At 66.9% G+C, this 114,799-nt stretch carries 102 protein-coding genes and 2 pseudogenes (2 of these 104 running past the window's edge); 62 read left to right on the forward strand and 42 right to left on the reverse strand.

Annotation, left to right across the window (positions count from 1 at the left end):
- The 5 genes from atpA to C8J26_RS03815 form a co-directional block, all read left to right on the forward strand.
- Positions 1-1,475: the 3' portion of a F0F1 ATP synthase subunit alpha gene (gene atpA, locus C8J26_RS03790; protein WP_055873607.1), read on the forward strand. It extends 55 nt beyond the left edge of the window; only the last 1,475 of its 1,530 coding nucleotides appear in the window; the start codon falls outside the window, past its left edge; it ends in the stop codon at positions 1,473-1,475.
- Between the two features lie 123 nt (positions 1,476-1,598).
- Positions 1,599-2,492: a F0F1 ATP synthase subunit gamma gene (locus tag C8J26_RS03795; protein ID WP_107956751.1), complete on the forward strand. Its 894-nt coding sequence runs from the start codon at positions 1,599-1,601 to the stop codon at positions 2,490-2,492.
- The gene (locus C8J26_RS03800) at positions 2,489-3,082 is read left to right on the forward strand and encodes a hypothetical protein (protein WP_107956752.1); all 594 of its coding nucleotides are present in this window, start codon (positions 2,489-2,491) and stop codon (positions 3,080-3,082) included. The genes C8J26_RS03795 and C8J26_RS03800 overlap by 4 nt, the downstream gene beginning before the upstream one ends.
- A 4-nt stretch (positions 3,083-3,086) precedes the next feature.
- On the forward strand, positions 3,087-4,571 hold the full coding sequence (gene atpD / locus C8J26_RS03805) for a F0F1 ATP synthase subunit beta (protein ID WP_056411996.1): 1,485 nt from the start codon (positions 3,087-3,089) through the stop codon (positions 4,569-4,571).
- Positions 4,572-4,697: 126 nt separating this feature from the next.
- On the forward strand, positions 4,698-4,952 hold the full coding sequence (locus C8J26_RS03815; protein WP_107956753.1) for an ATP synthase F1 subunit epsilon: 255 nt from the start codon (positions 4,698-4,700) through the stop codon (positions 4,950-4,952).
- Positions 4,953-5,115: 163 nt separating this feature from the next.
- On the opposite strand, the gene C8J26_RS03820 is transcribed toward C8J26_RS03815, so the two are convergent.
- Both C8J26_RS03820 and C8J26_RS03825 read right to left on the reverse strand, forming a co-directional pair.
- Entirely contained in the window at positions 5,116-7,287 is a 2,172-nt protein-coding gene (locus C8J26_RS03820; protein ID WP_107956754.1) for a primosomal protein N', read from the reverse strand.
- An 80-nt stretch (positions 7,288-7,367) separates the two neighbouring features.
- A complete protein-coding gene (locus tag C8J26_RS03825) occupies positions 7,368-8,822 on the reverse strand; it encodes a diguanylate cyclase domain-containing protein (protein ID WP_056411986.1) in 1,455 nt (484 codons plus the stop codon).
- 165 nt (positions 8,823-8,987) lie between these two features.
- Here C8J26_RS03825 and C8J26_RS03830 point away from each other — a divergent pair, with 165 nt between their 5' ends.
- Positions 8,988-9,857: a tyrosine recombinase XerC gene (locus C8J26_RS03830; RefSeq protein ID WP_107956755.1), complete on the forward strand. Its 870-nt coding sequence runs from the start codon at positions 8,988-8,990 to the stop codon at positions 9,855-9,857.
- 9 nt (positions 9,858-9,866) lie between these two features.
- Here C8J26_RS03830 and C8J26_RS03835 read toward each other — a convergent pair whose 3' ends face one another.
- The 4 genes from C8J26_RS03835 to rsmI all read right to left on the reverse strand — a co-directional run bounded on the left by C8J26_RS03835 (position 9,867) and on the right by rsmI (position 13,134).
- A complete protein-coding gene (locus C8J26_RS03835) occupies positions 9,867-10,466 on the reverse strand; it encodes a DedA family protein (RefSeq protein WP_107956756.1) in 600 nt (199 codons plus the stop codon).
- Positions 10,467-10,639: 173 nt separating this feature from the next.
- Positions 10,640-11,593, reverse strand: a complete 954-nt coding sequence (gene gshB / locus C8J26_RS03840) for a glutathione synthase (RefSeq protein WP_107956757.1) — start codon at positions 11,591-11,593, stop codon at positions 10,640-10,642.
- Between the two features lie 245 nt (positions 11,594-11,838).
- Positions 11,839-12,240, reverse strand: a complete 402-nt coding sequence (locus C8J26_RS03845) for a YraN family protein (RefSeq protein WP_107956758.1) — start codon at positions 12,238-12,240, stop codon at positions 11,839-11,841.
- Between the two features lie 48 nt (positions 12,241-12,288).
- Positions 12,289-13,134 carry a 16S rRNA (cytidine(1402)-2'-O)-methyltransferase gene (gene rsmI, locus C8J26_RS03850; protein WP_107957059.1) on the reverse strand — a complete coding sequence of 282 codons (846 nt, stop codon included), beginning with the start codon at positions 13,132-13,134 and terminating at the stop codon, positions 12,289-12,291.
- Positions 13,135-13,144: 10 nt separating this feature from the next.
- Here rsmI and C8J26_RS03855 point away from each other — a divergent pair, with 10 nt between their 5' ends.
- Complete coding sequence (locus C8J26_RS03855) at positions 13,145-14,347, forward strand: penicillin-binding protein activator (protein ID WP_107957060.1); 1,203 nt, start codon at positions 13,145-13,147, stop codon at positions 14,345-14,347.
- 64 nt (positions 14,348-14,411) lie between these two features.
- Here C8J26_RS03855 and coaD read toward each other — a convergent pair whose 3' ends face one another.
- The 7 genes from coaD to C8J26_RS03890 form a co-directional block, all read right to left on the reverse strand.
- Positions 14,412-14,918 (reverse strand): pantetheine-phosphate adenylyltransferase, encoded by a 507-nt coding sequence (gene coaD, locus C8J26_RS03860; RefSeq protein ID WP_056411962.1) that lies wholly within the window; start codon positions 14,916-14,918, stop codon positions 14,412-14,414.
- Positions 14,919-14,939: 21 nt separating this feature from the next.
- Entirely contained in the window at positions 14,940-15,830 is an 891-nt protein-coding gene (locus C8J26_RS03865) for a polyprenyl synthetase family protein (protein ID WP_107956759.1), read from the reverse strand.
- Positions 15,831-15,843: 13 nt separating this feature from the next.
- On the reverse strand, positions 15,844-16,083 hold the full coding sequence (locus C8J26_RS03870; RefSeq protein ID WP_056411955.1) for an exodeoxyribonuclease VII small subunit: 240 nt from the start codon (positions 16,081-16,083) through the stop codon (positions 15,844-15,846).
- Between the two features lie 90 nt (positions 16,084-16,173).
- Positions 16,174-16,374: a hypothetical protein gene (locus tag C8J26_RS03875; RefSeq protein ID WP_056411953.1), complete on the reverse strand. Its 201-nt coding sequence runs from the start codon at positions 16,372-16,374 to the stop codon at positions 16,174-16,176.
- Between the two features lie 103 nt (positions 16,375-16,477).
- A complete protein-coding gene (locus C8J26_RS03880) occupies positions 16,478-18,163 on the reverse strand; it encodes a GGDEF domain-containing protein (RefSeq protein ID WP_107956760.1) in 1,686 nt (561 codons plus the stop codon).
- 147 nt (positions 18,164-18,310) lie between these two features.
- On the reverse strand, positions 18,311-20,629 hold the full coding sequence (gene clpA, locus C8J26_RS03885; RefSeq protein ID WP_107956761.1) for an ATP-dependent Clp protease ATP-binding subunit ClpA: 2,319 nt from the start codon (positions 20,627-20,629) through the stop codon (positions 18,311-18,313).
- Between the two features lie 143 nt (positions 20,630-20,772).
- On the reverse strand, positions 20,773-20,967 hold the full coding sequence (locus C8J26_RS03890; protein ID WP_056411943.1) for a DUF1192 domain-containing protein: 195 nt from the start codon (positions 20,965-20,967) through the stop codon (positions 20,773-20,775).
- A gap of 73 nt (positions 20,968-21,040) precedes the next feature.
- On the opposite strand from C8J26_RS03890, the gene C8J26_RS03895 reads away from it, so the two are divergent.
- Positions 21,041-22,072, forward strand: coding sequence for an NAD(P)H-quinone oxidoreductase (locus tag C8J26_RS03895; RefSeq protein ID WP_244185142.1), 1,032 nt, complete (start codon positions 21,041-21,043; stop codon positions 22,070-22,072).
- A gap of 187 nt (positions 22,073-22,259) precedes the next feature.
- Here the strand turns inward: C8J26_RS03895 and C8J26_RS03900 are convergent, their stop codons facing one another.
- Positions 22,260-22,526: a hypothetical protein gene (locus tag C8J26_RS03900; RefSeq protein ID WP_244185143.1), complete on the reverse strand. Its 267-nt coding sequence runs from the start codon at positions 22,524-22,526 to the stop codon at positions 22,260-22,262.
- Between the two features lie 178 nt (positions 22,527-22,704).
- On the opposite strand from C8J26_RS03900, the gene C8J26_RS03905 reads away from it, so the two are divergent.
- The 6 genes from C8J26_RS03905 (at position 22,705) to C8J26_RS03930 (ending at position 28,514) form a co-directional block, all read left to right on the forward strand.
- Complete coding sequence (locus C8J26_RS03905) at positions 22,705-23,589, forward strand: UDP-2,3-diacylglucosamine diphosphatase (protein WP_107956763.1); 885 nt, start codon at positions 22,705-22,707, stop codon at positions 23,587-23,589.
- A gap of 161 nt (positions 23,590-23,750) precedes the next feature.
- On the forward strand, positions 23,751-24,773 hold the full coding sequence (locus C8J26_RS03910) for a glycosyltransferase family 4 protein (RefSeq protein WP_107956764.1): 1,023 nt from the start codon (positions 23,751-23,753) through the stop codon (positions 24,771-24,773).
- Between the two features lie 100 nt (positions 24,774-24,873).
- Positions 24,874-25,551: a DUF1013 domain-containing protein gene (locus tag C8J26_RS03915; protein WP_055873545.1), complete on the forward strand. Its 678-nt coding sequence runs from the start codon at positions 24,874-24,876 to the stop codon at positions 25,549-25,551.
- Positions 25,552-25,851: 300 nt separating this feature from the next.
- A complete protein-coding gene (locus C8J26_RS03920; RefSeq protein WP_107956765.1) occupies positions 25,852-26,916 on the forward strand; it encodes an MBL fold metallo-hydrolase in 1,065 nt (354 codons plus the stop codon).
- A 34-nt stretch (positions 26,917-26,950) separates the two neighbouring features.
- Positions 26,951-27,820: a dienelactone hydrolase family protein gene (locus C8J26_RS03925; protein ID WP_107956766.1), complete on the forward strand. Its 870-nt coding sequence runs from the start codon at positions 26,951-26,953 to the stop codon at positions 27,818-27,820.
- 79 nt (positions 27,821-27,899) lie between these two features.
- The gene (locus tag C8J26_RS03930; protein WP_107956767.1) at positions 27,900-28,514 is read left to right on the forward strand and encodes a glutathione S-transferase family protein; all 615 of its coding nucleotides are present in this window, start codon (positions 27,900-27,902) and stop codon (positions 28,512-28,514) included.
- Between the two features lie 1,150 nt (positions 28,515-29,664).
- Here the strand turns inward: C8J26_RS03930 and C8J26_RS03935 are convergent.
- The 3 genes from C8J26_RS03935 to C8J26_RS03950 all read right to left on the reverse strand — a co-directional run bounded on the left by C8J26_RS03935 (position 29,665) and on the right by C8J26_RS03950 (position 32,670).
- On the reverse strand, positions 29,665-30,192 hold the full coding sequence (locus C8J26_RS03935) for a thioredoxin family protein (RefSeq protein ID WP_425275391.1): 528 nt from the start codon (positions 30,190-30,192) through the stop codon (positions 29,665-29,667).
- On the reverse strand, positions 30,189-31,850 hold the full coding sequence (locus C8J26_RS03940; protein ID WP_107956768.1) for a DEAD/DEAH box helicase: 1,662 nt from the start codon (positions 31,848-31,850) through the stop codon (positions 30,189-30,191). The genes C8J26_RS03935 and C8J26_RS03940 overlap by 4 nt, the downstream gene beginning before the upstream one ends.
- A 352-nt stretch (positions 31,851-32,202) precedes the next feature.
- Positions 32,203-32,670 carry a hypothetical protein gene (locus tag C8J26_RS03950; RefSeq protein ID WP_056411919.1) on the reverse strand — a complete coding sequence of 156 codons (468 nt, stop codon included), beginning with the start codon at positions 32,668-32,670 and terminating at the stop codon, positions 32,203-32,205.
- A 107-nt stretch (positions 32,671-32,777) separates the two neighbouring features.
- On the opposite strand from C8J26_RS03950, the gene C8J26_RS03955 reads away from it, so the two are divergent.
- From C8J26_RS03955 to C8J26_RS03965, 3 genes are all read left to right on the forward strand, one after another.
- Positions 32,778-34,205, forward strand: coding sequence for an FAD-binding oxidoreductase (locus C8J26_RS03955; protein ID WP_107956770.1), 1,428 nt, complete (start codon positions 32,778-32,780; stop codon positions 34,203-34,205).
- A 61-nt stretch (positions 34,206-34,266) separates the two neighbouring features.
- Positions 34,267-35,052, forward strand: coding sequence for a SapC family protein (locus C8J26_RS03960; protein WP_056411911.1), 786 nt, complete (start codon positions 34,267-34,269; stop codon positions 35,050-35,052).
- 36 nt (positions 35,053-35,088) lie between these two features.
- Positions 35,089-35,634, forward strand: coding sequence for a cytochrome b (locus tag C8J26_RS03965; protein WP_107956771.1), 546 nt, complete (start codon positions 35,089-35,091; stop codon positions 35,632-35,634).
- 316 nt (positions 35,635-35,950) lie between these two features.
- Here the strand turns inward: C8J26_RS03965 and C8J26_RS03970 are convergent, their stop codons facing one another.
- From C8J26_RS03970 to C8J26_RS03985, 4 genes are all read right to left on the reverse strand, one after another.
- Complete coding sequence (locus C8J26_RS03970) at positions 35,951-37,027, reverse strand: AI-2E family transporter (protein WP_107956772.1); 1,077 nt, start codon at positions 37,025-37,027, stop codon at positions 35,951-35,953.
- A gap of 100 nt (positions 37,028-37,127) precedes the next feature.
- Entirely contained in the window at positions 37,128-37,412 is a 285-nt protein-coding gene (locus tag C8J26_RS03975; RefSeq protein ID WP_107956773.1) for a hypothetical protein, read from the reverse strand.
- A 105-nt stretch (positions 37,413-37,517) separates the two neighbouring features.
- Positions 37,518-38,744, reverse strand: a complete 1,227-nt coding sequence (locus C8J26_RS03980; protein ID WP_107956774.1) for a multidrug effflux MFS transporter — start codon at positions 38,742-38,744, stop codon at positions 37,518-37,520.
- A 148-nt stretch (positions 38,745-38,892) separates the two neighbouring features.
- The gene (locus C8J26_RS03985) at positions 38,893-39,165 is read right to left on the reverse strand and encodes a hypothetical protein (RefSeq protein ID WP_107956775.1); all 273 of its coding nucleotides are present in this window, start codon (positions 39,163-39,165) and stop codon (positions 38,893-38,895) included.
- Between the two features lie 270 nt (positions 39,166-39,435).
- Here C8J26_RS03985 and C8J26_RS03990 point away from each other — a divergent pair, with 270 nt between their 5' ends.
- The gene (locus C8J26_RS03990) at positions 39,436-40,734 is read left to right on the forward strand and encodes a glycoside hydrolase family 130 protein (protein ID WP_107957063.1); all 1,299 of its coding nucleotides are present in this window, start codon (positions 39,436-39,438) and stop codon (positions 40,732-40,734) included.
- Between the two features lie 10 nt (positions 40,735-40,744).
- Here the strand turns inward: C8J26_RS03990 and C8J26_RS03995 are convergent, their stop codons facing one another.
- The 4 genes from C8J26_RS03995 to C8J26_RS04010 form a co-directional block, all read right to left on the reverse strand.
- Positions 40,745-41,875, reverse strand: a complete 1,131-nt coding sequence (locus C8J26_RS03995) for a glycosyltransferase family 61 protein (RefSeq protein ID WP_167398765.1) — start codon at positions 41,873-41,875, stop codon at positions 40,745-40,747.
- A 134-nt stretch (positions 41,876-42,009) separates the two neighbouring features.
- The gene (locus tag C8J26_RS04000) at positions 42,010-45,027 is read right to left on the reverse strand and encodes a glycosyltransferase (protein WP_107956777.1); all 3,018 of its coding nucleotides are present in this window, start codon (positions 45,025-45,027) and stop codon (positions 42,010-42,012) included.
- 69 nt (positions 45,028-45,096) lie between these two features.
- A complete protein-coding gene (locus C8J26_RS04005) occupies positions 45,097-46,254 on the reverse strand; it encodes a polysaccharide biosynthesis/export family protein (protein WP_107956778.1) in 1,158 nt (385 codons plus the stop codon).
- A gap of 95 nt (positions 46,255-46,349) precedes the next feature.
- On the reverse strand, positions 46,350-47,021 hold the full coding sequence (locus tag C8J26_RS04010) for an ABC transporter ATP-binding protein (protein ID WP_056411886.1): 672 nt from the start codon (positions 47,019-47,021) through the stop codon (positions 46,350-46,352).
- 68 nt (positions 47,022-47,089) lie between these two features.
- On the opposite strand from C8J26_RS04010, the gene C8J26_RS04015 reads away from it, so the two are divergent.
- From C8J26_RS04015 to C8J26_RS04045, 7 genes are read left to right on the forward strand one after another with little or no spacing between them, the layout of a single operon-like run.
- A complete protein-coding gene (locus C8J26_RS04015; RefSeq protein WP_244185144.1) occupies positions 47,090-48,346 on the forward strand; it encodes a glycosyltransferase family 4 protein in 1,257 nt (418 codons plus the stop codon).
- Positions 48,336-49,670 (forward strand): glycosyltransferase family 4 protein, encoded by a 1,335-nt coding sequence (locus C8J26_RS04020; protein WP_244185145.1) that lies wholly within the window; start codon positions 48,336-48,338, stop codon positions 49,668-49,670. Before C8J26_RS04015 ends, C8J26_RS04020 begins: the two co-directional genes overlap by 11 nt.
- A complete protein-coding gene (locus C8J26_RS04025) occupies positions 49,671-50,474 on the forward strand; it encodes an ABC transporter permease (protein WP_107956780.1) in 804 nt (267 codons plus the stop codon).
- 55 nt (positions 50,475-50,529) lie between these two features.
- Complete coding sequence (locus tag C8J26_RS04030) at positions 50,530-51,699, forward strand: KpsE/RkpR family capsule polysaccharide export protein (RefSeq protein ID WP_208631316.1); 1,170 nt, start codon at positions 50,530-50,532, stop codon at positions 51,697-51,699.
- Entirely contained in the window at positions 51,689-53,221 is a 1,533-nt protein-coding gene (locus C8J26_RS04035) for a capsular polysaccharide export protein, LipB/KpsS family (protein ID WP_107956781.1), read from the forward strand. Before C8J26_RS04030 ends, C8J26_RS04035 begins: the two co-directional genes overlap by 11 nt.
- Positions 53,221-54,456: a capsule biosynthesis protein gene (locus C8J26_RS04040; RefSeq protein ID WP_107956782.1), complete on the forward strand. Its 1,236-nt coding sequence runs from the start codon at positions 53,221-53,223 to the stop codon at positions 54,454-54,456. The genes C8J26_RS04035 and C8J26_RS04040 overlap by 1 nt, the downstream gene beginning before the upstream one ends.
- 23 nt (positions 54,457-54,479) lie before the next feature.
- Positions 54,480-55,757, forward strand: a complete 1,278-nt coding sequence (locus C8J26_RS04045) for a glycosyltransferase family 4 protein (RefSeq protein WP_107957066.1) — start codon at positions 54,480-54,482, stop codon at positions 55,755-55,757.
- Positions 55,758-55,776: 19 nt separating this feature from the next.
- On the opposite strand, the gene C8J26_RS04050 is transcribed toward C8J26_RS04045, so the two are convergent.
- On the reverse strand, positions 55,777-57,117 hold the full coding sequence (locus C8J26_RS04050; protein WP_165391686.1) for a class I SAM-dependent methyltransferase: 1,341 nt from the start codon (positions 57,115-57,117) through the stop codon (positions 55,777-55,779).
- Between the two features lie 146 nt (positions 57,118-57,263).
- On the opposite strand from C8J26_RS04050, the gene C8J26_RS04055 reads away from it, so the two are divergent.
- The 4 genes from C8J26_RS04055 to C8J26_RS04070 are packed head-to-tail and all read left to right on the forward strand — an operon-like array spanning position 57,264 to position 65,124.
- Positions 57,264-61,508 (forward strand): glycosyltransferase, encoded by a 4,245-nt coding sequence (locus tag C8J26_RS04055; protein WP_107956783.1) that lies wholly within the window; start codon positions 57,264-57,266, stop codon positions 61,506-61,508.
- A complete protein-coding gene (locus C8J26_RS04060; protein ID WP_107956784.1) occupies positions 61,505-63,625 on the forward strand; it encodes a glycosyltransferase in 2,121 nt (706 codons plus the stop codon). The genes C8J26_RS04055 and C8J26_RS04060 overlap by 4 nt, the downstream gene beginning before the upstream one ends.
- Before the next feature lie 54 nt (positions 63,626-63,679).
- Positions 63,680-64,504 (forward strand): formate/nitrite transporter family protein, encoded by an 825-nt coding sequence (locus tag C8J26_RS04065; RefSeq protein WP_107956785.1) that lies wholly within the window; start codon positions 63,680-63,682, stop codon positions 64,502-64,504.
- On the forward strand, positions 64,504-65,124 hold the full coding sequence (locus C8J26_RS04070; RefSeq protein ID WP_107956786.1) for a phosphatase PAP2 family protein: 621 nt from the start codon (positions 64,504-64,506) through the stop codon (positions 65,122-65,124). Before C8J26_RS04065 ends, C8J26_RS04070 begins: the two co-directional genes overlap by 1 nt.
- An 859-nt stretch (positions 65,125-65,983) precedes the next feature.
- On the opposite strand, the pseudogene C8J26_RS21160 reads toward C8J26_RS04070, so the two are convergent.
- The 3 genes and pseudogenes from C8J26_RS21160 to lnt all read right to left on the reverse strand — a co-directional run.
- Positions 65,984-66,100 (reverse strand): annotated as a pseudogene (locus tag C8J26_RS21160) (methyl-accepting chemotaxis protein); the annotation flags it as partial.
- 304 nt (positions 66,101-66,404) lie between these two features.
- Positions 66,405-67,622: a methionine adenosyltransferase gene (gene metK, locus C8J26_RS04080; protein ID WP_107956788.1), complete on the reverse strand. Its 1,218-nt coding sequence runs from the start codon at positions 67,620-67,622 to the stop codon at positions 66,405-66,407.
- Positions 67,623-67,693: 71 nt separating this feature from the next.
- Positions 67,694-69,238: an apolipoprotein N-acyltransferase gene (lnt, locus tag C8J26_RS04085; protein ID WP_107956789.1), complete on the reverse strand. Its 1,545-nt coding sequence runs from the start codon at positions 69,236-69,238 to the stop codon at positions 67,694-67,696.
- Positions 69,239-69,558: 320 nt separating this feature from the next.
- On the opposite strand from lnt, the gene C8J26_RS04090 reads away from it, so the two are divergent.
- A complete protein-coding gene (locus C8J26_RS04090; protein WP_107956790.1) occupies positions 69,559-69,978 on the forward strand; it encodes a VOC family protein in 420 nt (139 codons plus the stop codon).
- A 9-nt stretch (positions 69,979-69,987) separates the two neighbouring features.
- Positions 69,988-70,290, forward strand: a complete 303-nt coding sequence (locus tag C8J26_RS04095) for a polyhydroxyalkanoic acid system family protein (protein ID WP_107956791.1) — start codon at positions 69,988-69,990, stop codon at positions 70,288-70,290.
- 21 nt (positions 70,291-70,311) lie between these two features.
- Here the strand turns inward: C8J26_RS04095 and C8J26_RS04100 are convergent, their stop codons facing one another.
- From C8J26_RS04100 to pyk, 4 genes are all read right to left on the reverse strand, one after another.
- Entirely contained in the window at positions 70,312-70,833 is a 522-nt protein-coding gene (locus tag C8J26_RS04100) for a biliverdin-producing heme oxygenase (protein WP_244185146.1), read from the reverse strand.
- Positions 70,830-71,018: a YbdD/YjiX family protein gene (locus C8J26_RS04105; protein ID WP_107956792.1), complete on the reverse strand. Its 189-nt coding sequence runs from the start codon at positions 71,016-71,018 to the stop codon at positions 70,830-70,832. Before C8J26_RS04105 ends, C8J26_RS04100 begins: the two co-directional genes overlap by 4 nt.
- Positions 71,015-73,069: a carbon starvation CstA family protein gene (locus C8J26_RS04110; RefSeq protein ID WP_107956793.1), complete on the reverse strand. Its 2,055-nt coding sequence runs from the start codon at positions 73,067-73,069 to the stop codon at positions 71,015-71,017. Before C8J26_RS04110 ends, C8J26_RS04105 begins: the two co-directional genes overlap by 4 nt.
- 548 nt (positions 73,070-73,617) lie before the next feature.
- Entirely contained in the window at positions 73,618-75,081 is a 1,464-nt protein-coding gene (gene pyk / locus C8J26_RS04115) for a pyruvate kinase (protein ID WP_107956794.1), read from the reverse strand.
- Positions 75,082-75,162: 81 nt separating this feature from the next.
- On the opposite strand from pyk, the gene C8J26_RS04120 reads away from it, so the two are divergent.
- Together C8J26_RS04120 and C8J26_RS04125 are read left to right on the forward strand one after the other, a co-directional pair.
- Complete coding sequence (locus C8J26_RS04120) at positions 75,163-75,483, forward strand: DUF1244 domain-containing protein (RefSeq protein ID WP_107956795.1); 321 nt, start codon at positions 75,163-75,165, stop codon at positions 75,481-75,483.
- Between the two features lie 196 nt (positions 75,484-75,679).
- A complete protein-coding gene (locus C8J26_RS04125; protein WP_197942503.1) occupies positions 75,680-75,922 on the forward strand; it encodes a DUF2312 domain-containing protein in 243 nt (80 codons plus the stop codon).
- Between the two features lie 178 nt (positions 75,923-76,100).
- Here C8J26_RS04125 and C8J26_RS04130 read toward each other — a convergent pair whose 3' ends face one another.
- Positions 76,101-76,406 (reverse strand): GIY-YIG nuclease family protein, encoded by a 306-nt coding sequence (locus tag C8J26_RS04130; RefSeq protein WP_244185147.1) that lies wholly within the window; start codon positions 76,404-76,406, stop codon positions 76,101-76,103.
- A gap of 146 nt (positions 76,407-76,552) precedes the next feature.
- Positions 76,553-78,016 (reverse strand): helicase HerA domain-containing protein, encoded by a 1,464-nt coding sequence (locus C8J26_RS04135; protein ID WP_107956797.1) that lies wholly within the window; start codon positions 78,014-78,016, stop codon positions 76,553-76,555.
- Positions 78,017-78,127: 111 nt separating this feature from the next.
- Between C8J26_RS04135 and C8J26_RS04140 the strand changes: the two genes are divergently transcribed.
- From C8J26_RS04140 to C8J26_RS04155, 4 genes are all read left to right on the forward strand, one after another.
- Complete coding sequence (locus C8J26_RS04140) at positions 78,128-78,670, forward strand: DUF1003 domain-containing protein (protein WP_107956798.1); 543 nt, start codon at positions 78,128-78,130, stop codon at positions 78,668-78,670.
- Between the two features lie 29 nt (positions 78,671-78,699).
- A complete protein-coding gene (locus tag C8J26_RS04145) occupies positions 78,700-79,443 on the forward strand; it encodes a YebC/PmpR family DNA-binding transcriptional regulator (protein ID WP_056411839.1) in 744 nt (247 codons plus the stop codon).
- Between the two features lie 195 nt (positions 79,444-79,638).
- Positions 79,639-80,145, forward strand: a complete 507-nt coding sequence (gene ruvC, locus C8J26_RS04150) for a crossover junction endodeoxyribonuclease RuvC (protein WP_056411838.1) — start codon at positions 79,639-79,641, stop codon at positions 80,143-80,145.
- A 593-nt stretch (positions 80,146-80,738) separates the two neighbouring features.
- A complete protein-coding gene (locus tag C8J26_RS04155) occupies positions 80,739-81,902 on the forward strand; it encodes a polysaccharide pyruvyl transferase family protein (protein WP_167398767.1) in 1,164 nt (387 codons plus the stop codon).
- A 222-nt stretch (positions 81,903-82,124) separates the two neighbouring features.
- Here the strand turns inward: C8J26_RS04155 and C8J26_RS04160 are convergent, their stop codons facing one another.
- On the reverse strand, positions 82,125-82,982 hold the full coding sequence (locus C8J26_RS04160) for a hypothetical protein (protein WP_107956800.1): 858 nt from the start codon (positions 82,980-82,982) through the stop codon (positions 82,125-82,127).
- Between the two features lie 154 nt (positions 82,983-83,136).
- A complete protein-coding gene (locus C8J26_RS04165) occupies positions 83,137-84,051 on the reverse strand; it encodes an FkbM family methyltransferase (RefSeq protein ID WP_107956801.1) in 915 nt (304 codons plus the stop codon).
- 342 nt (positions 84,052-84,393) lie between these two features.
- Between C8J26_RS04165 and C8J26_RS04170 the strand changes: the two genes are divergently transcribed.
- From C8J26_RS04170 to ruvA, 5 genes are all read left to right on the forward strand, one after another.
- The gene (locus C8J26_RS04170) at positions 84,394-85,236 is read left to right on the forward strand and encodes a hypothetical protein (protein ID WP_146168764.1); all 843 of its coding nucleotides are present in this window, start codon (positions 84,394-84,396) and stop codon (positions 85,234-85,236) included.
- Complete coding sequence (locus C8J26_RS04175) at positions 85,236-86,132, forward strand: glycosyltransferase (RefSeq protein WP_107956803.1); 897 nt, start codon at positions 85,236-85,238, stop codon at positions 86,130-86,132. Before C8J26_RS04170 ends, C8J26_RS04175 begins: the two co-directional genes overlap by 1 nt.
- A 126-nt stretch (positions 86,133-86,258) precedes the next feature.
- Complete coding sequence (locus C8J26_RS04180) at positions 86,259-88,436, forward strand: glycosyltransferase family 2 protein (protein WP_146168765.1); 2,178 nt, start codon at positions 86,259-86,261, stop codon at positions 88,434-88,436.
- Positions 88,433-89,515, forward strand: a complete 1,083-nt coding sequence (locus C8J26_RS04185; RefSeq protein WP_167398768.1) for a glycosyltransferase — start codon at positions 88,433-88,435, stop codon at positions 89,513-89,515. The genes C8J26_RS04180 and C8J26_RS04185 overlap by 4 nt, the downstream gene beginning before the upstream one ends.
- A gap of 340 nt (positions 89,516-89,855) precedes the next feature.
- Complete coding sequence (gene ruvA, locus C8J26_RS04190) at positions 89,856-90,455, forward strand: Holliday junction branch migration protein RuvA (RefSeq protein WP_107956805.1); 600 nt, start codon at positions 89,856-89,858, stop codon at positions 90,453-90,455.
- A 38-nt stretch (positions 90,456-90,493) separates the two neighbouring features.
- On the opposite strand, the gene C8J26_RS04195 is transcribed toward ruvA, so the two are convergent.
- A complete protein-coding gene (locus C8J26_RS04195; RefSeq protein WP_107956806.1) occupies positions 90,494-91,402 on the reverse strand; it encodes a 2-hydroxyacid dehydrogenase in 909 nt (302 codons plus the stop codon).
- Between the two features lie 54 nt (positions 91,403-91,456).
- Between C8J26_RS04195 and ruvB the strand changes: the two genes are divergently transcribed.
- From ruvB to C8J26_RS04230, 7 genes are all read left to right on the forward strand, one after another.
- On the forward strand, positions 91,457-92,482 hold the full coding sequence (gene ruvB / locus C8J26_RS04200) for a Holliday junction branch migration DNA helicase RuvB (RefSeq protein ID WP_056411819.1): 1,026 nt from the start codon (positions 91,457-91,459) through the stop codon (positions 92,480-92,482).
- Between the two features lie 222 nt (positions 92,483-92,704).
- A complete protein-coding gene (gene ptsP / locus C8J26_RS04205; protein WP_107956807.1) occupies positions 92,705-94,978 on the forward strand; it encodes a phosphoenolpyruvate--protein phosphotransferase in 2,274 nt (757 codons plus the stop codon).
- A 110-nt stretch (positions 94,979-95,088) separates the two neighbouring features.
- Positions 95,089-96,051, forward strand: coding sequence for a helix-turn-helix domain-containing protein (locus C8J26_RS04210; RefSeq protein WP_107956808.1), 963 nt, complete (start codon positions 95,089-95,091; stop codon positions 96,049-96,051).
- A gap of 110 nt (positions 96,052-96,161) precedes the next feature.
- Complete coding sequence (locus tag C8J26_RS04215) at positions 96,162-97,088, forward strand: tetratricopeptide repeat protein (protein WP_107956809.1); 927 nt, start codon at positions 96,162-96,164, stop codon at positions 97,086-97,088.
- Between the two features lie 193 nt (positions 97,089-97,281).
- Positions 97,282-98,250, forward strand: a complete 969-nt coding sequence (gene tilS, locus C8J26_RS04220) for a tRNA lysidine(34) synthetase TilS (protein WP_107956810.1) — start codon at positions 97,282-97,284, stop codon at positions 98,248-98,250.
- A gap of 104 nt (positions 98,251-98,354) precedes the next feature.
- Positions 98,355-100,343 carry an ATP-dependent zinc metalloprotease FtsH gene (gene ftsH / locus C8J26_RS04225; RefSeq protein WP_056411807.1) on the forward strand — a complete coding sequence of 663 codons (1,989 nt, stop codon included), beginning with the start codon at positions 98,355-98,357 and terminating at the stop codon, positions 100,341-100,343.
- A gap of 63 nt (positions 100,344-100,406) precedes the next feature.
- Complete coding sequence (locus C8J26_RS04230) at positions 100,407-100,790, forward strand: hypothetical protein (RefSeq protein ID WP_234422570.1); 384 nt, start codon at positions 100,407-100,409, stop codon at positions 100,788-100,790.
- Positions 100,791-101,303: 513 nt separating this feature from the next.
- Here C8J26_RS04230 and C8J26_RS04235 read toward each other — a convergent pair.
- Positions 101,304-102,404 carry a DUF3667 domain-containing protein gene (locus C8J26_RS04235; protein ID WP_107956811.1) on the reverse strand — a complete coding sequence of 367 codons (1,101 nt, stop codon included), beginning with the start codon at positions 102,402-102,404 and terminating at the stop codon, positions 101,304-101,306.
- A 77-nt stretch (positions 102,405-102,481) separates the two neighbouring features.
- Here C8J26_RS04235 and C8J26_RS04240 point away from each other — a divergent pair, with 77 nt between their 5' ends.
- From C8J26_RS04240 to C8J26_RS04295, 12 genes and pseudogenes are all read left to right on the forward strand, one after another.
- Positions 102,482-103,744, forward strand: a complete 1,263-nt coding sequence (locus C8J26_RS04240) for a glutamate-5-semialdehyde dehydrogenase (protein WP_107956812.1) — start codon at positions 102,482-102,484, stop codon at positions 103,742-103,744.
- 31 nt (positions 103,745-103,775) lie between these two features.
- Positions 103,776-104,030, forward strand: coding sequence for a CopG family ribbon-helix-helix protein (locus C8J26_RS04245; protein ID WP_107956813.1), 255 nt, complete (start codon positions 103,776-103,778; stop codon positions 104,028-104,030).
- On the forward strand, positions 104,027-104,311 hold the full coding sequence (locus C8J26_RS04250; protein ID WP_082445033.1) for a type II toxin-antitoxin system RelE/ParE family toxin: 285 nt from the start codon (positions 104,027-104,029) through the stop codon (positions 104,309-104,311). Before C8J26_RS04245 ends, C8J26_RS04250 begins: the two co-directional genes overlap by 4 nt.
- Positions 104,308-104,922: a nicotinate-nucleotide adenylyltransferase gene (locus C8J26_RS04255; RefSeq protein WP_107956814.1), complete on the forward strand. Its 615-nt coding sequence runs from the start codon at positions 104,308-104,310 to the stop codon at positions 104,920-104,922. The genes C8J26_RS04250 and C8J26_RS04255 overlap by 4 nt, the downstream gene beginning before the upstream one ends.
- 1 nt (position 104,923) lies before the next feature.
- Entirely contained in the window at positions 104,924-105,331 is a 408-nt protein-coding gene (rsfS, locus tag C8J26_RS04260; protein WP_055873704.1) for a ribosome silencing factor, read from the forward strand.
- Between the two features lie 18 nt (positions 105,332-105,349).
- Positions 105,350-105,772 carry a 23S rRNA (pseudouridine(1915)-N(3))-methyltransferase RlmH gene (locus C8J26_RS04265; protein WP_056411785.1) on the forward strand — a complete coding sequence of 141 codons (423 nt, stop codon included), beginning with the start codon at positions 105,350-105,352 and terminating at the stop codon, positions 105,770-105,772.
- 3 nt (positions 105,773-105,775) lie between these two features.
- The gene (locus C8J26_RS04270; RefSeq protein ID WP_244185148.1) at positions 105,776-106,948 is read left to right on the forward strand and encodes a murein hydrolase activator EnvC family protein; all 1,173 of its coding nucleotides are present in this window, start codon (positions 105,776-105,778) and stop codon (positions 106,946-106,948) included.
- A gap of 135 nt (positions 106,949-107,083) precedes the next feature.
- Positions 107,084-108,478: a S41 family peptidase gene (locus C8J26_RS04275; protein WP_107956816.1), complete on the forward strand. Its 1,395-nt coding sequence runs from the start codon at positions 107,084-107,086 to the stop codon at positions 108,476-108,478.
- A gap of 20 nt (positions 108,479-108,498) precedes the next feature.
- Positions 108,499-108,981, forward strand: a complete 483-nt coding sequence (locus C8J26_RS04280; protein ID WP_056413325.1) for a disulfide bond formation protein B — start codon at positions 108,499-108,501, stop codon at positions 108,979-108,981.
- On the forward strand, positions 108,978-109,514 hold the full coding sequence (locus C8J26_RS04285) for a demethoxyubiquinone hydroxylase family protein (RefSeq protein ID WP_107956817.1): 537 nt from the start codon (positions 108,978-108,980) through the stop codon (positions 109,512-109,514). The genes C8J26_RS04280 and C8J26_RS04285 overlap by 4 nt, the downstream gene beginning before the upstream one ends.
- A gap of 31 nt (positions 109,515-109,545) precedes the next feature.
- A complete protein-coding gene (locus C8J26_RS04290; RefSeq protein ID WP_107956818.1) occupies positions 109,546-110,052 on the forward strand; it encodes a hypothetical protein in 507 nt (168 codons plus the stop codon).
- A 664-nt stretch (positions 110,053-110,716) separates the two neighbouring features.
- Positions 110,717-111,304, forward strand: a pseudogene (locus C8J26_RS04295) (DJ-1/PfpI family protein); the annotation flags it as partial.
- On the opposite strand, the gene C8J26_RS04300 reads toward C8J26_RS04295, so the two are convergent.
- Entirely contained in the window at positions 111,295-111,927 is a 633-nt protein-coding gene (locus C8J26_RS04300; RefSeq protein ID WP_107956819.1) for a DedA family protein, read from the reverse strand. The pseudogene C8J26_RS04295 and the gene C8J26_RS04300 overlap by 10 nt on opposite strands.
- Positions 111,928-112,020: 93 nt before the next feature.
- Between C8J26_RS04300 and C8J26_RS04305 the strand changes: the two genes are divergently transcribed.
- Positions 112,021-112,818 carry an aldo/keto reductase gene (locus C8J26_RS04305; RefSeq protein WP_107956820.1) on the forward strand — a complete coding sequence of 266 codons (798 nt, stop codon included), beginning with the start codon at positions 112,021-112,023 and terminating at the stop codon, positions 112,816-112,818.
- Between the two features lie 40 nt (positions 112,819-112,858).
- On the opposite strand, the gene C8J26_RS04310 is transcribed toward C8J26_RS04305, so the two are convergent.
- Both C8J26_RS04310 and C8J26_RS04315 read right to left on the reverse strand, forming a co-directional pair.
- On the reverse strand, positions 112,859-114,250 hold the full coding sequence (locus C8J26_RS04310) for a UdgX family uracil-DNA binding protein (RefSeq protein ID WP_107956821.1): 1,392 nt from the start codon (positions 114,248-114,250) through the stop codon (positions 112,859-112,861).
- Positions 114,251-114,281: 31 nt separating this feature from the next.
- On the reverse strand, positions 114,282-114,799 hold the 3' end of the coding sequence (locus C8J26_RS04315) for a putative DNA modification/repair radical SAM protein (protein ID WP_056411772.1). It continues 733 nt past the right edge of the window; only the last 518 of its 1,251 coding nucleotides appear in the window; its start codon lies off the right edge, out of view — the gene reads right to left on this strand; its stop codon occupies positions 114,282-114,284.

A 114,799-nucleotide genomic window follows, 5' to 3' on the forward strand; every position in this document is an offset into this window, starting at 1 on the left:
TCGGCACCGAGGCTCAGGTCAGCGAGACCGGCCAGGTGTTGAGCGTCGGCGACGGCATCGCGCGCATCTTCGGCCTCGACAACGTCCAGGCCGGCGAGATGGTCGAATTCTCGAACGGCGTGCAGGGCATGGCGCTCAACCTCGAGGCCGATAATGTCGGCGTCGTGATCTTCGGGTCGGACTCGGAGATCAAGGAAGGCGACATCGTCAAGCGCACCGGCACGATCGTCGATGTGCCGATCGGCAAGGAGCTGCTCGGCCGCGTGGTCGATGGCCTCGGCAACCCGATCGACGGCAAGGGCCCGATCCACACGACCGAGCGCAGCCGCGTCGAAGTGAAGGCACCGGGCATCATCCCGCGCCAGTCGGTCAGCGAGCCGGTCCAGACCGGTCTCAAGGCGATCGACGCGCTCGTTCCCGTCGGCCGTGGCCAGCGCGAGCTGATCATCGGCGATCGTCAGACCGGCAAGTCGGCCGTCGCGATCGACGCGTTCATCAACCAGAAGATCGCCAACGCCGGCGACGACGAGTCGAAGAAGCTGTATTGCGTCTATGTCGCGATCGGCCAGAAGCGCTCGACCGTGGCGCAGCTCGTCAAGACGCTCGAAGAGAATGGCGCGATGGAATACACCATCGTGATCGCCGCGACCGCGTCGGATCCCGCACCGCTTCAGTATCTCGCGCCTTACACCGGCGTCGCGATGGGCGAGTATTTCCGCGATCGCGGCATGCACGCGCTGATCTGCTACGACGATCTGTCGAAGCAGGCCGTCGCCTACCGCCAGATGTCGCTGCTGCTGCGTCGTCCTCCCGGCCGTGAAGCCTATCCCGGCGACGTGTTCTATCTCCACAGCCGCCTGCTCGAGCGTGCGGCCAAGATGTCGGACGCGAATGGCGGCGGCTCGCTGACCGCGCTGCCGATCATCGAGACGCAGGCGGGCGACGTTTCGGCGTACATCCCGACCAACGTGATCTCGATCACCGACGGCCAGATCTTTCTCGAAACCGACCTGTTCTTCTCGGGCGTGCGCCCGGCGATCAACGTCGGTCTCTCGGTCAGCCGCGTTGGCTCGGCCGCACAGACCAAGGCGATGAAGAAGGTGTCGGGCTCGATCAAGCTCGAGCTGGCGCAGTACCGCGAGATGGCGGCGTTCGCGCAGTTCGGCTCGGATCTCGATGCCTCGACGCAGAAGCTGCTCAACCGCGGTGCGCGTCTGACCGAGCTGCTCAAGCAGGCGCAGTTCTCGCCGCTGCCGTTCGAGGAACAGACCGTGTCGATCTTCGCCGGCACCAGCGGCTATCTCGACAAGGTGCCCGTCGCCGACGTGACCCGTTACGAGCAGGCGCTGCTGGCCGACATGCGCGCGAACCACGCCGATGTGCTGAAGCTGATCCGCGATACCCGCGACCTGGGTAACGAGGCGAAGGACAAGCTGAAGGCAGCGCTCGAGGCGTTCGCCAAGACGTTTGCATAAGTAAACTCCCTCTCCCCTGCGGGGAGAGGGTCGGGGTGAGGGGCAGTACCGGGAGGTGCCGCCCCCGTGGCAGCCCCTCACCCCAACCCTCTCCCCGGAGGGGAGAGGGAGCAGGAAGAGAAGATGGCATCACTTAAGGCCCTCAAGATCCGCATCGGCTCGGTGAAGTCGACGCAGAAGATCACCAAGGCGATGAAGATGGTCGCCGCTGCGAAACTGCGCCGTGCGCAGGACGCGGCGGTCGCTGGCCGGCCCTATGCCGAGCGGCTCGAAGCGGTGATGGCGAGCCTCGCGGGGCGAGTCGGCATTGCGCCGGGCGCATCGCCGCTGCTGGCCGGGACCGGCAAGGACCAGGTCCACCTGATCGTCATCGCGACGTCGGAGCGTGGCCTGGCGGGTGCGTTCAACACCAACATCGTCCGTGCGGCACGCCGCAAGGCCGAGGAGCTGATCGCGGCCGGCAAGACCGTGAAATTCTATGTCGCCGGCAAGAAGGGGCGCGTGATCAAGCGCTTCTTCCCGAACGACATCCTCGCCGACCACGAGATGAGCGGAATCAAGAAGCTCGCGTTCAGCGACGCGCAGGAGATCTCCGAAGACCTGATCAAGCGCTTCGGCGAAGGTCAGTTCGACGTCGCGCATCTGTTCTATTCGAAGTTCGTGTCGGCACTGGTGCAGATCCCGACCGGGATCCAGATCGTTCCCGTGCCGATCTCGACGATCCCCGGTGCGGAAGCCAAGCCGAACGCTCCGGCCGAAGCCGTGGTCGAGTACGAGCCCGACGAGGAAGCGATCCTCGCCGACCTGCTGCCGCGCAACGTCGCGATCCAGATCTTCCGCGCGCTGCTCGAAAACGCAGCGTCGGAGCAGGGCAGCCGCATGAACGCGATGGATAACGCCACGCGCAATGCCGGCGACATGATCACGCGTCTGTCGATCCAGTATAACCGCACGCGTCAGGCCGCGATCACGACCGAATTGGTCGAGATCATCTCGGGTGCCGAAGCGCTTAAATGAAGTTCGTCGTCGCCCTGACGTCCCTGTTCGTGGGCACTGCGTTGTTGGTGAGCTGCGGCAAGCCGGCACCGACGGTGCGCGAGCAGGAGGCGGCGCAGGCCCGGTCGGTCGCAAGCCTGTCGGGCTGGGATCGGCTGTTCGCCGCCCCGCAGGAGACGATCGGCGCGATCAACCAGGCCGGCTTCGCGCTGGGCGGCTATGCGGCAAAGGACGAGGGCTTCATCGCCACCGGCCAGCCGCGGATGTTCTCCAACTCGAACGCCAAGGCGCCGAACACGACCTCCGTCGTCGTCGCCGGCAAGAGCGCCGAGTCGATCGACACCGTGACCTATGCGTTGTCGCTGACCGATCCGGTCGACGCGACCACCGCACGGATGCGGCTCGCGCAGACCGTCGGCGAGTTTCTGGGCCGCTTAAAGATCAAGGCATCGCCCGACCTGTTGCGCGCGATCCGCCTCGGGCAACCGCTCGATGCGGCGCCCGCCACGGTCGCGATCGTCCCTGCTACCAACACCACGCCGGCGCGCGTGGACGTGACTTTTACCCGTTCTCCGGCTACCAGCCCGGCCAACAACAAGACCCAAGGATAGTGTGATGGCAACCGCCGCTGAAGACATCCGCCCGACCGAGGGCAGCTCGAAGGCCACGAACAACACCGGCCGCATCTCGCAGGTCATCGGTGCCGTCGTCGACGTGCATTTCCCCGACAACCTGCCCGCCATTCTGTCGGCGCTCGAAACCGACAATAACGGCAACCGGCTCGTGCTCGAGGTCGCCCAGCATCTCGGCGAGAACACCGTGCGCACGATCGCGATGGACGCGACCGAGGGTCTGACCCGCGGCCAGACCGTCACCGACACCGGCTCGCAGATCCGCGTGCCCGTCGGCCCGAAGACGCTCGGCCGCATCCTCAACGTCATCGGCGAGCCGATCGACGAGCGTGGCCCCGTCGGCGCAGAGACGACCGCACCGATCCATGCCTCGGCACCGTTGTTCGTCGACCAGTCGACCGAGAGCGCGATCCTGGTCACGGGGATCAAGGTCATCGATCTGCTCGCACCCTATGCAAAGGGCGGCAAGATCGGCCTGTTCGGCGGCGCCGGCGTCGGCAAGACCGTGCTGATCCAGGAACTGATCAACAACATCGCCAAGGGTCACGGCGGCACCTCGGTGTTCGCGGGCGTCGGCGAGCGTACCCGCGAGGGTAACGATCTGTACCACGAGTTCCTCGACGCGGGCGTCATCGCCAAGGATGCCGACGGCAATCCGCAGTCGGAAGGCTCGAAGGTCGCGCTCGTATTCGGCCAGATGAACGAGCCGCCAGGCGCACGCGCACGCGTCGCTCTGTCGGGCCTGACGATCGCTGAGTATTTCCGCGACGTCGAAGGCCAGGACGTGCTGTTCTTCGTCGACAACATCTTCCGCTTCACGCAGGCGGGCGCAGAGGTGTCGGCACTGCTCGGCCGTATTCCGTCGGCCGTGGGCTATCAGCCGACGCTGTCGACCGACATGGGCGCGCTGCAGGAGCGCATCACCTCGACCAACAAGGGGTCGATCACCTCGGTGCAGGCCGTGTACGTGCCGGCCGACGATCTTACCGATCCGGCGCCTGCGACGTCGTTCGCGCATCTCGATGCGACGACCAACCTCAACCGTGCGATTTCTGAGCTGGGCATCTACCCGGCAGTCGATCCGCTCGATTCGACCTCGCGTCTGCTCGAGCCACGCGTCGTCGGCCAGGAGCATTACGACACCGCGCGTGCGGTCCAGTCGACCTTGCAGAAGTACAAGTCGCTGCAGGACATCATCGCGATCCTGGGCATGGACGAGCTGTCGGAAGAGGATAAGCTCACCGTGCAGCGTGCGCGGAAAATCCAGAAGTTCCTGAGCCAGCCGTTCCACGTCGCCGAGGTCTTCACCGGCATCAGCGGCAAGTTCGTCCAGCTCGAGGACACCGTCCGCTCGTTCAAGGCGGTCGTCGAGGGCGAGTATGATCACCTGCCCGAGAGCGCATTCTACATGGTCGGCGGCATCGACGAAGCCGTCGCCAAGGCCGAAAAGATGGCCGCGGAAGCCTAAGCGCTTCCAGCTCCCTCTCCCCTCCGGGGAGAGGGTTGGGGTGAGGGGCTGCCACAAGCGCTCCCGCCCGGTACTGCCCCTCACCCCGACCCTCTCCCCGACGGGGAGAGGGAGAAGGCGAATAAGATGCTGCACTTCGAACTCGTCACGCCAGAAAAGCTCGTCCGCTCGGAGGAGGTCTACATGGTCGTCGTCCCCGGCACCGAAGGCGATTTCGGCGTGCTGGAGGGCCACGCGCCGTTCATGTCGACGGTCCGCGACGGCGGCGTGCAGGTGTATCGCACGCAGAACGGCACGCCCGAGACGATCGCGATCCGCGGTGGTTTCGCCGAGGTCAGCGCCAAGGGTCTGACCGTGCTGGCCGAACACGCGGCCGAGTAAGGTCGCTTTCCTCGCCACGGCGGGGATAAGCATACGCTCCCTCCACCCGGTCCGTCATCCTGACGAAAGTCAGGATCCAGGGTAACAACGGGTGGCGCTGCGTGGCTCTGGATCCTGACTTTCGTCAGGATGACGGACCGCGGAGGTGCCCCCCCCGGGGCCGCTACAGAAAATTATACGGATCGACGTCGACCGTCACCCGCGCCTTGGACGGCCAGTCCAGCTTCCCCAGCCACTCCCTGATCACATCCTGCACGTCCAGCGCACGCTTGGCGTGTACCAGCAGCCGATACCGGTGCCGCCCACGCAGCATCGCCAGCGGGGCAGGGGCCGGCCCATAGACGTGCATCCCCTCGACCTCGGGCGCACTCCGCCCGACCAGCTTGGCGGTTTCGTGCGCGCATTTCTGGTCCTCCGACGACACCACGATCGCCGCATAGCGCCCGAACGGCGGCGCCCCCGCGTCCTTGCGCGCGTCGGTTTCCGCCGCATAGAACGCATCCGCATCGCCGGTGATCAGCGCCTGCATCACCTGCGCGCCCGGACTATGCGTCTGGATGAACACATGCCCCGGTTTCTCGCCACGCCCGGCGCGTCCCGACACCTGCCGGATCTGCTGGAAGGTACGCTCCGCCGCCCGCAGATCACCGCCGTCCAACCCCAGGTCCGCATCGACTACCCCGACCAATGTCAGGTTCGGAAAGTGATACCCCTTGGTCACCAGCTGCGTGCCGACGACGATATCGATATCGCCCGCCTCCATCCGCCCGACGAACTCTGACGCCTTGGCGGGCGACCAGATCGTGTCCGACGTCACGACCGCCGTCTTCGCCTCCGGGAACAGCGCCGTCACCTCGTCTGCGATCCGCTCGACCCCCGGCCCACAGGCAACGAGCGTATCCTCGCCCTTGCACTCGGGGCACACGCGCGGCGTCGGTTCGGCATGGCCGCAATGATGGCAGGCGAGCCGGTTGGTGAGACGGTGCTCGACCATCCACGCGGTGCAGTTCGGGCACTGGAACCGGTGCCCGCACGTCCGGCACAGCGTCAGCGGCGCATAGCCGCGCCGGTTGAGGAACAGCAGCGACTGCTCGCGCCGCTCGAGCGTCGCCTGCATCGCCTTGACCAGCTTGGGCGCCAGCCACCGGCCGCGCTCGGGCGGGTCCTTGATCAGGTCGATCGGCTCGATCGTCGGCATCTCCGCAACGCCGAACCGGCCCGGCAGCTTGAGCTCGGCATAGCGCCCGGTCGCGACCTGTTGCCGGGTCTCGATCGCCGGCGTGGCGGAGGCGAGGATGACCGGGCACCCCTCGAACTTGCCGCGCATCACCGCGACGTCGCGCGCGTGATAATGCACGCCCTCTTCCTGCTTGAAGCTCGTCTCGTGCGCCTCGTCGACGACGATCAGCCCGAGATCGCGATAGGGCAGGAACAGCGCCGAGCGCGCGCCCACCGTCACCAGCGCCTCGCCGCTCGCGATCGCGCGCCACGCACGACGCCGCTGGGTGGAGCGTAGCCCCGAATGCCACGCGACCGGCTCGCACCCGAACCGGTCGTGGAAGCGCTTGAGGAAGGGTTCCGTGAGCGCGATCTCGGGGAGCAGCACCAGCGTCTGGCGGCCGTCGCGGATCGCCTGCGCAACCGCCTCGAAATACACCTCGGTCTTGCCCGAGCCGGTAACGCCGTCGAGCAAGGTCGGATGGAAGGCATGCTCGGCCACCCCGGCCACCAGCGCATCCGCCGCCGCACGCTGGTCGTCGGACAAGGTCGGCTCGTGATGCACCGGATCGGGCACGGGGTAGGGGACGTCGATGCTCACCTCGACCGCCTCGATCGCGCCGACCTTCACCAGCCCCCGGATCACCGCATCGCTGACCTCGGCGAGCGTGGCGAGTTCGCGGATCAGGCCTTGCCGGTCGCCGATCCGCTCCAGCGCCTGCTCGCGCTGCGGGGTAAGCCGCGGCGGCACGACACCGGTCGACCGATACTCGACCGCCGTCCGCGCACCCTCCAGCGCCGAGGTCGACGCCAGCGTCATCCGCAACACCGAGGCGGCGGGCGCGAGATAATAATCCGCGGTCCACTCGACCAGCCGCCGCAGCGGTGCTCCCAAGGGCGGCACGTCGGCGACCGCGAGCAGGTTGCGCAGCCGGTTGTCGCCGACCTCCGCATCCGACGGCATCCGCTCCGCCTCCCACACCACGCCGAGCAATTGCCGCGGCCCGAGCGGCGCGACGACGATCGAGCCCGGCCCGACGGTCATCCCGGCAGGCACGCGGTAGTCGAGCGGCCCAAGGGCAGCGTTGAGGATCAGGACACGGGCACGGGACGACATCGGGTGCGTATATGGGGGCAGATCGTCGCCGCGTGAACCGCCTTGCGCACCACGGCGTGTCGGGCAGCCCCGGCTTCAGCCTAGGCGGCGGACCGCCGACGCTCGCCGACGCGCTCGCGCTTGGCCTGGTAGAGGATCGTGTCGGCCCGGTGGACGAAATCGCGCGTCGTATGGCAATCCTGGTCGAGCATCGCGACGCCGACCGTGCCGGCGCTGACCATCGCCAGCCCGCCCATCGCGATCGGAAACCGCAGCGTCTCCTCCAGCCGCCGGCAGACATGGCCCATCGACGCGGCGAGCCCCGGATCGTCGACGATCACCGCGAACTCGTCCCCACCCAGCCGCGCGGCAAAGCTGCCCTTCAGCCACGGCGCCTCGAGCACGCGGCCGACCCCGCGCAGCACGTCGTCGCCCGCGGTATGGCCGAGCGTGTCGTTGATCGCCTTGAACCCGTCGAGATCGATCAGCGCCAGCAACAGCGGCGTGCCCTGCCGGTGCGCGCGCAGCATCGCCGCATCCAGTGCGCGATCGAACGCGGCACGGTTGGCAATCCCCGTCAGCGAATCGGTGTCCGCGGTCCGGCGCAGCGTCAGTTCGAGCGCGTGGCGTTCGGTCACGTCCTGGAACACGCCGACCAGCGCCGCCGGCTTGCCGCCTTCGCCCCGTCCCTCGCATTCGCCCATCACGCGGACCCGGCGCTGCTCGCCCTGCGCGGTGGTAAAATCGACCTCGATATCGAGCGGCTCGCCGGTCTCGATCGCGCGCGCCAGCCCGGCATCGATTTCCGCACGCGCATGCGGGGGATAGAAGTCCATCGCGGTCGTCATCGTCGGGCGGACCGACATTGGCAGGCCGTAGATATGATAGACGCCGTCCGACCATTCGAGCCGGTCGTCCGCGAAGTCCACCCGCCACGATCCGAACGCCGCCATCCGCTCCGCCTGGCGGAAGATCCGGTCCTGCCGCGCGAGCGCCGCGGCCTGGCGGTCCGCGGTGGTGGCGATTTCGAGCGCCTTGGACGCGGCGGCCCGCGCCGCAATCGTCGTCTCGGCCAGCGTCGCGAGATGCTGGAGTGCGCGGCGGCCCGCGTCGCTCATGCTGCGCGGTGTGGTATCGACGACGCACAGCGCGCCGATCGCATGCCGTTCGCCCTCGCCGTCGACCGCGTGGATCGGGGCGCCTGCATAGAAGCGCAGGCCGTCCCGGGCGGCGACCATCGGGTTCGCATCGAACCGCGGGTCGAGCGCGAGATCGTCGATGACCAACGGGTCGCTGCCCCGGATCGTTTGCGTGCACATCCCGACATCGCGCGCGATCTCGCTCTGCTCGCCCGAGGTCGACGCCTTGATCCACAGCCGGTCGGTATCGACCAGCGTCAGCATCGCGGTCGGGCAATTGAGCATGTCCGCCGCCAGCGCGACCAGCGCGTCGAACTCGCGCTCGGGTTCGCTATCGAGCAACGCGAGCGCATGAAGGGCGGCCAACCGTCGTGTCTCGTCCGCGAACATATCGGCCGTGGGCAGTGCTGAAGACATGGGTTTTCTAATAATGTGAGGGCGTTAATTTTCTTTGCCGGTTCCAGCGGATACTGTCCATGCATGCGCCCCCCCAGTTCCCCCCCCACACCGCCGCCGCCTGCCGTGGCGCCGCAGGATGCATCGGCATCCGATGATATTGATTCTTACAACAGGCCGTCCTCGATGCTCTGGAGCGAGCATCTGGCGCGCGATCGGCGACGCTCCGAGCATACGATTCGCGCCTATCGCGCGACCGCCGAGCGGCTGACTGCGTTCCTCCAGGCGCATTGGGGCGCGCGCATCGACCGTGCCGACTTGTCGCGCGTGACCGCATCCGACCTGCGCGCCTATCTCGCCGACCGCCGCGAGCACGGGCTAGGCAATGCTTCGGCGGCGCGTGAATTGTCCGCGGTGCGCGGCTTCCTCGCTTGGGCGAATGCTCAGGCGGAGCAACCGCGGATGCGGGGCCCCCGCGTTAAGACCGGCGTACCCAGGCCGATCTCGCCCGCCGACGCCATGGCGCTCGCCGGGGAGGTGGCCGACGACGCCGCCGAGCCGTGGATCGGCGCGCGCGACTGGGCGGTGCTGCTGTTGCTGTACGGGGCAGGACTCCGCATCGGCGAGGCATTGACGCTGCACGGTGACATCCTGCCGCTCGGCGAGACTCTCCGCGTGACGGGCAAGCGCGCCAAGACGCGAGTCGTCCCGCTGTTGCCGCAGGTCCGCGCCGCGATCGACGCCTATGTCGCGCAGGCACCCTGGGCGATTGCGCGCGACGAACCGCTGTTTCGTGGCGCCAAGGGGGGGCCGCTCTCGCCGGTGATGATCCGTCGCGCGGTGCAGGCCGCGCGCACCCGGCTCGGCCTTGGCGACCGGACGACGCCGCATGCGCTCCGCCACAGCTTTGCGACCCACCTGCTGGGCCGCGGCGCCGACTTGCGCGCGCTGCAAGAATTGCTGGGGCATGCCAGCCTCAGCTCGACGCAGGTCTATACGCAGGTCGATGCCGCGCATCTGATGGACGTCTACCGCAACGCGCATCCGCACGGCTGACGGGCGCGCTCAGCCCTTGGGTTTCCAGGTCATCACGCGCCAGCCATAGCCGATAAAGATCACGACGAACGTCGCCACCGCGACCGGCCCCACATAGCGGTCGAGCTGCGAGAAATGCGAGCCGAGCAGGATACCGGCATAGGTCAGCACCGTGTTCCAGATCGCGCTGCCCGCCGCGGTCCAGATCACGAACTGCCAGATCGGCATCCGCGTCATCCCCGCGGGCAGCGAGATGACGGTGCGGAAGGTCGGCATGAACCGGAACACGAAAATTACCCAGCCGCCGCGCTTCATGAAGAAGCGGTGGATCGTCTCGACGTCGGACCATCCCATCGTCAGCCAGCGGCCATTGCGCTCGATGAACGGGCGGAAGCGCTCATAGCCGATGTTACGGCCGATATAATACCAGAAGTAGTTGCCGACGACCGAGCCCGCGGTGCCCCATGCGATCAGCGGCACGACGCTCATGTCACCGCGCGCGACCGCCATACCGCCGAGTCCCATGATGACCTCGGACGGCACCGGCGGCACGATATTCTCGAGCGCCATCAGCAGGAAGATACCGAAATATCCGCCCCAGGCGATGAGATCGAGGATGAATTCGGTCATGGGAATGAGATACTGCCGGGACGCCGGAAGGGTTCCACACGGCCCCCCAGTTCGCCCCCCCCCGCGGAGGCCGGGGCCCAATTGGGGGACGGTCGTGGCGAACGGTCGCGCTCCGTTACCGCAACCTTTCCAATTGGGCCCCGGCCTTCGCCGGGGTGGTGTATTGGGAGAGACTAGCGCGCGGCCACCTTCGCCTCGATCGCATCCCAGATCATGCCAGCAACATCGGTCCCGTCGAACGTCCCAATCGCGACGATGCCCGTAGGCGAGGTCACGTTGATCTCGGTCAGCCACGTGCCCCCGATCACGTCGATCCCGACGAACAACAGCCCGCGCTTCTTGAGCTCCGGCCCGAGCACCGCGCAGATCTCGCGCTCCTTGTCGGTCAGCTCGGTCTTCTCCGCCGATCCGCCGACCGCGAGGTTGGAGCGGATCTCGCCTTCGCCGGGCAGCCGGTTGATCGCGCCCGCGATCTCGCCGTCGACCAGCACGATCCGCTTGTCGCCCTTCGCCACGTCGGGGAGGAACGCCTGCACCATGTGCGGCTCGCGCCACGTCATGTTGAAGACCTCGATCAGCGCCGACAGGTTGGCGCCGTCCGACTCGACCTTGAAGATCGCCTTGCCGCCATTGCCGTGCAGCGGCTTGATGACGATCGCGCCGTGCTCGGCGAGAAATTTCCGCGCCTCGTCAAGGCTCCGCGTGACGAGCGTCGGCGGCATGAACTGCGGATAATCCAGCACGAACACCTTTTCAGGCGCATTCCGCACCTGCGCGGGATCGTTGACGACCAACGTCTTGTGCGCGATCCGCTCAAGCAGGTGCGTCGCGGTGATGTAACCGAGATCGAACGGCGGATCCTGCCGCATCAGCACCACGTCCGCCTCGTCACCAAGGTCGAGGTCGACCGCCTCGCTAACCGAGAAATGATCGCCGACGACGCGCTGCACGGTTACCGGATGCGCCTTCGCCCAGACACGGCCGTCGCGATAGTTCAGGTCCTCGGCGGCATAATGGAAGAGGCGATGGCCACGCTCCTGCGCCGACAGCATCAGCGCAAAGCTCGAATCGCCCGCGATGTTGATGCTGTCGAGCGGGTCCATCTGGACGGCGACGGTGAGGCTCATGCGTCTTCCTTCTGTTCGGTCGAGCGCATGTAGGAGCGCGGGGCCGCGAAGTCACCCGGTCACCCACGCCCCCCTTCCGTCATCCACGCCTCGTCACGCCGCTTCCGGCACCCACGCCCTGTCACCCACTCCCTCGTCATCCTGACGAAAGTCAGGATCCAGAGCCAAACGGGGATGCCCAGAGTTACCCTGGATCCTGACTTTCGTCAGGATGACGGAGGAAAGTGGGCCGCCGGAGAGGCCCCCTATCCGATCCAAGCATTCTCGATATGCCGAGGCCGCGTGCCCGGCGCGAGCAGGATCACGTCGACCCGGATATCGTCACCCGCCCCGGCATAGCGCGGCATCAGAAATTCCGCCGCCGCCGCCACCCGCGCAAGCCGCCGCTCGTCGATCGCAAAGTCGAGTTCGGCCGCGGTCGCACGCGTCTTCACCTCGACGAATGCGACCAGCGTGCCCTTGCGCGCGACGATGTCGACCTCGCCCGCAGGTGTCCGCACGCGGCGATCGAGGATGCTCCAGCCCTTCAGCCGCAGCCACCACCCCGCCAGCCGCTCCCCGCGCCGCCCCGCAGCCTCCGCGACCTGTCGATCCTGCGTGTTCCCCTTCCGCTTGCGGGAGGGGTTAGGGGAGGGCGGGGGCGACACGTTCGTTGCATGCCCTCCCCTAACCCCTCCCGCAAGCGGAAGGGGCGATCAGGGTTTCGCCTTCAGCTCGAGCGCCCGCGCATACAGCGCCTTGCGATCGAGCCCGAGCGCCTTGGCCACCTCGCTCGCCGCCTGGCCCGTCGACAGCCGCGTCAGCGCCTCGACCAGCGCGGTGTCGCCGTCCTCGAGGCTGGCAGGCGGCGCCTCGCCCGGCGGCGCGACGACGATCACGATCTCCCCGCGCGGCGGCGCATCGGCATAGCGCGTGGCGAGCATCGAGAGCGTGCCCGTCACCGCCTCCTCGAACTTCTTGCTGATCTCGCGAGTCACCGCCGCCTCGCGGTCGCCCAGTCCCTCCAGGAGTGCCGCCAGACACGCACCAAGCCGCGGCCCCGATTCGTACATCACCAAGGTCGCGCGGATCGTCGCGACCTCCGCGATCGCCTCCGCCCGCGCGTGCAGCTTCGACGGCAGGAAGCCGACGAACAGGAAGCGATCGGTCGGCAACCCCGCCAGCGTCAGCGCGGCGACCGCGGCGCACGGCCCCGGGATCGTCACCACCAGATGCCCCGCCGCGCGGGCGTCGCGCACCAGCTTGAAGCCGGGATCGGAGATCAGCGGCGTCCCCGCGTCCGACACCAGAGCCACCGCCTGTGTCGCCATCCGCGCGATCAACGCCGGCCTGACCCCTTCCGCGCTGTGATCGTGATACGGCACCATCGGCGTCTTCGTACCGATGTGGCGGAGCAGCCCGGCGGTCACGCGGCTGTCCTCGACCGCGATCACGTCGGCGCGCCGGAGGATATCGGCGGCGCGGGGCGACAGATCGCCAAGATTGCCGATCGGGGTCGCGACGATGTAGAGGCCGGGATCGAGAAGAGTTTCAGGGTTCATGGGGACGGTCATGGCAGACGCGACGACGATAGGGCAATCGGCACGCCGATTCGGGCGATGGACGGTGCTTGCCGCGGCGGGGCTGCTGGGGGCGTGCCAGACGATCGTCCCGCGCGGTCCGGTCGAGCCATCGCAGCAGCGCCCGACCACGCGGCCGGCGGATCGCCCCAGCATCGACGTCGAGACCGGCATCCCGCGCGATGCCGAGCGCAACCGCGTCGCGCTGCTCGTGCCGCTGTCGGGCAGCAACGCCGGCGTCGGCACCTCGATCGCCAACGCGACGATGCTGGCCTTGCTCGATACGCAGAACCAGCGCGTGCGGATCACCAACTACGACACCGCGACCGGTGCCGCCGCCGCCGCGCAGCGCGCGATCGCCGAGGGCGCGCAGCTGATCCTCGGGCCGCTGCTTGCCGACGACGTCCGCGCGGTCGCGCCGATCGCACGCGCCGCGAACATCCCGGTGCTCAGCTTCTCCAACGATCTCGGCGTGGCGGGCAACGGCGCGTATCTGATGGGCTATGTGCCGACCCAGTCGGTCGCGCGCGTCGTCGATTTCGCGCGCGAACGCGGCGTCAGCAATTTCGCCGGGCTCGTTCCCAACGGCCTGTACGGCGAGCGCGCCTCGACCGCGTTCCTGCGCGCCGTCGAAGGCGCCGGCGGCCAGGTCGTCTCGCTCCAGACCTATGCGCGTGCCCCCGGCGCGGTCTCGGGCGCGGTCACGCGGCTCGCGGCGAAGGCCCCGTATGACGCGGTGCTGATCGCCGACAGCGGCGCGAACGCGGCGACCGCGGCGGCGATGGTGAAGCGCGGCAGCGGTGCCGCAACGCGCATCCTCGGCACCGAGCTCTGGAATTCGGACACCGGCATCGCCGCCAAGCCCGCGCTGTCGGGCGCCTGGTACGCCAGCGTCTCGGACACGCTCTACCGCCAATATGCCGCCAAATACCGCGCCCGCTTCGGCGCAGGGCCGTACCGCCTGTCGAGCCTCGGCTATGATTCGGTGCTGCTCACGGTCCGCATCGCGCGCGACTGGAAGCCCGGCACGCCGTTCCCGGTCAACCGCCTGCGCGACGGCGACGGCTTTGCCGGCATCGACGGCGCGTTCCGCTTCGGCCGCGACAATGTCGCCGAGCGCGCGCTGGAGGTGAAGGAAATCCGCGGCGGCACGACCAGCGTCGTCTCGCCCGCACCGACCGGGTTCGGGAAGTAGGATTGCGCGGCGTATCGATCCCGTCCGCGGGATCGATACGCCGCCTGGCTTAGCTGCGAAGGGCTCAGCTGCCCTTGCGGCCGATCTTCTCGACCCGCGCCACCACGTCGGCGCAGACCGCCTCGGGCACGAACTTGGCGATGTTGCCGCCGTACAGCGCGATTTCCTTGACCAGCCGGCTCGCGATCGGCTGCAACGCGACGTCGGCCATCAGGAACACCGTCTCGACGCGCGGATTGATCTGCTGGTTCATCCCCGCCATCTGATATTCATACTCGAAGTCCGCCACCGCGCGCAGGCCGCGGACGATCACCTTCGCCCCCTGGCGCTCGGCAAAGTCCATCAGCAGCGAATCGAACGCGACGACTTGGATGTCGCCGCCGATCCCCGCGACCTCGCGGCGCACCGTCGCCATCCGCTCCTCGATCGTGAACATCGGCGACTTGGACGGGTTGGTCGTCACCCCGATCACGAGCCGGTCGACCAGCTTCGCGCCGCGCCGGATGATATCCATATGGCCCAGCGTGACCGGATCGAACGTGCCCGGATAGACACCAATGCGTGCGGTCATGTTGAGCTCCCGGTGATGCGCTTAGCGGTCGCGTTCGAGCACGAAGCGCGCAATGTCGCGTAGCAGGTCGGCTTCCTTGCCGTAGCTGTGCAGATGCGCGATCGCCTGATCGACGAGCATCCGCGCCTGTTCGCGCGCGCGCTCGGGGCCCAGCAGCGACAGGAACGTCTCCTTGCCGGCAACCTCGTCCTTGCGCAGCTTCTTGCCCGCGACCGCCTCGTCGCCCTCGGCATCGAGCAGGTCGTCGGCGATCTGGAACGCGAGCCCCAGGTCGTGCGCATAGCCGCGCAAGCCCACCCGGCCCTCGGGCGGCAGCCGACCCAGGATCGCACCCGCCTCGACCGAGGCGGAGATCAGCGCGCCCGTCTTCATCTGCTGCAACCGCGTGACGGTGTTCAGGTCGAAGCGCGTCGTCTCCGCCTCGATATCCATGATCTGGCCGCCTGCCATGCCGTTCGGGCCGGCCGCACGCGCGAGGTCGAGCACCAGTTCGATCCGCACGAACGGATCGGCGTGCGTCGCCGGATCCGCCAGCACCTCGAACGCCAGCGCATGCAGGCAATCGCCCGCCAGGATCGCGGTCGCCTCGTCGAACATCTTGTGCACGGTCGGCTTGCCGCGGCGCATGTCGTCATTGTCCATCGACGGCAAATCGTCGTGGATCAGCGAATAGACGTGGATCGCCTCGAGCGCGGTCGCCGCCCGCGCGGAACATTCGCGCGCCACGTCGAACAGGTTGGCGGTCGCGAAGACCAGCAACGGGCGCAGTCGCTTGCCCCCACCGATCGCGGCATGCCGCATCGCGCGGTACAGGTCGGCGCGCGGATCGTCGGGGATCGCCAGCAGCTGGTCGAACTGCCGGTCGATCTCGGCCGCGACGTCCGCGAGCGCGGCGTCGAGCGTGAGGGGCATCCCGCTCACCGCGTCAGCCCGCCGCGAACGGGCGGACGCCCGCGGGCTTGCCGTCGGCATCGAGCCGGATCGCCTCGATCCGCGCCTGCGCCGCGTCGAGCCGGTCGGCGCAACGCTGGCGGAGCTTGTTGCCGCGCTCGTACAACTCGATCGCCTGCTGCAGCGGCGTGTCGCCGCTCTCCAGCTTCCCGACGATGAGCTCGAGTTCCTTCAGTGCATCCTCGAACGCGAGGTCTTCGATCGGCGTGTCCATGTCCGTCGCTATGGCGCAGGCACGCGATGGGGGTCAAGGACGCGGGCCAAGGATCGCCCGGTGGGATCACGCGCCCGATCGCCGCCAGGATCAGCGCAGGCGGCTGACGGTCCATGTGTAGAGCACCGAGATACCGACCAGCCCGAGGTCGACCGCCGCCTGCATCCGGTGCGGCGACGGGTCGCGCGAGTCGTGCGTCACCAGCTGGACGTCGATCGTCGGATGGCGCACCGCCAGCGCGGTCAGCGCGACCAGCCCCGCGATCAGCAGCGTCCCCTTGTGATTGCGCATCCCGTGTCCCCCCGGCCCATGCCCCCCCGGGCAGGCGCGCGACCATGTCGCAAATCGCCGCCGCCGACAAGCCGGGTGCAAAGCCGACCGCGGCGCGCGCCGGTCAGGCGGCGATCCGCGCGGTCGGGGCCGCACGCGCGCAGTCGCGTCCCGCCGCCTTCGCCGCGAACAGCGCACGGTCGGCGCAGTGATACAGATGCTTCCAGTCGGTCTCGTGCATCAGCGGGCCGGTGCAGGTGCCGATGCTCGCGGTCACGACGATATCGAACGGCATCCGCTGGCCGCGCACGCGCTCGAGCACCGCGGCAGGGTCGACCGCGTTGGTCGCATCGAACAGGATCGCGAACTCCTCGCCGCCGATCCGCGCGACGAGCGAGTCGGGCGGCACCGAATTGTGCAGCGCGCGGGCGACGACGCGCAGCACCTCGTCGCCGCCGTCATGCCCGATCAGGTCGTTGACCCGCTTGAAGTGGTCGACGTCGGCGATCATCAGCACCTGGTCACCCGGCCGGCCGATCGCGCGGTTCAGGAACGCGCGGCGGTTGAGCAGGCCCGTCAACGGTTCGGTATCGGCCAACAGCCGCGCGGCGATCTCCTGCGCGCGCGCGGTGTCGCGCTCGACGCTCAGCAACCGGATCCGGTACGCGATCGCCATGCTCGACAGCATCGATTCGAGCGCCATCGACAGGATCGTCGAATTGTCGAGCCACAGGCTCCAGCCGAACAGGTCGAACGCGTTGGCGACGCGCAGCGCGGCGACCGCGATCGGCACGCCCCAGGCCAGCGCGAACAGCCACAGGAAATTGCTCCGCACGCGCCAGGCCTGGATCAGGACGGCGGGGATCAGCACCAGCAGCGCGAGATACGCGCCTGCCAGCAGCCGGTCGAGCAAGTGGAACTGCCACGGCGCCAGCGCCGCCCAGGCGAGCCCCGTGGTCATCAACGCGGTCATCACGACCGTGCTCGCGGGCCGCAGCCATCCGCTAAAGACCGCGCGTTCGAAGAAGGTGCGCGCGAACAGCAACGCGGCGGCGGCGGACGCGGCGAGGAACAGCGCGTTGAACCGCTGGCGATCATTATTGTCGAGCATCGGCAGCATCTGCCCGAGCGCACCCGACGAGGTCAGCGCATAAGCGAGCAGGCACAGCACGAGCAGGCAATACGCAGGCTGGAACGCCTGCCGCAGCGCGCCCCACAGGGCGAAATTATAGACGATCAGCGCGATCGCCATGCCACCGAACGCGCCATACAGCGCGGCGAGCAGGATTTCGGTCGTGTCGCTCTGCTGATGCGCCGCAAGCGCGGGGCCCAGGATCAGCCCGCGCAGGTTCGCCGCGCCCTCCAGATGCCAGAGCAGTCGGACGGGGGCGACGTCGTGCCGCGGGACCGGCTGGACGATCACCGCGCCGAGCCCGAGCAACCGGCCTGCGGTGCGCGAGGTGAAGCCGCTGCGGCGGATCGATCCGTCCGCATACAGCACGTACAGCGTCACCCGGTGCACCCAGGTGCTGCCGATCCGGACGGTAGGATCATGGTCGCCCGCGGCGATCGCGGGCAGCCGCTGCGACAGGATCCAGAAGTCGCCGCCGCCGAATTTGGTCTGCGCGGTGGTGCAGTCGAACCCTGCCGGCTGCGCGAACAGCGCGGCCGGCGTCTGTCCGGCCAGCACAGGCCGGATGCACACCGACAACGGCGTGCCGGTGGTCGCGGTGACGGGAAGGGCGAGCGAAAGACCAAGCATCAGCGCGAGCGCACCGATCGTCCATCGCAGCCATGCCAAGCGGTCCATGAGACTATTTTAGCGGGGCTTCCCGAATTAACGGTAAACGCGGGCAGATTCAGCGCTGGGTCCGCCGATCGCGGGGCCGCACCCAAGAAAAAGCCCGCCGCCGGATCGCTCCGGCGGCGGGCCATGTCTCACACCGTCAAACCGCGATTACTTCGCGTCGACGGTCTCCACCTTGCCCTTCTTCTTGGGCTTTTTGGGCGCGGCGGGTTCGATCGCGAACGACAATGCGCCGTCCTTCATCTTCACCGTCACCTCGCCGCCATGGACCAGCTTGCCGAACAGCAGTTCCTCGGCGAGCGGCTGCTTGATCTTCTCCTGGATCAGGCGACCCATCGGCCGTGCGCCGTACAGCTTGTCATAGCCCTTGGTCGTCAGCCACGCCTTCGACTCCTCGTCGAGCATGATGTGCACGCCGCGGTCCGCCAGCTGGAGTTCGAGCTGGAGGATGAACTTGTCGACGACGCGCGCCACCACCTCGGTCGGCAGGTATCCGAACGGCACCACCGCATCGAGGCGGTTGCGGAACTCGGGCGTGAACATCTTCTGCACCGCCTGCTCGTCCTCGCCCTCCCGCGTGAGGTTGCCAAAGCCGACCGTCTCGCGCGCCATGTCGCTCGCACCCGCATTGGTCGTCATGATCAGTATGACGTTGCGGAAGTCGACCGACTTACCGTGCTGGTCGGTCAGCCGCCCGTTATCCATCACCTGCAACAGGATGTTGAACAGGTCCGGATGCGCCTTCTCGATCTCGTCGAGCAGCAGCACGCAATGCGGGTTCTGGTCGACCGCATCGGTCAGCAGACCGCCCTGGTCGAACCCGACATAGCCCGGGGGCGCACCGATCAGACGGCTGACCGAATGCCGCTCCATATATTCGGACATGTCGAACCGCTGGAGCGGAATGCCCAGAATCGTCGACAGCTGCTTGGCGACCTCCGTCTTGCCGACACCCGTGGGGCCGGTGAACAGATAGTTGCCGATCGGCTTCTCCGGCTCGCGCAGGCCGGCGCGGGCCAGCTTGATCGCCGAGCTCAGCTTCTCGATCGCCGCATTCTGCCCGAACACTACACGCTTCAGATCCGTCTCGAGCGTGGCGAGCGCCAGCTTGTCGTCGGTCGACACCGACTTTGGCGGGATGCGCGCCATCGTCGCGATGACCTGCTCGATCTCCTTGGGAGTAATCGTCTTCTTGCGCCTGTTCGGCGGCACCAGCATCTGCATCGCGCCGACCTCGTCGATCACGTCGATCGCCTTGTCGGGCAGTTTCCGGTCGTTGATGTACCGCGCCGACAGCTCCACCGCCGACTTGATCGCGTCGGGCGTGTACTTGACGTTGTGGTGATCCTCGAACGCCGACCGCAGACCCGCCAGGATCTTGATGGTGTCCTCGATCGTCGGCTCGTTGACGTCGATCTTCTGGAAGCGCCGCAGCAGTGCGCGGTCCTTCTCGAAGTGGTTGCGGAACTCCTTGTACGTCGTCGAGCCGATGCACCGGATCGTGCCGCCGCTAAGCGCCGGCTTGAGCAGGTTCGACGCATCCATCGCGCCGCCGCTCGTCGCGCCGGCCCCGATCACGGTGTGGATCTCGTCGATGAACAGCACCGCGTCTGGCAGCTTCTCAAGTTCATTGACGACCGCCTTCAGCCGCTCCTCGAAGTCGCCGCGATACCGCGTGCCGGCCAGCAATGCGCCCATGTCGAGCGAGTAGATGATCGCGGGCAGCAGCACGTCGGGCACGTCGCCCTCGACGATTTTCCGCGCCAGGCCCTCGGCAATAGCGGTCTTCCCGACGCCGGGATCGCCGACATAGAGCGGGTTGTTCTTCGACCGGCGGCACAGAATCTGGATCGTGCGATCCACCTCCGGTCCGCGCCCGATCAGGGGATCGACCTTGCCCGCCTTGGCCTTCTCGTTGAGGTCGACCGTGAATTGCTTGAGCGCGCTTTCCGTCTTGCCCTTCTCCTGTCCCTTGGCCGGCTTCTCGTCGTCCGCACCCTTGGGCGTCGAGGCTTCGGTCGGCTGCTGGCCACCCTTGCCGACACCGTGGCTGATGAAGCTCACCGCATCGAGGCGGCTCATGTCCTGCTGCTGCAGGAAATACACCGCATAGCTCTCGCGCTCGCTGAACAGCGCGACGAGCACGTTCGCACCCGTCACTTCGTCGCGGCCCGAGGACTGGACGTGCAGAATCGCGCGCTGGACGACTCGCTGGAAACCACTGGTCGGCGACGGATCGGTCGCCGCATCGACCTTCAGCGCGTCGAGCTCGCTGTCGAGATACTGCGCGACGGTGGTCTTCAGCTCGGCGATCTCGACGTTGCACGCGGTCATGACCTTCGACGCATGTTCGTCGTCGATCAGTGCGAGCAGCAGATGCTCGAGCGTCGCATATTCGTGGCGCCGGGCCGATGCCGCCTCGAGCGCCTTGTGCAGCGTGGTCTCGAGCGCGGGTGCAAATGATGGCATTTACATTACTCCTGTCGGGCCGCGAAACCGCAGGCCCTTTGCCACTATGTCGGAACTGATATCGGTCGCATCAACCACTTGAACCCGGCCCCGTCCGTTCCTGCGTTGCTTAAATATAGCACGCATGGCGGTGGCCCGGCCGGTCACCGCCTGAACAGGTCGTCGGCGCTGGCGCGGTGGCTGACCGCACGGTCCTTCTTGATCTGGCATCGCGCGATCTCGCCCTGGAGCACGGTGATCCGCGCATCGAGCTCGGCGACCGACAGCGGATCAAGGTCCTGCCGCACCAGTGCGTCAAGCAGATCGTCGGGACGGGAGGGGGCGTCATCCATGTCCATCGTGGATGCAACGTTGACCCGCACCCGAGTGATGTCAATAAGGCGCGGAAATCTAAAGGGACGTGACGAGCAAATGACCGCGATACCCGACACCACTTCGACTACCCCGACTATCCCTGACGTCATGAAGGCGATCGATCCGGAACAGCCCGGCGGTCCCGACGTCCTGGTGCTCGTCGACCGCCCGGTCCCGCGCCCGGGGCAGGGCGAGGTCCTCGTCAAGGTCGCCGCCGCCGGCGTGAACCGCCCCGAGGTGATGCAGCGCATGGGCAAATATCCGCCGCCCCCCGGCGCACCGTCGATTCTCGGCATGGAGATCGCCGGGACGATCGTCGCGGTCGGCGAAGGCGTCGGCGACGAGCAGATCGGGCAAACCGTCTGCGCGCTGATCACTGGCGGTGCCTATGCGCACTATGCGATCGCGCCGTTCGGCCAGTGCCTGCCCGTTCCCGAGGCGCTGACGATGGTCGAGGCGGCAGCGATGCCCGAGACGCTCTTCACCGTCTGGACCAATCTGTTCGAGCGCGCCTACGCCACCGAAGGCGATACCGTTCTGGTCCACGGCGGCACCAGCGGCATCGGCACGATGGCGATCGGGCTGTGCAACCTGTTCGGCATCGACATCATCGTCACCGCGGGCTCGAAGGCCAAGTGCGAGGCGGCGCTCAGCCTCGGCGCCACCCACGCGATCGACTACAAGACCGAGGATTATGTCGAGCGCGTCAAGCAGATCACCGGCGGCAAGGGCGTCGCGGCGGTGCTCGACATGGTCGGCGGCGACTATGTCCCGCGCAACCTGCAATGCCTCGCCGAGGACGGCCGCCACGTCTCGATCGCGGTGCAGCGCGGGATGACCGCGACGGTGCCGCTGTTCGAGATCATGCGCCGTCGCCTGACGCTGACCGGCTCGACGCTGCGCCCGCGCGATACCGCGTTCAAGTCGCTGGTCGCCGATGAACTCGCGCGCACCGTCTGGCCGCATGTCGAGGCGGGCAAGCTCAAGCCGGTAATCGACCGGACCTTCGCCTTCGCCGACGCCCCCGCCGCGCACACGCGGATGGAAGCCGGCGACCATGTCGGCAAGATCGTCCTGACGATGGAATAAATCGCAGCCGGCCGCGCCAAACCCGATCCTCCCCCGCCAGGGGGAGGTGGCAGGCGCAGCCTGACGGAGGGGGAGGACAGGAAAACGCCTGTTCCGTGTCCTCCCCCTCCGCCGCATACCGCAGCACCTCCCCCTGGCGGGGGAGGGTCGCCAATTTACCCGGGACGCGGTCACGGAAAGCCTACGCTTAGTTGCTGTCCGAGGAATCATCCCCGCCGCTCGTCGCGAGCAGCACGCCGACGACCAGCGCGGCCAGGATGCCGATGCTGACATAGGTCGCGGTCGGACCCTCGGCGAGTCCGCTCTTGCCCGACGACGGCGTACCCGCGCGGACGGTCGCCGACTTGGCCACCGACAACGACGCGGCTGGATTGGCGGCCGATGCGATCGTTGGCGCAGTCATCATCGCCATCCCGGCAACCGCCGCGGCAACGCTCTTGAAACGGAACTTCACGATAGAGTCTCCCTGTATAGTCGCGCCATAGGTTCAGCTTCCCCGCGATTCGTCAACGCGTTTGCGTGCATTGCAACAGCGTCGCGACAATGACTTCGAACAGTCACCGGACTGCGACCACGATGTCACAATAGTCCCGTAGAAGAATGCCCAAGGTTAGTTTCGCGGGGGCAGGCTCATGAACGCCGTTACGACGTTTTCGCCATCTGGCAACATGGGCGCCGACATCGCCGACATCGCCGATTTCATTCATTCGCGGCCGTCCGTACCCGAACCGATCGTCGATCGGCGCCAGTATCGCACGATCTGGATCTCCGACGTCCATCTTGGCACGCGCGGCTGCAACGCCGGGATGCTCAACGACTTCCTCGATCACGTCGACAGCGAGACGATGTACCTTGTCGGCGACATGATCGACGGCTGGCGGCTGAAGAAGAAATTCTACTGGCCCGCCGCACACAACGACGTCCTCTGGCGCCTGCTCAAGCGCGCCAAGCGCGGCACCCGCGTCGTCTATATCCCCGGCAACCATGACGAGGTGTTCCGCCAATATTCGGGGCTCGATTTCGGCGGCATCTCGATCCGGCGCAAAGCGATCCACGAGACCGCCGACGGCCGCCGCCTGCTCGTGCTCCACGGCGACGAGTTCGATGCGATCACGCTCGCGCACCGTTGGGTCGCGCATATCGGCGACGCCGCCTACACGATGTTGATGGGGCTCAACCGCTGGGTCAACGGCGTGCGGCGGCGGCTGGGCATGCCCTATTGGTCGCTGTCGAAGCACGCGAAAGCCAAGGTCAAGAACGCGGTCGCCTTCATCTCGCACTTCGAGGAGGTGGTCGCGCACGCGGCGGGCGTCCGCGGTGTCGAGGGGGTCGTCTGCGGTCACATCCACACCGCCGAAATGCGCGAGATCGCCGGCATCGCCTATTACAATGACGGCGACTGGGTCGAAGGCTGCACCGCGCTGGTCGAGCATTTCGACGGCCGCATGGAGCTGCTCCACTGGGCCGACGAGATCGCCGCGCGCGAACAGGACAAGGTCGTCAAGCTAGCCGCCTGATGAAACCCTCTCCCCCGCGGGGAGAGGGCAAGCCGCGTCAGCGGCGCGGGTGAGGGCAAGTCCACGACGCGACTGAAAAGCGTGCCCTCACCCTCCCACCCGGCTGCGCCGGGCGGGTCCCTCCCTCTCCCCGACGGGAGAGGGCAAGCAGGAGAACATCGATGCGTATCGCAATCGTCACCGACGCCTGGAGCCCGCAAGTCAACGGCGTCGTCCGCACGCTGCAGGCGGTCCAGCGCGAACTGGAATCGATCGGCCATCAGGTTCTGGTGGTGTCGCCCGAACGCTTCGCCTCGGTGCCGTGCCCGACCTATCCCGAGATCCGCCTCGCCTTCGCGCGATCGGGCGCGGTCGGCCGCATGCTCGCCGCGTTCGGACCCGATGCGATCCACCTCGCGACCGAGGGCCCGGTCTGCCTCGCCGCGCGCACCTGGTGCCTCGCCCGCGCGCTGCCCTTCACCAGCGCGTATCACACGCAATTCCCGGATTACGTCGCCGCGCGCACCGGCGCGAACCCCGACTGGATCTGGCGCTATATCCGCTGGTTCCACCGCCCCGCGCAGTCGATCCTCGTCTCCACCCCCTCGGTCGCCAAGACGCTCGTCGACCAGGGCCTGCCCCAGGTCCGCGAATGGGGCAGGGGGATCGACTTTGCGCAATTCGGCTTCGATGGCGCGCGCGATCCGCAGATCGCGGCGCTGCCCGGCCCGATCCTGCTCTATGTCGGGCGAGTCGCGATCGAGAAGAATATCGAGGCGTTCCTCGCCTCCAGGCATCCCGGTACCAAGGTCGTGGTCGGCGATGGCCCGGCCCGCGCCTCGCTCGCGCGCCGCTTCCCCAACGCCGTCTTTCTCGGCCAGCGTTCGGGGCTCGATCTTGCGGCGGCTTATCGCACCGCCGACGTGCTCGTCTTCCCCAGTCGCACCGACACGTTCGGGCTGGTCATGATCGAGGCGCTGGCCTGCGGCACGCCGGTCGCGGCCTATCCCGTCACCGGCCCGATCGACGTCCTCGACGATCGCGTCGGCGCGATGGACGCCGATCTCGATGTCGCGATCGCCGCCGCGCTCACCCGCCGCAGCGTCACCTGCGCCGCCTATGCCGCCCGCTACAGCTGGCCCGCCAGCGCCCGACAGTTCCTGCACGCGCTCGTTCCGCTCGACAGGAAGCTCATGGCGGCCTGACGCTTGTTCGCTTGCCTGTTAGGCCCGCGCGCAGTAAGTCTCTCTCATGTCAGGCCGCTCCGAAAGGGGCGGCCCTTTCTATTTTTACGGAGTTTCCGCCGTGGCCCAGCCGCTCATGCCCCACGCGACCGCCGCCTGGATGGTCGACAATACTGCGCTCAGCTTTGAGCAGATCGCGGACTTTTGCGGCCTGCACATCCTCGAGATCCAGGCGATCGCCGACGACACGACCTCGACCAAGCTCACCGGTCGCGATCCGGTCCGCGCGCACGAAGTGACGCAGGACGAGATCGACAAGGGTGCCGCCGATCCCGATTACCAGCTCAAGATGATCAAGGGCCCCGAGCAGGTCCGCCGCACCAAGGGGCCGCGCTATACGCCGGTCTCGAAGCGTCAGGACAAGCCCGACGGCATCTCGTGGATCATCCGCAATCACCCGGAGATCACCGACGGCGCGATCTCGCTGCTGATCGGCACGACTCGCACGACGATTGCCGCGATCCGCGACCGCAGCCACTGGAACATCGCCAACATCACGCCGAAGGACCCGGTCACGCTCGGCCTGACCTCGCAGCGCGAACTCGACGCGGCGGTGGCCAAGGCCGCCAAGGCGGCGGGCATGGAAGCCCCCACCGACACCCGCCTCGAAGGCGACCGCGAAGTCTTGCTCCAGCAGCTCCGCGCCGAACGCACCCAGGCGGCCGCGGACGCACAGTTCGTAGCGGACGGCGGCGTCCTCCCCGTCAAGCCGCTCTTCGACGACCCCTTCAAGCGCTGATCGTCTTCCCGGTATCGCCGGGGCAAAAGACAAGGAGGGGCGGTGCCGAAAGGTACCGCCCTTTTCGTTTGGGGCGCAGCGTCCTTCCATCACACCTCCCCGGCGGAGGCCGGGGCCCAGTTGGGGGACGATCATGGCGACGGTGGCGCGCCGTTATCCTGACCTTTCCAACTGGACCCCGGCCTCCGCCGGGGAGGTGGTTGAAGGTATAGCCGTTCCCTACCAGACGGCTGGCGCGGGCTGGCAGCTGACGAACCGATGCTGCTGGCCTGCAAACCGACCAGTTGCTAACCGCAACGCATGGCCACCCAACCCGACACCGCGTTCGCGCCCACCAGCCACAAGGGCCTGACCTACCCGTTCGGCGGCGCAGAGCCCGCAAGCGGCGGCACGATGCAGGTCGCCCCCGGTATCGACTGGGTCCGCCTCCATATCCCCGGCCCACTGAAGCACGTGAATTGCTGGCTGCTCGCCGATGGCGACGGCGACGCGCTCGTCGACACCGGCATGAACACCGCCCCCGCGCGCGACGCTTGGAAGGCCGTGTTCGCCGGTCCCAAGGCCGGCGTCCGAGTCACCCGGATGATCGGCACGCACTTCCACCCCGATCATATCGGCCTCGCTGGCTGGATGTGCGACCACCACGCCGCCCCGTTGATCATGACGCGTGGCGAATGGCTGACCGCGCGCATGCTCGCCGCCGACGCGCGCGACTCGGTCCCGCCCGAGATGCTCGCCTTCTGGCACGCCGCAGGCTGGGACGCCGCGCAGATCGCCCACGCCACCGCCAAGGGCTGGGCCGGCTTCCGCAAGATCATCACGCCATTGCCGCTCGGCTACACCCGCATCGAGGACGGCGACACGCTCACGATCGGCGCCCGCGACTGGCGGATCGTCACCGGCTCCGGCCACAGCCCCGAGCACGCCTGTCTGCTCGACGAGGCCGGCTGCATCCTCATCGCCGGCGACCAGGTCCTCCCGCGGATCAGCCCCAACGTCTCGCTCGGCGTCACCGAACCGGGCGCCGACCCGCTGGGCGAATGGTTCGCCTCGATCGCCAAGCTGAAGACGCTGCCGGCCGACCTGCTCGTCCTCCCCGGCCACGGCGACCCGTTCACCGGCCTCCACACGCGGCTCGACGCGATGGACCGCGAGCACCGCGAGCGACTCGACGAACTCGCCGTCTTCCTCGCCGAGCCGCGGCGTGCGGTCGACTGTTTCGGCCGCCTCTTCCGCCGCGCGATCGGCCCCGACGTGCTCGGCATGGCGACCGGCGAGGCGCTCGCGCATCTCCGCCGCCTCGAGGTCGAGCGCCGCGCCGTGCGCGAAACGCACGATGGCGTGTGGTGGTGGCGCGCGACCTGAGCTAGCATGCGGCCAAATACAAGAGGATAGGCCCATGTGCGACGAGCATACCGCAGACGATAACGAAGCCTATCTGGCGGGCGTCTCGCGCCGCCAGTTCGGCGTGATGACCGGTGCGATGGGGCTGACGATGCTCTTGCCCGCGCCCGCCAACGCCGCGGTCATCAAGGGCCGCGACGTGTCGATCACCACCCCCGACGGCAAGGCCGACGCCTATTTCGTCGCGCCCGCCACCGGCAAGCATCCCGGTGTACTCGTCTGGCCCGACGTGATGGGCCTGCGCCCCGCCTTCCGCCAGATGGCCGACCGGCTCGCGCAATCGGGCTATGCCGTGCTCGTCGTCAACCAGTTCTATCGCTCGACCAAGGCCCCCTTCCTCAACCCCGGCGAATCCTACGACCAGCCCGCCGTCCGCGCGCGCATCGCGCCGTTCCGCGACGCGCTCACCGCCGACGGCACGGTCCGTGACGCAAAGGCCTTCACCGCCTTCATCGACGCGCAGCCGCAGACCGATCGCAAGCGTGGGCTGGCCACCACCGGCTATTGCATGGGCGGCCCGATGGTCATGCGCACCGCAGCGGCGGTCCCGGCTCGTTACCGGGCCGCGGCGACCTTCCACGGCGGCGGCTTCGTCACCGACACGCCCGACAGCCCGCATCTACTGATCCCGCAAATGAAGGCGCAGTACCTCATTGCGATCGCCGCCAACGACGACGCCCGCGCGCCCACCGAAAAGGACATGCTGCGCACCGCCCTTGCCGCCGCCAAGCTGCCCGCCGAGATCGAGGTCTATGCCGGCACGATGCACGGCTGGTGCCCACCCGATTCGAAAGTCTACAACGCGGCCCAGGCGGACAAGGCGTGGGCGCGGATGCTGGCCCTGTTCGACAAGGCGCTGGTGTAAGAAGCGTCTTCGCGTCCCGCTTGACCACGCAATCTCTCCATGAGACCATCGTTCACGATCCGTTCTCAAGGAGAGTCGCATGACGTTGACCCTGTACACCAACCCGATGTCGAGAGGCCGGATCGCGCGGTGGATGCTCGAAGAGGTCGAGGCCGAGTATGAAACGGTCATCCTCGACTACGAAACGACGATGAAGGCCGAGCCGTATCTGTCGATCAACCCGATGGCCAAGGTTCCGGCGATCGTCCACAACCACAAGACCGTGACCGAATGCGCCGCGATCTGCGCCTATCTCGCCGAGGCGTTCCCCGACGCCGATCTCGCGCCCCGCGACGAGGAACGCGCCGATTATTATCGCTGGCTGTTCTTCGCCGCCGGCCCGGTCGAGGCCGCGACCGGCAACCGCGCGCTCGGCGTCGTGCCCGATGCCGCGCAACAACGGATGATCGGCTATGGCAGCTTCGAGCGCGTGATCGACGTGCTCGAACACGCGGTCGCCGCACACCCCTACATCGCCGGCGCGCGGTTCACCGCCGCGGACGTCTATGTCGGATCGCAGGTGATCTGGGGCATGCAGTTCGGCTGGCTCCCGAAGCGCGACGCGTTCGTAACATACGCCGCACGCCTGACGAACCGCGCACCCTATCTACGCGCCGCCGCCCTCGATGACGCAACGATGGCTACAGCTGCGTAGGACGCAAGGGCAACGCTTGTTGATTGAGTGGCCACCGCCCGGACGAGCATGGCCGGGCGCCGCTCCGCCAGCCCCAGCCAACCCCGTCATCCTGACGAAAGTCAGGACCCAGAGCCACGGACGCTGCGGTTGGTATCCTGGGTCCTGACGTTCGTCAGGATGACGGGGGGCGGGGGATGGCGCGCCGGATGTACCGACCATCAGCCGACGCTAAACGCACGAGTGCAACGCGGCTCAAGTAAACTACCCAGCCGGTCGAGCACCCGATCGGCGGCCGCGACGCCAGCGCCAGCCAACCCCGTCATCCTGACGAAAGTCAGGACCCAGAGCCACGGACGCTGCGGTTGGTATCCTGGGTCCTGACGTTCGTCAGGATGACGGGGGGCGGGGGGTGGCGCGCCGGATGTACCGACCATCAGCCGACGCTAAACGCACGAGTGCAACGCGGCTCAAGTAAACTACCCAGCCCGTCGAGCACCCCATCGGCGGCCGCGACGCCAGCCCCACCCAACCCCGTCATCCTGACGAAAGTCAGGACCCAGAGCCACGGGCGCTGGCGGTCGATACCCTGGATCCTGGCCTGCGTCAGGATGACGGGACGTGGGGGGTGGCGCGCTGGACGTACCGACCTTCAGCCGACGCGAAAAACACGAGTGCAACGCGGCTCAAGATAACCACCCAGCCGGTCGAGCACCCGATCGGCGGCCGCGACGCCAACCCCACCCAACCCGTCATCCTGACGAAAGTCAGGACCCAGAGCCACGGACGCTGCGGTTGGTACCCTGGATCCTGACTTTCGTCAGGATGACGGGAGGTGGGGGCGCGCGCCGGGTGTCCCGATCATCAGTCGACGCGAAAAGCACGAGTGCAACGCCGCTCAAGTAAACATATCCATTCGGTCGAGCAGCGGATCGGCAGCCACGACGCCAACCCCAGCCAACCCCGTCATCCTGACGAAAGTCAGGATCCAGAGCCACGGGCGCTGCGGTTGGTATCCTGGATCCTGACTTTCGTCAGGACGACGGCAAGTCGGGCACCAAAGCCGAACGCATCGACCATCACCCGACCCAGGCAGCAGCCCGGCAACCCCGATCAAACAAACGAACAGAGCCGGCCCAAAGCCAGCCCCGCACCCGTCAGCAAACCCCGATCAGGCCGCCCATTTCGCCAGCCAGTCGGCCAGCGCCTGCGGTCCCATCGAGCGTGCATCCGCGAGTTCCGTCTCATGCCCCGCGTTCAGCAGCCGGTTGCTGCGGGGATCGACGATCAGCACGGCCGGAACGCCCTTCAGCCGCCCCTTGATGCCATAGCGAGCCGCGATCTGCCCGTTCTTGTCGAACCGGCCGATATCGACCGTGACGACGACGAACTTGCTGTCGACGAACCGCTTCATCTCGGGAAGATCGATCGTCCCCGCGAGCAGCCGGCAATCGAGGCACCAGTTGCCGCCGAGATCGATCAGCAACCGCTTGTGTGTCTTCACCGCGCGCGCGCGCGCCGCGGCGACCTGCGCGTCGGCGTTCGCCTTCTCGTCATAGGGCAGCGGCAGCGGCGTCGGCAGCCGGTCGAAGCTGGTCGTGCTGATCCGCGGTGCCGAGACCGCGCCGCGTGGCGCAGCAGGCGCTGCAACGGCGGTCGCGAGCAGCGCGAGCGTGGCAAGGCGCTTGATCGACATCATTCATATCCTCCGATGACGGCATTGAGGAAGCTCGGGAACGGCCCGTTCCAGCCGTCATCCGCCGCCGGGTTGACCGGCTCGCGACGGCCCCGGTTCGCTTCACCCCGGTTCGCTTCACCCTGAGCCGCACGGACGGGCTCGGCACGCGGCGAGTCCTGCGGCGCGGCCTTGGGGCGTACCGGCTCGGCGGGCACCGTCACGAAGCGCGGCGTTGCAACCGGAGCGGGCGCGGGGGCAGGAGCGGGGGCAGGCGCGACCCGAACCGGCTCCACCGGAGCCGCAACCGGCGCCGCCGCGACGGCACGCGCCGGCACGATCGCCGCGACCGGCTCGTCGATCGGCGTACGCTGCCACCGCGAGCGCTTCACCTCCGGCACGGGCTCGGCAGCAACCGGCTCGGCGGCGGCGGCCAGCACCTCGGCGACGATCGCGGGCGCGACCGTATCCGCGCGCGGGGCACGACGGTGCCGCGACCGCTCGCGACGCGGCGCCTGCACGTCGTCCTCGACGACGGGCGCGGGCGCAGCGGCCTTGGGCTCGCCACCCATGCTCAGCCGCTCGATCGTCTGGCCGGTCAGCTTCTCGATATTCTGGATGTTCTCGGAATCGTCGGGCGCGACGAACGTGTACGCGGTGCCGCTCGCGCCCGCGCGGCCGGTGCGACCGATCCGGTGGACGTAATCGTCCGGGTGCCACGGCGCGTCATAGTTGAACACCGTCGACACGCCCTTGATGTCGAGCCCGCGCGCCGCGACGTCCGACGCGACCAGGATCGTCACCGCGCCCGTCTTGAACAGCTCGAGCTCGGCGAGCCGCTGCGGCTGTTCCATGTCGCCATGGATCTCGCCCGACTTGTAGCCCGCCTGCTTCAGCACCTTGTTCAGGTCGCGCACCGTCGTCTTGCGGTTGCAGAAGATGATCGCGTTGGTCACCTCGTCCTGCGCGAGGATGCGGCGCAGCGTCTCGCGCTTGGCGGTCTGGCTCGGCACCGGCACCAGATACTGCTTGATGTTGAGGTTGGTCGACGCCGGGCGCGACACCTCGATCGTCTTGGGATTGGTCAGGAACTTGTCCGCCAGCTTCTTGATCGGCGGCGGCATCGTCGCCGAGAACAGCAGCGTCTGGCGCTGCTTGGGCAGCTTGGTGCAGATTTCCTCGATGTCGGGGATGAAGCCCATGTCGAGCATCCGGTCCGCCTCGTCGATCACCAGCAGCGAACAGCCGTTGAGCATGATCTTGCCGCGTCCGAACAGGTCCATCAGCCGGCCCGGCGTCGCGATCAGGACGTCGACGCCCTTTTCCAGCGCGGCGAGCTGGTCGCCCATCGACACGCCACCGATCAGCAGCGCCATCGAGAGGTGCGAATTGACGCCGTATTTCTCGAAATTCTCCGCCACCTGCGCGGCGAGTTCGCGCGTCGGCTCGAGAATGAGCGAACGCGGCATCCGCGCGCGGCTGCGGCCATGCGCCAGGATGTCGATCATCGGCAGCACGAACGACGCCGTCTTGCCGGTGCCCGTCTGGGCGATGCCGATGATGTCGCGCATCATCAGCACGGACGGGATCGCACCGGCCTGGATCGGGGTCGGCTCGGTATAGCCGGAGTCGGTGACTGCCTTCAGCAGTTCGTCGGAGAGGCCGAGATCGGCAAAACTCATGCAAATGTCCGGTAAATGGAGGGTGAAATGCACTGCCCTCAAGCGTTCCGGCGCTCGCCGATTTGTCGACAAATGTCAAGGAAACGTCGGTAGATTGACGTGGAAGTGGATGCAGCGGCGCATTCCCGTAGCGCGGCCAGTCCTGATCGTGCCCAGTCCAGCCCCCGTCATCCTGATGCAGCCCCCTGCCAGTTCCGTCATCCTGACGAAAGTCAGGATCCAGAGCCACGTGCGTCAGCGTTGGTTACCCTGGATCCTGACTTTCGTCAGGATGACGGGAAGAAGATGCAAAGTGCAGGCGCCCGTACTGCCGCAGATGCCGCACGCCATCCTTCTCCAACACTGCCTGCCGCTACTTCTTCGGCCGCAAGCTCTTGAACGCATCGATCTCGCAACGCGCGCCCGATCGCATCCGGATGGCGTCGCGCCCCTTGCAGATCTGCCCGTCGGGCCCCGGCCGCAGGTAGAAGCCCGAATAATAATCGAGCGGCTTGCAGTCGCCGTCGAGCCGCGCGCGCAGGCGCGTCGTATCGTCCATCACCAGATCGACCGCGCCATCCTTGTTGAGCATCGCGCCCGCGATCGCGGCGACCGCGATGCATTTGGGGCCCTTATGCTCCTTCCATTCGCGCGGCGGTGCATAGCTGCGCGCGGGCATCCGGCTCATCCGGGGCACGCGGATGATGATGCGTTCGTGGATCGATACCTGCGCGATCTGCAGCCGGTCGAGCGCGACTCCTGGCTGCGGGGCATCGCGCATCGCCGCAGCGAAGGGGCCCGCGAGCGCGAGCAGGGTGGCGGGAATCGCGGGATGGATCATGCTGACGTAACCGTTAGGGCCAATCGTTGAACGCGCGATGAATTTTGTCTAGCACATCGACCGTGCCCGAAAATCAGACAGCAACCCTGACATCTTCGCAAGCCGCGATGCTGTCCGCACTTGCGCCGCTGCTCGACGCCAAGGCGATCGTCACCGACCCCGCGGACATCGATCCCTGGTTGCACGACTGGCGCGGCCGGTTCCACGGCGCGGCGCCCGCGATGCTCGCCCCCAGCTCGACCGCCGAGGTCGCGCTGATCGTCAAGGCGGCCGCCGCGCACCGCGTGCCGCTCGTCGCGCAGGGCGGCAACACCTCGATGGTTGGCGGCGCGACCGCACCCGCGGATGGCCACGCGCTGATCCTGTCGCTGCGCCGGATGAACCGCATCCGCCGCCTTGATGCCGACGCGGGGCTCGCGATCGCCGAGGCGGGCGTGATCCTCGCCGACCTCGACGGCGCGGCGCAAGCGCAAGGCTGGCGCTTCCCGCTGACGCTCGGCGCGCGCGGGACGGCGACGATCGGCGGGCTCGTCTCGACCAATGCGGGCGGCACCCAGGTGCTCAAGTTCGGCACGATGCGCGGGCTGGTCGCGGGCGTCGAGGCGGTGCTGGCCGATGGCAGCATCCATGACGGCCTGTCCGCGCTGAAGAAGGACAATCGCGGCTATGACCTCGATCAGCTGTTCATCGGCGCGGAGGGGACGCTGGCGATCGTGACCGCCGCCACGCTGCGGCTCGCGCCCGCGATCGCCGCGCGCGGCACCGCCTGGGTCGGCATCGACTCCCCGCAGGCGGCGCTGCGGCTCCTGCGCAGGATGCAGGCGCGGACCGACGCGATCGAAAGCTTCGAGATCCTCCCCGCCGAATCGCTCGACGCAGCGATCGCGCACCTCCCCGACGCCCGCGCGCCGCTCTCCGGCCGGCACCCCTGGCATCTTCTGATCGAGGCGACCTCGCCGACCACCGCGGGCGAATCCCCGTCCGCGTTGCTCGAACGACTGCTCGGCGACGCGCTCGCCGATGGCGCGCTCGCGGACGCGACGATCGCGGCGAGCGAAGCCCAGTCCGCGGCGTTCTGGCTGCTGCGCGATTCGCTGTCCGCCGCCGAGCGCGCGCTGGGCCCCGCGACGCAGCACGACATCTCGATCCCCGTCGAGACGATGCCGGACTTCATGATCGAGGCGGCGGCGGCGTGCGATGCGCGCTTTCCCGGCACGCATGCGAGCGGGTTCGGCCATCTCGGCGACGGCAACGTCCATTTCCACGTCCGCGCCGCGCCCGGCACCGACCCCGCGCGCTGGTATGCCGAGGATGCGCCGGTCGTCACCCGCTTCGTCGGCGATCTGGTGACCGAAGCGGGCGGGTCGATCTCCGCCGAGCACGGCATCGGCCAGATGAAGCGCGACGAACTCGAGCGGCTGTCGTCGCCCGCGCGGATGACGGCGCTCCGCGCGATCAAGGCCGCGCTCGATCCGCTCGGGATCCTCAACCCGGGCAAGCTCGTCACACTTGCACGCCCGCCCGGCGCACCATAGAGCCTCGCCCCAATCGGTGGCACCAGCCACCGGCGTTTGAACGACCGATCCGGAGAGTAACATGGCCAGCACCGCGCAGCTTCCGCTTTTCTACAATGGCCTCGAGCCGCTCTCGAGCGATACGCACGCCAACTACAAGGTCCGCCCGCAGGACAGCGCGCCGTTCCTGGTCGGCCAGCACGCGATCCCGATCACCGTCGACGAGTTTCCGCTCGTCCAGCGCCACATGCCGATCGTCTTCTCGACCGGCGACGACGCGATCCCGCTCGCGCTGATGGGCCTGAACGAGGGCGTCAACGTGTTCGTCGGCGACGACGGCAAGCTGACCGAGAGCACCTTCTACGTGCCCGCCTATGTCCGTCGCTACCCGTACATGCTCGCCCGCCTGCACCCCGACGCGCAGGAACTTTCGCTCTGCTTCGATCCCACCTCGCCGACGCTGGGTGAGTTCGAGGACGGCGATGCGCTGTTCGAGAACGGCCAGCCGACCGAGCTGACCAAGAACATCCTCGGCTTCAACGAATCGTTCGAACAGGCCGGCGCGCGCACGCAGAACTTCATGAACGAGCTGCGCGAGCTCGAGCTGCTGATGGACGGCGAAGTCACGATCCAGCCCGACGGCGCCGAGCAGCCCTTCGTCTATCGCGGGTTCCAGATGATCAACGAAGAGAAGCTGGTCGACCTGCGCGGCGATGCGCTGCGCAAGATGAGCAAGTCGGGCATGCTCCCGCTGCTCTACGCGCACCTGTTCTCGCTGTCGCTGATGCGTGACATCTTCGCGCGACAGGTCCAGCTCGGCCAGGCGCCGCAGCAGCAGATGCCTGCCCCCGCGCCGTTCAACGTCTGATCGCGCGTCTCCAGGACCGTTAGCAAAGGAATAGGCATGGCAGCGCAGGATCGTCCGGATCGCTACTCGAGCGTAGCGATCTGGTTTCACTGGACGATCGCGCTGCTGATCATACTCAACCTCGCGGTCGGGTTGCTGCACGACTCGATTCCCGCGCTGCGCAGCTGGATGGGCGCGCACAAGGCGCTCGGCCTGGCGATCCTCGCGCTGACGGTCGCGCGGATCGCATGGCGGCTGGCGCATCGCCCGCCGCCGCTGCCGCTGCGCACGCCGATGTGGGAGCGGGTCCTCGCGCATGGCTCGCACACGCTGCTCTACGTCCTGATGCTCGCGCTGCCGGTCACCGGCTGGCTGATGGTGTCGGGCGGCAAGCCGGGCGGCACCGACTGGTTCGGCCTGTTCGCCGTTCCCAACCTGCCCGTGTCGAAGGCGACCGGGCATTTCGGTCACGAGGCGCACGAGCTGCTCGGCTGGGTGATGCTCGCGCTGGTCGTGCTGCACGTCGCCGCCGCGCTGCGGCATCACCTGCTGCTGCGCGACCCCGTCCTGACCCGGATCGCACCGGTGCTGGATCGCCGCTGAAACCGCGACCGGAGCCCGCGCCCGACAGTGCCCGAAAAAAAATCGGCGTGCGGTGCAACAAGGGTTGAACCAAATCGGGTCTCACCCATTTAGATCCTGTACGGCATCGTGTCCCCCCCTTTCGCGACGCCGTACGGTACGCTTCTAGCGTACCTCCTCCCTGAACCTAGGCCACTCCGTGCTCAGCACGGGGTGGTTTTTTTTGGCCCCCCGCGGACGCGACGCCAAAAAAAACCTCCCCCTGGCAGGGGGAGGTGGCAGCCGTCAGCCTGACGGAAGGGGCGCCGCGCTCCGGCAACGGCCACCCCGACCGCGCTCAAGCCTCCGCGTCGTTCTCCGTCCGCCCCAGCCGCTGCTCGGTCAGGATCTGCCACCCGGCGAGGAACAGCGCCGCGACTACCGGCCCGACGACGATCCCGCTCAGCCCGAACATCTCGATCCCGCCCAGCGTCGTCACCAGCACGACGAAATCGGGGATCCCCGTATCGCGACCGACCAGGATCGGGCGGAGGATATTGTCCGCAAGCCCGATCACGACGACGCCCGACACGACCACCGCGATACCCTGCCAGATCGCACCCGTCGCCAGCAGATAGACCGCGACGGGCACCCAGACGATCGCCGGCCCCAGCGCGGGCAGCAGCGACGTCAGCGCCATCAGCAAGCCCCACAGCAACGCTGCGGGCACCCCGACCAGCCAGAAGGTGATCGCGCCGAGCCCGCCCTGGACGAGCCCGACGATCACCGAACCCTTGATCGTCGCGCGCACGACCGCGACGAACTTGTCGACCAGCCGCTGCGTCACCGACGGCTCGAGCGGCAGCGAGCGGCACAGCGCCGGCCCGATCCGGTCGCCGTCGCGCAACAGGAAGAACGTCACGTACAGCGCGATGCCGAACGCCAGCAGGAACGCGAACGCATTGCGCCCGATCGACAGCGCCTGGCCCGCGATCGTCCGGACGCTGTTGCCCAGCGCGTCGGAGACGCGGGTCTGAAGCCGCTCGAAACTGTCGATCCCCGACTTGTCGACCAGCATTTGCAGCCGGTCGGGGAGGGCGTCATGGATTTGCTTGAAATAGGCGGAGAAATTGATCTGCCCGCCCTGCATGCTGCTGTACACGGAGGTCGCCTGGTCGATCATCATGCTCGCGATCACCAGAGTCGGCACGACGACCGCGATGAAGATGATCAGCATCGCCAGCGACGCGGCGAGGTTGCGCTTGCCGGGATGGCGCGCCAGCAGCCGCTGGTAGAGCGGCTGGAACAGGATCGCGGCGAGCGCGCTCCACAGCAATGCCGCGGCGAAGGACGATACCACCGCGCCGAAGGCGATGGTGATGATCGTCAGGAAGACGAGGAATCCCCCGGTCTCGATACGGCCCCTGTAAGTCATGTCGCGCAACCCGTTTGGTCGATCCGGTCGACTAGCCCGGTGTCGCCGTTTCGCATCGCTAGAGAGAAATCCCCCCGGGGTTCACCCGGGGGGAGGATCATCAACGCAGCTTCTCACTGCCGTTGACCAGTGCCGCCTTCTCGCCGGCTGGCATCGCCTGCGCGTTCACGTCGGCATCGTCGATCGCGTCGGCCTGCTGGTCGCCGCTCTCGCGCACGGCCTTGGCCTGGTCTTCCAGGTTGTCGGCGGTGGCTTCCAGTGCGTCGGCGCGGTTGTCCGCGGCGCCCTCGACCTGGCTGCCCAGCTTGTCGTCGCCCTTGCCGCCGCATGCAGCGAGCGGAACGGTCAGCGCGGCCATCATCAGCGCTACGGTCAGTTTCTTCATGATCGGTATCCTGTAGTTGTGGTGACGACGCAAACCGTCACGCCCACGTAACGGTTCCCGACGCAGTGATCCTGTTGATCGAGTGTGATCTTTTTACACCACGGCTCAGCGCGGCACGGCCTTTCGCTCGAACCAGAAACCGCCCTCGACCAGGTAGACGAGCGCCAGCGCCCCCAGCCCGATGCCGAGATAGCCGATCGCGAGCGGGAAGGTGGACCCGTCATAGGCCTGTCCGATCAGCGATCCGACCACCACTGCGCCGACGCTGGTGATGAAGCCCTGCACCGACGACGCGGTCCCCGCGATATGCCCGACCGGCTCCATCGCCATCGCGCCGAAATTCGATCCGCACAGGCCGATGCACGTCATGCTGAGCGCCTGCAGCGCGATATAGCTCCACAGCGTCTCGACGCCCGCGGCGATGACCGCGAGGTGGATCAGTGACACCAGGATGAGGACGAACACGCCCGCCTGCGAGATCAGCCGCGTGCCGAGCCGTTCGACCAGCCGGCTGTTGGCAAACGAGGCGACGGCCATCGCGAACGCGCAGATCGCGAACAGGATCGTGAACCGGTCGCCCGCGCCGAACTCGTCGACGAAGATCTGCTGCGCCGACGACACGAACGCGATGATCCCGCCGAACGTCAGCGATGCGGCGATCGCATAGCCGATCGAATAGCGGTTGGTCAGCGTCAGCCGGTACGCGGCGCGCAGCGACGTCAGCGATATTGCCACGCGGCGCTCGATCGCCAGCGTCTCGGGCAGGCGCAGCGCCGACCAGGCGAGCACGAACGCGGCAAACCCGGCCAGCGCGTAGAAGATGAACCGCCACGGCCCGATCCCCAGCAGCACTTGGCCGATGCTCGGCGCGAGGATCGGCACGAGGAAGAAGATCATCTGCGCCAGCGACACCGTCTTGGCCATCTGCCGCCCCGAATACCGGTCGCGGACGATCGCGACGGCCAGCACGCGAGTCGATGCCGACATCAGCCCTTGCAGGATCCGCGCGCAGATCAGCGCGGTGAAGGTCGCCGAACTCGCCGCGAAGATGCTTGCGCCGACAAAGCCGACCAGCGTGACGAGCAGGATCGGACGCCGGCCATAGCGATCGGCGAGCGGACCATAGGCCAGCTGCCCGATCCCGAACCCGAACACATAGGCGGTGACGATCCACTGCCGCGAATTGGCGGTGGCGGCATGGAGCTCGGCGCCGATCGCGGGCAACGCAGGCAGCATCAGGTCGACCCCGAGCGCGTTGACCGCCATGATCGCGGCGATGAACGCGACGAACTCGCGACGACCAAGGGCGAAGGGGGTAGGCGATTGCGTCATGCCTGCGCGCCTACCGCCTTATGCTGCACCGCGCCATAATCGATCGCCGGCAAATCCTCCCCCGCCAGGGGGAGGTGGCGCCGAAGGCGACGGAGGGGGAGGGCATGCAACACCGGCCAGTTTCCACCGCCCCCCGCCCAAACCCGCGCTACCCCGCGTCGGCCGTATCGCTGCGGACCAGTTCGACGATATCGACCGCATGGCTCTTCCACCCGCGCGTCGCCGCCGCCTCGACCGCGAGATTCTTGGTCCGCTTCGCCTCGGCGAGCGACTTGCTGTGGCCCCAGAAGACCTCGGTCTTGCCGTTGGCGAGCACCGCGACGATCCGCCAGTAATGCGTCAGGTCGAGCGCGGTGGGGCCGATCGTCTTGACATAGCCATCGGGCAGCACCGCGATGAGGTAGACTTTACGCTTGGCCATCGCGCGCTGCTACAACGTCGCGGCCGTCAAGGCATCCGCGAAAACGCCGCCGCCGCCCGGGGCATCATCGCCAGCAGCGGGATTCGAGCGCCGCGCAGGGATCGAATCGGCGCGTGCAGCGCTCCTCCATCATCTCCGTTCGAAGGGCCGATCATGACGACACCTGACGCTGCGCACTCCCTCCCGGCCGATACGGACGCAGACGATACGGGCCCGGCCGATACGGACAGCGCGCCGCGAGGCTGGTCCGATCCGCGCGGGATCGACTTCATGGCCGCAGCCGATGTCTTCACCAAGCTCGACCTCGAGCTCAAGCCCGATCCGTCGCGCACCGTTATCCGCCCGTTCAGCTTCGCCTATCCCGAGGCGTTCGACGATGGCCGGCCGTCGCGCGCGCAGGCCGTGGTCGACCGGGTCCGCGCCACCGATCCCGCGCTCAGGACACGAATGCGCGCGCTGCTGACCGCGCCGATGCGCGAACGCCACCGCAATGCCGATCAGGTCTTCCTGCGGCGCTTTGCCGAGGTCCGCGACGAGATCGGGGCGGGCGAGTTCGACGAGGACGAGCAGTTCCTGATCGGCGCCTATTTCAGCCAGGAATATGCGTTCGAATCGGCGGCGTTGTTCAACCCGAGCATGGTCCGGTTGCCCGACGACGCGCTCGAGGGGCAGCCGAGCGAACCGGGGGCGGTGCGCTTCCTGCTGTCGCTGCGCGGGATCGGCGAGGGGCATATCTCGTCGGTGACGTTCCGCACCGGCGAATGGGGGCCGGGCGACCGGCTGGTGCTCGATCCGCCGAGCGCGAACGGCGTGCCGCCGCAGATCGACCGGACCGAGGCGGACTGGGTCAGGCTGCGGTGCGAGGACAGCCGCGACGTGTCCGAGACGGTGATCTTCCCCGTGCTGCCCAGCCAGCGTCAGGGGGTCGAGGATCTCCGGCTCGTCACCTTCACCGATCACGACGGCGTGCAGAGCGTCATCGGCACCTATACCGCGTTCGACGGCCGGACCGCGCGACAGGAGATGCTGCGCGGGATCGACATGCGCACGTTCGAGATGCGGCCGCTGGCCGGGTCGATGACCGGCTACAAGGGCATGGCGCTGTTCCCGCGGCGGATCGACGGACAGTTCGTGATGCTCGGGCGGCAGGACAGCGAGAATATCTGGCTGCTGCGCTCGGACGATCTCTACACCTGGGACAGCGGCACGCCGATCATGGCGCCGAAATATCCCTGGGAATATGTCCAGCTCGGCAATTGCGGGTCGCCGCTGGAGATCGACGAGGGCTGGCTGGTCTTCACGCACGGCGTCGGCATGGTCCGCGGCTATTGCATCGGCGCGTGCCTGCTCGACAAGGCGGATCCGTCTAAGGTGCTCGCGCGGACGCCGTCGCCGCTGCTCTTCCCGTCCGCGGAGCAGCGCGGCGGCTACGTGCCCAACGTCACCTATAGCTGCGGCGGGCTGCTCGACGGCCGCCGGGTGTTGCTGCCCTACGCGATCGGCGACGAATACAGCGCGTTCGCGGTCGGGACCGTCGACGACATCCTCGCCGCTATGGTCCCCGCCTGACACGCTTTTCTCACCCGAGCGTCGCAAACAATTTGCGCACGATCTCTGTATCAACCCAAAAGTCCCGCCGATCCACCGCCCGTGTGTCGGTCGGGACGGTCGGGCCGACCGCCGCCAGATAGTCGAGCTGGCGATGATGCGCGAGATTGGCGAACAGCGTGGCATCGCCCTCGCGTCCTTCGGGGGCGAGCTCGATCAGTGCACTACCCGGACGCAGGAACGCCGCGTTGGCGAGCCCGGCGCCTAGCGGGCCGGCGATCGCGTCCGCCCCGCCGAACAGGTCGACCTGGTCGCGGAAGGAGAGATGCTGGGGCGAGACGGTCTCGAACCCATAGTCCGCAGCGATCGCGATGATCTCGTCCTCGTTGACCAGCTTGCGGGACCCGGCATCGGCGCGCGTGACGAACAGCCTGCGTCCGGACCGCGTCTCGGGCGCGTACCGGTCGCGGATCTGATCGGCCATCGCAAACGCGTGCGGGCAAAATGTATGGATATTGCCGAGCCCGCGCGCCGGCATCAGCAGGCGCTCGCACCGGGTAATGCCCGTCCCTTGCGTGGCGCGCCGCTCGATCGGGTCGAGCGCGGTGAGCATGTCGGCCATCCATGGACGCAGTGGTGGCAGCCAGACCGTCGAGTCCGCCGCCAGGCCTTCATGCTGGGCAAGCCACAATCGCGGCATCGCTTCGAGCAACCAGTGGAAGTAATTCAGGTTCGTCTGGATGCCGACGACCAGGTGGGTGCCGGGCAGCTCGGGGCTTGCGGTCCGGTCGATCGAGAACAGCCGGTCGGCATGTTCCTGGAACCCGTGCCGCGCCAACGATCCAAACGCCCGGAAGCTGTCGCTGAGGATGCGATCGTCCTGATCGGCGACCAGGAAACCCTCGGTCAGGATCGTGCCATGCGGCAACGCCGCCATGAACGCGGGCGCCAGGCGAGTCGTCGCGACCGGCCCTGCGCGGACCTGGTGTTCGCGCTCCACGTCGGCGACTCGCGGATCGATCGCGAAGAAGAGAGGAGCGTTTCTGACGACCGGCGCGCTGCCGGGCAGGATGACTCGCGTTGCGCTGCCGATGGCGGTCGAGAGGTCGTCCGTCGTTGGGATGCCATCACGGTGGAACAGGCTATACATCGTGTCAGTCACGAATAGAGGGTCGGCGATCGTCGGCTCCTTGTGGGAAACATCGTCCCGTACCTGCGTCCGGGATGGCCGTCTATATGAACCGGCAGGCGACACGGTCACTCGGCGTGATCCTAGACCTGTACGCCTTTGTACGCTCAGGGAATTGGGCGGCTGAACGCACGGCGGGTCTCTCGCACCTGCGCGTATACCCCACAGTAATGATCTGCCATCGCTGCGGTGTCGTAGTGACGGCCGACCGTGTCTTGCCAGTGGAGAGTCGCCGCCCCGGCGGCCTCTATGGCCTCGGGGAGAGCGGACAAATGCGTTAGCCACTGCGCCAGGTCGGCGGGGGGGATGTTGACATGATGCAGCCATCCGGCGCCCGAGTCCCTGATCCGGTCGCCCACCGCGCCGATATCGAAGCCGATGACCGGCAGTCCCGCCGCCCAGAGTTCGGTGAGCGTATGGCAATAGGTCTCCGCCCAGATCGAGAAGATCGCGCCGACATGCGGCGCGATCTCGGCGACGCGCGCTGCAAACGCATCGCGCTGGTATCGTCCGTGCAGGATCAGCCCGGGCCGTGCGGTCATGTGACCCGAGTCGCCAAGGACGTGAAACTCGAAGGTGCGCCCCTCGTCGATCGCCGCCACGGCCTCGATCAGCACGGAGCCTTTGGCCGCCGACAAATTGCCGGGGACGAGGATCCTCAGCGGTGCGCCCGGGTCGCGTGCCACCATCGTCCCGAAGGTTTCGAAGCTTCGTCCATGCGGGATGACGTCGAACGGCCGGTCCGTGAGACCGGGCAACCCCTCCAGGATGATCGTCCGCGCGGTCGGGCTTGTCGTGACGAAGGCATCGCAGTGATGCAGCGCGGCGGTCATCATCGCGCGCCAGCGATGAATGAACTGATGTTTCAGGTTCGGAAACGCATCGGCGGGCCATAGTTCGGGGCGACACCGGCCAGGCCCCGGCGTGCAACGGCCACCGCAGAACACCATGTCCTGATCGAGCAGCTTCACCGTCGGGCACAAGGCATAAAAATCGTGAAACGAGAAGATCGTCGCAATGCCCAACCTGCGACACGTTTGGGGGAGGGTGGTGCTGTGCCAGGCCATGTGTCGAATGTGGACAAGTTCGATCGCGTGGCGGGTGAGCATGTCGGCGACGATCAGGTCATATTCGCTCGAGCGGTGGACGAGCGGATCGAGGCCGCGCGCGAGGTCCGCGGTCTCGACCGGGACGAGCGCGCCGCGGTCCAGCCGCGACAGTTCGATCCGCGCGGTATCGCAGCGTAGCAGCCAGGGTTCGAACCGGTCCGCGAGCGCGGTCATCAGATCCTGATTGGTCTGCGGCGTGCCGCCCGACTGCGTCGCGATGACGTACAGGATGCGCGGGCGCGGCGGCGCGGTCACCGCGGCGAGCGCGCGCCGGATCCGCCATCGCATCGCCAGCATGTCGCGGCCGCGCGTGAACACGCCGATCCGCGCCTTGTATTCCGGATAGCGGTCGTCGACGACCCGCCGCCCCGCCGCGTACAGCGCCGCCTTCTCGCCGCCGAAACTCGCCGACCCCTCGTGATGGATGAAGGTGCGGTCGTCGATGACGTTGCGCAGCCCGGCATGGTCGGCGCGCATCGAAAAGTCGTTCTCCTCGCCATAACCGCGCGGAAACGCGGCGGCGTCGAGCGGCCCGATCCGGTCGAGCGCATCGCGGCGGATATACATGCAGAACCCGTGTCCGGTCGGCACCTCCGGGCGCAACGTCATCGCCGATTGCCGGACCAGCCGCGCCATGTCGTCGAACGACAGACCCGCGGGGACCGGGTTGGCCATGCCCGAATCGGGCACCGAGAAGGCCCCCGCGTTGTCCGACACCGCGGTCGCGGTCGCCACCGACCGACCGCTATAGGCGGCGAGGCGCAGGCCCTGCAGCCACCCCGTCGTCACCTGGGTATCCGAATTGAGCAGGACCACGTCGTCGCGACCGGCGAGCCCGATCGCGCGGTTGACGGTGCGCGTGAACCCCAGATTCCGCGGGTTGCGGTGAACCTCGACATTGCGGAGCGCGGCTGCCGCAGCAAGGATGCCGGCGATCGCGGGGTCGGTGCTGCAATCGTCGATCAGGATCAGCCGGCAGGGCATGTCGGTGGCGCGGCAGAGCGCATCGATACACGCGGCGGTATCGACCGGTGCGTTGTAGACCGGGACGATGATCGTCACCCCGCGCTCGTCGAGGTCGGGCAGGATGTCGAGGATCACCGACGTCAGCAGCCACCGTCGCTCGGGCACCGCGATGTCGGTCGCGCCGCGGATCGCGGCGTCGTCGCCCTGCGCATGGACCGAGACATGCGCGGTCGAGCCGCCTGTCATGCTGATCGAGGGCATCTCGAAACGAAAACCGCCCCCCGATGCGACGATTCCCTTGGCGACGAGATCGGCGCGGTACCGGTCTGCGACCCCGGTCGCATAGCGGATGCCGTCGATCCGCATCTCGACGCCGAGGCTCCCGTCGGGCCGGTTCGCGTCGGCCGCCCAGCCACGAGCCTCGGCCGGCGTCACGCGTTCGAGCTTGCCGCGCACCAATGGCGTGCGGACGATCGTCGACCGGGCGAGGACGTGCGTGCCGGCGCGCAGCAGGATCACGTCCGGTTCGAGGGGCGGATCGGACGACACCGTCGCGTGCGTCCGCAATGCCTGCAACGAGACGCGGAAGCCGTAATTCGGTGCGCTGCCCGGCACCATCTGCGCGAGATCGGGACGGCCGATCGCCGCGTCGATCGCCGCGATCCGGGTGCCGTCGAACTGGAGCGTGACGGGCAGGCCCGCCGCGACCACCCAGCCTGCGACATCGTCGCTGCCCGCGACCTCGATATGCCCGCGCGGCGGCATCGGCCGGAGCGCGTCCGCGGCAATGTCGAGCGGCCGCCCGGTGATCGCCGCGCTCACATGCGTGCCGGGATGTATCGGTACCGGCAGGCAGACGCGAAACGCGCGCGCACCGATCGCGGCAAGATCGTCGCGAGGCGCGGTTTCGGCGATCTGGACGATGCGCTGGGCGATACCGTCGAACGAAAACGTCAGCGCGCCCGATCGCAGCGCGGCGTCGGTCGCCCAGCCCTGCACGACGGTCCGATCCGCCAGGCACTCCAGCGCCTCGATATAGCCTGCGGTCATAGGTATTGGCTGCTCCGTTAGCCGGTTCCGTCCTGTTCTCGCGCCCTCTCGAATCTCGGGCGTTCGCGCTTACCGCGTGAGGCTGCGCGCGACGGCCAGCGGCGAGAAGAGCTGGCCGATGATCTGCGTCATCTTGGCGGGCGCATTGGCGGCGGCGCTGGAGACGTAGATGACGTCCTTGTCCTGCATCTCGACGCGTTGCGACAGGAAGTAGCTGTCGGCGCGGACCATGTTCAGGCGGTAGATCACCGGCTTTGGCTCGGTGCCGAGCGACGTGTCGTAGCGGAACAGGTAGACCGCGGCGGGATCCGCGGTGCGCTCGCTGGGACCGCCGATCCGCGCCATCGCCTCGGCCAGCGACAGCGAACTGGCGCCGAACGGGACCTGCGATACCTTCTCGGTCGCGCCGAACACTAGGAACGTGCGGGGACGGTTGAACAATTCGATCCGGTCGCCCGGCAGCAGCGCGATGTTCTGGTCGCCCGACGCGTCGATGTCGCTCAGCCGCGTCTCCGCCGAGCGTCCGCTGCGCGTGACCCGCACGATCATGTCGTTGGGCTGGTTGGTCGTTCCCCCCGCGCGCGCGATCGCATCGAGCAGCCGTTCGCGCGGCAGGCCCAGTTCGAACCGGCCGGGGGTGCGGATGTCGCCGGAGACATAGAACACGTTGAACGCGTTCGCCTTGACCGCCACGACGACCTGGGGGCGTTGCGACAGGCCGATCATGCCATGTTCGATCGTCCGTTCGACCTCGCCCGGTGTCTTTCCGGCGACCGCGACGCGGCCGACATAGGGCAATTGCACGGTGCCGGCGGCATCCACGCGAACGGTGAGATCCGTGCCCGATGCCGATGGGGTGAAGCTGCTCTGCGCGGTCGCGCCATTGCCGCGCGTGAACAGCGTCACGCCGACTTCGAAGATGCCGATCGACAGCGTGTCGCCCGGGCCCAGCGTGTCGGTCCGGCCGACTTCGTCCAGCGTCGCGAGCGGCGCGGCGGCGGCGGCGTGGACGGCGAGACGCGCGGTGCTCGCCGCGTCGATGTCGACGATCTGGAATCCGGTCCCGTTGTCCTTGGTCTCCGCGCGGCGGATCTGCGCGGCGGTCGGGCCGGCGGCGGGCAAGGTCGCGCACCCGCCGGTCACCCCGAGGCCAGCAGAGACCAGAACCAGCCTGGCCCAATGGTTTGCAGTTCGGTGACGCGAATTGTAATTTTTAAACGCTGTCATCGATGACTCTTCCAATAAAGCAGCCGAATGGAAAATGTATCTAGCCACTTTCCCCAATGCGCCGTTAAATCAGCCCTGCGATGAAAACAATCGAATCAACGCCGTTGCGGCGGAAAGCTTTGTAACCTGTGATGCACATCGGCCGCCTCTTGAATCGTATCGTAAAGTGTTACAACTCCACCGAATACAACCGCACCACGGTCGCAATATCGGAATAGAGCATGGGTATCATGGGACACCATCACTAACGTACCACGGTCGCGTCGGGCCTTAAGTGCTTCTTCTGACTTGATTCTGAAGCGTTCGTCTCCGGCACCGGTAATTTCGTCGACGATATAGCAATCAAAGTCTATGGCGAGCGAGACACCGAATGCGAGACGTGCCGACATTCCTGCCGAGTAGGTATTGACAGGTTCGTAAATATAGGATCCGAGTTGCGCAAAATCCTGAACATAGTCGAGCAGTTGTTGTGGATCACGCCCATAGATACGGGCAATAAAGCGTGCGTTGTCGGCACCGGTAAGACCAGGTTGAAACGCGCTGGCATAGCCGATCGGCCAGGACGTAGTCATAGTGCGCTTGATGCTGCCAGACGTCGGTCGCTCGACGCCCGAAATCATGCGCATCAAAGTCGATTTGCCGACGCCGTTTGCGCCACAAACACCGATGCTGTCGCCGCGCTTGATCACCATGTTCACATCGTTGAGCACGGCATTCTCGAAACCGCGCCCGTGATATTTCTTGTAGACGTTCTCGAAGGCAATCATCGTGCCGAATGCTCCGCATGAAGGGGATGACGTCTCACGCTGTACTCGACTGCACTGTGGATAAGAAAGTGAAGATTGCCGTCGACGCGCGATTGTCACGAAGCGGGGGGACGGGGGTCGCCAGCTATCGCCGCGCGGTGCTCGCCGCGCTCGATGCCGCGGGTCGTACCACGCTGGCGCTGGCCGATGATTCGGTCGGTCGGTTCGGCATGCCGGGCACGAAGCGCGAGGCGGCGTCGCGGTGGCTCTCGGCATGGTCGTCGCGGCCGCGCCGATTGCACGCGCGTGCGGCTCGAAGCGATAGTGCGCATGTGCCGGCAGGACTTAGGACGCGGCGCGAAACGCCCTCCCATGAGACGTTCTCATTGTGGCGGCGCGACGTGTTCCGGCTCGCGCATGTCCATTTCGGTCGGCACGGCACGCTGTTGCGGCTGACCCCGCCGCACCCGGTCGGCGTGATGCACTGGACCTATCCCATCCCCGCGATCGTCGAGGGATGGATCAACGTCCATACCGTCCACGACGTGATCCCGTTGCGGCGCCCCGATCTGTCGCCGGTCGATGCGGATCGGTTGCGGGCGTGCCTCATCGCGATCGCCGCGCGGACCGATCGGATCGTCACGGTCTCCGCCTGGGCGCGCCGGACGATCCTCGACGCGCTCGCGATTCCGCCGGCGCTGGTCGACGATTGCGGCGGCGGGCTGGCGGCGCTGGCCGAACCCCACCCCGATCGCGTCTTGCCGTTGGGCCTGCATCCGCAAGGCTATCTGTTCTTTTGCGGGGTGATCGAGCCGCGCAAGAACCTAGCCCGGCTCGCCGACGCGTGGGCGACGAGCGGATGCGGCGTGCCGCTGGTGGTCGCGGGCCCCGACGGCGCCGATGGCGGTGCGTTGCGCGGCGCGCTGGAACGCGCGGGTGTCGTCGTGCTGCCCTATCAGGACAGGCCGGTGTTGATCGACCTGATCCGCAACGCGCGCGCGCTCGTGTTGCTGTCGCTCGAGGAGGGGTTCGGGGTGCCGGTCGCCGAGGCCATGGCGCTGGGAACGCCCGTGCTCACTTCCGATCGCGGCGCGCTGGCGGAGATTGCGGGCGGTGCAGCGCTGCTGGTCGATCCGACCGATGCGCAGGCGATCGCCGATGCGCTCCGGCGGATCGTCGACGACGCCGGCTTGCGGGCCACGCTGGCCGGGCGCGGGCTGGAACGCGCAAAGGCCTTCGCGCCGGCCGCGTTCGGCGCGCGGCTGACGACGCTGTACGACCGGCTGGTCGACGCGCGGATCGCCGATGGCCGATGGCAGGGACTGGAGACCGCGCGTGGACGCTGACGTGCGGATCGCGATCGACGGGTTCAACCTCGCCATGCCGCACGGCACGGGGGTCGCGACCTATGGCCGTGCGCTCGGCGATGCGATCACCGGGCTCGGGGCGCGGCTCGACGGGGTGTTCGGAATCCCCGTCGGGGCGAATCCCGACTTGCGCGAGATCCTGTTCTACGAGGCGATGGGGCGCGGTATCCCGGATGATCCGGGGCTGCCGGCGGTGCGCGCGGTGCGGCAGTGGTTCGCCCGGTATCGCCGCGCGAAGGTGTTCGATGTGCCGACGCGTGGGCTGATCGTGCAGGACATGCTCGAACGGCGATTGCCGCAGTTCGACCGGATCATGAGTTCGGCCCGGCTGTTCGAACGCGCCGATCGCTATTTCGTGCGGACCGGACGGTTCCTGACGATCCGCGTCGCCAATCCCCCCGACATTATGCACTGGACCTATCCCGTGCCGATCCGGATGCTCGGCACGCGCAACGTCTATACGCTGCACGATCTCGTCCCGCTCAAGCTTCCCTATGCGACGCTCGATCGGAAGCGGCTCTATTACCGGATGATCCAGGCGATCGTGCGCGATGCCGACCATGTCTGCACCGTATCGGAGTCGAGCCGGGGCGACGTGATCGCGCAATTCGGGATCGCCGGGGACCGGATCACCAACACCTATCAATCCGTCTCGACCACGCAGCCGCGCGACGATCGCCTGGGCGACATTACGGCGGTGTTTGGGCTCAAGCCGAAGGGCTATTTCCTCTATTATGGCGCGATCGAGCCGAAGAAGAATGTCGGCCGGCTGATCGAGGCGTATCTCGGCAGCCAGGTCGATACGCCGCTGGTTCTGGTCGGCGCGCGCGCGTGGCAGGCGGACGAGGACCTGCGGCTGCTCACGAGCGGGATGGCCGGCGCGCGCACCGCCTTTGGCACGCGTGTCGCAAACCAGGTCCTCCAGCTGCGCTATGTTCCGCGCGGGCTGTTGCTGCGCCTGATCGCGAACGCCAAGGGGGTGGTCTTTCCGTCGCTGTACGAGGGGTTCGGGCTTCCCGTGCTCGAGGCGATGCAGCTCGGGACGCCGGTCATCACGTCGGATCGCGGGTCGTTGCCGGAGGTCGCGGGGGAGGCTGCGCTGATGGTGGATCCGTATGACGTCGGCGCGCTGACCGCCGCGATCCAGGCGCTCGATACCGACGATGCGCTGGCGCGTCGGCTCGTGGCGGCGGGAACCGTGCAGGCTGGGCGCTTCTCGACGGAACGGTATCGGGCACGGCTGGGGGCGATGTACGACGCGATCCTGGCAAAACGGCCGGCGATGCCGGCGGAGGCGGCATAGATGGCGACGCATAGTCCTCCCCGCGCCACGCTGCGCCGGGGCCTCAAGGTGCAGGGCAACGTGATCGGCGCGCTGATCATGCGCGAACTGCACACGCGCTATGGTCGCGACAATATTGGCTATGTCTGGCTCATTCTCGAGCCGATGATGCTGGCGACGATGATCGCGCTGCTGCACCAGCAGACTGGCGGGCATCTGGGCAACGACATCAAGCCGGTGCCGTTCGCGCTGATCGGCTACTGCATCTTCATCATGTTCCGCAGCATCTTCGGCCGCGCCGAGGGCGCGCTGGAGGCCAATCTTCCGCTCTTGTACCACAAGACCGTCACGATCTTCGACATCCTGCTCGCGCGCGCGCTGCTTGAGGCGGCGGGGTGCCTCCTGTCGTTCATGATCCTGATGGGGCTGGCGATGGCAACCGGGCTGGCGGGCCTTCCCGCGCGCCCGCTCTACGTCTGCCTGGGCGTCGCGAGCATGTTCTTCCTGGCGTTCGGCCTGTCGCTCGTCGTCTGTGCTTTCACCTATGAAAACAGAGCGATGGGTCGGCTAGTCCATCCAATTGCGTACATCATGCTGCCGCTGTCCGGTGTCTTCGTGATGCTGCAATGGGTGCCGGCAAAGTTCAGGCCGTTCTTTTCGGCTATTCCGATGTCGCACATCTTCGAGATGTTGCGATACGGATGGTTCACCAGCGCGGTGCCCTATTACATCGATGGATGGTATCTTGCCGGCTGGATATTCGGATCGACCCTGATCGGGCTGCTCGCAATTGCTGCGGTGAAGCGCAAGATACACATGCCGTGACGAACGATATTCACACATTATTCCGCCGTCAGCGGGTCGACCTTCGGAGAACATCATGACGCACGGTTTCATGTCCCCGGCGACCGCCGAACCGGAGGCGATGCCGAGCCTTGGGGAGCGATGGCGCGACGCCCGCACGCGCTATGGCTGGTTCTTCGTCGTGGTCGTGTTCCCCTGCCTTGCCGCCGCGCTCTACCTCTATGGCTTCGCCGCGGATCAGTATGAGTCCGAGGCGCATTACCTGGTCCGTGCGCAGGGCGCGCCCGCATCGAGCGGGTCGAGCATCGAAAAGCTGCTCGGCGCGAGCGGCGGCAGCGGTGGTGGCGGGCAGGGCGAGGCCAACAGCGTCGCGGACTTCCTGCTGTCGCACGACGCGGTCGATGCGCTGCGCCGGCAGAGTGCGCTGATCGCACGGTTCCGCCGTCCCGAGGCGGATGGACTGAGCCGTTTGCCCTCCGCCGATCCGACGCCCGAAGCGCTGCTCAAATATTACCGCAAGCAGGTCGACGTCCATTATGACACCGACACCGGCATCACGACGCTCAAGGTCCGCGCGTTCCGGCCGACCGATGCCTATGTCATCGCCCGCAAGCTGCTCGGACTGGGCGAGGGCCAGGTCAACACGATGAACGTCCGGTCCTATGCCGATGCGGTCAAGCTGTCGCGCCAGCAACTCGCCGAAGCCGAGCAGGCCCTGACGCAGGTCCAGTCGCGGATGACCAATTTCCGGCAGGACAGCCGCGACGTGAATCCGCAAGGCACCGCCGAAGCGCAGATCGGTCTTGTGTCGAAGCTCGAATCCGAACTGTCCGCCGCGCGCTCGCAACTCGCGACGACGGTCAGCCTGATCGGCACGCGCAATCCGCAATATGCCGCGCTGTCGCAGCAGGTCCGATCGTTGCAGAGCCAGGTCGCGGCGCAATCCGCGAAGCTCGCCGGCGGCGGCAACGCGATCGCCGCGGGGCTCGGCGATTACGAGCGGCTGCGGATGCAGCAGGAGTTCCTGTCGAAGCGCTACGACGCGGCCTCGGCGGCATTCGAGGCGGCGCGGCAGCAGGCGGTCCGCCAGCAGCTCTATGTCGTCCGGATCGTCGATGCGAACATGCCCGTCCGCTCCGAATATCCCAAGCGCGCGCTGTCGTTGCTGACGCTCTTCATCGCGTTGATGGTGCTGTACGGCCTTGGCTGGCTGGTCGCCGCGGGTGTGCGGGAACATGCGAGCTAAGATCCACCACGCACCGTCTCGCTCCACCGTGGCGGAGCGCGGGGCCAGCATCGTACCGTTGCTGCGCGCGCCGCCCTTTCCCTGGGCGGCGCCGGTGACGATCACCGTGGCGGGCGGCACGCCACCCAGCCTTGCGGAGGCGCGTCTTGCGCTGGATGCGTTGCGCGCGGCGCGAGTCGGCGGCGCGTTCTGGGACGGCGACGGCGATCCCTGGACGCGGGTCGAGACCGCCGCGTCGGTGCAGGCGGAGCCCGCCGACGACCTCGCGATCGTCGCCTGGCTGTCGCACGTCGAGGTTCGCGACGGCATGGGCGGGATCGTCGATCCGGTGCGGATCGAACACGCCTGCCTCGAGCGACTGACCGCGTTTGCCTGCCACGATCCGTTCGAGGATCGGCCCGCGACGCTGGCCGAGACGATCGCGCGGCTGGCGGGGTGGCGCCGGACGCTCGACGCCAACCGCAGGATCGGCGTGATGACCGGCATGGCGATGTGGAAACGCACCGCGATCGGCCGGTTCCTGTGGGACGGACGCGCGCACCCGGCCGACCTCTCCCCGAAAAAGGCGCTGGCCGCCGCGCGCCGATCGGGCCGCGCGATCGCCGGCTGGGCGTCGCGGATACCGCCCGATTATGCGCGCGACGTGGCGGCCGCCGGGCTCGACCTGCACATCGTCGAGGATGGCTTCGTCCGGTCGAGCGGGCTTGGCGCCGATGGCCGCGTGCCGAGTTCGGTGACGGTCGACACGCGCGGCGTCTATTACGATCCCGGCCAGCCGAGCGATCTCGAAATCCTGTTGCAGACGCACGCGTTTCCGGACGCGCTGATCGCGCGCGCGCGCCGTCTGCGTGGCATGATCTGTGATATGAGGATCGGCAAATACGGCGTCGATGCCGGGACGGTTGCGCCGCTGCCCGATCGACGCTGCGTCCTGGCGATCGGGCAGGTCGAGGATGATCGCTCGGTGCTGTGCGGCGGCGCGGGCGTGACGTCGAACATCGCGTTCCTGGCGCGCGTTCGGGCGTGCGAGCCGGATGCGTTTATCGTCTATCGCCCGCATCCCGATGTCCTCGCCGGCCACCGCAAGGGGCATATATCGTCTGCGACCGCCGCTGCATCGGTCGATCGGATCGACCAGGACAGCGGCCTGCTCTCGCTCGTCGAACGCGTCGATGCCGTTCATGTCCTGACATCGCTGACCGGGTTCGAGGCGCTGATGCGCGGTCGCCCGGTGACCGTCCATGGACGCCCCTTCTATGCCGGTTGGGGTCTTACCGAGGATCTCGTCGACCAGCCCGACCGGCGCGCGCGCAGGCTGACGCTCGATCAGCTCGTCGCGGGCGCGCTGATCCTGTACCCGCGCTACATCGATCCGGTGACCGGCGTGTTCTGCGACGTCGAAACGCTGATCGGCCGGATCGCGGCGGGGCAGGGGCGATCGGACACCGCCTTCACGCTGCTGCGCCGGGCACTCGGCCGCCTTCGGCATCGCGGCGTCCTGCTGTCGGCGGGGCTCCGTTGATGCCGGCGACCACCGGCCGACAGACGTTCCTGTTCCTGCAGGGGCCGCACGGCGTCTTCTTCGACCAGCTCGCCGCCGCGCTCGCGATGGAGGGGCATGCGATACGCCGGATCAACCTGAACGGCGGCGACCGCGCCGATTGGAGCGGCGTGTCGACCGATTACCGCAGCTCGCTGAAGGGCTGGCCGCTGTTCTTCGACGATTTTGTCGTTGATCATCAGGTCACCGACGTCATCCTCTTCGGCGATTGCAGGCCGTACCACGCCTCCGCGCATGGTATGGCCAAGCTGCGCGGCATCCGCGTGCATGTGGTCGAGGAAGGCTATATCCGCCCCGATTTCATGACGTTGCAGGAAGACGGCGTGAACGGCAATTCGACGTTGCCGCGCGATGGCGACTGGTATCGCGAACAGGCGAACCGGCTGGGCGCCATCCCCCCGGCGCGACCCGTCCCGTCGAGCTTTGCCCGGCGACTGCGCGAGACCAGCCGCTACACCATCGCCAGCGGCCTCACGCGGCCGCTCTACCCCTTTTATCGGTCGCACCGCTCGGCCGGGATGCTCAGCGAGGCGCTCGGCTGGGCGGTGCATTTCCTTACCAGGCAGCGCGAGCGGAGGCGGTCTGCGGCGACGATGGCGGCGATCGGCCATTTGCCGTATTTCGCGCTGCCGCTCCAGCTGAATTCGGATTACCAGATCCGCGTCCATTCGCCGTTCCGCGATATGTGCGCCGCGCTGCGGTTCATCATCAAGAGCTTTGCGCGGTCGGCGCCGCCCGGAGTCAACCTGATCGTCAAGCGGCATCCGCTCGATGGCGGGCTGACGAGCTGGCGGCGGTTCGTTCGCCGCGAGGCGCAGCGCTACGGGATCGCCGACCGGGTGTTCTATATCGGCGACGGCGACATATCCGAGCTGGTGGCGAGGGCCCGCGCGGTCGTGACCGTCAACAGCACGGTCGGCACGCTCGCGCTGAATTCGGGGGTGCCGGTGGCGGTGCTCGGCGACGCGATCTACGACATCGAGGGCATCGTCCGGCGCGAGCCGCTCGATACGTTCTGGGCCGATCCGCCGCCGGTCGACACCGAGCTGTACGAGGCGTTCAAGCGAGTCCTGATCGATCGATGCCTGATCCCCGGCGGGTATCTGAGCGACGAGGGGATCGCGATGCTCGTCCGGCATGCCGTGCGCCGCCTGACAGGCGCCGACCCTGTCGATCACCCCGAGGCCGGCGTTTGAAGCCGTTCCGCGCGTTTGCGCCGATGCTGCTGACCCGGACCTGGGTGCCGCAATGGCTCGGCGGACGGCCCAGCGAGGATGCGGAAGTCGTGCTCGACCTGTCGCGCCTGCTCAGTCGTTCCTATCATGTGACGCCGACCGGGATCGACCGGGTCGAGTTCGTCTATGCGCGCGAACTGCTCGACCGCATTCCGGACAGGCTGGCCTTTGCCGCGGTGCATCCGGCGGGGGGCTATTACGGGCGGTTGCCGGTGGGGGCGGTGCGGCAGTTTCTCAGCTTCACCGATGCGCGGTGGCAGAATCCCGACGCGTTCGATCCGCAGGCGGTGCGCGCCGCCGCCAACCGGCATCTGCTGGCGCTGCGGCCGCGACCGGTGCCGACGGCGGATCGGCGGCGCATCTATCTCCAGGCGTCGCATCATCATCTCGACGATATCGACCTGGTCGCGGCGATCCTGAAACGCGAACGTGCCCGGCTGATCGCGCTAATCCACGACGTGATCCCGCTCACGCATCCCGAATTCGCGCGGAGCGACGGTCAGGCGCGGCACGCCAAGGTCATGCGGACGATCGACCGCCACGCCAGCGGGATCATCGGCAATTCGGCGGCGACGATCGCGGCGGTCGGCGCGCATCTGACCGACGCACGCGGCGACCGCGTGATCCGCGTCGCGCATCTTGGCACCGACCCGGCAGAGCTGCCTTCGACCAGTCGGTCGACGATCCTCCCGGCCAGTCCCGAGGTTCCTTATTTTGTGTGCGTCGCGACGATCGAGCCGCGCAAGAACCACCTGCTGCTGCTCAACGTCTGGCGCCGGCTGGTCGAGACGCTGGGCAGCGCGGCGCCGAAGCTCGTGCTGATCGGCCGGCGCGGGTGGGAGAATGAGAATGCGATCGACATGATCGAACGCTGCACCGCTTTGTCGGGGCATGTGATCGAGGCGTCGGACATGTCCGATCGCGTGATGCAGGCGATGCTCGGCGGTGCGCAGGCATTGCTGTTGCCGTCGTTCGCCGAAGGGTTCGGGATGCCGGTCAGCGAGGCGCTTGCCGCCGGGGTGCCGGTGATCTGCAGCGATATCGCTGCCTTGCGCGAGGTCGGCGGCGAGACGCCCGACTATCTCGATCCGCTCGACGGGCTGGGGTGGCTGGAGGCGGTGATCGCCTATTCACGCCCCGGATCGCCGCGCCGCGCCGCCCAGCTCGACCGGATGGCGCGGTGGCGGCCGGTCAGCTGGGCAGAGCATATCGACGTGGTCGAGGCGACGATCGATTCGGTCGGGGCGATGGCGCGGGGCTGACCTGCGGGCGGCGCGTCGCTCAGCGATCGCCGCGGCGGACGATGATCCCAAACGAGGTCGTGACATATTGCCCGAGCGCGAGCTTCAGGTGATTGTCCGCCGAATAGGGCGGCACGTCGACATAGGCATCCTGCTGCGTGTCGCCGAGATCATATTTGATCTGCGCGACGAAATGCCCGCGCGAGACGAGATCGACCGCGAGCCGCTCGAAGTCGCGCCGCCGGAACAGGACGGTGCCGCCGCTGTCGATCGTCGCATCGTTCGAGGTGAGGTTGAGTTCGGTGGTGTGCACCGCAAGCCCGCCCGGATTGAGGCACTGGACCGCGTTGCGGACGAAATCGAGGCCCGCCTCGATCGACCCCAGATGCTCGTACGCGCAGGAGGACCAGGTGAAATCGAACCCGCGCAGGTCGGCGGGAATCGCGTTCATGTCGGCCACGCGGAACGCGACGTTCCGGTCGAAGACGTCGTCCGCGCAGATTTGGGGATAGCGAAGCTGGTCGAGCCCGTCGCTATGCTGGTTGGTCAGCGTCCAGTCGCGGCTGCGCGCGTCGTCCGAGGCGAGATCGGTCGCGACGACCGAGCATCCCATCGCCGCCATCGCCGCGGGCAGCGGCTCGATGCCGACGCCGAAGCCGAGACCGCGCGCGCCGGGCTTGAGCATGCCGTAGCGCTCGAGCGTCTGCAGGATGTAGACGAATTCCCATTGCTTGCGATGGCGGTGCTTGGCGAGTTTCAGCCGGTCGAGCCACAGGTCGTAGGCGGGCTCGTTGAACTGCGATGCGGTGCAGGTCTGCGAGACCGGATCGGCGAGCGTCGCCTTGCCGGGCGCGAGCAGCCGCGAGGCGCGGCGGAACACGCGCTGGCCGAAGATCGACTTGCGCGCCGCCTCGACCTGCTTCTCGAAATGCGGCTGGTGCGCGGCCGTTTCGAGCACGACCCTGAACGACTGGGCGGCGGCATCGGTGTCGGAATAGAGATGCCCGAGCACCGCATATTGCATGCCGTCGACCGCATCGAACGTGAGGCGCATCGTGCCGCCGGCCGCGACGATCTCGCGCACCGCGATCGGCCAGGTCTTGATCGTCTCGGCGGGTCGCGATCCGTCGAGCGGCAACGCGTTCACGCGCACGACCATCGAGCCGAGCGTTGCGGTCAGGCCGGTGAAGACGAGCGAGCAGCGGACCGTCGCGCTGTCCAGCGCAATGTAGCGCGTATGAAAGACATAGGCCGGATCTTCCGAGGGTTCGGTGCCGCCAAGTCCTTGAATTCGGCTCGTTCGAGGGGGCCAGAAGTCGAACGGACCCGCGTCTATCTCAAGTGCTTCGGCGCTGGATGACAAGGATGGCGTAGTTTGCATCAGCAGGTCGTAGCGGCGAAGGAGGAACGCGTCACGCGCTGAAGGAACGGTGCCCCAAAATTGTACGACTATACTTGGATGGGTTGTATCCTTCGCCGGTCTTGATCTTATAGTAGGGCGATTCAGGCCCCAAATTAGAGAGATCGATGAACAACGTATTCCGGACGGGCTTCGGTCGGTTGATGGGCGCCGCATCGAGGGCCGGGTCGGGATCGGGGGACCGAACGGTCCACCGGGTCGCAGGCGACGCCGCGCGCGACGCACGCGATTGGGCAGGCGCGATCGAGGCCTATCGCCGGCATGTCGCGCTCAATCCCGGCGATTTCGCGATCCATGTGCAGATGGGACACGCGCTGAAGGAGGCGCGCGATTTCACCGCGTCGATGGAGGCGTATCATGCCGCCTACAGGATCGATGCGCGCGATTCGGATCTGCTCGTCAACATCGGCCATCTGCACAAGATGCGGGGCCAGCAGGCGGCGGCGTGCTTCGCCTATGTCGCGAGCTATGCGCTGGACGCCAATGCCGATGCGGCGACCGAGCTCGAGGATCCGCTGCTGGCGGCGGACATCGCGGTCGCGCGCGGCGCCTTCTTCGCCGATCCGACGCGCGACCCGGTCGTTCTGACCGCCGATCTCCTGGCACCGGCGCCGACGCCGGATATCCCCGCGGACCCGATGGCGGATCGAGCCGCGGAACCGGCTGCGGATCGCGGCGACGCCATCGCGCAATCGCCGCTATTCGACGAACGCTGGTACCGGCAGCGCTACGGGGTCGCCCCGGGCATGGACGCGGCGCAGCATTATGCGACGATCGGCGCTGCCGAGGGGCATGAGCCGCACCGTCTGTTCGACAGTCGCTTCTATCGATCGCAGGTGATGGGCGACCTGCCGCCGGGCGCGAACCTGCTCGACCATTTCCTCAAGGTCGGCGGTCCGAACGGGCTCGATCCGCACCCGCTGTTTGCCGGGCGCTGGTACCGCGAACGCCATCCCGAATCGGCTCGCGACGGTGCCATCCCCGTCCTTCATTACCTGACGCGCGCGGCAGACGAGGCGATCGCGCCGACGCCGCTGTTCGACGCGGCCCGCTACCGCGAGGCGATGCCCGACATCGGCGAGACCGAGACGGCGTTCGGCCATTATCTCGACCATGGCGATGCCGCGGACGTCACGCCGATCGAGGGGTTCCAGGCCGCCCGCATCCTCGACACCTTCGGGGGATCGCCGGTCGGCGGCGAGAGCGCGCTGGAACTGTACGTGCACTTCATGGGTCGCGACCAGGCGCTCGCCTGCGCCACCTTCGACTCGCTCGATCCGTCCGAGTTCGGCGTCCGGCCGCCGCCGCTTCGCCTCGAGCCGACGGCGCCCGCCGACGAGCGGATCGCCGCGGCCGATCGGCTGCTGCAGCGGCTGGTCGGGCGTATCGCGCCCGGCGCCGACGGCCCGTCCGCTGACCGGTATGCGATGGCCAAGCTCGAACTGCTGCGCCGCGATCCGGTGCTGCTCGATGCCGCGGTCCGCGACTTGCAGCACGCGACCGTGGCCGCCGCGAGCGAGGTGGTGGCGATGTTCGGCGTTCTGCCGCTTCACGCGGTCGCGCCCGGCGACGACCAAGACGGTTTTCCGCCCGCGGGGCTGCTCGAGCGCTACCGCGCCGGCCAGCGCGACCTGGCGCACCGCTTCCGCCTCGATCACGACCGTGTCGGTGCGGTGACGGACGGGCCGAAAATCTCGATCCTGCTGCCAATCTATCGCTCGCCGGTGGTGTATCTGGAGCGGGCGATCCTGTCCGTCCTCGCCCAGACCTATGCCAATTGGGAATTGTGCATCGTCGACGACTGTTCGCGCGAGACCGCGTTGACCGACGTCGTGATGCGGTTCTGCGCGGCCGATCCGCGAATCACCTTCGCCGGTGCGCGCCGCAATGGCGGGATCGCGGCGGCCACCAACCGCGCGCTCGACCTCGCCACCGGCGACTATATCGCGCTGTTCGATCATGACGACATGCTGACCGTCGATGCGCTCGAGATCGTCGCCCGGCGGATCGCGGCGGCGCCCGACACCGACTGGCTCTACAGCGACGAGTGCAAGATCGGGGTCGACGACCAGCCCGACGAACTGCTGACCAAGCCCGACTGGAGTCCGTCGCTGCTGATGTCGGTGATGTATACCGGGCATCTCTCCGTCTATCGATCGAGCCTGGTCCGATCGGTCGGCGGCTTTCGCAGCGCCTATGATTTCTCGCAGGATTACGACCTCGCGCTGCGGATCTCGGAGACCGCGCCGGTCGTCCACCACATCCGCGATGTCCTGTATGGCTGGCGCATGATCGAAGGGTCTGCGGCAAGCGGCGGCAAGCCCGAGGCGCGACGGACCAATATCGGTGCGGTCCAGGCGGCAATGGATCGTCGCGGCTGGCATGGTCGCGCGGTCGCGCTGCCCGCATCGAATCGCGCGCAGGCAGACTATGCGGCGTTCGACCAGCTCGTCTCGATCATCATTCCGTCCGACGATGCCGGGCATATCGTCCGCGCGGTGATGTCGATCGTCGCATGGACCGGCTATGACCGGTACGAGATCGTGATCGTCACCAATTCGCGGACCGCCGCGCAGTGTCGCGACTGGATCGACGGTCCGCGTATCCGCTTCGCGCTGTTCGATGCGCCGTATAATTTCTCGGCGAAATGCAATGCCGGTGCCGCGGTCGCGCAGGGCGAATATGTCGTCTTCCACAATGACGACGTGCTGGTCGTGTCGCACGACTGGATCGAGGCGCTGCTCGAGCAGCTCGTCCGGCCCGGCGTCGGCGGAGTCAGCCCCAAGCTGCTCTACGAGAATGGGCGCATCCAATATGCGGGCATGGCGGTCGGCCTGCGGCGACTGACGGGGACGACGTTCCACGCCTTCCCACGGCACAGTTCGACGCATTTCAACCTGGCCCAGTCGACCCGCGACGTCGGGCTGATGTGCGGCGCGTGTTGCGCGATGCCCACCGGGCTGTTCCGCGAGCTTGGCGGGTGGGATGCGCCGAACGTCGGCATCGCGCATTCGGACGTCGATCTCAGCCTGCGGATCCGCGAGGCCGGTTACCGGTTGGTCTATACGCCGCATGCCGAGCTGATCCATATCGGCCATGCCTCGATCGGCGGCGATGCCGACCTGCCGGCGGGATCGCGCTGGAAGAAGAGCAAGGCGGATATCTTCCTGCTCAAGCGCTTTCCGACGCTGATCGCGGACGATCCGTATTTCCCGCCGATGATGAGCGGGATCAGCTATGTCGATTCGCAGGAACCCTATCGGATCCACCCCGCCAGGGCGCGCTATACGGGCACCGGGCCGGACATCCTGATCGTCTCGCACGACCTGACCAACAGCGGCGCGCCGCGCGTTGCGGCGGACATGGCGATCGCGCTCAAACAGTCGGGCGCGTTCGTCGTGGTGACGTGCCCGACCGACGGGCCGATGCGCGCACGCCTGACCGAGGCGGATATCCCCGTCATCATCGATTCGCTCGCGCTCACCGGCCATTCGAGCGTCCATGATTTTGCGCGCAACTTCGATACCGTCATCGTCAACACGGTGATCGGCTGGCGAGTCGTCCAGCAGCTCGATGCCGAAACCGAGGTGCGCTGGTACATCCATGAATCCGGGCTGATCGACGATATGGTGCGCGATACGCACGGATTTGGCGCGACGCTGGCATCGGCGCGCAACATCCTCGCGGTCAGCACGCGAACCGCGGCAGTGCTGCGCCGGCACGGCGTCGCGTCGCGCCTGCTGGAAACCGGGATCGCCGATCCGAAGCCCTTATATCCGATCCCGGCGCAGACCGACCGCGTCCGGATCGGCGTGTTCGGGTCGTTCGAGCCGCGCAAGGGGCAGGATATCGCCGCGCAGGCCTTTGCGATGATCCCGCCCCGCATACGCGCGGGCGCCGCGCTCAATTTCTACGGTCGCGATCACGATCCCGATTTCCAGGACAAGGTCCGCCATACGTGGCAGCACCAGGAGGGTATCCACTTCCACGGCGAGAAGGGGCATCCGGACTATTGGCATTGCCTCGCCGACATGGACATCGTGCTGGTCCCGTCGCGCGACGATCCGCTCCCGCTGGTCGCGTCCGACGCGCTGGCGCTGGGCAAGACGATCGTGTGCAGTGACTGCACGGGGACGTCGGATTATATCGAGCATGAGGTGTCGGGCTTCGTCTATCCGACCGCGCGGATCGCCGATCTTGCCGCGCTGCTGACCCGGTTGATCGAGGATCGCGCCCTGCGCGAATCGGTGCGTGCGCCGGCGCGGGCGGTGTACGAGGCGATGTTCACGATGGAGGCGTTCACCGCGCGGCTGTCGGAGCGGATCGCCGCTGCGCCCGTCGGAGCGGCGTGATCGCAGCGGAGGATGGCGCCGCCGCGCTGGCGGCGCGCGCCGATCAGGCGCGCGATCGTCGCGACTGGCTGGAGGCGGCGGAGGCCTATCGCGGGGTGCTGCGCGTCCAGCCGCGCAACGCCGGGCTTTGGGTGCAGCTGGGCCATGCGCTGAAGGAATCGGGCGGCCTTCAGGCGGCGGGCGATGCGTATCGGCGCGCGCTGTCGATCGACCGGTTCAGCGCCGATACGCATTTGCAGCTCGGGCATCTGCTCAAGATGCAGGACGATCGTGCGGGCGCGATCGCAGCCTATGCGCAGGCGCTGCGGCTCGATCCGCAGCTGGAGTCCGCGCTCGGCGAACTCGTCCATCTCGGTGCGCGCAACCGGATCCCGGCGGCAGCGATCGATCGCGAGGCGATGTGGCGGCGGCTCGATGCCGTGGCGGAGGCGCTGGCCGACGCGAACGATGCGCTGCGCGCCTGGATCGGGACCTCGGCCTATCCGATGGCGGCGTATGACCGGTTCCGCGCGGATGTCGCGATCCGGCCACCACCGCCCGTGCCTGGGGGCGACGATCCCTTGCCGCCGATCACGCTGGCGATCGACTGCGGCGGGGCGACGGCAACCGCGGTCCGCGCCACCTTGACCGGCTTGCTCGATCAGTCGGATCTGTCTTGGGCGGCGCGACTGGTGGACGCGGCCGGGATCGCCGATCATCCCGTGGCGAGCATGACGCTCACCGATCCGCGGATCGGGTTCGATGGTCCCGGCGATCACCCGCTAAGCGCCGGGCTGACGATCGCTATCGATGCGGGCACGATCCTGCATCCGCATGCGCTGGCGTGGGTGCGCTATGTCGCGCTGCGGTCGGGCGCGGGGGCGGTGACGTGCGATCACGACCATGTGCGGCGCCACTGGGCGCGCGGGCAGCGTCATGCCGATCCCGTCCTGTACGGAGTCGATGATCCGTCGTTGCGCGCGGCGGTCCCGCCCCGGCTGGTGGCGGTACGCGGTGATCTCGCGGGGATGCCGTCCAGCGGCGGCACGCGCTCGGGCGCCGATGGGCGCGCCGCGATGCTCCACGCCGCGCGGGCGGCGCAGGCGCGGGTTGCGCATGTTCCGCGTATCCTCGCCTCGATGCTCGATGAGGGGGGGGAGCGCCTGGCCGCGCCCGATGCGGCGGTAATCGCATCAGGCACGTCCGACGCGCGGCGATCGCGAATCGCCATCATCGTGCCGACGCGCGATCACGCGGCGATGCTGGCCGAGGCGATCGACAGCCTGATCGCGACCGCGGCGATACCCGACCGGATCCTTTTCGTAATCGTCGACAATCGGAGCCGGGAGGCGGCGACGCAGGCGTTGCTTGCCGCGCGCGCCTTGCGGTCCGATCATGCCGTCGTCACGATGGACGAACCGTTCAACTGGTCGCGCGCGAACATGCTCGGCATCGCCGACCCGCGTGTGGCGGACTGCGACCTGCTGGTGTTCGCGAACAACGACGTCGTGATGCTGACGCAGGGCTGGGACGTCGAACTCGACCGATTGCTGGCCGATCCGCCGTGCGGGATCGTCGGTGCACGACTGCTCTACCCCGACATGACGGTGCAGCATGCGGGCATCGTGCTCGGGACGGGCGAGGGGCTGCCGCTGCACGCCGGGCGGCATGCGGCGTTCGACGACCCGGGGCCGGGCGCGCGATACGTGACGCAGCATGATGCGGCGGCGGTGACCGGCGCGTTCCTGGCGATGCGACGCGAGGTGCTCGCTGAGATTGGCGGGTTCGACTGCGCCCGCCTGCCGATCGCGTATAACGACATCGACGTCTGCCTTCGCGCGCGCGCGGCGGGATACCGGGTGCGCTATTGCCCGCAGATCGAGCTGCTCCACCATGAATCGAAGACTCGCGGTCGCACGCGGACCGTGGACGAGGCGGCGTGGGACGATGCCGAGCTCGCGGACATCCATGCGACCTGGGGTGACGCACTCACGATCGACCCAAGCATCAATCCGCAATGGGCGCTGGGCGGCGCGGCGTTCGATGGCCTGCGCGAGCCGGGCATGAGCGAGATTCTCGCGTTCATCGACCGGTCGGCGGCGCCCGATCCGTGGCGCGTGACGAAGCTGCGGCCTTAGCAAAACCGCGAGGCGGCGGGAGCGAAACGGGGGGCGGGCCGTTACACAGGCGTAATGGCCACTCCCGATCGCACCGCACCGCAGGACGATGTCGACGACCTCAAGGCCGCCGACGCGAAGGACCTGCACCGCGCGGTGCGCGAGGCGGGGCAGGAGGAACTCGACCGGCCTGTTTCGTCGTTGTTCTTTTCCGGCCTCGCGGCGGGGATGGCGATCGCGAGCTCGCTGATTGCGGAGGGCGCGTTGCACGCGGCGCTGCCCGATACGCCGTGGCGCACGCTCATCGTGTCGCTCGGCTATCCGATCGGGTTTCTCGTCGTCATTCTCGGGCGGATGCAGTTGTTTACCGAGAGCACGATCAGCGCGACGCTGCCGCTGGTGACCAAGCCCTCGGGCTGGGCTCTACGGAGGACTCTGCGGCTCTGGACTGTCGTGCTCGGGGCCAATCTGCTGGGGACCGCGCTGGCCGCGGGGATGATCGCGGCGGGGCTGCTCGGCAGCAGTGAGTTGCGCACCGCGATGATCGAGGTGTCGTCAGCGATCACCGAGCTGTCGGCCGGCGCGACGTTCGTCAACGCGATCCCCGCGGGGTTCATGATCGCGATCCTTGCCTGGTCGTTGCCCAATGCGCGCGGGCAGGCGTTCCAGGTCATCGCCGCGATCACCTATGTCGTCGCGATCGGCGGGTTCAGCCACTCGGTCGTCGGCGCGGTCGAGGCGTGGCTGCTGCTGTTCGTCGGCGAGACCGGCGTCGTGCAGACGCTCGGCGGGCTGATGCTGCCGGCGATCCTCGGCAACCTGTTGGGCGGTGCGGGGTTGTTCGCCCTGCTGGCGCATGCGCAGGTGCGCGGCGAGATGAACGGGCGGGACGAAAACTGATGGGCAAGATCGAACGGGCCGCCAAGGCGGTCGCGACCGCGGATCGCGACGTGACGCTGAAGGCCGCCGAACAGCGCGAGCGGCCGGTCGTCAAGGCCACCGGGTTACTCGCCGAGATCGGCGACCAGCCCCAGCTCGTCGCGACCTCGATCGGGACCGCGGTGATCGGGCTGATCGCGCGGCGTCCCGACATGATCCGCGGCGGCCTGCGGATGCTCGCGGCGCATGCCGCGGCGACCTTCGTCAAATCGGCGATCAAGAGCTCGATCGACCGTACGCGTCCCGAACAGGCGATCGAAGACGGCAAGGCGAAGTTCGAGCCGGGCGACAGCGACGACCATGAACAGACCTCGTTCCCCTCGGGGCATACCGCGGGCGCGGTCGCAGTCGCACGCGCGGCGTCGCGCGACATTGGCGGGGCAGGCGCGCCGGCCGCGGTGATCAGCGGCATGGTCGCGGTCGCGCAACCGCTCACCGGCAAGCATTACCTCTCCGACCTCGTCGTCGGCGCCGCGGTCGGCTGGATCGCCGAGGCGCTCGTCAGCGCGGTGTTCGACCGCGTCGCACCGGTCATCGAAGCACAGGTCGCGACCGGCCCGGCCGCGGACGCGAACGCGTAGCGCCGGGTCAGCCGACGCGCATCCGCGCGCGCATCGCGTCCGCAATCTCGTCGTCGGTCGCGACATGGTCCTCGATCACGCAGCGCAGGTCGAGCCCGGCGAACCCATGGTTGGACGGCACCGACGCCTGCGCGACCACCAGCCCGTCGCGCGCGTCGATCCGGGGCGCGTCGCCGGGTTTCACATAGGGATGCACCGCGTGATAGGCATAGGCCCCGGTGCTGGCGACGACGCGGCCCTGTCGATTGACAATGCTGACGACCGCGCCCGAGGTCGATTTGCGGATGACGTCCATGATCGTCGCCGCCTGTCCCTCGAAATCATATTCGAGATAGCAGACGCCGATCGTCGCGCCGTCGAAGCGGACGGGCGCGACATAGACCAGCACCTTGCGACGATCCGACCAGGGGTTTTCCCAGACGTCGTCGGTCGACCATTCCTGCGACAGATCGGCGACCAGCGCGCGTTCGAACTGCGGATAGCCCTTGAAATTTACGGTGCGGACAGAGGCATTGTCGTGCGCACACACCGCCACCTCTCCGCTTGCATCGACGACGAAGGCGTTGAGGAAATAGGGCGAACAGCGCAGCAGCGCGCGCAGGCGTTCGAGCGCCTTGGCCTCGGCCTTGGGCGAATCGGATCGGAACAGGATCGCCTCGCCGACCGAGTGGTCGGAGGCGAGCATGCGAATGTCGATCGAGCGGTCGTACAGCGTGCGGCACAATGTGTCGGCGATCGACTGCGCCAGCTCGACCAGCCGCCCGCCCTCGACATCGCGCACCAGATCGTCGGCGATCGCCGCGCCCTGTTGGAGCCGTCCGAGAATCTGTTCGCGGAACGACGCGGACGAACTGCGCGCCTGGTCGGCCAGCGCCTTCACCTCCTGAGCTACCACCGCAAAGCCACGCCCGGCCTCGCCCGACCGCGCCGCCTCGATCGTCGCGTTGAGGGCCAGCAGGTTGGTTCGCCCGGCGATCGCCTCGGACTGGCGCGCATGCGCGGTGACCTCCTCGCCCAGTGAGGCAACTAAAGAACGTATGCGGCGGGGCATGGGCAGTATCCGAAGTAGCGACGGGGATTCGGTAGCCGAAAATGGTTAATCGCCGATAGTCACGAAACGGATATTTCTGAAAGAAGCGGCTGATATCGTAGCGTAAATTCGCGCTTCCCCGGACTGACCCCCGCGACCGTCGATCGTCCCGATGCAACAAAGCCTCCCCCGATCGCTCGGGAGAGGCTTTCTCTTTATCGCTGTCCTCCCGCCGGCGGGAGGGGCATCGTCACGCGATAGCAGCCTTCAGCGCGTCGACCAGATCGGTCCTCTCCCAGGTGAACGTGTCACCCTCGGGATCGCGACCGAAATGGCCATAGGCCGCGGTCTTCTTGTAGATCGGCGCGTTGAGCTTGAGGTGCTCGCGGATGCCCTTCGGCGTCAGGCGAACGAGCTTCGGCAGGACCGCCTCGAGCTTGGCCTCTTCCACGGTGCCGGTGCCGTGCGTGTCGACATAAACCGACAGCGGCTCGGCGATCCCGATCGCGTAGCTCAGCTGGATCGTGCAGCGACGGGCGAGGCCGGCAGCGACGACGTTCTTCGCCAGATAGCGTGCGACATAGGCAGCCGAACGATCGACCTTCGTCGGATCCTTGCCCGAGAACGCGCCGCCGCCGTGCGGTGCCGCGCCGCCGTACGTGTCGACGATGATTTTCCGCCCGGTAACGCCTGCGTCGCCGTCAGGGCCACCGATCTCGAACGCGCCGGTCGGGTTGATGTAGATCGCGGTCTCGTCCGAGATGAAGCCTGCTGGCAGCACGTCGGTGAACACGCCCATGACATAGTCACGCAGCTCGGCATATTTGGCCGGATCAGGGTTCTTGCCCTTTTCCGAATAACCGGGCGCATGCTGCGTCGAGACGACGAGCGCGGTCGCGCGGACCGGCTTTTCATTCTCGTATGCGAGCGTCACCTGGCTCTTGGCGTCAGGCTCAAGGAACGGGGCAGCGCCCGAATGACGATCGGCGGCCATCCGCTCGAGGATCTTGTGGCTGTAATACAGCGTGGCGGGCATCAAGCCGGGGGTCTCGTCGGTCGCGTAACCGAACATGATGCCCTGGTCGCCAGCGCCTTCGTCCTTGTTGCCGCTCTCGTCGACACCCATCGCGATCTCCGCGGACTGGCCGTGGAGGTTGTTCTCGAAGCGGAATTCGTTCCAGTGGAAGCCCGACTGTTCGTAGCCGATTTCCTTGACGGTGTTGCGGACGGCCGCCTCGATCTCTTCCAGCACGCCGTCGGCCCACTGGTCGTTCTCGTAGATGCCCTTGCCGCGGATCTCACCGGCGAGGACGACGAGCTGCGTGGTCGTCAGCGTCTCGCAGGCGATGCGCGCCTGCGGATCCTTGGCGAGGAACAGGTCGACAATCGTGTCGCTGATCTGGTCGGCGACCTTGTCGGGATGGCCTTCGGAGACCGACTCGGAGGTGAAGAGAAAGGACTTGCGCATGAAACCTCTTCGCAAAGGCTCGCCGGTAGAGGGCCGGGGAGCGACATATAAGGAAAGCTTTATATGTCCTTCTAGCGCTGGCGGCGGCGCAGGGCAACTGCGGTTGCGAGCATGATCGCGGCAACGATCGCCGCCATCGCATTCCCGACCCGCGAGAACAGCGTCGGGGGGAGGGCGGACGGCATCGGCTGCTCGATCGCGCCCGCGGTCTCGTGCGGGATGGTCGCGACGAGGTGGCCATCGGCGGCGATGATCGCCGAAATGCCCGTCGGGGTGGCGCGCAGGATTGGCAGTCCTTCCTCGATCGCGCGCATCCGCGCCTGGGCGAGGTGCTGGGGCGGGCCCCATTTGCCGAACCACGCGTCGTTGGACGGATTGAACAGGATGCGCGGCCGGTGCGCGCGGTCGACGACCTCGCCCGAGAAGATGATCTCGTAGCAGATCTGCATCCCGATCGCGCCGAAGCCGGGCAGCGTCAGGTTCGCCGGGCCCTTGCCCGAGGTGAAGTCGATGTCGCCGGGTACGAGACGCGCGAGGCCGAGCGGCTTCAACAGCCACGGCATCGGGAGGTATTCGCCGTATGGCACCAGATGCGCCTTGTCGTAGCGCCCACGCAGCCGCGCCTGTGCGTCGAGCGCGAACACCGAATTGGCGGCACCGGAAATCTGATCCCTGGCGTTGAACTCGAGCGCGGTGCCGCCGATCAGCAATATGTCCTGCGGCCCCAGCAGCCGCGCCATGCGGCGGCGCAGGTAGAGCGGGCTCGACCAGCCATAGGCGTAGAAGGGATAGCCGTCCTCGACATAGTCGCGGACGACCCCCTCGGGCCAGACGACGAGGCGCGGCGGCGCGCCGACGCCGCGATCATCCGCGCCGGAGAGCTTTTCCAGCGCGGCGAGGACGCGTTCGCCGTCGGTTTCGCTGCGGTCTTCCTGGCCGATGTCGGGCTGGACCACGCGCACCAGCGGGGTGCCGGGGGCAGGCGGCGGCGCGTTGGTCCACAGCGCGGACAGCGCCGCCAGGCCTAGCGCGGGCAGGACGATTGCGGGCAGCATCCAGCGGCGCAGCGCGAGCAACGCCAGCGCGCCCGCCGCCAGCACGGTCACGCCGGACAGCGCATAGGTGCCGATCCACGCCGATAGCCGCGCGACGCCGATCGCGGGCAGCCAGACGACGCCGAGCGGATCCCAGGCATAGCCCGTGAACAAAGTCGCGCGCAGCCATTCGGTGGCGATCCACGCGGCGGCGAAGACCAGCACATAGGTCGCGTCCGGCGTGCCGGGGCGCCGCGCGATCCGCCACGCCAGCCCGCCCGCGAGCATCGGGAACACCGCGAGATACAGCGCGAGCCCGACCGCTGCGAAATAGCCGAACACCGGCGGCATCGCGTCCTGAAAGTCGAACGCGTGCTGGAACCAGTTGTTGTTCACGGTGAAATGGCCAAGCCCGAACAGCCAGCCACGCCAGAGCGCGCCCCGCAAGGTCGGCGCGCGGTGGACGAGCGTCATCCACACCGCGAACGCGACCAGCGTCAGCGGCCAGAGGTCGAGCGGAGCGAACCCCGTCGCGGCGAGCGCGCCAAGGATGAGGCAGGTGAGGGCGGGAAAACGGGTCACGAAGGCGCTATGGCGTGGCGGGGGGGAGCGGGCAATATTTAAGCCTTGATTGGACGATCGTACGCCACCTTGCGCCACCCCGGCGAAGGCCGGGGCCCAGTTGGGAGACGTTCGTAACGACGGGCAATGCTTCGTTACTGCGACCTTTCCAACTGGGCCCCGGCCTCCGCCGGGGTGGTGGAGTTTGGGAAGGGCAGATCGACCCAAGCTTGTTTCCCCGCGAAGGCGGGGACCTAGACTGGGCTCCCGCCTTCGCGGAAGAACAGGGGGCCGCCCGCAAAAGGGTGACGAACCCGATCGCACGACCTATCTTCGCCCCCATGACCCTGCGCCCCTTCCACCTCGCCTTCCCGGTCCACGATCTCGACGCGGCCCGCAGCTTCTACGGCAGCACGCTCGGCTGTCCGGAAGGCCGTTCGAGCGACCACTGGATCGACTTCGACCTGTTCGGCCACCAGATCGTCGCGCATCTCGATCCGTCGGCCAAGCCCGTCGCGGTCGAGAATGCGGTCGATGGCCACGCCGTCCCCGTGCCGCATTTCGGCGTCGTGCTGACGATGGACGACTGGACCGCGCTGTCCGAACGCGTCACCGCCGCCGGCATCACGTTCGGGATCGCGCCGCACATCCGCTTCAAGGGCCAGCCCGGCGAACAGGCGACGATGTTCTTTCTCGATCCCAGCGGCAACGCGCTCGAGTTCAAGGCGTTCGCCCATGACGACATGATTTTCGCGACTTAAGGACTATCCATGGCCAATCCCATCACCGTCGACGTTCCCCACCAGCTCGGCAAGGCCGCGGTCCGCGCCCGCCTCGACGGCGGCATCGACAAGATCAGCGCGAGCATTCCCGGTGGTTCGGTGACCGATCACCGCTGGGACGGCGACACAATGCACTTCACCATCCAGGCGATGGGCCAGACGATCGCCAGCGCGGTCACCGTGTTCGAAACCAACGTCCATGCGGTCGTCGACCTGCCCGGCATCCTCGGGCTGTTCGCCAGCAAGATCCAGGACATGATCCGCAAGGAAGCGCCCAAGCTCCTGCGCTGACGCCGTGGCGCCGGGGGCGGGTTACGCCTCCGGTGCGCGCCGGTAGAGCTCGAAGGCAGCCTTTGCGCCGGCAACGGCCTCGGCGATCCAGGCCTCGTCCGCGGGCTGCGAGTCGATCGCCGCAAGCAATCCGCGCCATTCGCCCGACAGATGCTTCGCGCCGAGATAGGCGGACGGCAGGCCCTCGGGCACCGATCGCGACAGCATGATCCCGCCGAGCCGCGACCCCTCGACCACGTACATCGCGCCCCAGCCGGCCGCCGCACTCGGCGCCACGTCGAACGTCATCGGTGTCGGCATCGCCTCGCCCAGTGCGGCGAGATCGGCGGCCAGCGCGTCGCGACGCGAGCGGACCGGGGCAAGCCCCGCAATTTCCTCCAGCCACGCCTCCACCGCGGGTAGTGCCTTGGCGTGCGCGATCAGGAACGCGCGGTACTCCCCCGCATCGCTCAGGTCATAGCGGCCGAACCCGGCGTCGACCGCGTCGTGATCGCTCGCCGTCGCCGCGCGGAGGCGGGCGACGGTCGACAGCGTCTCGGTCAACAGCACCGCCCTCCGCCCTTGCTGCCGTACCGCGCCTCCTGTCGATCGCGGAAGAACGTGCGTTCGTCCATCGGCGGATGATCGGGGTGCCGCTCGGCCATGTGCTCGCAATAGGCGGCATAGGACGGCACGCCGACCATCAGCAGCGCGGTCTCGCGCGCCTTTGCATAAAAGGCGCGGATCATTTCGCGGCCACCAGCTGCGGCGGGACTTCGGTCACCGTCGGCCGATCGATCTTCAGCGCCGCGAGGCAGGTGCGGACCCCGAAGAACACGATCGACAGCACCACCGCCAGAAACAGCGCGCAGAGCGCCCCGTCGATCCGGTCGTTGAAGATGATCCGCTGCATCTCCGCCATCGTCTTGGCGGGCGCGAGCAGCTCGCCGCGCGCCGCCGCGTCGGAGAACTTGGCCGCATGCGCGAGGAAGCCGACCTTCGGATCGCTTGCGAACAGCTTCATCAGCCCGGCGGTGATCGTGCACAGGCACAGCCACGCCGCGGGAAGGATTGTCACCCACGCGTAACGCTGGCGCTTCATCCGGAACAGCACGACGGTGGCGAGCACCAGCGCGACTGCGGCGAGCATCTGGTTCGAGATGCCGAACAGCGGCCACAGCGTGTTCACGCCGCCGAGCGGATCAGTGACGCCCTGGTACAGGAAGAAGCCCCACGCGGTGACGCACAAAGCGGTCGCGATCAGCCCCGGCACGATCGCCGACGCATTGCGGAACGACGGCACCGCAAGGCCGATCAGGTCCTGCAGCATGAACCGCCCCGCGCGCGTGCCGGCATCGACCGCGGTCAGGATGAACAGCGCCTCGAACAGGATCGCGAAGTGATACCAGAACGCCTTCATCGCCGGCCCGCCGACCAGGTGGCTGAAGATTTCCGACATCGCCACCGCCAGCGTCGGCGCGCCGCCGGTGCGGCTGACGATCGTCGTTTCACCGACGTCCCCGGCGGTTTGCGCGAGCAGCTCGGGGGTAATCGGGAAGCCCATCGCGGTGACCGCGCTCGCCGCCGAGACGAAGTCGGTGCCGACCACGGCCGCCGGGCTGTTCATCGCGAAATAGACGCCGGGATCGAGGATCGACGCGCCGACCAGCGCCATGATCGCGACGAAGCTCTCCATCAGCATCGCGCCATAGCCGATGAACTGCGCGTCGCCTTCGCTGGCGATCAGTTTCGGCGTGGTGCCGCTCGCGATCAGCGCGTGGAAGCCCGAGACGGCGCCGCACGCGATCGTGATGAACAGGAACGGGAACAGCCCGCCCGACCAGACCGGGCCGCTGCCGTCGATGAACGGGGTGAGCGCCGGCATCCGCAGCGGTGGGGCGACGACCGCGATGCCGATCGCGAGCGCGACGATCGCGCCGATCTTGAGGAAGGTCGACAGATAGTCGCGCGGGGCCAGCAGCAGCCACACCGGCAGCACGGACGCAACCGCGCCATAGCCGACCATCAGCACGCACAGCTGCACCGGCGTCAGCGTGAATAGAGGCGCGAGCGTCGGCGAGGCGGCGACGGTGCCGCCATAAACGATCGCAGCGAGCAGCCCGATGACGCCGAGCACGGAGACTTCGCCGACCTTACCCGGCCGGATCCAGCGCGTGTAGATGCCCATCAGGAACGCCAGCGGGATCGTCGCGGCGACGGTGAACAGCCCCCACGGGCTGCCCGCGAGCGCGCGGACCACGATCAGCGCGAGCACGGCGAGGATGATGACCATGATCGCGAACGCGCCCACCAGCGCGATCACGCCGGGGATCGCGCCCATCTCCATGCGGATCAGCTCGCCGAGCGATCGGCCGTCGCGGCGCATCGAGATGAACAGGATCATGAAATCCTGCACCGCCCCCGCCAGCACGACGCCGGCGAGGATCCAGAGCGTCCCGGGGAGATAGCCCATCTGCGCGGCGAGCACCGGCCCGACGAGCGGCCCGGCGCCCGCGATGGCGGCGAAATGGTGGCCGAACAGCACGTTGCGGTCGGTCGCCACGTAGTCGAGCCCGTCGGCGCGGCGGAGCGCCGGGGTCTTGCGCGACGGGTCGAGCTGCATGACGTGGCGCGCGATGTAGCGTGCGTAGAAGCGGTACGCGATCAGCTGGACCGAGACGGCGGCGGTGACGATCCACAACGCGTTGACATGTTCGCCACGCTGGAAGGCGACGACCGCAAGCGCGCAGGCTCCGAGCAGGGCCAGTGCGCCCCAACCGATCTTCTCGCGTAAAGTCATGCGTGCGCTCTCCCGTGCCTTCCGTCTGCGCGGCATCGCGTATTCGGGCGCGGAGGGCTAGCCCTCATTAGGCCGCTGCCCCCGGTAAGCGACCACCCCGGCGAAGGCCGGGGCCCAATTGGAAAGGTCGAGGTAATGGAGCGGGGAGCATCGTCACGACCGTCCCCCAATTGGGCCCCGGCCTTCGCCGGGGTGGGGGGCATGATCTGGGCAAGCCGGCTCGACTCAATCTCGCAAGATGCGGGGCGGTCTCCCCCTCCCGTCATCCCGGCGGACGCCGGGACCCACCGTTCCGCACACGCCAACGACCGCGAGGATGCGGAACCGGGGATGCCCGAACGAGCCCGACGGGACGGGGCGGGGACCGCTGTTTGTGATCCGATTTGACGGGACTTGGAGCGGACGCAGCGCCGCTCTCCACACCAAGAACCGTTCCCCCGCCGACGCGGGGGCCAGCTAAATACCGTGGCGCTCGGTACCCTGGACCCCCGCCTTCGCGGGGGAACAGGAAAGGGAGCGCTTCAGGCCTCCCCCCAGAGCCAGCAAACTCAAACCTGCGAGTGATGCCCCTTCAGCTCGTCCCCGACGATCCGCACCACATGCAGCACGTTGGTCGACCCAGGCGTCCGGAACGGCACGCCCGCCAGCACGATCACCCGGTCGCCCGCCTTCGCCATGCCATGGCGCAACGCCATCCGCTTCGACTTGGCCACCATGTCCTCGAACGATTCGACGTCGCGCGTGTGGACCGCATGCGTGCCCCACAGCAGCCCGAGCCGCCGCGCGGTCTCCTGGCTCGGCGTCAGCACCAGCAGCGGCACCGAGGGGCGCTCGCGCGCGATCCGGCGCGCGGTCGAGCCCGAGGTGGTGAAGCAGATGATCGCCACCGCCGACACCGTCGCGGCGATGTTCTTCGCGGCCTCCGCCAGCGCGTCCGCGGTCGTCGGATCGGGCTTCATCACGGTGAAGTGCATGCGGTCGCCGTGTTCCGGGTCGGCCTCGACCGAGACGCCGATGGCATCCATCATCGCCACTGATTCGACCGGCCACGCGCCCGCCGCGCTCTCGGCCGACAGCATGATCGCGTCGGCACCGTCATAGACCGCGGTCGCGACGTCGGACACTTCCGCGCGCGTTGGCGACGGCGAGGTGATCATCGATTCGAGCATCTGCGTCGCGACCACGACCGGGCGGCCCATCCGGCGCGACACCTCGACGATGCGCTTTTGCAGCGGCGGTACCGCCTGCGGCGGCATCTCGACGCCGAGATCGCCGCGCGCGACCATCACGCCGTCGCAGGCCTCGACGATCTCCTCGAGCCGCTCGATCGCGGCGGGCTTCTCGATCTTGGCGAGCAGGGCTGCCTTGCCGCCGATCAGTTTCCGCGCTTCCCACAGATCCTCGGGGCGCTGGACGAACGACAGCGCGATCCAGTCGACGCCCTGGTCGACCGCGAAGTCGAGATCGCTGCGATCCTTCTCGGTCAGTGCGGCCATCGGCAGCACGACGTCGGGAACGTTCAGCCCCTTGTTGTTCGACAGCGCGCCGCCGACCTCGACGCGCGTCGTGATCTCGCGCGGGCTGTGCGAGACGACGCGCAGGACGAGCTTGCCGTCGTCGAGCAGCAGGCGCGCGCCCGGCTCGATCGCTGCGAAGATCTCGTCATGCGGCAGTTCGACGCGGGTCGCATCGCCCGGCGTCGTGTCGCGGTCGAGCACGAAGGTCGAACCGGTTTCGAGCACCGTGCGGCCACCGTCGAACTTGCCGACGCGCAGCTTGGGCCCCTGGAGATCGGCGAGGATCGTCGATGGGCGACCATATTCTTTTTCGAGCGCGCGAATCGCCTGGATCACCGCGATCTTCGACTGCTGGTCGCCATGGCTCATGTTGATGCGGAACGCGTCGGCGCCGGTGCGGAACAGCGTGGCGATCATCTCGGGGGTGCTGCTGGCCGGGCCTAGCGTCGCGAGGATGCGGACCTTCCGCAAGCGGGGGGCGATAGCGATGGTCATGCGTGCGGTTTCCTCGGGGAAGCTCTTTGCCGCGACGGGCCTTAAACCCTATCTCCGCGGGATCAACCACGGAGCATACGAATGAATCCCGAAACCGACCCGCTCGATACTTTGGACGATGCCGTAGCGGCGCAGGCCTTTCGCCGCCTGATCCGCCACCTTCGCCACCGCGAAGACGCGCAGAATGTCGACCTGATGGGGCTCGCCGGTTTCTGCCGCAATTGCCTGTCCGACTGGGTCGAAGAGGCGGGTGACCTTAACAAGGATGCAGCGCGCGAGACCGTGTACGGGATGCCCTATGCGCAGTGGAAGGCGCATCACCAGGGCGACGCGACCCCTGAGCAGCTCGAACGGATGAAGCAAAGCGTCGCCAAGAACGCGCCGCAATCGGCTGGCGCCTGATTTGTGGCGATACGCCGCGGCGTCGCTTGAGCCGAACACGGTAAACGCCTAGACGCGGCGACGCACCCACAGCGGCCTGATTCACGACGTCCTGCGACGGCGATCAACGGCGTGGGGTATTTCGATTGGTTTGAGGCCGGCGCCTGAGGCGCCCGCGAGTGGGGAATTTTCGATGTCTGACGAACGGCAACACGGCATGGGCGGCGGCGCGGTCGCAGCGGACGAACTGCGCCTGCTGATCGAGCGCGCCGAGCGCCTCGAAGAAGAGAAAAAGGGTATCTCGGACGACATCAAGGACGTGATGGCCGAAGCCAAGGGCCGCGGCTACGACCCCAAGGCGATCCGCAAGATCCTGTCGATCCGCAAGAAGAAGAAGGAAGAGTATCAGGAGGAAGAGGCGATCCTCGAGGTGTACCTCCAAGCCCTGGGCATGATCTGAGGGGGCTTCGTCCCGTACTATCCGTCATCCCAGCGAAAGCTGGGATCTTCCGCGGCGAGGAGCGTTTCCAGACTACGCAGCGGCGATTGTGTGACACGCCGCGTCCCTCCTCGCCGCGGGAGATCCCAGCGTTCGCTGGGATGACGATCTTGGGGGTGATCTAACGTAACGGGCCCGCTCAATGGAGCTGGTCGTAGAGATCTGCCCAGGTCGGATTGATCGTCGCGATCAGATCGTCCTTCCACGACCGCCGCCACGCCTTCAGCCTCTTCTCGCGCGCGATCGCATCCTGAATCGTCTCGTGCTGCTCTGCAAAGACGAGCGTCTTCAATCCATACCGCCGGCAATAGGCGGATCCCGTGTCGATCCGGTGCTGCTGCACGCGCGATGCCAGATGCGCGGTCACGCCGATGTAGAGCATGCCGTAGGGCGTGTTCGTCATGATGTAGACCCAGCCGCCCTGCGCCATGTCACCGCCCCCCATCCGTCATCCCAGCGAACGCTGGGATCTCCTGCGGCGAGGAGGAACGTGTCGTGTCCCACACCCGCAAACGGTGGGTGGGGAAAGGCTCCTAGCCGCGGAATATCCCAGCTTTCGCTGGGATGACGGGGGAGTCAATCCGACGGCGTTTAAGCCGCCTCCGCCGGCAGGGTCGTCCAGCCCAGACCCGGGATCGTGATCGAGCGCTTGCCCGCCAGATCGGTGCGGCAGACGATCAGCTCACGGCTTTCGATATAGCCGATCAGGCGCTTCACGCGGCCGATCGAACTCGTCCCGTACGTTGCCGCGATTCGTGCGTCGGAAGGGCAGGGTTCGCCCTCCCGCGCCGCGCGGGCGACCAGCAGGAACGCCCCGAGCATGTCGTCGGGCAGTCCGCTCGCGACGTCGAGCGCGGCGGTCCACGCCTCGTCGGTCATGTCGAAGATGCCCGCGCGGGCGCAACTCAAGCGGCGAACGAAGCCCGGCAGGTCGAGCGGCGGCTTGGCGAGACCACCCATCCGGCAGCGCACCTGGAAGTCCTGGAACAGCACCGAGGGCGGGCGCAGCGTCGATTCGGGATCCTCGACGATCGCGCGGAACACGTCGGCATAGACCGCCTCGACCTCGTCGTCGGTCTTCTCGGGCGGCGGCGGTGCGGCGGTGCGTGGCTCGGGCGGGCGGGCGATGCCGTCGAGCAGCTCCTCCGCCGGCACGCGACGCGGGCGCGAATCGAACAGCAGGCCCAGTTCGGGGGCATCGACGACCGGCTCGGACAACAGGTCCTGCAGGTCCATCGGCGCGGCGCTGGGGAGGGGGGTGAGCTTCGGACTGCCGCTGCGCGCGGACGTCGCGACGTCGCCGATCTTCACCGTGATCGGACGGCGCGACACCGCCGGCCCGAGCGCCATGAAGGTGCCGCGCTGAAGATCGCGAATCGCTTCGGCCTGGCGGCGCTCCATGCCGAGCAGATCGGCGGCGCGCGCCATGTCGATGTCGAGGAAGGTGCGACCCATCAGGAAGTTCGACGCCTCCGCCGCGACGTTCTTCGCCAGTTTCGCGAGACGCTGGGTCGCGATCACGCCGGCGAGACCGCGTTTACGGCCGCGGCACATCAGGTTGGTCATCGCCGCGAGCGACGCACGACGCACTTCCTCGGACACTTCGCCGCCCGTCACCGGCGCGAACATCTGCGCCTCGTCGACCACCACCAGCACCGGATACCAATGCTCGCGGGGCGCATCGAACAGCGCGGAGAGGAACGACGCGGCGCAGCGCATCTGCCCCTCGACCTCGAGCCCTTCGAGGCTGAGCACCGCGGACGTCCGGTGTTCGCGCAACCGCGTGGCGATCCGCGCAATCTCGCGTTCGCTATAGTCGCCCGCCTCGATCACGACGTGGCCGTGCGGCCCCGCCAGCGTCACGAAATCGCCCTCGGGATCGATCACGATCTGCTGGACATGCCCCGCCGATCGCTCGAGCAGCCGGCGCAGCAGATGCGATTTTCCCGATCCCGAATTGCCCTGCACCAACAGGCGCGTGGCGAGTAGTTCCTCCAGGTCGACGCCGACGGCAGTACCATTGCCGTCGGTGCCCATATTCACGCTAACCGTCATGCCGCGCGTTTGGCAGGTGCGGGCGCTTGGGGGCAAGGAGTCTTTCGCGGGTCTCGTCGCAAGTGCGGTTTTGCGCGCTGGCTTGGACGACGATCCGGGGTACGCCTCGGCATGGCCACATCCTCTCCGCTCGATGATCTCTCGCAACGCCTGCTCGGCAAGCCCCCCGGCGAGCTCGACGACGCGCAACGCCGCGTCCTCGCGGGAATTGAGGCGGGGACGACGGTCATCCGCGACGCCGCGAACCTCGCCGACGAACGCGCGACGGTCGGCGAACGGCTGTCGGACCGCGTGGCCGCAGTCGGCGGGTCGTGGGGGTTCATCATCGCTTTCACCGCGGTGCTCGTTGGCTGGATGATCCTCAATTCGGACATCCTCACGCAGTTCGGGCGGGCGTTCGATCCCTACCCCTACATCTTCCTCAACCTCCTTCTGTCGACGGTCGCGGCGATCCAGGCGCCGATCATCATGATGAGCCAGAACCGGCAATCGGCGAAGGACCGTCTCGCCGCCAGCCTCGACTATGAGACCAACCTGCGCGCCGAGCTCGACATCCTGCGCGTACACCACAAGATCGATCACCTCGTCCTCGCGCGGCTCGACGCGATCGAGGCGAAAATCGACGGTCTGGCGAAAAGCGCCTCCGGAGCCTAAGAGCGGGGCATCAAATCATAGAGGCACAGATGGCAGGCCATTCCAAATATAAGAATATCATGCATCGCAAGGGTGCGCAGGACAAGAAGCGCTCGTCGGCGTTCAGCAAGCTCAGCCGCGAAATCACCGTCGCGGCCAAGATGGGCCTGCCCGACGTCGACATGAACCCGCGCCTGCGCGCGGCGGTCAACGCGGCCAAGGCGGCGTCGCTGCCCAAGGAGAACATCCAGCGCTCGATCGACAAGGCGAGCCGCGGCGACGCCGAGAATTACGAAGAGATCCGCTATGAGGGCTTCGGCCCCGGCGGCGTGTCGCTGATCATCGAGGCGCTGACCGACAACCGCAACCGCACCGCGACCAACGTGCGCGTCGCGGTCGGCAAGAATGGCGGCAATCTGGGCGCCGGCGGTTCGGTCAGCCATGCGTTCGACCGGGTCGGCCTGATCTCGTATCCGGCGAGCGCGGGCGATGCCGACGCGGTGTTCGAAGCCGCGCTCGAAGCGGGCGCCGAGGACGTGTCGTCGAGCGAGGACGGCCATGAGGTCTGGACCGCGCAGGGCGACTTGCACGAAGTCGCCAAGGCGCTCGAGGCGAAGCTCGGCGAAGCCGAAGGCGCCAAGCTTGCCTGGCGCCCGCAGACGATGGTCGCGGTCGACGCCGACGATGCCGCCACGCTGTTCAAGCTGATCGACGCACTCGACGACGACGACGACGTCCAGACCGTGTGGGGCAATTACGAGATCTCCGACGAGATCATGGAGACCCTGGGCTGAGATGAAGACGGTTGGTTCGCGCGGAGACGCGGAGACGCGGGGAGATGTGCTGCTTGGATACGTCTTCCGCGTCAGCGGCCTCGTAGCGATCGGCCAGACTGGAAAATCGACAGTCCCGCTGACTCGCGACGATCGCCAAAAGCGCACCACCTCCGCGCCTCCGCGTCTCCGCGCGAACCAACCTTCCTTCTTCTCATGATCATCCTCGGACTAGACCCCGGCCTGGGCACCACAGGCTGGGGCGTCATTCGCGCCGACGGCAACCGGCTGAGCCATATCGCCAACGGCCAGATCAAGACCGACCCGTCGATGGCGCTCCCCCGCCGCCTCACGGCGCTGTACAATGCGCTGATCGACGTCATTCGCACCGAACGCCCCGACGGCGCCGCGGTCGAGGAGGTGCTCGGCAACACCAACGCGCAATCGACGCTCAAGCTCGGCCAGGCACGCGGCGTCGTCCTGCTCGCCGCGGCGGGTGCTGGGCTGCATATCGGCGAATACCACCCCTCGACCGTCAAGAAGGGCGTCGTCGGCACCGGCGGCGCGGACAAGAAACAGATCCAGGCGATGATGGCGGTCCTGCTGCCCGGCGCGAAACTCGCCGGCCCCGACGCCGCCGACGCGCTCGCGGTAGCGATCACCCACGCGCACCACGTCGCGAGTGCAGCTGCGATGGCGCGACGAACGGGCGTTGGCGCCTGAGAGCAGGCGGACGGGGCGATCCCGATCAGCAACGCAGTCCAGCAATCGATGTGCCCGACACTATTCGTTGTAAGTAATACCCAATTACATCAGGCGCTGTTTCCACTTTTAGCGTCTTGATCCGTCAGCATAGTCATGACCAAGTGGCGGAAAGCTGATGGAGCGTGCGCGGCGTCTTGTTCGCAACGCTTCGGCCGCTACGGCGAGTGATGCCAATTGCGAAAGAGCGCCGCTCTCCATGACGTATGATCTTCTGCAGTCTCGATATTCTCGGATCTTGATCCGACAGCGTCCGCGCGGCGAAGCCTATGGCGGTCCAATCGGGGCTGGTTCGGCATATGCGACGCGGCGGCATCCGGCGGAGAAGGGGCCCTCAAAGCCATCCCGAGCCCGCAGTGGGGCGCGGTTCGAAGTCTCGCGCCGCGCGTGCGAAATCGGCATCCCCGTGCGCCGCATCGGGGAGGGGTTTTTCAGCCGCCCCGTGCAATGGGGCGACGATGGCGGGGGCTGTAGCCGGACGACGACCGCCACGGACGCTCTGCACAACGCGGCGGCGGGCTATCCCGCACGCACGCCATCTGCGGCAGCCTAGCATGGCGGTCTCGAAGCCCCGTCGCCGTATCGCGATCCTGCCCAACCTGTCGATCCGGCAGCTCGGCGACGCGGGCCGTGTCCCGACCGCGGATGCGGCGACGCTGACCGAGGCGCTTGGCGGCAATGCGGGCAATGTCGCCTATGTCGACGGGTTGGTCGCGTCGCTCGCCGACTCGCACATGATCACCTGGAGCACGCCGCCCGAGATCGTCCGCGCGACCGCCGACATCATCGTCGTCGCGTGCGCCAACCAGCTCGGCGATCATGTCGATCTGGCGGGATGGGCGGCGCGGCTCGCGGCGTTCGGTTTGCCCGTGCTGCTGGTCGGTCTGGGGGCGCAGGCCCCTGGGCTCGGTGCGAGTCTCGATCTGAAGCCCGGCACTCGCGCCGCGCTCGACGTCGTCGCCGCGGCGGCGGGCACGGCGCCCGCGATGCTCGTGCGCGGCGCCTATACCGCGGAGATCCTCGCGCGGAACGGCTATGCCTCGACCGTCATCGGCTGTCCGTCGCTGTTCCTATCGCCGACCCGCGACCTTGGCGCGCGGATCGCGGCGCGCGTCGCGGCCGGGCTTGGACCGCGACCCGCGATCGCGGCCGGCCACCAGCATCATGCCGACATGGCACCGGAGCATCGCCTGATCGCCGCGGCGGAACGCGATGACGGATGCTATGTCGTCCAGCATCCGGCAACGATGATCGCGCTCGCCCGATCGGACCCCGCGGATATGCAAGGCGCGGAGTTCGCGATGCTGGCGCAGCGGTTGCTGCCCGGTCTCACCCCCGCGCAGGTCGTGGCGTGGGGCCGGCGCAGGGCCTTCGTCTTTACCGACAGCCAGAACTGGATGAGCTTCCTGCACCGCTACGACTATGCGATCGGGCCGCGATTCCACGGCGTGGCGCTTGCCATCCAGGCCGAGCGACCGGGCGTCGTCCTCCATGTCGACAGCCGCACGCGCGAAATGGCGGAGACGATGGCGATCCCGACGCAGCCGTTCGACGACGCGCCGCTATCGGATTTGCGCGATGTCGTCGCAAACGCCTGGACGCCCGGGACCGGCGCGGCATTCGACACCCGCCGCGCAACGCTTGCCCGGGTCTTTCGCACGGCGCTCGAGGCACACGGCATCACCGTCAGCGCGCGGCTGGCGGCGTTGAGCAGATGACGTCGTGCTCGCCAGCCGGACCAGGGCGGCGGGTGACATCCGTCTTGCGCGGATGACAAGACCGCGAGGCGGCCGCCGCGGTCCTGTCCTATAGGCCGCGGCGCCACCACGGAGATCGCCGAATGCGAGAAGTGGGCGGAACACACCCTGCTCACCGATCGCGGCAATGATCGTGCGTCGCAGGTCTGCTCGGATAGATTTTGCACTTGTATCACCCGAAAACTAAAATCCGGAAAATACGACGATCTCGGTTCTCGACCTGAGATGGTGACTTGTATGCGCCGTCAAAACGACGCCGGCCTTGTTTTGCCTGTTGTTCATTTCCGAGTAGAACTTCGAGAAAACCTCTGCCGAATTGGCCTGATCCGTTACCCGCGTGGCGTTCGCAAAAAGCGTCCTGCTCCATGTAGCTGGATCGGCCGTTTCCCATGATGAGATTCGGCCACGGGCCAGTTGTCGATCCGAATATTCAAAATCGTTGCGTTGCGCCTGTCGGTTTCGAGACGCTTTAACATCAACATATTTCAAATGCGCTAGGGCAATTTTGGAAGTGAACTCATATGGTTCGGATAAGTGATGCTGGCCGGAGCCAAATGTAGCACTGTTGGAGCGCCAAATCGCCGGTTTGCTATAGGCGGAATGGAATCTGACGAAGCGCCGTTGCTCAAGCAATGGGCGACTAAAGTCGAAGTCTTCTTCCAAATCGGCATTATGTATGAACTCTACGCCGGTAGGGGCGACGAACGTAGCGGTTTCACCGTCCAGCAGATCGGCCAGCGGAGTGGCGGCGGTCGACGGCATGGGTATTAAAATCTCGTCGACATCGCTCGTGATAACGGTCTCGTATCCGCACAGCGCGGCGCCGGCCAGCGACGACAGGATCGCCGACTTCGTCTGATCATCAAACGGGAAGCCCGGCATGGCGATCACGCTGACCCGACCGGATAACCCTAGCCGTGCGATCGTCTCGACGACGGGGACCTTGGAGCCGTGATCGACAATCATAATACCGCAGTCGGGGAGTTCCCGGATGTAATGATTGGCCCATTGTTCGAGAAACAGCTCTTCGTCTTTAACCATCGTTATGCAGCAAAAACGCTGTACCGGCTGGCGTTCTGGCTATGAAATTTTCATAGTCGCTCCACGGACCGGGGGGCTGCCCCGCGTCTATATTTGATACGATCAGCGTCTAATGTCAGGCGCTGCGTAGAATTCTGATACCGGTGACGCCGGATTATAAATCCCATAACGGAGCGACGAATTTTCTTAAGCCCAGGAATGCAGATCGGAAGTGTTCCTCATCTGATAAATTCGAGAATCTAAGGAGGCACAAGTCGACATGGACTCGTTGCCCCTCATCCCGTGACTTAGTTAACTCCGAGAATGACGTAATGTCTCGTGAGGCATTGGAATTTACTTCAAATACCTTGAACTGTGACAAAATTTCATCAAAGAACATGTTTGAATTTACGCCGGATCTTTCGATGTATAGTGAATCGAACTCGAGGAAAATGGCAGCGCTTTTCGATTTACTGATAGTATTTACGGCGCCACGCAATGCGTATGGTTCGTAACCTTCAACGTCAATTTTCATCAACAACGTAGAGCTGTCGAGATTACGGGAGGAGACTTCGGCATCGATAGTGGTGCACGGAACTATAATTTCCCGGACATCTCTCAAGGATTTTGGTCTGGCAGCGGTCGATTTGCCGGATGACAATTCGTTGACATAAAAGCTGAGTTCGCCTCCCGCCACGTCGCCAACCGCCTTCGGGATAAGCTCCACATTAACGTCGTCGTTGTAAAGAGCGCTACGGTTGATATGCGGGATGAGATCTGGATTTGCTTCAAAGCCAATAGTTTTAGTTTTGTCAAAAAGCGGCTTTGAAAAAAGGCACTCCGCATAGTTGACGCCGACATCCAAAAAAAGATCGGGCTTGAGCATGATATGCGCCGCATAGATCGCAGCTTGCATTTTAGTAAAATATCTAAAACCACCGGATAGCAGCATCTTGCGTGCCCGCCATTCGCTACCATCCACACCGATCCTGCGCAGGCCACCGCATATATAAGCGAAATTAGGATCAATTATATTGAACGTATTCTTTATACGTGAAATATTTGCGTCCGTTTCAGTATAAGCGTTCATTTTTAGCCCTAGATTATGCAAAACTGATGTCGGTGAGGCTGCTGAGATCGCTCTCAATTCGATATAATATTTCTCCCAAATAGTCAGTCAGCGCAATAGGCTAATTCATCCGTACCAGGCACGCTGTGGTCCATCAGGAACACGAGTCGAACAAAGTACAGCCTAGAACGGTATGCCAAGATTAATTGTAAATAAGCTAAATAGCATAACCTACCTGAATCAATAGCTTGCGCGGAGTAGTAAGAAACCTACTATTCAATAAGCGCCATCGTGCTATCCAGCATTTGCCATGAAATTGACAGACCGCTACTGACCGCATGCCAAATGGGGCTGGGGAGCAGAATGTCGGCAGAATCGAAATCTGAAATGTCTGCCGGCAATGAACCGACTAGAGTGTTTGCGATTGGCAGTTGTCGCGTGCACACGCCGCTCAAGCGTGCGCTGGCCGCCGTCCCGGAGATGTCTTATATCGGCGACCCGGTATTCGGGTTCGTGCACAGTGCTGCCGACATTCACCAGATGCTGCATGTCAACGACGGTATCATGCGTCCGCCGAAGGAGCTGTATTCACTCCTGTCGATCAGGAATGAGAAATTCCAGCCGGATGACGAAAGCAGGAAAAGACGCGTCATCAAACATGATGTCGTCGTTATTGAAATATCGTCCATCCGTATCTTGAAATATGGATCCTGCAGTCTTCAGATCAATCGGCTGAAGGAGATCGTCAAAGAACGGGCGGGCGTTAGGAATGAAGCCGTGGTGACGACGTCGCCGCGCTTTGCCGCCGTTCTGGCTTTGGCCCGATCCGTTTCGGAGGGCAGTGATCCGGTATCGGTGGCGCTCAGGGACTTTAACGACTTTGAGCAGTCTCCCGACGATTTCTACGATGCAGCGCGATCGATCTTGGATCGGTTGCCCATGCCTGTACTCCTGGTTCCCCATGTGAACCTGACTTCCACCGGGAATCCAATTCCGCAGCGGCAGATCATCAGAGATGCGCTGGAACGTATCGCAGGCGAATCGGAGAATATCCGCTTCTACGATCCCACGGCATTGGTTCGCGATGTCGGCTATGGCGCGGCGATGGCGGACTCGGCCCATTATCAAGAAGACTTTGAGTTGGCTATGGGCGAGCAACTGGCTGCCGAGATACGCGGCCTTCTCAATACACAGGACATGCGCTAATGAACGATACAGCAATCATATTCGTTATGAACTGGAAGTATATCAGGCCGTTAAAAGTGCTGTTGTACTCGCTCTACAAGCAAAATTCGCTTCAAAATATCCCGATCATCATGGTAACGGACGACAAGAGGGTCCTTCATGATCCCTTCGTTCGCGCGGTATGCCATTCGATAGAATTCATGGGGGAGGAAGAGCTCGCGCCGTTTTCTTCGATCCGTGGCGAAAAAATTGCCGAAAAGTCGAAGGTCGCCTTTGCCCCGAAGTACACGTTTCTCAAATTTTCGATCTTCAAGGAGCGGGGATTCAAGAGGCATATCTTTATCGATGCGGACATGCTGTGCCTGAACCCTCTCGATGAGGAACTCCTGGCGGCGGATTATCACGTCAAGGCCATGAAGGAGGTGGCGTCCTCCCACTTCCCGATCAGGGCGGAGGATCGGAGTAAGTTCAATGAGGCCAAGTCCCTCGCGTCGGTGACCAGGGCATTCGAGCCTCAGGAGAATGCGCCGGGGACGGGGATAAACTCTGGCTTCGTCGTCCTTGAAAATGGCGCGATTTCCGATGACGTCTTCGATCTGGCGATCTCGGTCGCGTCGAGCGAGGCGTTTGGCGCCGAACAGCCGGCAACAAGCGAAGTGATCCGGCGGATCCCGGACTGCAAATTCCTCGAGCTCCCCATATGGTATAACGCGAGGCGGCGAGTCTTTGAAAGTCTCGGAGAGACGTTCTTCGACCAACATGCCGATCGTATCAAGCTTCTGCACTATACTCCGGGAAAGCCTTGGGTTCTTGGGGACAGGACGCCAGACTATCTCGACAAGCTATGGCTTAAGTGGGAGCAGGACTCACTCGAATGGGTCGACGAAGTTACGATCAGGGGGTCGCTGTCCGATTAAGAGCTATATGAGCCCGAATTTGCGATTGTAAGAAACTAGAATGGACCTGAATGTTGCTTCGGATAACCACGTCGAGGTGGCGAGATATCTCGCGTTTCTTTTTCTTGTAAAAATTAGGGTCTAGCGATGCAACACACATCGGTGGTGGAGGCCGTCTATTTGATGCGAGTTCTGCTCGCCCGTCGCCCGTCCCAAGCGACCATCGAGCAGTTTGTATCACGAGATTCCGCCCAGAACGCGGCAGTCATACTGACATCGATCGAATTCAGCAGATGCGTGTTGGAGCCTATGCGTGATGGCCTCCCGCTTGGCCATGAAGCGCGCGGGATCGGGTTCGATCGACCTGCTGCAATATGGTTCGCGAGCGCGTTTTCGTTTTCCGAGCAGACGAAGAAGGGGATCGATGCTGCGAGGGACTGGCGGGGATTGTTCTCCGTTGTCCTTGCCGATCTCGCGCTCATTTCGATCGTTCGTCAGGAATATGGCGCGAGTTCACGCGCCGACGCGTTCTTCAAGGCAATCGAAACATTGTCGTCGAACGTCGTCGCGGCCGATCCTCCCGCGGCGGTCGACGCCGCGCCCGTGACGGAAAAGGGCGCCACGACCAAGGCAGCCGCAATTCCGGCGGCCTCCGTCGTGCCGGCAGCGGTGGTGGAGGTGCAGCCCGCTACTGCCAGCGCGGATCCGGCCAAGGATGAGCCGGCGAATGCCAGCTGGCTTATCAATGGGCGTCTGACCTCCTGGACCGGATCGTTTACGAAGCGGATCGAGAAAGGCCGCTCGCCGATAACGAACGGCTGGGCAGCGCTGGTGAAGCCGGCTGGATCGGCAGCGATCATATCGCTGACGAGCATCGTCACGAGAGACCCCGGCAAGGGCGAGCTGGGCGACCTGCGCTATGCCATCTCCTGCGCGACCACGGACCTTCCGAGATTCGTGCGCATCGAGGCGGAGATCGACCCGGGTCGCATCAAGCCACTGGATGCGTGCCTTCAATTCTACGCCCGCGGCGATTCAAAGACGGTAGGGACCTATCTGAAGGTCAATCGCATCTTCGTTCTGGCGCGCGTCGAGAACCAGGGAAAGACCGAGGATGTCGATTTCGGCGAGATAGCCAAGAACGTCCATGTCGACGCGGTCGGGCGCAATTACAAATTCGATCTACGCCCGAAGGTCCTCGATGCGATGAACGCGGGGACCGTCAAGCATATCTGCGTCGTCTTCGAGATTGCGGCACAAGAGTTCGACTTCAGCCTTTCGGATGTCTTTCTGGGGTCGAACCCCGATCGGCTGCTCACGGAGCCGAGCCGGAACGGTGCGTTCGAAGACCCGAATATCGAAGCCCAGACGTCGCTGCTGAAGGGGCTGGGGGACTGGCAGAAGCTGGGGCCGCCCGCGCCACGACCGCATTCCGGCGCGCAGGGGAGGAAATGGCAGTGGATCGATCGTGTCGGATCGGTCGATATCGTCGTGCCGGTCTACAATGCGATCGAAGAGGTCGAGAACTGCATCCAGTCCATAGTCCGCGCGACACACGTCCCCTATACCTTGACCCTGGTAAATGATGGCTCGAGTCGAGAAACATCACGGCGTCTCGATAATATCGCCAGCAAGCATCCCTGGATCAGGGTCATCGATAACGGCAGCAACATCGGCTATACGCGTGCGGCGAATGTCGGTCTGGCTGCCTCCACCGCGGAGTATATCGTCCTCCTGAACAGCGACACGATCGTCGGGGAGGATTGGCTTTCCGAAATGCTGTCGTGCATCGTCAATCACCCCAAGGCCGCTGGCGTCGGGGCGCTATCGAACGCGGCGTCTTGGCAGTCGGTGCCTTCGCTGAACGATGCAAAGGGAAAGTGGCGCGTCAATGCCTTGCCTGCCGGATGGACGGTCGATGATTATGCAAGGCTGGTCAGCGACCTGAGCAACAGAGCCTATCCCGCCGTACCGCTGTTGAACGGTTTCTGTACGCTATTCCGGCGCTCCGCATTGGTGGCCGTCGGGTTCCTCGACGAGGAAGGATTCCCGGTCGGCTATGGCGAGGAGAACGACCTCTGTGTGCGTCTCACCAAGGCGGGCTACGTTCTGCATGTCTGCGACAGTGCGTATGTCTATCATGTGAAATCGGCCAGTTTTGGCAGTGCGAAGCGCGCCGAGCTCGTCAGGGCCGGTACGGCGAAATGCGCCGAGAAGCATCCCGAAGTGGATTGGAAAAGCCTGCAGCGGGTGCTTGGCGAGAGCATTCCCCTCATAGAATTGAGAGCCGCCTTGTCCGAGCATATCAGCAAGCGGGAGTCGTGACCGTGTTTCCAAAAATCCTCTTCGTCCTTCCGAGCAAGGGCGGCGGCGGTGGGCCTAACAGCGTCTTCCAGGAAGCGTGCGGGCTTCACGACCTCGGCTGCTCGGTATCAATCGCGATCAACGGAAAAAACGTCGACCTGTTTCGTCAAAACTATCCCGAAGCCGAGCGCTATCCGCGGCTGACCATCGTCGGTTATCCGGATCGGATCGGCCTGGCCGACATAGCGTCGGGATACGACGTGATCTGCGCTACGACCAACGACTCGGTCTATGATGCCAAGGGCGTCAAGGACGTTCTCGGCGACTCGATTAAATACGCTTATTATGTTCAGGACTATGAGCCCCTGTTCTACGCCTATGGCTCGGAACAATGGAAACGCTGCTTCGACTCGTACGAATTGATCCCCGGCTGCCAGATGTTCGCGAAGACGGACTGGATATGCCAGGCCGTCTATGAAAATCATGGCATCCGACCGGCGCGCGTCCAGGCGAGCATCGATCATGACGTGTATAACTACAAGCATGAGGACCAGGCTCTAAAGCCGACGTTGGCGGCCATGGTTCGACCCCAGACGCCGCGACGTGCGGCCCAGCGGACCATTCGGGTCCTGCAGGAATTATCCACTCTATTCTCGACCCAGATCGATGGATATATATTCGGGGCGACCGATGAGATGCTTGCCAAGGCAGGACTGGCCACTCCAGCCTCCTTCACCAATCTGGGCCTGCTGAAGAGAAGCGGGGTTGCAGACGTGCTTCGCAAATCGACGCTCTTCCTCGATCTCTCGGATTATCAGGCCTTCGGACGTACGGCGCTTGAGGCGATGGCGAGCGGGTGCGTCCCGATCGTACCCAAGCTCGGTGGTACGGACGAATTCGCCATCCACGGCAAGAACGCGTTCGTCGTGGATACGCGCGACGAGACGGACATACTGGACGCGGCATGGACGTTTTTAGAGATGAGCGACGCTGATCGGACGACGATGAAGATGGAGGCGTTGTCGACGGCGCAGCGCTATTCGGTGCTGGGGGCAGCCATCAGCGAGCTTCAGCTGTTTCGGAGCCTCGCGCAACGATAGGGTCAAGCGGTCTTCGATCGATCGGTACCAAAGCCAAATTGCGGCCTTGAGCGCAAATTGAGACTCTTGGGAGAGGGTGGCGCGCCGCCTGGATCCGGCCCATCGACGACCGCCGACTAGATAGTCTGAGAGGCAGGGCGGGGCTTAAGGCTGAGGCGGCGATCGCACTCACGTCCGACCCCATATCGGGCGTTCGCGGGGATCCAGTCGGGTAACGCTGCTCGGCCGGTCACGCGTTTCTGTTTGATCGGCTCGGCATAGCGCGAGCCCTGCGGCGCCCCTCGCGAAAGACGCTTTGATAGGATGACGCGGCGCGTCCTATGTTCTACCGATCGCGGTAATGATCGTGCATCTCAAAGGACGGCTGGACTCGACCGGCATCGACCATGCCGTGATCGACGTCGGCGGCGTCGGGTATCTCGTTGGCGCGTCGGCGCGCACATTGTCGGCGCTCGGGCCGATCGGCGAGGCGTGCACGGTGTTCACCGAACTGCTCGTCGGCGAGGATTTCCAGCGACTGGTGGGCTTTTCGAGCGCGGACGAGCGCGACTGGTTCCGGTTGCTGACGGCGGTGCAGGGGGTGGGCGCGCGCGTCGCTCTGGCGATCCTGTCCGCGCTTGAGCCCGTCGACCTGAGCCGCGCGATCGCGAGCGGCGACAAGGCGATGGTCGCGCGGGCGAACGGTGTCGGGCCCAAGCTCGCCCAGCGCATCGTCATGGAACTGAAGGACAAGGTCGGCGGCATCGCGCTCGGCGTCGGGCCGGCGGTGGTCAACGCGGCGCCCGGCGCGTCTGCGGATGCGGTGTCGGCGTTGCTCAACCTCGGGTTTCGGCCGAACGAGGCGAGCGTGGCGGTGGCGGCGGCGGACGAGGAACTGGGACCGGCCGCCTCGCTCGACGCGCTCGTTCGGCTGGCGCTGCGCAAGGCATCGAAGTCTTAGGCGCAGGGCCGACCACGCGCTCACTTCCAGGTCGGTCCCTATAGCGGGGTGAGCGGGGGCGATCCGGCGAAATGCGCGTCGAGATTGGCGACGACCAGCGCGGCCATGTCGGCGCGGGCGACGACCGTGCCGCTGCCCTGGTGCGGCGACAGCACGACCTGCTCCATCGCTACCAGCGCATCGGGCACGACCGGTTCGTCGGCAAACACGTCGAGCCCTGCACCCGCGATCGCCCCCGACCGCAGCGCCGCGACCAGCGCGGGCTCGTCGACCAGGCTGCCGCGCGCGATGTTCACCAGGATGCTGTCGGGCCCGAGCGCGGCGAGAACGGCGGCATCGACGATATGCCGCGTCGCCGCGCCGCCGGGGGCCGCGAGGATCAGCACGTCGCACGCGGCGGCGAGCGACGCGATATCGGCATGGAACACGCCCTCGACATCGGTCTTCGCGGTGCGCGCGGTGTAGTGGAGTTCGCGCGCGAACGGCCGGGCGCGGGCAGCGATCGCCTTGCCGATCTGGCCGAGTCCATAGATGCCGATCCGGCGACCGCTCGCGCGCCGCGCCAACGGCACCTGCCAGCCGCCTTGGCGCACCGCCCGGTCGTTCGCGACGATCCGCCGCTGCACCGCCAGCATCAGCCCGATCGCGAGGTCCGCGACGTCGTCGGTCAGCACGTCGGGCGTGGTCGTCACCACGACGCCGCGCGCGCGCGTTGCGGCGAGGTCGATCCCGTCATGGCCGACGCCGTGGATCGCGACGATCTCCAGCGCGGGCAGGCGATCGAGCAGCGGCGCATCCACCACGCTCGTCCCGCCGCCGACGATCGCCCGCGTCGTTACGGGCGGATCCGCCCGGTGCAGCGTGAAGCGCGCGGCCAGCGCCGCCTCCAGCGCGGACGAGACTCCCGACAGCAGATATAAATCGGGGCGTGTGCGATTGTCGGTCATCGCACCGCCATAGCCGCCTTGCCCCCTTCACCGCGAGCGCGCTATCGCGAGCGGGTGACCGATACAGACCGCATCCTTAACGCCGAAAAGCGTCCCGAAGACGTCGACGCGGCGCTGCGCCCGAAGAACCTTGATGAATTCGTCGGGCAGAAGGCGGCGCGGGAAAATCTGCGCATCTTCATCCAGGCGGCCAAATCGCGCGGCGATGCGCTGGATCACGTGCTGTTCTTCGGGCCGCCGGGGCTCGGCAAGACGACGCTCGCGCAGATCGTCGCGCGCGAGATGGGTGTGGGATTCCGCGCCACCTCGGGGCCGGTGATCGCCAAGTCGGGCGATCTCGCCGCGCTGCTGACCAATCTCGAGGATGGCGACGTGCTGTTCATCGACGAGATCCACCGGTTGCAGCCCGCGGTCGAGGAAGTGCTCTACCCGGCGATGGAGGACCGCGCGCTCGACCTGATGATCGGCGAGGGGCCCAGCGCGCGCTCGGTACGGATCGACCTGCCGCGGTTCACGCTGATCGGCGCGACGACGCGGCAGGGGCTGCTGACGACGCCGTTGCGCGATCGCTTCGGCATCCCGGTGCGGCTGCAATTCTATACCGTCGAGGAACTGGAGCGGGTCGTCTCGCGCGCCGCCGGGCTGTTGGGGCTCGGCATCGCCAAGGACGGCGCGATGGAGGTCGCGCGCCGTTCGCGCGGGACGCCGCGGATCGCCGGGCGGTTGCTGCGGCGCGTGCGCGATTTCGCCAATGTCGCGGGGCACGAGACGGTCGATGCGCGCGCGGCCGACGCGGCGCTCAACCGGCTCGAGGTCGATTCGCTCGGGCTCGATGCGATGGATCGGCGCTATCTGATGATGATCGCGGACATTTATCGCGGCGGCCCGGTCGGCGTCGAGACGCTGGCGGCGGGTCTTAGCGAACCGCGCGACACGATCGAGGAGGTGATCGAGCCGTATCTGATCCAGCTCGGCCTGATCGCGCGCACCGCGCGCGGCCGGTTCCTGAACGCGGGCGGGTGGAAGCATCTCGGCCTGAACCCGCCGGCCGGAAGCCAGGACGGCCTGTTCGACGCGTAGCCAGCGCTGCCCCACCCCCAATGTGTCCCCGCGAAGGCGGGGACCCAGACTGGGCTCCCGCCTTCGCGGGAGAACAAGGGGGCAGGGGGAGCGGTGCAGGATACCGAGCTGCACTGCACCACGCCTCGTTGTAAGAAAACGCATCATCGGATCGCTCGCGCTTGTGCCAGGCATCGCTTTTGTTGCGTGGCACCCAAGCCGTTCATCTGGTAGCCAACGCGAATGCCCCTTTCGGCCGCCGCCTCCGCCCGCGAAATCCTCACCAGCCTTCACGACGTGATGGCCGCGCGCACGTCTGCGCAAGCCAAGCTCAATTCGGTCGTCGGCATCATCGCCACCGCGATCCACAGCGAGGTCTGTTCGATCTACCTGTTGCGCGAAGGCGTGCTCGAACTGTTCGCCACGCGCGGCCTCGATCAGGCGGCGGTTCATGTCACCAAGCTCGCGCTTGGCGAGGGGCTCGTCGGCACGATCGCCGAAGATGTCGAGGTGCTCAATCTCGACGAGGCCGCGAGCCATCCCGATTTCGCCTACAAGCCCGAGACCGGCGAGGACCGGTTCCACAGCTTTGCCGGCGTGCCGATCATCCGCCGCGAGCGGTCGGTCGGCGTGCTCGCCGTCCAGCACACCGATCGCCGCAAATATGCCGATGTCGAGATCGAGGCGTTGCAGACGGTCGCGATGGTGCTCTCCGAACTGATCGCCAATGCGGGGCTCATCGACACCACCGGCGGCGGCGCGGATCGGCCGCAGTCGACCGCGGCGATGCGCATCCCCGGCCAGAAGCTGGTCGACGGGATGGGCGCGGGGTTCGCGGTGTATCACCAGCCGCGCATCCACATCGAACATACCGTCGCCGAGGATACCGATGCCGAGCGGCACCGCGTCTATGCGGCGTTCGACAAGATGCGCGAAGGCATCGACCGGATGACTCGCGAGGCGGAGTTCGGCGTCGGCGGCGAGCATGTCGAAGTGCTCCAGACCTACAAGATGTTCGCCTATGACGAGGGCTGGGCACGGCGCATCAACGAGGCGATCGATTCGGGCCTGACCGCGGAGGCGGCGATCGAGCGCGTCCAGCAGCGCACCCGCCAGCGCATGCGCCAGATCGATGATCCGCTGCTCGCCGATCGTATGCATGATCTGGAGGACCTGTCGAACCGGTTGCTCCGCATCGTGTCGGGCCAGATGGGCACCGCGGCGCAGATGGGGCTGCGCCAGGACACGATCCTGATCGCACGCAACCTGGGCCCCGCCGAGCTGCTCGAATATGACAAGAGGCGGCTGAAGGGCGTGATCCTCGAAGAGGGATCCCTGACCGCGCATGTCACGATCGTCGCGCGCGCGATGGGCGTGCCGGTGCTCGGCCGGGTCCGCGACATCCGCCGGCTGGTGGCCGAAGGCGACATGCTGCTGCTCGACAGCGCCGAGAGCAATGTGTTCGCACGGCCCTCGGCGGCGATGGAGGAGGCGTTCGACACACGGCTGGCGATGCGGCAGAAGCGCAAGGCGGCGTTCGCGGCGCTGCGCGACGTGCCGCCGGTCACCAAGGACGGCCACCGCCTGACCGTAATGGTCAATGCCGGGCTGCGCGACGATGTCGCCGCACTCGACGTGACCGGCGCGGACGGGATCGGGCTGTTCCGCACCGAGTTCCAGTTTCTCGTCTCGTCGACGCTGCCGCAGCGCGAACGCCAGCACCGGCTGTACCGCGAGGTGCTCGACGCGGCGGGCGACCGCCCGGTGATCTTCCGCACCGTCGATATCGGCGGCGACAAGGCGCTGCCCTATCTCAACAAGGAAGACGTCGACGAGGAGAACCCGGCGATGGGCTGGCGCGCGCTGCGCCTCGGCCTCGAACGCGACGGGTTGATGAAGGTACAGGCACGCGCGTTGCTCGAAGCTGCCGCCGGCCGGACGCTCAACGTGATGTTTCCGATGGTCAGCGAGCCATGGGAGTTCGACGAGGCGCGTGCGCTATTCGAGGCGCAGCGCCACTGGCTCGAGGGGCGCGGGCGCAAGCTGCCGCTCGCGATCCGCTATGGCGCGATGCTCGAAGTGCCCGCGCTCGCCGAGATGCTCGACGTGCTGCTGCCGCGAATCGAGTTCCTGTCGATCGGCACCAACGACCTGACGCAGTTCCTGTTCGCGGCCGATCGCGCCAACCCCAAGCTCGCCGAGCGCTATGACTGGCTCAGCCCGTCGATCCTGCGCTTCATCGCGCGGCTGGTGCCGCCGACACGCGCGGCGGGGGTCGATCTGGCGGTGTGCGGCGAGATGGGCGGGCGACCGCTCGAGGCGATGGCGCTGATCGGACTGGGGATCGAGCGGCTGTCGATCACCCCCGCCGCGGTCGGCCCGATCAAGGCGATGACGCGCTCGCTCGATCGCGGCGCGCTCACCGCATACATGACAGCACTGCTGGCGGATCCGCCGCGTGACATGCGCGGCGCCTTGACCGCCTGGGCGACCGAAAACGACGTCGAAATCGTCTGAGCGCCCGAAAGCTGGGGTTCTGTGCCGTGTGCGCGTTGACACAGCTAGGGCCCTCTGAAAGACGGGGGACATAACCGGCAACGTCACGCCGCCCGGCTTCGGAGACAAGAATGGACGAGGTCGAAACCGGCCAGAACGCTGCGCCCGCTGTACCAGAGCGTGCTGGCGACATTCTTCGGAACAGCCGCGAATCGCAGGGGTTGAGCGTCGCGGATATCGCCGCGAGGACGCGCGTGCCGCTACGGCATCTCGAGGCGATCGAGGCATCCGACTATAGCGCGCTGCCGTCGTCCACCTATGCGGTCGGCTTCACGCGCGCCTATGCGCGCGCGGTCGGCGTCGATGAGGTCCGGATCGCGCAGATGGTCCGCGACGACGTCGCCAAACTCGGCCGCCGCACGCCCGAATACGAACCCTATGAGATGACCGACCCGTCGCGCGTACCCTCGCGCGGGGTAGCGATCGTCGCCTTGGGCCTCGCGATCGCGGTGCTGGTGCTGGTCGGCTTGTGGTACGGCACCGACATGTTCCGGGGATCGACCACGTCGTCGACCGCAGCGCCCGTCGCCGAGACCGCGCCGAACCCCGCCGCGCAGACCGCGCAACCCGTCCCCGCGCCGGCGACCCCGGCCAACGGACAGGTCACGCTGACCGCCTCGGATGAGGTGTGGATGCGCGTGTACGATGCCGACAACAAGACGCTGTACCTCGGCACGATGAAGTCGGGCGAGAAGTTCGACGTGCCCAAGGATGCGAAGGATCCGATGATCAACATCGGCCGCGCGGACAAGCTGGTGGTGACGCTCAACGGCTCGGCCGCACCCGCGCTCGGCACTGGCGAGCGCGCGATCAAGGACGTGCGCATCGGCGCGCCGGCGATCGCCGCGCGGATCGCGGGCACGCCCGGGCCGCAGGCCGCGCCGGCGGCTGCGACCACGGCATCTGCGCCTCGCGAGCGGTCGCGTCCCGGCCGTCCGCGGACGCAGCGCCGTCCGCTGAGCGAGACGCAGCGCGCCAATCTGGATGCAGCCGCCACGCCCCCGCCTGCCGCTACGGCAACGCCCGATCAGTAAGTCTCGCTCGGGGATGGACATGGGCCATCGCCGGGGTCTTAAGGCTGGCGACAGGATGGGTAGTGCAGCTATACCCGGACGATTAACCAATCCACCGGGGGGTGTGGCCCATGCGTAAGTCAATTCTGATCGGCGTCTGCCTCGCGGCGCTCGCGCCCGCCGCGCTCTCCACGGGGGCGCAGGCACAAAATGTCGAGGGCCGTGTCGGCAAGCTCGAAAGCGAAATGCGCGCGGTCCAGCGGAAAGTCTTTCCGGGCGGCGCGGGGCAGATGCTCCAGCCCGAAGTCCGCGCGCCGCAGAGCGAGCAGGGCCCGGGGCCGGGCTCGCCCGCGACGAGCGCGCTGGCCGATGTGAACCAGCGCGTCACCTCGCTCGAGCAGCAGATGACCTCGCTGACCGAGCAGATCGAGCAGAACCAGAACCGCACGCGCCAGTTGCAGGATGCGTTCGACAATTATCGCCGCTCGAACGATGCGCGCGTGAAGATGCTCGAGGCCGGCCCCGCGCCGATCGCGGCAGGCGGCCCGATCGACTCCGACGACACGTCGAGCGGTCCTGCACGCCCGTCGACGCGTCCGGAAACCGCGAGCCGCCCCGGCGCCGCACCCGCCCCGACCAAGGTCTCGGTCGAGAAGCCTTCGACCGGCGATCCGGCGGAGGACGAGTATATGTATGGCTACCGGCTATGGTCGGCCAAGCAATACCCGCAGGCGGAGGCGCAGCTGAAGAAGGTCGTCGCCGAATATCCCAAGAGCAAGCGCGCGAGCTATGCGCAGAACCTGCTGGGTCGCGCCTATCTGGACGAGGGCAAGCCGAGCCTCGCATCGATGGCGTTCTACGACAATTACAAGAAGATGCCCGATGGCGAGCGTGCGCCCGACAGCCTGTTGTATCTGGGGCAGGCGCTGACCAAGCTCAACAAGCCCGCCGATGCCTGCAAGGTGTATGACGAGCTGAACGACGTCTATGGTGCGAAGATGGCGGCGGCGATGAAGGGGCAGGTTGCCGCCGGACGCGCCGCGGCGAAGTGCAAGTAAGCCAGCGCCCGATGGTCATGCGTAATTGCCTGTTCGTGACGTCGGGTCGTGCACCAGCACCACCCCGGCGAAGGCCGGGGCCCAATTGGGAAAGCCGGCATAACGGCGTGCTGCGCTCCGTCATCACCGTCCCCCAATTGGGACCCGGCCTGCGCAGGGGGGGTGGACTTCTCGTTATGATGGCCAACCGCGCATGACCGAGGAAGGCCGCCGTTTCGCCGCCGACTATGCACGGCTGGCAGGCGATATCGTCAACCCGCTGCTCGCCGTATCGGGTGGCCCGGACAGCATGGCGATGCTCACGCTCGCGCACGAGGCGCTTGCCCCCGGCTTCACGGTCGCCAGCATCGACCACCGCCTCCGCCCCGAAGCGGTCGAGGAATCGGCGATGGTCGCCGCGCACTGTGCCACGCTCGGCATCCCCCACACCACGCTCGCGCCGAGCGAGCCGATCACCGGCGCCAGTATCCAGGCGCAGGCGCGCACCACGCGCTACGCTTTGCTCACCGATCACGCGCGCGCGATCGGGGCGGGGGGGCTCGTGACCGGCCACCACGCCGACGACCAGGCCGAGACCTTCCTGATGCGCGCCGCGCGTGGGTCGGGGCTCGCCGGGCTGGCGGGCGTCCGCGCGCGCACCGAAGTTCACGGCGTCACGGTCATCCGCCCGCTGCTCGACTGGCGCCGCGCCGAACTTCGGGCGATCGTCCGCCGGGGCGAAGTGCCGTTTTTCGACGACCCCTCGAACCATGACGACCGCCACGATCGCACGCGCTTCCGCCGGTTGCTCGGCGACAACGAGTGGCTCGGCACGCCCAACCTCGCGCGCGCCGCGGCTGCGCTGGCCGAGACCGACACCGACGTCCGTGCGATGGTCGACTGGATCTGGGCCGACCGCGCCAAGGTCGGCGGCGGTGAGGTCAAGCTCGCGGTCGACAGGCTGCCGCGCGAAATCCTGCGCCGTCTCGCGCGCCGCGCGATCGGCACGGTGCGCGCCGAGGCGGGGATCGCTGCGCCCGAATGGACCGAGGCCGCCAATATCGAAAAGCTGCTCGACTCGCTGATGGCGGGCAAGCGCACCACGCAGGCGGGGATCATCGCGAGCGTGCGCGGCAATGTTTGGCGGTTCCGCGAGGCGCCGCCGCGGCGGGCGCCTGCCTGAACCACGTAGCGGTTCGTTCACACTGATCACCACAAGTCGCGTCTTGTTCCATTGCCATTAACCTGCGCGCGCTTATCTTGTGCGCTGAAAGGTATCGTGCACCCATGAGCGACAACGACAACCGCGGTCAGAAGCCCCAGGGCCCCGGCAACGGCGGCCCCGAGAATGGCGGCGGCAATCCCTGGATGAAGAGCCTGTTGATCTGGGTCGGCATCCTGCTCGCGCTGGCGCTGTTCGTGACCATGTTCGACGGCCGCACCGCGGCGTCGGGTGGTAACACGATCGCCTATTCGGCGTTCCTCGACAAGGTCGACGAGGGCACCGTCAAGGACGTCAACATCTCCCGCGACATCATCTCGGGCACGCTGTCGAGCGGGGAGAAGTTCAAATCCTATCCGATCCAGGATTCGACGCTCGTGCCGAAGCTGCGCGAGAAGGGCGTCTCGATCAGCGCGAAGCCCGAAGAGGGGCCGTCGATGCTGGCGCTGCTGCTGTATCAGTCGCTGCCGTTCCTGCTGTTCCTCGGCATCGCGTTCTTCGTGCTGAAGCAGATGCAGAAGAATTCCGGCTCGGGCGCGATGGGCTTCGGTAAAAGCCGCGCGAAGATGCTCACGCAGAAGGAAGGCAAGGTCACCTTCCAGGACGTCGCGGGCATCGATGAAGCCCGCGAGGAGCTGGAGGAGATCGTCGAGTTCCTGAAGGACCCAACCAAGTTCGCCCGCCTCGGCGGCAAGATCCCCAAGGGCGCGTTGCTGGTCGGTTCGCCCGGTACCGGCAAGACGCTGCTCGCCCGCGCGATCGCAGGCGAGGCGGGGGTGCCGTTCTTCACGATCTCGGGGTCCGATTTCGTCGAGATGTTCGTCGGCGTCGGCGCGAGCCGAGTCCGCGACATGTTCGAGCAGGCCAAGAAGTCCGCACCGTGCATCGTCTTCATCGACGAAATCGATGCGGTCGGTCGCCATCGTGGCGCGGGCCTCGGCAACGGCAATGACGAGCGCGAGCAGACGCTGAACCAGCTGCTGGTCGAGATGGACGGCTTCGAGGCGAACGAAGGGATCATCATCATCGCCGCGACCAACCGTCCCGACGTGCTCGACCCCGCGCTGCTGCGTCCGGGCCGCTTCGATCGCCAGGTCGTCGTGCCTCGCCCGGATATCGAGGGCCGGATCAAGATCCTCGAAGTGCACATGAAGAAGGTGCCGCTCGCCCCCGACGTCGACGCCCGCGTCATCGCACGCGGTACGCCGGGCTTCTCGGGTGCCGATCTCGCCAACCTCGTCAACGAGGCGGCGCTGCACGCGGCGCGCAAGGGCAAGCGTCTGGTGGCGATGGCCGAGTTCGAGGAGGCGAAGGACAAGGTCATGATGGGCGCCGAGCGTCGCTCCATGGTCATGACCGACGACGAGAAGCGGATGACCGCGTATCACGAGGCCGGGCATGCCGTCGTCGCGATGCACGAGGCTGCATCGGATCCGATCCACAAGGCGACGATCATCCCGCGCGGTCGTGCGCTTGGCATGGTCATGCGTCTGCCTGAGCGGGACAGCTACAGCTATCACCGCGACAAGATGTACGCCAACCTCGCGGTGTCGATGGGCGGCCGCGTCGCCGAGGAAGTGATCTTCGGCTACGATAAGGTTTCGTCAGGCGCGAGCGGCGACATCCAGTATGCCACGGGTCTGGCGCGCGACATGGTCACGCGCTGGGGCATGTCGGACAAGGTCGGACCGCTCGAATATGGCGAGCCTGAGGGTGAATCGTTCCTCGGCTATTCGTCGAGCCGTCCGTCGCGCATGTCGAACCAGACCGCGCAGCTGATCGACGACGAGATCAAGCGGATCGTCGAAGGTGGTCTCGACCGCGCCAAGCAGGTGCTGAGCGATCACGTCGATCAGCTCCACACGGTGGCGGGCGCGCTGCTCGAATTCGAGACGCTGACCGGCGACGAGATCAAGAAGCTTATCGCGGGCGAGGATCTCGACCGTCCGGATCCGGGCGCGAAGGCATCGAACGTCCCGCGTGCGGGCACGTCGATCCCGAAGACGCGGCGTCCCAACGGGCCGTTCGGCACGCCGACCCCTCTGGGCGCCTGATCCGGTTCACCGGTTAGTCAGCTAAACTGCTCCATGGGCGGTCTTTTCTCGGAAAGGCCGCCCATGTCGTATTCGCAGTCGAAGGCTGTAGTCGCTGCACTGCTGATCGCCGGCGTCGCGTTGCCCGCGCATGCGGCGATGACCGTCGGCACCTTCCTGTCGCGCGCCAACGCGCTCCGCGAGCAGGGGCCGATGGCGTTCATGTCGCCCGAGCTTCCCGCGTTGAAGGCCGAGGCGAAGGCCGCGACCAACCAGCTCAAGGCCGAACGCGCCGCGCGCGCCGCCGCGGGCAAACCACCGATCGCCTGCGTGCCGGAAGGCGAGTCGGTCGGCATCATGGACATGCTCGACGGCCTGAACGAACTCCCCGCCAGCTATCAGAAGCGTCCGCTGAAGGATGGGTATGCGCGAGTGTTGGCGAACCTGTACCCATGTGGGCGTGGGTGAGCCGTTCACGACGTTAGATCTGCCGCCCGGCGTAATCGGTCATCGAGCCTAGCCTGTCCCGGCGCCCGACCGTCATCGGCGTCCGACTGTCATCGGCGTCGACTGTCACCGACGCCCGACGGTCACCGGACCCCGACGGTCACCGGCGCCCGACGGTCACCGGACCCCGACCGTTACGGGCTCTCGACGGTCTTGGCTTCCGATGGCCACCGCCCCCTACCGTCATCTGCCGCCGTTCGTCACCGGCCCCGTTCGTTACCGATCTTCGTCCGTCCCCGGCTTGCATCGGTAACCGCCCCCCGTACGTCACCCCAGCGAAAGCTGGGGTCTCCCGTTTGGCTCGCGACGTGGCTGCAACGGGAAGATCCCAGCTTTCGCTGGGATGACGAGGGGGCGGGCTGTTCCGGTGTCCAGGATAAGCAGCGGGCAGCGGGCGGGGACAGACGTCTAACAGGACAACCACACGCCAAAGGCCGCCAGCACGCCGCGGAGGATAATTGCGCTCCCCCCGGCTCAATCGGTCAACCCGTGCAGCAGCAGCAGGACGATAAACGCAACCAGCACGGTGAATGCGAACGTCAGCAGTGCCACCGTCCGCCACGCCGCCGCGCGCTTGCGCAGCTCATACGCGCCGCGCAACTGCGCGAACATGTGGACCGGCGGGACCACCAGCGCGGCCAGCCGCAGCGTCGGATCGGGCACGCCGACGACATGCCCGACGATCAGCACGATCGTCAGCAGCATCATGAACGCGATTGAATAGGTCACGAAGATCGCGTGGTCGTACAGGAGATATCGGCGGCGCCACAGGAACAGCAGCGCCACGAACGGCACCGATAGCGGGATCAGCCCCCAGCTATATTTATACGCGCTGCTCTGGAGCTTGTAGATCATCAGGCCGGGATTGGCGTTGGCCTTGGCGATGCCGTGATCGAGCCGCGCCCACCCCGTCTTGAACCCGAGATCGACGACCGGCTCCGAGCTGCCGCCGCGCTTGATGGTCGTGGCGATATCGAGCGCGCGCAGCGTGGTCCGCAGCGTCGCCGCGCGCTGGTCGAGTTCGGCGACGGATGGGCCCGAATAGGCCGGGTCGCGTGTCGCGGCCGCGCGTTGCGCCTCGACCACGCCCAGCGAGGTCCGCATCTTGGCGGTTTCGCGGGCATAGTCGGAGAGCTGGGTAGGGCGTTCATCGTTGACGATCGTGTCCGCAAGCTCGCCGCCGACCAAGCCGATCGTCGCGAACATCAGGAAGACGGTGAACAGGAACAGCGCGAGCGGCGACACGAACCGCGCGCGCTCGCCGTTGACGTAGCGTCGCGTGAGCGTGCCGGGATGGAGGATCAGCAGCGGCAAGGTGCGCCAGATCTTGCCCTCGAAATGGAAGACGCCATGCGCGATCTCATGCCCGATCCCGCCGAGCGAGCGGTGGACGTGCGCCGACTGGCCGCAGGCTTGGCAATACGCGCCGAGCAATCGCGTCCCGCAATTGAGACAGAGCGCATCGTCCGTGCTGCCCATAGGCGGCCGATGCGGTTCGCCCGCGCCTTTTTCTACCGCGCGCGCGACCAGCGCCCCCGTGGCGATATCCGCCGCCGCTCCGATATCTCCGGTCATGCTGCCCCCCTGCAATATCGGGAGCGTAACGAGTTCGTGGCGTTGGCGCGAGGGGCTTCGCATGCTAGCGCGCGGGCATGGACGCTGCAGCAAATCCGACCGACCTGATCGCCGAAATGGGCCGCCGCGCGCGCGCTGCCGCGCTGGTGCTGGCGTCCCTGCCGACCGCGCGGAAAGCCGCCGCGCTGGCGTTGGCGGCGGAGTCGGTCCGCGCGGCGTCTGCGGAAATCCTGGCAGCGAATGCGGTGGACATGGCGCGTGCGACCGAGTCCGGCCTGTCCGGCGCGTTGCTCGATCGGTTGCGGTTGGACTCAGGCCGGATCGCGGCGATGGCGGATGGCGTAGCGGCCGTCGCGGCGCTCGCCGATCCGGTCGGGCAAGTCATCGACTCGCGAGACCGACCCAACGGCCTCAAGCTGTCGCGCGTGCGCGTACCGATCGGCGTGATCGGCATCATCTACGAAAGCCGCCCCAACGTCACCGCGGATGCAGCCGCATTGTGCGTGATGGCCGGCAACGCCGCGATCCTGCGCGGCGGGTCCGAGGCGGTGGGGAGCAACCGCGCGATCCATGCGGCGCTCGTCGCGGGGCTGGAGGCGGGTGGGGTGCCCGCCGATGCGGTCCAACTCGTGCCGATCACCGATCGTGCCGCGGTCGGCGCGATGCTGGCGGCGGACGGGGTGATCGACCTGATCATCCCCCGCGGCGGCAAGAGCCTGGTCGCGCGCGTCCAGGCCGAGGCGCGCGTGCCGGTGCTCGCGCATCTCGACGGCATCAACCATGTCTATGTCGATGCGTCGGCGGACCCGGCGATGGCGGCGGCGGTCGTCGTCGATGCCAAGATGCGCCGCACGGGCGTATGCGGTTCGATGGAGACGCTGCTGATCCACCGGGCGTATCCCGACGCCGCGGCGCTGATCCGGCGTCTAGCCGATGCCGGTTGCATGGTGCGCGGCGACGCCGCGGCGCGCGCGCTCGCGCCCGACATCGCGGTCGCCGATACCGCGGACTGGGACACCGAATATCTCGACGCGATCGCCTCGGTCGCGATCGTCGACGACCTCGACGCGGCGGTCGCGCATATCGCCGGCCACGGCTCGCATCACACCGACGCGATCATCGCCGAGGACGCGGCCGTCGCCGAGCACTTCCTGACTGCCGTCGACAGCGCGATCGTCCTCTGGAACGCCTCCACCCAGTTCGCCGACGGCGGCGAGTTCGGGCTGGGCGCAGAGATCGGCATCGCCACCGGCCGCCTCCACGCCCGCGGCCCCGTCGCGCTGGAGGGGCTGACGACCTACAAATGGATCGGCCGCGGCACGGGTCAGGTGCGCGGTTGATGCGCTGTGTCGATCGGCGTAGCGTGAGGCCATGAACGCGTCCGTCTCGATCACGACTCCGCTCGATCCAGCCACCTTCGCGATGGTCGAGGAGCTCGCGAAGTATCGCGGTATCACCGGCGAAGAGTTCGCAGCCGAGGCAATCCGGGAGGCGGCCCAGCATCACGCCGATATGCGCGCTTTCATCCAGGCCGGAATAGACTCCGCCGATCGCGGCGAACTGATCAGCCAGGAAGAGATGGAAACCTGGTTCGAAGAGCGTGTCGCTGCTCGACGGCAAGGATGAGCCGCACGAGTTGGGCGGCCCTTGCGCGGATCGATCTAGCGCGGATCGATGATTTCAATGCACGACACGATCACGACTACGCCGATTTGGTCGGTCGCGCTGCGATCGCCGCGGGCAATTTCCTGGCCGATTTTCCCGCTGCAGGTCCGGTCGTTGATCGCGACGAACGAAAATGGCGTGTGCCCGAAACTGACTATGTCCTGATCTATCGCATCGTTCCCCATGGCGTCGAAATCCTCCGAGCGTTTCATGCGCGGGAGAATTGGCGGAAATATCCTTGACCCACGTCGGCATTCTCGGCGGGTCGTTCAACCCCGCGCACCGCGGCCATCGCGGGATCACGCTCGCGGCGGTCGACGCGCTCGCGCTCGACGAGGCGTGGTGGCTGGTGTCTCCCGGCAATCCGCTCAAGGACGCCGCGAACGACATGGCGCCGCTGGCCGCGCGTCTCGCCTCCGCACGGCGCATGGCCCGCCGCGCACCGATCCGCGCGACCGATATCGAGTCGCGGCTGCACACGCGCTACACGCTCGACACGATCCGCAAGCTCAAGCGGCGCTACCCCAAGGTCCGCTTCATCTGGCTGATGGGCGCGGACAATCTCGCGGACTTCCATCGGTGGAAGAACTGGCGCCAGATCGCCCGCGAGGTTCCGATTGCGGTAATCGCGCGTCCGGGATATGACGGGCGCGCCCTCGCGGCCCCCGCGATGGGTTGGCTGCGGCGCTTCCAACGGCGCACAGACCATGCGAAGAGCTGGACGACGTGGAGATTGCCGGCCCTCGTGCTGTTGCGCTTCCGACCCGACCCGACCTCCGCAACCGGCCTTCGTGCCAAAAATCCCGACTGGGTCCAGCACGTTGCTGGTCCGGTAGTTTTACCCAGGAGCTGACTTGGCCACTTCCCCTACTGCCCCTCGCGCGACCGACCCCGAAGAGGTTGAGGCGCTGCATCGCCTGATCCTCGCGTCGCTCGACGACGACCAGGCGGTCGAGACGATCTCGATCCCGCTCGCGGGCAAGACCAGCATCGCCGATTACATGGTGATCGCCAGCGGTCGTTCGACCCGCCAGGTCGCCTCGATGGCGCAGAAGCTGGCCGAGCGGATCAAGGCCGAGTTCAAGCGCCCGGTAAAGATCGAAGGCTTGCCGACCGCCGACTGGGTGCTGATCGACGCGACCGACATCATCGTCCACCTGTTCCGCCCCGAAGTCCGCAGCTTCTACAATCTGGAGCGGATGTGGGCGTTCGGCGACGCGCCGACGCCACCGGCGATGCCTACGTTTACCGACGAAGACTAAACCGACCCCGAGGCGGCGATGCTGCTCCACATCGTCGCCCGCGGACGGATCGGGCGGTCGCCCGAGGCGGATCTCGTCGACCGCTATCTCAAGCGGATCGTCTGGCCGACCAAGGTCAGCGAACTTCCCGACACCGGCGGCAAGATCCCGCTCGTCGGCGAGCAGACCAAGCGCATCCTGCTCGACGAGAAGGGCGAGACGCTCTCCTCGACGCAGTTCGCGCACAAGCTTGAGCGGTGGCGCGACGACGGCGTCCGCGAGGCGCGGTTCATGATCGGTGCCGCCGACGGCTTCGACGATGCCGCGCGCGACGAGGCCGACCTGCTCTTTTCCTTTGGCCGTGCGACATGGCCGCATCTGCTGGCGCGCGCGATGCTCGCCGAGCAGCTTTTCCGCGCGACCAGCATCCTTGCCAATCACCCCTATCACCGCGAAGGGTGATGCATGAGGCTAGGGGGCGTTCTCGCGATGGCGGCGCTGTTCGCGGCGGCGGGCGTCACTGCGCAGACTGACGCGCCGGAACTCGCGACCGAGCAGCAACGGCTGGTAGCGACCAAGCACGATGCCGCGATCGCCGCCGCCCGTGCCGCCAAGCTCGCCGCCGCTGCCGCCCAGGAGCGCAATGCCGCCGACAAGGCCCGCCGCGAGGAGCAGGCGCTGGCCGCGCGCGTGACCGCCGCCGAAGCCAATCTCGCGACCGCCAGTGCGCGCGTGACGCTCGTCGAGCGGCTGCTGTCCGATCAGAGCGCTAGGCTCGGCCGCGCACAAACCCCCGTCGCCCGCCTGCTGGCCGCGCTGGAGTCGCTCGCCCGCCGCCCGACGATCGCCGCCGTCGCGCAGCCCGGATCGGTCGCCGACCTCGTCCATGTCCGCGCGGTCCTCGGCAGCGCGTTGCCCGTCGTCCGCCAGCGCACCGAAGCGGTCCGCGCCGAACTGGCGGAAACGCGCCGGTTGCAGGCCAGTGCCGCGCTCGCCGCCGAGGCGCTCGCCGACGGTCGCGCGCGTCTGGAGAGCGACCGTCTTGCGCTGGCAACGCTCGAGGCCCGGCATCGCCAGCGCAGCCAGTCGCTGGGGCGCGGGGCGATCAGCGAATCCGACCGCGCGCTCGCGCTCGGCGAGCGTGCGCGCGATCTGGTCGACGGGATGACGGCCACGACCAACGCCAAGGCGACCGCCGCCAGCCTGGTCGCGCTCGCCGGCCCACTGCCGCGCCCGATCGCTCCCGGCACGGCTCCCCCGCCGGCGCCGCGCGGCGTGTATCGTGCGCCGGTGGCGGGCCGGCTCCTCACCGGCTTCGACGAAATCTCGGATGCCGGCGTCCGGTCGCGCGGCCTGACCTTTGCCACTGCCCCCGGCGCGCGCGTCGTCGCGCCCGCCGCGGGGACGATCCGCTATGCCCGCCGGTTCCGCGACTATGGGGTCATCGTCATCATCGATCACGCCGACGGGTGGACCAGCCTCGTCACCGGCCTCGCCGCGACCGACGCCAAGCCCGGCGACCGCGTCGCGATGGGCGCGCCGCTCGGTACCGCCCCCCGCGAGGACCCACGCATCACCGTCGAGCTCCGTCGCCGGGGCCGCCCCGTCGATCTCGCGTCGTTGATGGGCGCGCGCTGATCGACCAAAGCGGTCCGCGTCAGCGCTCATGAACACCGACCCGGCTTTGCTCCGCGCGCGTTGCCGCCGACGCTCGGCTACGCTACGCCGTTACGACGCTAAGATACCGTCACTTCTCAGGTTGCAGGACCATCGATGCCTCGTCCTATACTGCGTACCCCGATCCTTACCGCGACGGCGATCGTCGGCGCGCTGACGCTGATCCCGCTGGCCACCTCGGCGATGGCGGCGGTCGACACCGACACCTATCGCGAATTCGATCAGTTCCTCGACGTGTTCAACCGCGTAAAGGCGGAATATGTCGACAAGGTCGATGACAAGACGCTGATCAAAGGCGCGATCCAGGGGATGCTCGCCAGCCTCGATCCGCACAGCTCGTATGTCGACGCGCTCGACTATGAAAACCTGCGCATCATGACCGAGGGCAATTACGGCGGCCTGGGCCTGACGGTGCAGATGGAGGACGGCGCGATCAAGGTCGTCGCCCCGCAGGAGGACTCCCCCGCCGCGCGCGCCGGCGTCAAGTCGGGCGACTATATCACGCATATCGACGGCAAGCTGATCTACGGCGATTCGCTCGACGAGGCGGTCGGCAAGATGCGCGGCAAGCCCGGCAGCAAGATCACGCTCGGCCTCGTCCGCCCCGGCCGCGACAAGCCGCTCGACGTGACGATGACGCGCGAGATCATCGTCCAGAAGCCGGTGAAGTGGGAAGTCCGCGGAAACGTCGGCTATATCAACATCAACACGTTCAGCGAGAATACCGGCGCGGACACGCGCGCGGCGATCATGGCGATCGACAAGTCGCTCGGCCACCGCCCGCTCGGCTATGTCGTCGACCTGCGCGAGAATGGCGGCGGCTTGCTCACCCAGGCGATCGAGGTCAGCGACGCGTTCCTCGACCACGGCGAGATCGTCTCGCAGCGCGGCCGCGAGAAGACCGATATCGAACGCTATTACGCAAAACCCGGCGACGACGCGCACGGCCTGCCGGTCGTTGTCCTCACCGATCCCGGCACCGCGTCCGCGTCCGAGATCGTCGCCGGCGCATTGCAGGATCATCACCGCGCGCTGATCATGGGCGAGCGCAGCTTCGGCAAGGGCTCGGTCCAGACCGTGCTCCCGCTCGGGCCCGAGACCGCGCTTCGCCTGACCACCGCGCGCTACTTCACGCCGTCGGGTCGCTCGGTGCAGGAAGGCGGGATCGAGCCCGACATCAAGGTGCCGCAGCTCACCGATCCCGACTACAAGTCGCGCCCCGTGTTCCGCGAGGCGGACCTGCGCAAGCACCTGATCAACGAGGTTAAGGCCGACAATGCGGTGCTCGAGGAGGATACCAAGACCGATCCCCGCTTCGCGCAGACGCCCGAGCAGCTGAAGAAGCAGGGCATCGACGACTTCCAGCTCTATTACGCGCTGAAGACCGTCGCGCGTCTCGGCGGCGCCGCACAGGTCGCGGCGGCGACCAAGCCGCGCCCGATCAAGCCCGATCCGACCGCACCCGACTCAGCCAAGGTTCCCGGCAAGTGAGCGTGCGTCGCGGGCTTGGCATGACCAAGAACGAAGAGATCGCGCGCGCCATCGCGCTGCTGTTGCCGGCGTTCCTGCTGCTCGGCGCGCTCGGCTCGCAATATCTCGGTGGTCTGTACCCGTGCGAGATGTGTCATTGGCAGCGCTGGCCGCATTATGCCGCTGTGGTGTTCGCGGGCGCGACGTTCTTCGTCCCCGGTCGCTCGCTGCGCGCGTCGCTGGTGTTCATCGCCGCGCTGCTGATCGGGCTGAGTGGGCTGATCGCCGTTGCGCATGCGGGCGTCGAATATCATTGGTGGAACGGCTTTACCGCCTGCACGACGACCGTCTCGATGGCGGGCACCACCGCTGCCGAGCGCCTTGCCGCGATCATGAACGCGCCGATGGTGCGCTGCGATTCGCCGCAGTGGACGCTGTTCGGAATCTCGCTCGCGGGCTTCAACGCCATCTTTTCCCTTGCCGGTGCGTTCACCATATTCGCCCTCATGAGGAAGACAAGATGAGCAGCTGGAAGCCAGGCGACGCCAAGCGCGCGACCGATTCGATGATCCGTGTCGACCAGGCGGGCGAATATGGTGCGATCCGGATCTATGCAGGCCAGTTGGCGGTGCTCGGCGATCGCCATCCGGCGTCGCGATCGATCCACCACATGGCGCAGCAGGAGGAACGCCACCGCGCCTTCTTCGACCGGATGATCGTCGAGCGCCGCGTGCGGCCGACGGTACTCCAGCCGATCTGGAAGGTTGCGGGTTTCGCGCTCGGCGCAGTGACCGCGGCGATCAGCCCGCGCGCGGCGATGGCGTGTACCGCCGCGGTCGAGACCGAGATCGACAAGCATTATGAGGAACAGCTCGTTCAGCTTGGCGCCAGCGATCCCAAGCTATCAGCCGCTATCCTCGACTTCCAGGCCGAGGAGTTGGAGCACAAGAATACCGCGATTGCCGCGGGCGCGGAGGAGACGCCGGGTTATCCGGTGCTTAGCGCGATGATCCGGCTGGGCTGCAAGGTCGCGATCGCCACGGCGAAGCGGATATAACAGGCGTACCAAACGCGTGGGAGTGATGCGTATGAAGATGCTTTTTGCGGCGGCGCTGCTCGTCGCCGGCCCGGCGGTCGCGCAGACCGCGCGCCCTGCACCGCCGACGCTGGCGCAATTGCCCGCCAAGGCGCCGACGCTGGCGCCCGCCTTGCCCGGCGCCACGGGCAAGGCCAAGCCCGTCTCCGCCCCCGGCGAAGTGTCGCGCAGCGCACCCATCAACGGCGTCCTCACGCTGTTCGGCAACGAACGCTGCCCGACCAACCAGAATGGCGAAGAGATCGTTGTCTGCGTCCGTCGCAGCGCGCAGGAGCAGTACCGAGTCCCGAAGGAACTCCGCGAGTTCGTCGTGACGCCTGAGAACGCCAGCTGGGCGACCAAGGCGCAGGGTACGCTCGACGCCGGCTCGGGCGTCAACACGATCGGCAGTTGCTCTGCGGTCGGCGCAGGCGGAGCGACGGGCTGCTTTGGCCAGCGCGTGCGCGAGTCGCGTCTGGAGAACAAGACGCGTGCGGCGGAAGTACCGGTTCTTCCCTGAGCCTTTGGGCCGGGTCGGGGCCCGAACGACGAGATCCCAGCTTTCGCTGGGATGACGGCGTGAGGGGAGGCTCGCGCTGGAATAGAGCCGACGCGACCCGCCTTTGACGTTTCCGCCATCCTATCCATCCCACCCGTCACGCCCCGCGCTCGGTACCCCCGGCACTCGGCACCCCGGCGCCGCCCCATCCCTCCAACCGTCACCCCAGCGAAAGCTGGGGTCTCCCACGATACGGCCGACGCCAGCCGCACACGACGGGGCGGTCCCGAACGGTCGCGCACTGCCCCCACGCGGTCTTCCCCGGACCAACCGCCTCCGCAAAGCGCACACTCGCCAAACGGCCATCCGCCCCGCCCCAAGCCTCGCCCCTGCTGTCCTACAAGCACAGGGCATGACATGCTGCCCGGATGACGTCCGCAGCATCCCAAAACGCGATCCTTGCCCCCGCCGGCCAGCATGCATCACGAGCCAAAAACGATGCTGCGCGTGCGTCTCTACTTCCTATACTTCACTCGCGCGCGCCCCTCGATCCCAAGCGCCTCCGGACGGGACCATGAGCATGACCAAGCCCCTGCGTATCGCGTTCCTGCTGTTCCCCAACGTCACCCAGCTCGACCTGACCGGCCCCGCGTAGGTCCTCTCGCGTCTCGGCAACGCGCGGCTCGATCTCGTGTGGAAGACGCTCGATCCGGTGCCCACCGATGCCGGATTCTCGATCCTGCCGACCGCGACCTTTGCCGACGTGCCGTGCGCGGACATACTCTGCGTGCCCGGCGGGTTCGGCACCAACGCCGTGATCGCCGACGACGAGGCGATGGCGTGGGTCGCAGGCGTCGGCGCCGAGGCGACATGGGTGACGAGCGTCTGCACCGGATCGCTGATCCTGGGTGCGGCGGGTCTGCTCGATGGCTATCGTGCGGGCTGCCACTGGGCGCAGCGCGACATGCTGACGCTGTTCAACGCGATCCCCATCGATGCGCGAACGGTGGTCGATCGCAATCGGGTGACCGGCGGCGGCGTCACTGCGGGGATCGACTTCGCGCTGACGCTGACGGCGATGATCCGCGGCGAGGCGCACGCCCGCGCGGTGCAACTCGCGCTCGAATATGATCCCGCGCCGCCGTTCGACAGCGGCTCGCCGGGTCGTGCGGGCCCGGAACTCGTTGCGACGTATCAGCGCCGCGTGCAGTCTCTCGTCCCGACGCGCGACGACGATCTGCGCGCGTTGGCGAAGCGTCGTGGCTACCGGTGACGTTTCAGGCCGCGGACCCGGTGCCAGATGTAGAAGCCGACGAGCGCGATCAGGACCACGCCGATCAGCAGGTCGGCGCTGTGGAACGCGGCCTTCACGCGCGGATCGCTGTCCCATTTGTCGCCGAGCTTCATGCCGACCCAGGCGAGCCCGAAGCACCACGGCCACGATCCGATGAAGGTATAGACGTGGAACGGCACCAGCTTCATCCGCGCGACGCCGGCGGGGAAGGCGATGAACGAGCGGATGACGGGAAGGAGGCGCCCGATCAGCACCGCCATCGACCCCCAGCGCGCGAAGAACCGGTCCGCCGCGTCGAGCTCGCCCGGACCGATCAGCAGGTACCGGCCCCAGCGTTCAGCCATCGGGCGGCCACCGCGCTTGCCGATCTCGTAGGCGACGATCGAGCCGAGGTTGCACCCGATCGCACCCGCGGTGGCGGCGAGATACAGGTCGAACCGTCCGGTCGAGACGAGATAGCCGGCGAACGGCATGATGATCTCGGACGGCAGCGGGATGCAGGCGCTCTCGATCGCCATCAGCAGCGCGATGCCGACATAGCCACCCGACGAGATGACGCCGATCGTGAAGGTGGCCAGCACGGCCAGAATCTTTTCGAACATGGCCCGGTCGATTGCGCGAACCGGGCGGCGAAGGGAACCCCTAAACCGACCCCGTTCATCGGAACCGCGGCACGACTCGTTCGCTGGTGCGGCATGACAGACCTTACACTCAACGACGGCCGCTCCATGCCACAGCTCGGCATGGGTACGTGGCAGATCCCCGACAGCCAGGCCGCGGCGATCGTCCGCTCTGGGCTAGATATCGGCTTCCGGCTGGTCGACACCGCCGCGATCTACGACAATGAGCGCGGCGTCGGCGACGGTTACAAGGGGTCGGACGCGTTCCTGACGACCAAGCTGTGGAACGACCGGCAGGGCGATCCCGAAGCGGCGATGGACGAGAGCCTGGCGCTACTGGGCGTCGAGTCGGTCGATCTGTACCTGATGCACTGGCCGGTGCCCAAGCAGGACAAGTTCGTCGACGCATGGAAGGCGATGATCGCGCTCCGGGACGCGGGCAAGACGAAATCGATCGGCGTATCGAACTTCCTGCCCGAGCATATCGACGCGATCGTCGCGGCGACCGGCGTGACGCCCGCGGTCAACCAGATCGAACTCCACCCGAACTTCCAGCAGCGCGAGCAGCGCGCGTATCACGACGCGCACGGCATCGTGACGCAGAGCTGGAGCCCGCTCGGGCAGGGCAAGACCCTGTTGCAGGATCCAGCGATCGTCCGGGTCGCGGACAAGCATGGCCGGAGCGCGGCCCAGGTGATCCTGGCGTGGCATCTGGCGAACGGCTTCTCCGTAATCCCGAAGGCGTCGGATGCGGAGCATCTCGCGGATAATTTCGCTGCGCTGGACCTAACGCTGGACGAGTGGGACATGGCCGCGATCGAGGCGCTCGATGACCCGGCCGGCCGCTTGGGGCCAGAGCCAAACGCGATGTGATGGGGGCGGCTTGGGTCAGACACCGCTGCCGCCAGTGGGGTTACAGCCCCGCTAGCCGCCCGCCGACCACCCGTAGATCCTCGACGAACCGCGCATATTCCTCCGCCGCCTGCGCCGGATCGGGCAAGCGCAGCAGATAGCTTGGATGCACGGTGATCCAGGCCTCGCCACCATCCGGCAGTTGCAGCGCCCGCCCGCGTTCCCGCCCGATCGTCATCACCTTGCCGAACAAAGACCGCGCCGCGGTCGCGCCGAGCGCGACCGTCACCTTCGGTTTGATCAGCATCTGCTCCTGCTCGATCCACCAGCGGCACGCGTCGATCTCACCGGCCCCCGGCTTGGCATGGATCCGCCGCTTGCCGCGTTGTTCGAATTTGAAGTGTTTCACCGCGTTGGTGACATAGGCGCGCGACCGGTCGACGCCGGCCTCCGCCATCGCCTTGTCGAACATCTGCCCCGCGGGGCCGACGAACGGGCGGCCTGCGATATCCTCCTGGTCGCCCGGCTGTTCGCCGACGAACATCAGCGGCGCATCGACGGGCCCTTCGCCGAACACCGTCTGCGTCGCGGGCTTGTAGAGTGGGCAGCGCGTGCAGCCGGATGCCTCGTCGCGCAGCGCCTCCCACGCGATCAGGCTGTTGCCGCCGACCGTGTCGCGCGCCCTCGCGATCATCCCGCTCTCCCGTGCCTGCGCCGCTGCCAGCAACCCCGGCACCAGCGCGGTTTCGGGCATGTTCTTCCAGTATTTCTTGGGCATCTCCTTCAGCATCGCGCCGATCTTGACGCGGGCCGGATTGAAGGTGCTGGCGTAATAGGTCTTCCACACCTCCTCGGTCGGATCGCCGTCGGGGGCGTCGGCCTTGCTGGCGCCGGGGCCTTCCGAGAGCGCCTTGCCGTCCCAGTGGATCGAGACCTCGGGCGTCAGGATCGACCAGCGCATGCTGGCGAAGCGGTTGACGAAGAACGCGGCGTTGGCGCGAACGATGTGGTGATCGGGCTCGAACCACGCAACGAAGCGCGGTGCGCCCTCATCCTCGACCTCGCGGAAGCGGAGGAAGGCGCGCATCTTGTGGATGTCGCGGCGGACGTCCTTGGCGATCCGGTCGAGCCTGCGGACGAGCGGGTCGGCGTGGTCCTCGACCAGTTTGGGCTCGCGGCGCAGGCGGGCGAGCAGCGTGTAGAGTAGCGCGAACCGCTCAGGGTCGCTGCCGAGGATCGCGCTGCGGGCGAGATCGAGGAAGGCGCGGGGGACGGAAAAGGCGCCGGGGGCTGGCGCGGGCGCGGGCTCGGCGACGGTCGCGAACAGGTCGACGGGTTCGTCGCCGACTTGCCAGACGACATCGTCGGGGGGGACATCCTCGGCGATCAGACCACGCGCGGCATCGCGCCAGCCATCGAAGTCGTCCTGCTCCGAAAGGGTTACGACGCGCATAAACCTCCCCGCGCCGGGGAGGAACAGGCGGTCACGCGAACATTTCCATCTGCTTGGGTTTTGGCTTGGGGGCGATCAGCGGGCGGAGGTCTGCGGTGTCGGACAGCACCACCGGGCGCCAGTCCTCGGCGATGATGAAGGGGCGGAGCTTCGCGATCGACACCGTCAAGCGGGCGACGTCGGCGAGATGCAGGCGACGCCAGCGGCGGCTCGTCAGGATACCGTTGACCGCCTTAACGCCGAGCCCGGGGACGCGGAGCAGCAGCTCGCGGGGGGCGCGGTTGACGTCGACCGGGAAGGAGCCGCGGAATTTGAGCGCCCAGGCGAGCTTCGGGTCGATGTCGAGCGGGAGCATGCCGGTTGCGTCGTCGGCGGCCGCCACCACCTCGTGCGGCTGGAACTCATAGAAGCGCATCAGCCAGTCGGACTGGTACAGACGGTGCTCGCGCATCAGCGGCGGGCGTTGCAGCGGGAGCACCGCGCTCGCATCGGGGATCGGGCTGAACGCGGAATAATAGACGCGGCGCAGGCCGAAGCGGTCGTACAAGG

It is taken from the genome of Sphingomonas aurantiaca (genome assembly GCF_003050705.1).
GTDB lineage: Bacteria > Pseudomonadota > Alphaproteobacteria > Sphingomonadales > Sphingomonadaceae > Sphingomonas > Sphingomonas aurantiaca.

Coding starts and splice junctions, on each gene's coding strand:
- C8J26_RS03795 (WP_107956751.1), top strand. CDS start 1,599: ATGGCATCACTTAAGGCCCTCAAGATCCGCATCGGCTCGGTGAAGTCG.
- C8J26_RS03800 (WP_107956752.1), top strand. CDS start 2,489: ATGAAGTTCGTCGTCGCCCTGACGTCCCTGTTCGTGGGCACTGCGTTG.
- atpD (WP_056411996.1), top strand. CDS start 3,087: ATGGCAACCGCCGCTGAAGACATCCGCCCGACCGAGGGCAGCTCGAAG.
- C8J26_RS03815 (WP_107956753.1), top strand. CDS start 4,698: ATGCTGCACTTCGAACTCGTCACGCCAGAAAAGCTCGTCCGCTCGGAG.
- C8J26_RS03820 (WP_107956754.1), bottom strand. CDS start 7,287: ATGTCGTCCCGTGCCCGTGTCCTGATCCTCAACGCTGCCCTTGGGCCG.
- C8J26_RS03825 (WP_056411986.1), bottom strand. CDS start 8,822: ATGTCTTCAGCACTGCCCACGGCCGATATGTTCGCGGACGAGACACGA.
- C8J26_RS03830 (WP_107956755.1), top strand. CDS start 8,988: ATGCTCTGGAGCGAGCATCTGGCGCGCGATCGGCGACGCTCCGAGCAT.
- C8J26_RS03835 (WP_107956756.1), bottom strand. CDS start 10,466: ATGACCGAATTCATCCTCGATCTCATCGCCTGGGGCGGATATTTCGGT.
- gshB (WP_107956757.1), bottom strand. CDS start 11,593: ATGAGCCTCACCGTCGCCGTCCAGATGGACCCGCTCGACAGCATCAAC.
- rsmI (WP_107957059.1), bottom strand. CDS start 13,134: ATGAACCCTGAAACTCTTCTCGATCCCGGCCTCTACATCGTCGCGACC.
- C8J26_RS03855 (WP_107957060.1), top strand. CDS start 13,145: ATGGCAGACGCGACGACGATAGGGCAATCGGCACGCCGATTCGGGCGA.
- coaD (WP_056411962.1), bottom strand. CDS start 14,918: ATGACCGCACGCATTGGTGTCTATCCGGGCACGTTCGATCCGGTCACG.
- C8J26_RS03865 (WP_107956759.1), bottom strand. CDS start 15,830: ATGCCCCTCACGCTCGACGCCGCGCTCGCGGACGTCGCGGCCGAGATC.
- C8J26_RS03870 (WP_056411955.1), bottom strand. CDS start 16,083: ATGGACACGCCGATCGAAGACCTCGCGTTCGAGGATGCACTGAAGGAA.
- C8J26_RS03875 (WP_056411953.1), bottom strand. CDS start 16,374: ATGCGCAATCACAAGGGGACGCTGCTGATCGCGGGGCTGGTCGCGCTG.
- C8J26_RS03880 (WP_107956760.1), bottom strand. CDS start 18,163: ATGGACCGCTTGGCATGGCTGCGATGGACGATCGGTGCGCTCGCGCTG.
- clpA (WP_107956761.1), bottom strand. CDS start 20,629: ATGCCATCATTTGCACCCGCGCTCGAGACCACGCTGCACAAGGCGCTC.
- C8J26_RS03890 (WP_056411943.1), bottom strand. CDS start 20,967: ATGGACATGGATGACGCCCCCTCCCGTCCCGACGATCTGCTTGACGCA.
- C8J26_RS03895 (WP_244185142.1), top strand. CDS start 21,041: ATGACCGCGATACCCGACACCACTTCGACTACCCCGACTATCCCTGAC.
- C8J26_RS03905 (WP_107956763.1), top strand. CDS start 22,705: ATGAACGCCGTTACGACGTTTTCGCCATCTGGCAACATGGGCGCCGAC.
- C8J26_RS03910 (WP_107956764.1), top strand. CDS start 23,751: ATGCGTATCGCAATCGTCACCGACGCCTGGAGCCCGCAAGTCAACGGC.
- C8J26_RS03920 (WP_107956765.1), top strand. CDS start 25,852: ATGGCCACCCAACCCGACACCGCGTTCGCGCCCACCAGCCACAAGGGC.
- C8J26_RS03925 (WP_107956766.1), top strand. CDS start 26,951: ATGTGCGACGAGCATACCGCAGACGATAACGAAGCCTATCTGGCGGGC.
- C8J26_RS03930 (WP_107956767.1), top strand. CDS start 27,900: ATGACGTTGACCCTGTACACCAACCCGATGTCGAGAGGCCGGATCGCG.
- C8J26_RS03935 (WP_425275391.1), bottom strand. CDS start 30,192: ATGATGTCGATCAAGCGCCTTGCCACGCTCGCGCTGCTCGCGACCGCC.
- C8J26_RS03940 (WP_107956768.1), bottom strand. CDS start 31,850: ATGAGTTTTGCCGATCTCGGCCTCTCCGACGAACTGCTGAAGGCAGTC.
- C8J26_RS03950 (WP_056411919.1), bottom strand. CDS start 32,670: ATGATCCATCCCGCGATTCCCGCCACCCTGCTCGCGCTCGCGGGCCCC.
- C8J26_RS03955 (WP_107956770.1), top strand. CDS start 32,778: ATGCTGTCCGCACTTGCGCCGCTGCTCGACGCCAAGGCGATCGTCACC.
- C8J26_RS03960 (WP_056411911.1), top strand. CDS start 34,267: ATGGCCAGCACCGCGCAGCTTCCGCTTTTCTACAATGGCCTCGAGCCG.
- C8J26_RS03965 (WP_107956771.1), top strand. CDS start 35,089: ATGGCAGCGCAGGATCGTCCGGATCGCTACTCGAGCGTAGCGATCTGG.
- C8J26_RS03970 (WP_107956772.1), bottom strand. CDS start 37,027: ATGACTTACAGGGGCCGTATCGAGACCGGGGGATTCCTCGTCTTCCTG.
- C8J26_RS03975 (WP_107956773.1), bottom strand. CDS start 37,412: ATGAAGAAACTGACCGTAGCGCTGATGATGGCCGCGCTGACCGTTCCG.
- C8J26_RS03980 (WP_107956774.1), bottom strand. CDS start 38,744: ATGACGCAATCGCCTACCCCCTTCGCCCTTGGTCGTCGCGAGTTCGTC.
- C8J26_RS03985 (WP_107956775.1), bottom strand. CDS start 39,165: ATGGCCAAGCGTAAAGTCTACCTCATCGCGGTGCTGCCCGATGGCTAT.
- C8J26_RS03990 (WP_107957063.1), top strand. CDS start 39,436: ATGGCCGCAGCCGATGTCTTCACCAAGCTCGACCTCGAGCTCAAGCCC.
- C8J26_RS04000 (WP_107956777.1), bottom strand. CDS start 45,027: ATGACCGCAGGCTATATCGAGGCGCTGGAGTGCCTGGCGGATCGGACC.
- C8J26_RS04005 (WP_107956778.1), bottom strand. CDS start 46,254: ATGACAGCGTTTAAAAATTACAATTCGCGTCACCGAACTGCAAACCAT.
- C8J26_RS04010 (WP_056411886.1), bottom strand. CDS start 47,021: ATGATTGCCTTCGAGAACGTCTACAAGAAATATCACGGGCGCGGTTTC.
- C8J26_RS04025 (WP_107956780.1), top strand. CDS start 49,671: ATGGCGACGCATAGTCCTCCCCGCGCCACGCTGCGCCGGGGCCTCAAG.
- C8J26_RS04030 (WP_208631316.1), top strand. CDS start 50,530: ATGACGCACGGTTTCATGTCCCCGGCGACCGCCGAACCGGAGGCGATG.
- C8J26_RS04035 (WP_107956781.1), top strand. CDS start 51,689: ATGCGAGCTAAGATCCACCACGCACCGTCTCGCTCCACCGTGGCGGAG.
- C8J26_RS04040 (WP_107956782.1), top strand. CDS start 53,221: ATGCCGGCGACCACCGGCCGACAGACGTTCCTGTTCCTGCAGGGGCCG.
- C8J26_RS04045 (WP_107957066.1), top strand. CDS start 54,480: ATGCTGCTGACCCGGACCTGGGTGCCGCAATGGCTCGGCGGACGGCCC.
- C8J26_RS04050 (WP_165391686.1), bottom strand. CDS start 57,117: ATGCAAACTACGCCATCCTTGTCATCCAGCGCCGAAGCACTTGAGATA.
- C8J26_RS04055 (WP_107956783.1), top strand. CDS start 57,264: ATGAACAACGTATTCCGGACGGGCTTCGGTCGGTTGATGGGCGCCGCA.
- C8J26_RS04065 (WP_107956785.1), top strand. CDS start 63,680: ATGGCCACTCCCGATCGCACCGCACCGCAGGACGATGTCGACGACCTC.
- C8J26_RS04070 (WP_107956786.1), top strand. CDS start 64,504: ATGGGCAAGATCGAACGGGCCGCCAAGGCGGTCGCGACCGCGGATCGC.
- metK (WP_107956788.1), bottom strand. CDS start 67,622: ATGCGCAAGTCCTTTCTCTTCACCTCCGAGTCGGTCTCCGAAGGCCAT.
- C8J26_RS04090 (WP_107956790.1), top strand. CDS start 69,559: ATGACCCTGCGCCCCTTCCACCTCGCCTTCCCGGTCCACGATCTCGAC.
- C8J26_RS04095 (WP_107956791.1), top strand. CDS start 69,988: ATGGCCAATCCCATCACCGTCGACGTTCCCCACCAGCTCGGCAAGGCC.
- C8J26_RS04105 (WP_107956792.1), bottom strand. CDS start 71,018: ATGATCCGCGCCTTTTATGCAAAGGCGCGCGAGACCGCGCTGCTGATG.
- C8J26_RS04110 (WP_107956793.1), bottom strand. CDS start 73,069: ATGACTTTACGCGAGAAGATCGGTTGGGGCGCACTGGCCCTGCTCGGA.
- pyk (WP_107956794.1), bottom strand. CDS start 75,081: ATGACCATCGCTATCGCCCCCCGCTTGCGGAAGGTCCGCATCCTCGCG.
- C8J26_RS04120 (WP_107956795.1), top strand. CDS start 75,163: ATGAATCCCGAAACCGACCCGCTCGATACTTTGGACGATGCCGTAGCG.
- C8J26_RS04125 (WP_197942503.1), top strand. CDS start 75,680: ATGGGCGGCGGCGCGGTCGCAGCGGACGAACTGCGCCTGCTGATCGAG.
- C8J26_RS04130 (WP_244185147.1), bottom strand. CDS start 76,406: ATGGGGGGCGGTGACATGGCGCAGGGCGGCTGGGTCTACATCATGACG.
- C8J26_RS04135 (WP_107956797.1), bottom strand. CDS start 78,016: ATGACGGTTAGCGTGAATATGGGCACCGACGGCAATGGTACTGCCGTC.
- C8J26_RS04140 (WP_107956798.1), top strand. CDS start 78,128: ATGGCCACATCCTCTCCGCTCGATGATCTCTCGCAACGCCTGCTCGGC.
- C8J26_RS04145 (WP_056411839.1), top strand. CDS start 78,700: ATGGCAGGCCATTCCAAATATAAGAATATCATGCATCGCAAGGGTGCG.
- ruvC (WP_056411838.1), top strand. CDS start 79,639: ATGATCATCCTCGGACTAGACCCCGGCCTGGGCACCACAGGCTGGGGC.
- C8J26_RS04155 (WP_167398767.1), top strand. CDS start 80,739: ATGGCGGTCTCGAAGCCCCGTCGCCGTATCGCGATCCTGCCCAACCTG.
- C8J26_RS04160 (WP_107956800.1), bottom strand. CDS start 82,982: ATGGTTAAAGACGAAGAGCTGTTTCTCGAACAATGGGCCAATCATTAC.
- C8J26_RS04165 (WP_107956801.1), bottom strand. CDS start 84,051: ATGAACGCTTATACTGAAACGGACGCAAATATTTCACGTATAAAGAAT.
- C8J26_RS04170 (WP_146168764.1), top strand. CDS start 84,394: ATGTCGGCAGAATCGAAATCTGAAATGTCTGCCGGCAATGAACCGACT.
- C8J26_RS04175 (WP_107956803.1), top strand. CDS start 85,236: ATGAACGATACAGCAATCATATTCGTTATGAACTGGAAGTATATCAGG.
- C8J26_RS04180 (WP_146168765.1), top strand. CDS start 86,259: ATGCAACACACATCGGTGGTGGAGGCCGTCTATTTGATGCGAGTTCTG.
- ruvA (WP_107956805.1), top strand. CDS start 89,856: ATGATCGTGCATCTCAAAGGACGGCTGGACTCGACCGGCATCGACCAT.
- C8J26_RS04195 (WP_107956806.1), bottom strand. CDS start 91,402: ATGACCGACAATCGCACACGCCCCGATTTATATCTGCTGTCGGGAGTC.
- ptsP (WP_107956807.1), top strand. CDS start 92,705: ATGCCCCTTTCGGCCGCCGCCTCCGCCCGCGAAATCCTCACCAGCCTT.
- C8J26_RS04210 (WP_107956808.1), top strand. CDS start 95,089: ATGGACGAGGTCGAAACCGGCCAGAACGCTGCGCCCGCTGTACCAGAG.
- C8J26_RS04215 (WP_107956809.1), top strand. CDS start 96,162: ATGCGTAAGTCAATTCTGATCGGCGTCTGCCTCGCGGCGCTCGCGCCC.
- tilS (WP_107956810.1), top strand. CDS start 97,282: ATGACCGAGGAAGGCCGCCGTTTCGCCGCCGACTATGCACGGCTGGCA.
- ftsH (WP_056411807.1), top strand. CDS start 98,355: ATGAGCGACAACGACAACCGCGGTCAGAAGCCCCAGGGCCCCGGCAAC.
- C8J26_RS04230 (WP_234422570.1), top strand. CDS start 100,407: ATGTCGTATTCGCAGTCGAAGGCTGTAGTCGCTGCACTGCTGATCGCC.
- C8J26_RS04235 (WP_107956811.1), bottom strand. CDS start 102,404: ATGACCGGAGATATCGGAGCGGCGGCGGATATCGCCACGGGGGCGCTG.
- C8J26_RS04240 (WP_107956812.1), top strand. CDS start 102,482: ATGGACGCTGCAGCAAATCCGACCGACCTGATCGCCGAAATGGGCCGC.
- C8J26_RS04245 (WP_107956813.1), top strand. CDS start 103,776: ATGAACGCGTCCGTCTCGATCACGACTCCGCTCGATCCAGCCACCTTC.
- C8J26_RS04250 (WP_082445033.1), top strand. CDS start 104,027: ATGAGCCGCACGAGTTGGGCGGCCCTTGCGCGGATCGATCTAGCGCGG.
- C8J26_RS04265 (WP_056411785.1), top strand. CDS start 105,350: ATGCTGCTCCACATCGTCGCCCGCGGACGGATCGGGCGGTCGCCCGAG.
- C8J26_RS04270 (WP_244185148.1), top strand. CDS start 105,776: ATGAGGCTAGGGGGCGTTCTCGCGATGGCGGCGCTGTTCGCGGCGGCG.
- C8J26_RS04275 (WP_107956816.1), top strand. CDS start 107,084: ATGCCTCGTCCTATACTGCGTACCCCGATCCTTACCGCGACGGCGATC.
- C8J26_RS04280 (WP_056413325.1), top strand. CDS start 108,499: ATGACCAAGAACGAAGAGATCGCGCGCGCCATCGCGCTGCTGTTGCCG.
- C8J26_RS04285 (WP_107956817.1), top strand. CDS start 108,978: ATGAGCAGCTGGAAGCCAGGCGACGCCAAGCGCGCGACCGATTCGATG.
- C8J26_RS04290 (WP_107956818.1), top strand. CDS start 109,546: ATGAAGATGCTTTTTGCGGCGGCGCTGCTCGTCGCCGGCCCGGCGGTC.
- C8J26_RS04300 (WP_107956819.1), bottom strand. CDS start 111,927: ATGTTCGAAAAGATTCTGGCCGTGCTGGCCACCTTCACGATCGGCGTC.
- C8J26_RS04305 (WP_107956820.1), top strand. CDS start 112,021: ATGACAGACCTTACACTCAACGACGGCCGCTCCATGCCACAGCTCGGC.
- C8J26_RS04310 (WP_107956821.1), bottom strand. CDS start 114,250: ATGCGCGTCGTAACCCTTTCGGAGCAGGACGACTTCGATGGCTGGCGC.